Raw genomic sequence first — 115,343 nt, 5'->3', positions numbered from 1 at the left:
TCGCCGATACGATCGGGCTGGCGAAGCGGGGCGGGCGGATCGTCCTGGTCGGACTGCCGACGAGCGACGCAATTCCGCTGGATATCCCAGCGCTAGTCGACGCGGAGCTGGACGTGTACGGCGTGTTCCGCTATGCGAATACGTACCCGGCGGCGATTCAATTGCTCAGCCGCTGCGAGCACAGCATCGGCAAGACGATTACGCACCGGTTTCCGCTTAGCCAGATTCGGGAAGCGGTGGAAACCGCGCGGACGCAGAAGGACACGAGCATTAAAATCATGATTTACCCGAATGAGAATGAATGAAGAAATGGAACCGAATGGGGGAAGCTTAACATGAAAGCTCTGGTCATCGAAGGGCCGCGCCGGGCCGTGGTCAAGGAAGTGCCTTATCCGGCGCCGAAGCGCGGCGAAGTAACGATTCAAGTCAAAAACGTCGGGATTTGCGGAACCGATTTTCATATTTTCGAGGGCGAATTTATTTCCCCTTACCCGATTATTCCCGGACACGAGTTTTCCGGCATCGTGCACGAGGTGGGCGAAGGCGTCACCGGCCTGCAGCCGGGAGACCGGGTCAGCGCCGATCCGTCGCTGTTTTGCGGGGCCTGCGAATTTTGCCTGACCCACCGGAGCAACCAATGCGAAAATTGGCAGGCGCTCGGCAACACGGTGAACGGCAGCATGGCCGAATACGCGGCCGTTCGGGCAGGCAACGTGGTGAAGCTGCCGGACACGATGTCGTTCGAGGAAGGCGCGTTCATCGAGCCGCTGGCCTGTGTCGTGCACGGCATGAACCGGCTGCAATTGCAGGTCGGCAGCCGCGTGCTGTTGTTCGGCGCGGGCGCGATGGGTCAGCAGCTCGTTCAGGCGATGGCCCGTGCGGGAGCGTCGGAGCTGGTCGTCGTCGACGTGGCGCAGGAAAAGCTCGATATGGCCTTGCGCTACGGCGCGACGAAGGGTGTGCTGAGCCGCAACCTGGAAGCCGCGCTGGGCAAGGAGACGTACCCTTACGGATTCGACGCGGTGGTGGACGTGACCGGTATTCCTGCGGTGATCGAGCAAGCGTTGAATTACTTGGGGCCAACCGGCAAGTACCTGCAATTCGGCGTGACCGCGGAGAGCGCGAGCATCCGGATCAACCCGTTCAAGCTGTATAACAAGGATTGGACGCTGCTCGGTTCGATGGCGATCAACCAAACGTTTATCCCGGCATTTCACTGGCTCAAGGAAGGCCGGATCGACGTCCGTCCGCTCATTTCCCGGACGATCACGCTGGAAGAGACGGTCGAATTTCTGGAAAAGCCCAAAGCGCCCGATCTGATGAAGGTGCAAATTGTGATATAATCGATTTCAAGACAACGAAGGAACGGAGGAGGTACGTTGCCATGGAGCCGCGCTTAACGTTAAATTCCAGACAGAAGCAAATGTTGGCGCTGCTTTTGCAGGCTTCGGCTCCCGTTACGCTGAAGGAGATGGCGGGGGAGCTGGGGCTCAGCGTACGTACCATGCAAAGGGAACTGGAAGGGATAAGCCGGAGGCTTGTCCCTTTCGGCGTCACATTGATCAAAAAGACGGGCGTCGGCTTGAGCGTCGAAGGAAGCGACGCGGCCAGGAAGCAACTGCTCCAGCAGCTATCCGTCAGCCCTTCGCTCAAAATTTTTTCCCCGGAGGAACGCAGGCATCTGCTGATCCGGCTGCTGCTGACGAAGCGGGAAGCGGTCAAGCTTTTTTACTTCAGCAGCAAGCTGGACGTGACGGAAGCGACGGTCAGCAACGATCTGGACAAGCTGGAGCCGTGGTTTGCGAAGCATCGGATCGCTCTGGTGCGAAAGCCGGGTCTGGGTGTCTACATCGAAGCCGATGAGAAAAGCATCCGCGCCGCGATGATCGATCACTTGTATGAGCATTTGTCGCAGGAGCAGCTGATGGACATGCTGTCCTCGTATTCGCTATCGTTTACGAACCAGCGTAAGCTGGAGCTGTCCATCCGCAACCACCTGCTGCATTTTATCGATCCCGGCATCATCGGCCAGATCGAGGAAATCGTCCGCAGCAGCGAAATGCGGCGCGGCTACGAGATGACGGACAGCGCCTACGTCGGCTTTGTCGTGCACATTGCGCTGGCCGTGCAGCGGCTCAAGAGCGGGGAAAACATCTCGATCGACGCCGAGGCGCTGGGCAAATTAAAGGCGGCAGGCGAGTTCAAATGGGCGCAGCAGATGGCGGAAGAGCTGAGCGGCCGCCTGGACATCGACATCCCGGAAAGCGAAGTCGGCTATATTACGATGCATTTGCTCGGAGCGAAGGGAAAGCGCATACTTGCGCCGGCCGGGGAGCCGCAGGAGCGGGGAGTGGAGGCTTACGCCGCCCGGATGATTCGAATCGTAGAGAACGAGCTCAAGCTCACGCTGGAAAACGACCCCTCCCTGTACGAGGCGCTGCTGGTGCATTTGGAGGCGGCGATCAACCGGATTCGCCTGCACATGGAAATCCGCAACCCGCTGCTCGCCCATATTCGCGAGACGTACCCGGATATTTTTGAGGCCGCGGCGAAGGCGTCCCGGTACCTGCAAGAGGAACTTGAGGCCGAAGTGCCGGAAGAGGAAATCGGCTATCTGGCGATGCATTTCGGAGCGGCCGTCGTTCGGACGAAAACGACCTCGCCGCAGCGCTTCCGCGTGCTTCTCGCCTGCAGCAGCGGCATAGGCACCTCCCGGCTGCTGGCCGCTCAGATCGGCAAAAGCTTTCCGCACGTTCATATCGTCGATACGGTGTCTTTGCTGCAGTTGGAGGCAGCCATCCGCAAGCATGCGCCGGTCGATCTGATCATCTCGACTGTGCCGTTCGAGCATGAGACGCACCGTGTCGTGGTGGTCAATTCGTTTTTGGAGCAGGACGATATTGAGCTGATCGAAACGCATTTGCACGGGCTGCCGCTCATCGGGACCGCGGCCCGTGAAGCTTATACAGAAATCGAGGATACCGTAATGACCGTGAATCGTTATGGCGAAGGCGTCGTTCAATTGACGAACCACCTGTTTTTTGCCGACGGGCTCGAAGTGGCGTCGAAGAGGGAAGCCATTGCGGCGGCGGCCGCTTTTGCCGGTTCGGTCGTACCCGGCATTCCCGTGCCGCAGCTGGAGAGCGACTTGCTCCAACGGGAAGAGCTCGGGGGCATCGTCGTGGAGGAAAGCAAGCTTGCGATGCTGCACTGCCGCAGCACGGCCGTCCCGGTGCTGATGGCTTGCGTGCTGCGGTTCGCGCAGCCTCTCTCCTGGCAGGCGCCCGGGCGGGACGCCGACGTCCGGACGGTGCTGCTGCTGCTGGCTCCCCGATCCGCGCCGAAAGAGCATATCGAGATGATCGGTGAGATCAGCGCGATGCTGATTGAGGAAGACTTTGCCGAGACGGTGGCCGGTGCTCCCTTCGACTTGGTGCAGAAGGAGCTGAAATCGGTGATCGGGCAAGGATATATGAATCGAACCGGCGTCTATTTTCGGGGGACGCAATGAACCGGATTAATCGCATCGGCCGCTTTTTAAGCTATCTGGTGTTCCAAAATATCGCCGGTCTGATCGGCCTGGGCCTGATCCGCGTTCTGTTCGGGGAGCGCGGCTGGTTCCCGAACCCGGCGGTGCAGGACATTATCAATCCCGTTTTGAAATATTTTCTGCCGCTCCTGTTCGCCTATACCGGGGGGCGGATGATCGGCTCGCACCGCGGCGGCGTGATCGCCTCCTTCGTCATGATCGGCATGATCGCCGGAAACACGTCGGATTACAGCATGCTGATGCCCGCCATGCTTGTCGGACCGCTGACCGGATGGATCATTGCCCGTACGGACCGGTGGCTGACGGACCGCATTCCGGTAGGGCTTGAGTTGCTGTGCTATAATGTAGCTGCGGGTTTGATCGGCGTCGTGCTGTGCCTGTTCTGCTATGCGGAGGTGGCCTATTGGTTCGTCCTCGGCATGCAGGGCATTCATGGCGCGGCAAAGCTTGTGCTGGAATCCAACTATTTGCCTTGGGTCGCGCTCGCGGTGGAGCCGGGCAAGGTGATGTTTTTGAACAATGTGATGAATCACGGCATTTTTGAGCCGCTGGGCATCCAGCAGACGAAGGAATTCGGACAATCCGTGTTCTTTTTGCTGGAAACGAACCCCGGTCCCGGGGCCGGCCTGCTGCTGGCCTATTATATACTGCTGAAAAATAAACCGCGGGACAACGCCCGCTCGTCGCTGCTCATTCAATTTGTCGGCGGCATTCACGAGGTGTATTTTCCGTATGCGCTCATGCGTCCGCTTGTCATTGTGCCGTTAATCGCGGCGGGGCTGGCCGGCAATTGGGTGTTCGTGCTGCTGCACGCCGGATTGGTCGCGACCCCTTCTCCGGGAAGCTTCATCGCGCTCATGCTGATGGCTCCGAAAGGGATGCACCTCCCGGTGCTGGGCGGGGTGCTGGCTTCCGCCGCGGTCAGCTTTGCGGGCTGCTACCTGATCCTTTCGTGGAAGGGCGGGCCGGCTTTCGACGATCCGGCGGCTTTGGCAACGGTTCATCAGCTATCCGAGAAATCATCCGAGGACGAGGTTTCATTGAAAGAAGAGCCACAGCGGAAAACGATCCGCAAAATTTATTTTGCCTGCGACGCCGGCATGGGCTCCAGTGCGATGGGGGCTGCGCTGCTGCGCAAAAAAATAAAGCAAGCCGGCCTGCCCGTCGAGGTAAGCAACTGCTCCGTAGACGGCATTCCCGCGGATGCGGATCTGGTCATCTCGCAAGCGATGCTGACGGCGAGGGCGCAGGAAGCTGCACCCCGTCCGGAGCATCTGTCGATGGTCTCCTTCGTCGACGCCGCGTTTTACGACAGTCTGATCGACCGCCTTCGCAGCGAGGTACTGCAGGGCTCCGCGAACGAGCCGGAAAGCGGTGAAAGCGGGACGTTGTTTACGCCGGACCATGTGCTGATCGGGGCGCAGGCAGCCGACAAGTGGGAGGCGATCCGCCAGGTCGGCGGCTTGCTGGTTCGGCTGGGGCTTGTCCGCGACGATTATATCGATCGGATGATCGAGCGGGAGCGGGTGCTGTCCACCTTCATCGGCAACGGCGTCGCCCTGCCTCACGGCGTCGGGGCTGCCGATCCCGGTATCCTGAAGCCGGGCATCGTGATCGCCCAGTACCCGGACGGGGTGACGTTCGACGAAGGGAGCAAGGCTTATTTGCTCATTGCGGTGGTCGGCGGGGAGCAGCAGATGGGGCTGGTCTCGCAGATCGCTTTTATGATCGAGAACCCGGACACCGTCCAAGCTCTCGTGCGCGCTGGAAGTCCTCTGGAAATGCACCGTCGGGTCTCCGCCTTTTTGCAGGAGCCGGCAAGCGAAACGAACGAATGAAAGGGGAAGGGGCATGGTTACAGAAGGAGTCACCGTGAGATGCCAGGCAGGCCTTCATACCCGCCCCGCCAAGCTGTTTGCTCTTGCCGCCCAACGGTTCCGCGCGGACATTACGGTGGAGTTCGAAGGACGGCAGGCGAAGGGAAAAAGCATCATCAGCCTGCTTCAACTGGGAGCGCCGAAAGGAAGCCGTCTGTGGGTCAGCGCGGAGGGCGAGGATGAGCGGGAAGCGGTCCGGGCGCTGTGCGAGCTGCTTCGCGGCTGTGACTAACAGGCCGGAGGGGGCGACGGCCGCGCGATGCGGCGCCGCCACGCGCACGCCCGGAATGAAGTGCCGCGGCCGACTTAAAAAGGGCTGTACGCTTGAACTTGCTTGATCGAATCTGGCTTACGCCGGGTTGGCAGACAGCCCGCAAAATTAGCGGAAGCACAGGTGCGCTATTTGTCTCGATTTGCCGCTTTTCAAAAATTAGAGGAACTGGGATGTGCTAACAAGGCGATTTCGAGGGGCACGAACATTTTTCGACACAATTAAAGCACTCTGAGTTCCTCTATGAATCGTGGTACGATTGAATCGCTCCGGTTAGCGCATCCTATTTCCTTTATTTTCGAATTGCGGAGGGGTCGAATCCAGAAACCTCGCGGAACTTTGGGCTGTCCTTTTCCCAAGGTGCAATCCGAGAGGAGTTCGCCGCAGGTTTGTTCATTGGCTCCAACCCGCAACACAAGCTCAAGGCCGGCCATGCGTCCGGCCTTTTTCGCATTGCGGCAACTCGCGGGAGGGGGATCGCACAGCGTCCTTCGCCATGGACCGCTTGACCGGCGACGCTATCGAGCGCTTTGGCGAGTCTGTCAGCGATCCGCCTACCCGTCGTGCACTTCGACGGCATGTCACCTCGCGATAAGCAGCGACAAAATCCCCGCCGCGATCAGCGGTCCAACCGGGACGCCCCGGAAAAAGGTCACGCCGAGAATCGTCCCGAGCAGCAGCCCGGTGACGACGGTCGGCTGACTCGCCATCAGCGCGGCGCCGCGGCCGCCCAAATAAGCGACCAGCACGCCGACGCCAACGGCCAGCAGCGACTTCCAATGCAGGAACGAGTGCAGCAGGTCCTGCAGGCTTGTCTTGCCGGAAGCGATCGGCGTCAGGATGCCGAGGGTCAGGATGACGATCCCCCAAGTCAGCCCGTACTTCTCCAACCAGGGAAACGTTTGATGCAGGTTCGTCACCCGCAATAAAAGCAGCACGAGCACGGCAATCGTGATGGATGTATTGCCGCTCAGAATACCGAGGGCGGCAAACAGCAGCAGCACCAGGGAAGACGTATCGAAGGGGGACATCGGCGGCAACGCTCCTTTGTCGAGGGATTTTCTTTGTTCCGATGAAGTGTTAAAATCAAAGTTGCTTAAAAATCGAAATACCGTTTTCCGGATCGCCAAAGTCTGAAAAACGATACCCGAAAATGGCTTGAAGGAGTGTTCCGGAATGTCGTACGAACTGGACGTGGCGTTCGGCCCGGCTAATGAGCTTTTGAACAGCCTCCATACGTATCTTTGCAAAAAGTTCTATAAAAAAACCGATCTTGGCTCCACATGGGCGGGGCAAACGGAGCGGAAGCTCAGCAAGCCGTTCGCCTCGACGCTGGCCGAAACCGAAATTTCGGCGGAGTGGAAGCTGATGTATTTATTTCTGTACCTGTGTCCGCATAAGGAAAACGCGGAGCGCTTCTTGGCCTGGTTCGAACGGATGACGGCGGGCGAAATGTACGAGCTGCTGGCCCCGTATATGAGCTCGTTCCCCGGCGAGCTGGGAGCGATCCGAGACCGGTGGCTGCACCTGCTGTCCGAATGGAACCGCCAGTATTTCGCGGGCACCGACCCCAAGCTGCTGAAATGGCTGGACGAGGACGCCGCACGCAGACGCGCGCGAATCGGAACGCTGCCGCCGGACACGCTGGCCGAGCAGATCACGAACGGGCTATATTTCGAGCCGGGAGCCGAGTGCGAAAAGCTGGTATTGTCGCCGCAGTATCATTTTCAACCGGCCAACATTATTTATACGTTCGGCGGCTTGACCGTTTGCCAGTACGCCGTCGACGGCTCCTACGATGACCCGGCCGACGAGCCGTCCCGCCGCCTGTACCGCCAGCTTCGCAGCCTCAGCGAAAAAAGCCGTCTGCGCATCCTGCGCTATTTGAACGCCGGACCGCGCAGCTTTACCGAAATTGTGCGCTATATCGGCATTTCCAAAGGAATTACGCACGACCATATTTTCAATCTTCGTTCGGCCGGCTTGCTGCGAGTTCACATGTCCGGAGAATCGGCCGTGGCTTACAGTCTGCGGAAGGAAGCGATCGGCGGGCTGCAAGAATCTCTGCTGGGCTATCTGCTCGCCGATTGACGGCAGGCCGCAGCCCTTGGTGCCTTTGGCCCGAACCTTGCGATGACCCATCGGAAGGTTCTTTGGCGTTGGCCTATTCCCGAAACGGGGCGTTCGTTACCCAGTCCGCAAACCCCATGCGAAGCAGCGACGAGCTCAAATTATCCGGGAGCAGGGATTCTTTCAACCCGGCATCGTATTGAATCAGTTGAATCATCGCTTGCTTGAAGCCAAGTCTCGGGTAAGTTTCCACAATGTAAAGGAACGTTTCCTCCGGAATATCCTCTTGGCGCAAACCCAGAACATCCATCCCCGCTCCGAAATGAACCAAGGCGATTTCCGGCTGCTTTGCTGCGGCGATTTCCGAGGTGTGCCAAGTAATAGCTTCCCGCACCAACTCGATTTTATCTTGAGCAAAATCGTGGGCATGAAGGAAACGCTCCGCGTGATCGGCACCCTCGTGCTCAAATGAATGTTTGCGGCACGCGTGATCGGTCAGCCCGACATCATGCAGGATGGAAGCAAGATAAAATAGCTCCCGGTCGTACTTGAAGCCATAACGCTCCCCTAAAGCTCCGCCAAATGCATAGGTCCTTATGCAATGATTGTAAAGAAATTCCGGTGAAATATCATACACCAATCGAGTTGCTTCTTGAGCCGCTTTACTGTCGGGAATCGCCAGATTATACATCCTTTCTCCTCCTTTTACTAAGAACAGCGATATTAACAAAAAAAAGAAACCAATTGGTCTCTTTTTAATGTAAACCGTTCGATTCGAAAACACTAGCCGCAAATGTTACAAAATTCCAACAAGGAATAAGCGAAAGGCGACGTAAAGCATCTGCTCAGTCTTATTGGCTTTTCATTCGCTGCTCCTCTTCTTTTTATTCGGTTCCCGTCATAAATTCTTCACATAAAGAAAATTTTTGTTGTTCTCTATTTACAGAACAAAGTAAAATATCTATAATGATGCTTATCCATAGCAAAACATATTATACATATCGGAATTATAAAATTAAAGGGGAACTGGGACTATTTCCTTCTTCCCGATCATGCCGGAGGGGATCATTTATGAAGAAAAGAAAAGCTTGGACGCTATCCGTGTCGGCGATTGTCGCCTGCTCGCTGCTTCTGTCCGCTTGCAGCGGCCAAGATGCGGCGGCGCCAACCGGAGGCGGCGATGCTAAAGGCACGGAAGCCGTAGGAACGCCTGGCGCGGGCCAGAACGGGGTAACCGGCATTAAGGACGGCTTGATACCGGCCGCCGACAAATCGAAAGTGCCGGAGGCCGCGAAGAAGCGTACCGATACGTTCGTCGTCTCGCTCACCGAGCCGGGCGGTATTTTCAACCCGTACTTTTATCAGAACGGCTATGACGGCAACGTCAACTCCGTCCTGTTCGCCCAGCTCGTGGATATCGACAAGAACGGCAAGCCGATTCCCGGGATGGCCGAGAAGTGGGAGCTGTCGGACGACCAGCTGACGTATACGTTCAAGCTGCGCGCGGGGCTTAAATTCAGCGATGGCTCGCCGCTGACGGCCGACGATGTTGCGTTCACGCTGACGCTGCTGCACGACCCTGCGTACGACGGGCAAACCGACATTGCCCAAGCCGCCGTCAAAGGGGGCAAGGACTACAAAGAGGGCAAAGCTGCGACGGTCGAAGGCATCCAGGTCGTCGATCCGCAGACGATCAAGATTACGACGGACAAGGTCAACGCGCAAGCTTTGTATCTGCTCGGCGGACAAGTGCTGTCCAAAGCGTACTACGGCAAAGACTACAAGCCCGGCAAGCTCGACTCGATCAAGCAACTGCACAGCAAGCCGCTCGAATCGGGCCCGTACAAGCTGGAGAAGTTCATTCCGGGACAGGAAGTCCGGTTCGTGGCCAACCCGAATTTTTATAAAGGCAAACCGGCCGTTGAGCATTTCATCTACAAAACGACGGAAGGCGACGCCACCCAGTTTTTCCAGACCGGCGAGACGGATTACTCCGGCTTTACGGGCAACCAGGATAACATGGAGCTGCTCCAGACACTTGGCTTTGCCAATATCGACGTCTATACGGCCAGCTCGTACTCGTACATCAAGTTCAACCACTCGAAGCCGTTCTTCAAAGACAAGCGGGTAAGACAGGCGTTCATCTACGGGCTGGACCGTCAAAAAATCGTCGACACCATTTACCAAGGCTACGGTCAGGTGGCGAATGTGCCGGTGTCCCCGATCTCCTGGGCCTATACGGAAGAAGGCGTCAATCCGTATCCGTTCGATCAGGAGAAAGCAAAGAAGCTGCTGGACGAAGCCGGCTGGAAGCCGGGCAAGGACGGCATCCGCGAGAAAGACGGCCAGCGTCTGACGGTCCGCTTCTTCGGCTCCAAAGGAAAAGTAACCGATATTTTGATCCCGATTGCCAAAGAAAACTACAAAGCGGTCGGCATCGATTTCCAGACCGAATTGATGGACTACAACGCCCTGCTGGCCAAATCGAAAAAAGGCGAGCACGATCTGGTTTCGTTCTCGACCGCGATTCTGATCGACCCGGACGACGGCGTGCAATCGTTCAACTCGAAATATAAAGGCAGCTTCACGGACACGAACGGTTACAGTAATCCGAAGGTCGACGAGTTGGTGGCCAAAGCGGTCGGCACGCTCGATATCGAGAAGCGGAAGCAGGCCTACAAGGAGCTGTACAAAGAGCTCAGCGACGACCCGCCGTATATTCTGCTGAACTACCGCAAAATTCTCGGCGCTTCGAACGGCCGGATCAAAGGGCTGGAGTTGAACGGCTTCAACAGCGTGAACGCCAGCCTGCCGACGGTCCAAATCGAGCCGTAACCGTGATTTTTACGCCCAGCCGGTCAAGGCTGGGCTCACTTTCTTGGGGGGACGATCATGAAATCGTATATCGTTCGCAGGCTGCTTTTGATGATCCCGATGCTGGTGGGGGCGTCGCTGCTTATTTTTGTCGTCTTCGCGATGACGCCGGGGGATTTTGTGGATACGAATCCGAAGCTGACGCCCGAGCGGGCGCAGGAGCTTCGGACCCTTTACGGGTTGGATAAGCCCGTGCTGGAACGCTATTTTATTTGGCTCGGTAACTTGCTAACGGGCAACCTCGGCTACTCGATGCAGTATCAGGAGCCGGTGTCGGATCTTCTGGGCAAGTTCATTTGGAACTCATTCATGATCGCGCTGGTGTCGATGATTTTGACGTGGACGATCGCGCTGGTCGTCGGCGTGTTCTCGGCCGTGAAGCAGTATTCCTGGTTCGACGGGCTCGTGACGCTGGGCGTGTTTGCGGCGATGTCGTTCCCGTCCTTCTTCCTCGGGCTCCTGATGATCAAAGTGTTCGCGGTGGATCTAGCCTGGTTTCCGGTCGGGGGCATCACAAATACGGGCAGCCAAACCGTAGGCTGGGCGCGCGTCTGGGAAGTGGCGCATCATATGATCTTGCCCGTGACGGTGTTGACGCTGCTCAGCGTCGGGTCGCTCACGCGGTATTTCCGCACGAACATGCTGGAGGTGATCCGACGGGATTTTATCCGGACCGCCCGGGCCAAAGGATTGAAGGAGCGGGTGGTGCTGTTCAAGCACGCGCTGCGCAATGCGCTGCTTCCGGCGATAACGCTGCTCGGCTTCGAGCTTCCGGGGCTGTTTGCAGGCGCGATCATTACCGAGAAAATCTTTCATTGGCCGGGCGCCGGCTACATTTATTTCGGGGCGCTCAGCGTGCGGGATTATCCCGTGCTGATGGGCTTCACCATGTTTCTCGCGCTGCTGACGGTAATCGGCAATTTGCTCGCGGATCTGCTCTACGGGGTGGCCGATCCCCGGATTCGGTTAAAGTAGGGGGACGTCATGATGATCGATGCAAAAAGAACGGCCGGTCCCGGATTGCCCGGCGCTGCGGCGCCCGCCCGGAAGACCGCAGCGGATTCGCCGTGGAGGCAAGCGGCGCGCCGGCTGCGCAAAAACAAGCTGGCCTTGTTCGGCCTAGCGTTTTTGGTGTTTATGATTTTGTTTTGCTTCCTCGGACCTTATTTGTCGCCTTACGCGAACGGTAAGGTCGACGTTGCCCGGCTCAACAAGCCGCCCAGCGCGCTGCATTGGCTCGGGACGGACGGTCTGGGTCGGGACGTGCTGACTCGGCTGATGCAGGCTGGGCGCATTTCACTGACCGTCGGCGTGGCCTCGGTCGTGTTGTCGGTGGCGGTCGGCTCGGTGCTCGGCGCGCTCGCCGGCTTTTACCGCGGGATCGTCGATCAAGTCATCATGCGTTTTGCCGACGTGCTGTTGACCATTCCGAGCCTTCCGCTGCTCATTATTATGGGGGCGGTCATGTCGGAGTGGAAGGTGCCGTCGGATTACCGGATTTATATCGTCATGCTGATGCTGAGCTTCCTGGGCTGGCCGGGCTTGGCGCGGCTTGTCCGCAGCGAGCTGCTGGTGCTGCGGGAGCAGGCATATATGCAGGCGGCGGAAGCGCTGGGGCTGCGGGACCGGCGCAAAATGTTCCGGCACCTGCTGCCGAACACCGTGCCGACCCTGATCGTGGTCGCTACGCTGCATGTCGCGGGCGCGATTATCAGCGAATCGACGCTCAGCTTCCTCGGACTGGGCGTCGTTCCGCCGACGCCGTCCTGGGGGAATATGCTCGATGCGGCGAACTCGCTCATCGATTTCCAGAAGCGGCCGTGGGTGTGGATTCCGCCGGGCGTGGCGATTTTGACCACCGTCATCGCCATCAACCTGCTCGGCGATGCGCTTCGGGACGCGCTCGATCCCCGAATGAAAGGAAGGTAAGCGGCATTGAACAAAACACTCGTCGAATTCAAACACGTACATACGTATTTTCATACGGAGTCCGGCGTCGTCAAGGCGGTCAACGATGTCAGCTTCCGCATTCGGGAAGGGGAGACGGTCGGCATCGTCGGCGAATCGGGCAGCGGCAAGAGCGTCACGGCGCTGTCGCTCATGCGGCTGGTCGCCGATAACGGGAAGATCGAAAGCGGAACCGTCGAGATGGACGGTCGCGACCTGCTCTCCCTGAAGCCCGAGGAGATGCGGAGACTTCGCGGCAGCGAGATCGCGATGGTGTTTCAGGAGCCGATGTCGTCCCTCAATCCGGTGCTGACGATCGGCGAGCAACTGATGGAGCCCCTGATGGAGCATCGGCTGCTCAGCCGCAAGGAAGCGAAGGCGGAAGTCCTATCGCTGATCGGAAAAGTCGGCATACCCGACGCACCGCGCGTGTTCGCCGCCTATCCCCACGAGCTGAGCGGCGGCATGCTGCAGCGGGTCATGATCGCTTCGGCACTCGCATGCAGTCCGAAGCTGCTCATCGCCGACGAGCCGACGACGGCGCTCGACGTGACGATCCAGGCGCAAATTCTCGATCTGCTCCGGCAGGTCAAGGAGCAGTACAACACGGCCATTCTGCTGATCACGCACGATCTGGGTGTCGTCGCCGAGACGGCGGATTACGTCGTCGTGATGTACGCGGGCAAAGTGATCGAGGAAGCGCCGGTGGTCGAGTTGTTCCGTCATGCGAAGCATCCGTACACGCAAGGCTTGCTGAAATCGAAGCCCGTCATCGGGGAGCGGAAGGACCGGCTGTACTCGATCCCCGGTCAGGTGCCGAACTTGATCGGCTTGGGGGACTCGTGCTATTTCAGCGACCGGTGCGAGCACTGCATGGACATCTGCCGTACGAAGCAACCGCCGATGCGGGCGCAAGGCGCGGAGCACCGGGTCGCCTGCTGGCTTTATGAGGAGGAATCGCGATGACGGACGCCCTGCTGAAGGTCCAAGAGCTCAAAACCTACTACCCGATCAAAGGCGGCGTCTTCGGCGGCCGCGTCGGCGACGTCAAAGCGGTGGATGGCGTCAGCTTCGCGATCCGGCGCGGCGAGACATTCGGACTCGTCGGCGAGTCCGGCAGCGGCAAGAGCACGATCGGCCGTACCGTGCTCCGGCTGACGGAGAAGACGGCGGGCGACGTCTATTTCAAAGGGACGGACCTGTACGGCCTGTCCCGCGACGAGCTGCGCAAGCTGCGGCCCTCGATGCAGCTCGTGTTCCAAGACCCGTTCAGCTCGCTGAATCCGCGGATGCGCGTCGGCGAGGCGATCGGCGAAGCGCTGATCGATCACGGGCTGGCGTCGAAGGCGGAGGCGAGGGAGCGCGTTCGGGAAGTGCTGGCCGTCTGCGGCCTGCTTCCCGATCACTACGACCGGTACCCGCACGAATTTTCCGGCGGCCAGCGGCAGCGGATCGGGATCGCCCGGGCGATCATCCTGAATCCGGACTTCGTCGTAGCCGACGAGCCGGTGTCCGCGCTGGACGTGTCGATTCAGGCGCAGATCGTCAACCTGTTCAGCGACCTGCAGGAGCGCAGCGGAGTGACGTATCTGTTCATCTCCCACGACCTTAGCGTCGTGGAGCATCTGTGCACGCAGATCGGCGTACTATATCTCGGCACGATGGTGGAGCAGGCGCCGCGGGATGAGCTGTTCGCCCGCCCGCTGCATCCTTACACGCAGGCGCTGCTGTCGGCGGTGCCGGTGCCCGACCCGACCGTACGGCGCGAGCGGATCGTGCTGAAGGGCGACATTCCGAGCCCCGCCAATCCGCCTTCGGGCTGCAAGTTTCATACGCGCTGCCCGCTGGCGCAGCCGGTCTGCCGCGAGCAGGAGCCGGATTACCGCGATGTCGGGGGCGGCCATTACGTGGCCTGCCACCTTGTATAGCATGAAGGCTGTCTGGAATGCACGCCAGGCAGCTTTTGTCATTCCCGCGTCATGGAATCGTTTGCCAACGCCCAATGCTCTTTTTCAAACAAAACCGTATACTAGACTTAATTCAACAGACGGTAGGAGCGGGTGAATTTGGTTCAGAAGAAAAATACGTTTCTCTTGTTCGTTTCTTTTGTCTTATTATGGATGGTGGCTTCGAACCTCTACGAACTTTATGAACGCCGTCAAGGAAACAACATGGAATTGGAAAGCATCGCAGGACATGCGCTTTATATGATTCTAAGCAATTACGATGAGATCGTCGGGAATCACAACGGGCCATTGACCATAGAATCCGTAGCCGGCATGAATCGCAGGCTTGCTGCGATCGAAGCTTATTCGGATACGATCGATCGTGCGACGCATACGAATCTGCTGAACCCGATCGCCAATAACATGCTGGAAATAACGGAAGGCTTACAGAGAAGCTATAAAGAACATAACGGGTTTACCGAAACCGACCGGGCAAACTATTCGGCATTGAAGAATGCCTCAACAGCGCTGATCCCTTTAATTTATAAAATTTACTATACTGCCGGATCGGAGGAGGGAGGAAAAGCTTCCTTAACGATAAAGCAATACGAAGGAATCGTGGAGCTTAACCGCAGCTTAAGCGAGCAGCTATCCGGCAGCTCCAGCCCACAGTGAATGTTCCTATCGCTATATCCGGTCGGCTGGCTCTTGTTAAAAGAACGGCACTGTCGGGTTCCCCGGTACTGGAGCCCGGTTATTTTTGGCCTGAAGCTAATTCGCTGTCTTTCCACTGGCGGCTGAGGTTTTTCGTAAGATTTTTGATCTGATTCGGCCCGCTCAGTTCATATAAATTTCCTTGCCGGTCGGCATACCCATGTCTGTTGGAGTAGTCGGCCAATTTTTCGTAGGAGCCGTCTGATTGAAGTCGGAAATAGCCTTGGGTGGCGGCGGACGGTTCGGTGACCGGGCTTGTCAGCCGGTACGCCTCGACGATCAGTGCGTGTTTATCGGCTTTGAGTACGCGCAGCTGCTCCGCCTTCAGCGTATCGTTCCACAAACGGGTATTCCCCTCGTTATCGATCCAAAGCACCTTGCCGATCGAGCCGCTGCTGCCGATAGGGTTGCCGGACTTCTGCGTTGTCGGAGCGTAGCTCCATAACCATATTCCACCCTCTGCGTTTTCCGTGCCTTGGATCGTTTTGTCAAAGGCTTGGATCTCAAAGGACTTGCCGTTCTTGACGAAGTAAGTGTGCGTATCAGGGTCCGCGATCGTCATGCTCGCTAGTGGCGCGCGCAAAGCCAGATTGAACACGGTGCCGCCATTATTCATTTTCACGACATGCTCGTCGTACTGCACATCGCTGATTCCGGGCCCGTACAGCGCCGTATGCTTCTCCGTGTGGGCTTTGACATCGAGAAGCTCGGCCCCTCCCCCATATAATTTATCCCCTTTTCGCTCGGTTTGTTTGGCGGTGTTTAGCTCCGGTGACGGATAAGCAAGCTGTCGAACCTTCGCCGCTTCCTCGTCATTCAATAGCTCAGGCACGCCTTGGAAATCTTTCGGGATCTTAACGATCCGATTACCGCCATTATATGTAGCGGCAGCATACAAGAAGGACGCGTCATCGTAAATCAGGCGGTCCCAAACCAGGCTCTGCTGTTGGGTGAAAATGGAGTAGCCGGTCCGGTCATCCCAAGAGGTTTTCCAGCCGAATCGGTTTACTGTGAACTCCCAAGTCATCGGGAAGTACGTCACATCACGGAACGTCAATAGAGGATAAGTCGCTGTCTCATTGCTGATCGTCTGACCGTCAATCGTCACGGGAAAAGGTGCGATTTGTGCCGTATACGATGCTTGGGTATTGGTTGGCCCGGCTTCCATGGACAGCTCGTTTTGCTTCGTGTTATGGGATTGGACGGACAGTCCGGTATCGGGACTCCAGGAAATCCCCAGCCCCAAACCTGCGCCGACATTCCAGGTTAACGGAAAATAAGTGACCCCGTTATAATTAATGAGCGGATACGCCAAATGGATATTGTCGATTTTTTTTCCGTCCACGTTCACGGCATAGGTCGGCAGCATGATCTTTACGCCTGCTGCCGCTTTGGCGGGTGAGGGGGTAAAGGGAAGCGCCATGCTTGCAGCGATTATAGAGGTTAAGATCCATCGTCCGTTTTTTTTCATTGCTGTACACACTCTCCCTCTGTAAAATGTTTCAACGACGGCTTTTGGGATCACACTCCCTCGTAGCCTTTTGGCTGTGCCGACAGCTTCGTATCCCGTTTCGGCCTTAATGAGGGCAAGGTCGCAAACGCAATCCCGGCAAAGACGAAGGCAATCCCTAGAAAATGGTACCAGTAAAACGACTCATGCAAAAACAACGCCGACATGATGATGGTGCTGAGGGGCATCAATGCGGTAAAAGCCGCCGACGAGCCCGCCGAAATTTTCGCCATCCCCTGGTTCAGCAATATCGTGGCGATGACTGTAATCACGACTCCCGTGTACAGCACAAGCAGCCAATCCGTCGAGCTCACCGCAGCAAAATCGAAGCTTGCCGCATTGTAGGCCGCAAACGGCAAAAAAAACGCCGAGCCGAGCAAGCTCGTCATCGTCGCGATGGCGATCGGGCTGACCTGCTTGGAGACAAGCTTGCCGAACGTCAAGAACACGCCTTCCCCGGCAACGGCCAACAGCACGAGCAGGTTTCCCCACAACGTATGCAAGCTCCAGGACGCATTGAACATGCCGCCGAAAATATTGATGGCGAGCGCTCCGAGGACGGCGCATACGATGCCTGCCGTTTGATTCCACCGCAGCCGCTCCCGGAAAAACAACAGCGAAATCAGTCCGACCATCACCGGGGTCATGCTTGTGATGATGCCGCTCTCCAGCGCCGTCGTGTAGGTTAGGCCGTACAGCATAAAGAAGCTGAACAGAAACACGCCGATAAACGATTGGAAAAATAAAACGACCCAATCTCTCTTCGTCAGGGCCGGAAAACGTCCTTCGCGAGCGAGCAGAAGCAGCGTCATAATGATGGCGCCGGTCAACAGCCGAAGCTCGGAGGCCAAAAACACGGGAAACATGCGGATAATGATTTTATTGACGATGACGAAGCTTCCGACGATCAGCATCGCCGCTGCGACTTGCAAATAAGGAACTGCAGATTTCATGACTTCTCGATACTCCTCCATAATTTGGTACTCATTGTATTATGGATCTTGAAGAGGACGTTGTAAAGAAGCAGCGTCGTTCGTCACAGCGATCCATGCCCGTCTGTCCTTTTGCCTGCTTGCCTTGTTTCCCGTATGGTCTTCCCACAACCAGCCCGCAAAAAAATCTTGCCTGCAATCCCTTTCATCGCATAAACTGGAATGATGCGGCTGCAAGAAAGGTAAAAGGAGGTTCGGAATTTTAATCATGAAATCGACAGACAAGCTATCTCAAAAAATAAAACAATTGCTCGTCATTTTGCTTCCCATCCTGGTGACGCAGCTTGCAATGTTTGCGATGAACTTCTTCGATACGTTCATGTCGGGGCATGTGAGCGCCAAGGATTTGGCGGGGGTGGCGATAGGCACCAGCATCTGGATTCCGATACAGACCGGACTCAGCGGCATCTTGTTTTCCGTTACGCCGATGGTCGCCCAACTGGTAGGGGCGGGCCGTAAAGAGGAAATTCCATTTAAGGTCGTGCAGGCGCTCTATTTGGCCGTCGCAGTATCGGCTGCGGTGCTATTGGCCGGAGCGTTCGCGCTGAATCCGATTTTGGAGAATATGAACTTGGAGGAGCCGGTGCGCCGAATTGCCCGCTTGTTCCTGATTTCGATTGCGTTCGGCATTTTGCCGCTGTTCTTATATACGGTACTGCGCTGCTTTATCGATGCTCTTGGCCACACGAAGGTGACAATGTTCATCACGCTGCTGTCGCTGCCGGTCAACGGGGGGCTGAACTATGTGCTGATCTACGGCAAAATGGGGCTGCCCGCATTGGGCGGCGCGGGAACCGGCGTCGCTTCGGCGATTACGTACTGGGTCATTTTTCTCGTAGCTTTGGCCGTGGCCGCCCGCATGCAGCCGTTCGCCGCGTTCGGCATTTTCCGCAAGCTGTACCGCGTGTCGGTGTCCGTCTGGAAAGAGCTGCTGAAGATGGGCGTGCCGATCGGCTTCGCCATTTTGTTCGAAACGAGTATTTTCGCCGCGGTCACGCTGCTGATGAGCAACTTCAACACGGTAACGATCGCGGCGCATCAAGCGGCGATCAACTTCGCCTCGTTCCTGTATATGATTCCGCTCAGCATCTCCTTGTCGCTGACGATACTGGTCGGCTTCGAAGCCGGGGCGGGACGGTACAAGGACGCCAGACAGTACGGCTATCTGGGCATCGGCCTTGCGGTCGGGATGTCGCTGCTCTGCGCGGTCGTGTTATGGCTGTTTAACGAGCAGGTGGCCGGAATTTACACAAGGGAGCCGGACGTGCTCGCTTTGACCCAGCATTTTCTGATCTATGCGATTTTTTTCCAGCTGTCGGATGCCATCGCCGCCCCGATTCAGGGAGCGCTGCGCGGCTACAAGGACGTGAATGTGACCTTCATCGTCGCCCTTGTTTCGTATTGGGTCGTCGGTTTGCCGGTCGGCTACGGGCTGGCGAATTATACCGATCTTGGCGCATACGGCTATTGGATCGGTCTAATATCCGGCCTGGCTCTGGGCGCGCTCGGCTTGTTCGCCCGGCTGGCGAGCGTTCAACGGAAGGCGCGGCTCGGACTTGCGGCTTTCGCCAAGTAACATCAATTGGAACGTGTATCTTAGAATAGGTGGAGGATCGCATGGAACGTAAACCGGTATTGCAGCGTCGGCTGAAGCTTTGGCATATTGTGGCGATGGGGGTCGGCTATATGGCCCCGATGGCCGTATTCGATACGTTCGGCATCGTATCCGAAGTGACGGCGGGGCATGTGCCGGCCGCGTATCTGCTTACGATTGCGGCGGTGCTGTTCACGGCGATGAGCTACGGCCACATGGTGAAGGTGTACCCGTCAGCGGGAAGCGCCTATACGTATACCCGGCAGACGCTTGGGCCGCACGCGGGCTTTATGGTCGGCTGGGTCTCGCTGCTCGACTATTTGTTTCTGCCGATGATGAACGCGCTGCTCACCGGGATTTATTTATCGTCGGCGTTCCCCGATGTGCCCCAGTGGGTATGGGTCGCCGGATTTGTGGTGCTGATTACGACGCTGTGCTTGTTTAACGTCAACGTCTCCGTCTCGGTGAATGCGCTGTTCGTGGCGTTTCAGTTTCTTGTCGTGGCGCTGTTCGTCGTGCTGGCCGCATACCGGCTGAGCGCGGGCGGAGAGGCACTCGTATCGGCGCAGCCGCTGCTGTCCGCGGATGCGAGCTGGGGAGCGCTGCTCACCGGAGCGTCGATCTTGTGCTTTGCCTTCCTCGGCTTCGATGCGGTGACGACCTTGTCCGAAGAAACGGTAGAGCCCCGCACGACGATTCCGAGAGGCATTCTATGGATTACGATGCTCGGCGGCGGACTGTTTTTCACCGCCTCGTATTTTGCGCAAAGGCTGTTCCCGGACGTGTCCGTATTGAACAACCCGGAAGGCGCGTCCGCCGAAATCGCGCTGGCGCTCGGCGGCGTCCTGTTTCAGGCCGTGTTCTTGGCCGCTGCGCTTACCTCCACGCTGGCCTCGGGACTCGTGTCGCAGCTCAGTGGATCGCGTCTTCTGTTCGCGATGGGGCGGGACCGGACGCTACCTGGTCCGGTGTTCGGGTACATCCACCGCTCGCTCGGCACGCCGGTGTTCAACATCCTGTTGATCGGCCTCATTTCGCTGACGGCGCTCGTGCTGGATCTGCTCGTCGCCACGTCGTTCGTCAACTTCGGCGCGCTGACGGCATTTACTTTTGTAAATTTATCCGTCATCATCCACTATATATTACGGGAAAAGCAGCGGTCCTGGTGGGCGCTCCTGCGCTACTTGCTGCTTCCGCTGGCCGGCATCGGCTTCGTCTTATTTTTCTGGACACATCTGGAGCGCAATTCCCTTATGCTCGGCGGCGCGTGGACGCTGCTTGGCCTGTTGTACCTGCTCTGGATGACGCGCGGCTTCCGCCGGGAGCCGGGAACGATTCGTTACGAAGCAGCCGAGGGCAGTGACTGATTCACGATTCAAGAAACAAAAAGAGCTTTTTCTCCACATTCCGGACGTGAATCACGGATTGTACTTTGGCCAGCTCCGGCTCTCCGGCTTCAATCGCCAGCAAAATATTTTCGTGTTCGTTGTAGACGACTTGCTTTTTCCGTTTCAAGCCGATGTTTTGCTTGAGCGTAATTTCGAGCGATTTGCGGTACAGCGAAGAAAGGCTTTCCATCATGCGGATCAGGATCGGATTGTTCGTCGCCGCAATAATCGAGCGGTGAAATTCAAAATCCGCTTCCTGCGCCGTCCCGCCCTCCGTGTTCAAATCGTCCTCCATTCGTTTCAACGCCTCGCGGATGCTCGCGAGCTGCTCCGGCGTCCGTCTGGCTGCGGCGAGAGCGGCGGCTTCCGGCTCCAAAATTTTGCGCATTTCAAACAAATGCCGGATGCTTTCGGCGTCGGCATATTGAATTTGAAAGTGCTGGAGCAGGGAAGAGGGGATGGCGTCTTCCACGTAGCTTCCGCCGCCCTGCTGCGAGGAGACGATCCCCATCGCCTGAAGCACGCTGAGGGCTTCCCGGACCGGCAGCCGGCTGACGCCAAAATGCGCAGCCAGCTCGGTTTCCGTGGGCAGCTTGGATCCCGCCGGAAACCGCCCTTCCTCAATCATCGCGAGCACGTCGCGCACAATTTTTTGCGAAATCTTCTCTTTTTTGGCCATATCGTTTCCTCATCCTTCTTACCCTACGGCATAGGGAATGGAATGCTTCGGTTCCGGAATGCGCTCGCTGATCGACTCTCCGATGGCAATCGATGCGGTAGCGGCCGGGGAGGGCGCGTTGAGAATATGGATGGAGCGCTCGTTCTGCACGATCAGAAAATCGTCGGCGAGCTTTCCGTCCTTCGTTAAGGCCTGCGCGCGCACGCCGTTCGCAGACGGGATCAAGTCGTCCTCCCGGATTTCCGGGATCAGCCGCTGGAGGCTGCGTACGAACACGGCTTTGCTAAACGAGCGGACGATTTCCTTCAAGCCTTCTCCCATGTTCTGCTTGGCGATTTTCCAGAATGCCGGGTACGTCATCACTTCCATAAAATCGCGGAGGTCAAAATCCGTCTTCCGGTAGCCTTCCCGCTTAAGGCTCAGCACGGCGTTCGGACCGGCGTGAACGTGGCCGTCGATCATCCGCGTAAAATGCACGCCCAGAAAAGGGAAATTCGGATTCGGCACGGGATAAATCAAGTGCTTGACCAGCCCATGCTTCTCCGGCTTCAATTCGTAATATTCTCCGCGAAAAGGAACGATCTTCATGCCGGTCGTCAAGCCCTGCATAGCCGCGATCCGGTCGCAGTGCAGCCCGGCGCAGTTGATCAGGTAATGCGTCCGGTAGGTTCCGTTATTACATTCGACCTCGATCCCTTCGCTTCCTTCCCGGATGCGCTGGGCCTCAGTATTCAAGAGGACGTCGCCGCCCCGCTGCCGAATGACGTCCGCGAACGCCACGGCCACTTTCTTATAATCGACGATACCGGCTGCATTGACGCGGATCGCCCGCAGACCGGCAGCGTGAGGCTCGATGGCGTGAAGCTGTTCGGCGTCGATCAGCTCCAGATCCAGCTTGTGCTGCAGGCCGCGTGCGTACAAGTTTTCCAGCAGCGGCAGCTCCTCCGCCTCCGTGGCTACAATCACTTTCCCGCACATATCGTAAGCGATCCCGTGCTGGTCGCAAAAGCGGCGCAGCGCATCCCCGCCTTCTTTGGAAAAACGCGCCTTCAGGCTGCCGGGCTTGTAATAAATGCCGGAGTGAATGACGCCGCTGTTATGCCCGGTTTGATGAAAGGCGAGCCGGTCCTCCTTTTCCATGACGAGAATTTTCGCCTGCGGATACCGGCGGGTGAGCGCATACCCTGTCGAAAGTCCGACAATGCCGCCGCCAATCACAATGTAGTCATACATATTTTTCCTCTCCTCTCGAGTCGTTCATTCCGATGTCCCTAAAAGTTGTTATACAAAAATAGATTTAAAATTAGCTATAGACAAAATGAAAACGCTTTTGTATGATGTGATTGTGAAATTTGTCATACACATATCGCTATCATACGCGATGGTTTGTCGAAAATGCAAGTGTTTTGTGGGAGATTTGTATAACAACTTAGGCGTGGTCTGTTGTTTTTGTTCAACAACTTAGAAGGTGGGGGGACATTATGAAAAAGTTTGGAATCGCGTATCAAATCTTCGCGGGGCTGGTGGCGGGAATTATCGTCGGCATCATTTTTTACAAAAACCCCGGGGTAGAGGCGTACTTGAAGCCGCTCGGCGATATTTTTCTCCGGCTGATCAAAATGATTGTCGTCCCGATCGTCATCTCCAGCATTGTCGTTGGCGTCGCAGGAATGGGGAATGCCAAGCGGCTCGGAACGCTCGGCTTCCGCACGATACTGTATTTTGAAATCGTCACGACGCTGGCGATCGTGGTCGGCTTGTTTTTCGCGAACTTTTTCCATCCCGGGGCCGGTGTCAACATGCAGGAGCTGTCGAAAGGGGATATCTCCAAATACGTCGAGACGACGAATCAAGTCGAGGCCAAAGGGCATTTCGATATGCTGATCAACATCGTCCCGACCAATATCGTCGACTCCATGGCGAAGGGCGATTTGCTGGCGATCATCTTTTTCTCGGTTATTTTCGGGCTAGGGCTGGCAGCGCTCGGGGAGAGAGGCGCACCGCTGGTCGCCATGTTCAAAATGGTGTCCGAAACGATGTTCAATGTCGTCGGATATGTGATGAAAGCGGCTCCATTCGGGGTGTTCGGGCTGATCGGGGTGACGGTGTCGAAATTCGGCGTGCAATCGCTGCTTCCTTTGGGCAAATTGATTCTCGTGACCTACGGCGCGATGGCTTTCTTTGTCGTCATTTGCTTCGGGGCGGTGGCCAAGCTGGTGAACATCAAGCTTTTCGCCCTGCTCAACCTGCTGAAGGACGAGCTGATCCTGACCTTTTCTACAGCCAGCTCGGAAACCGTGCTGCCCAAGCTGATGGAGAAGATGGAAAAATACGGCTGTCCGAAATCGATCGTTTCCTTCGTTATTCCGCTCGGCTATACGTTCAATCTGGACGGGTCCACCTTGTATCAGGCGCTTGCTTCCATCTTTATCGCTCAGCTTTACGGCATTCACATGTCGATTGGCGAGCAGCTCTCGCTGCTGCTTGTGCTGATGGTCACTTCGAAAGGCATCGCGGGGGTCGCCGGCTTGTCGTTTGTTGTGCTGCTGGCGACACTGAAATCGGTCGGGCTTCCGCTCGAAGGGCTGGCGTTCATCGCGGGCATCGATTTCCTGCTCAATATGGGACGAGCCACCGTCAACGTGATCGGCAATGCGCTGGCTACGATTGTGGTTTCGAAATGGGAGAAGCAGTTTAGTCCGCAAATGAGCGCCAAGCTGGTCCGGCAAAAAAGCGCGTAACGGCTGTCGCTTAAAAAAGGAGGATTGACCGCTAAGCTTCCCTAGCGGTGAATAAGTGGTGAATTGAGGTAATAGAGGTGTACGAGGGGGTGGGGTATCTACTTCCGGTCGCTCTTGTCTTCGGGAAATTTTGATTGAAGCCGCTTAACGGCGGGTATTTCCCGCAGACAAAGGCGAACGCTATCGCTCCTCCAGTAGACACCCCACCTCCGTAATTATCTCTATTTTTTATAATAATCACTTTCTCAATTCGCTGACCGCTAATCCGCTTTGGTCTCGGCGGTCAATTCTATTTTTACATAACGCTCTATTTATCCGCACATCTCAAGCCGCCGCGGATTCTTCGGGCTCGCCCGCTTTTTTGCGGAACGCGATGATAATGATCAGACACGGAATCAGGCAGAACAAGCCGCATAGGAAGAATGCGCCATTGGCCCCGTAATGATCGGCCGCAAAGCCGGTGAACAGGTTGCCGACCGGCGTCGAGCCGGCGAAGACGAGCGAATACACGCTCATGACCCGGGCCCGGTACTCGTCCTTGGAATGAATTTGCAGGGACGAGTTGCAGTTGGTGGCGAACAGAATGTTGCAGAAGCCCTGCAGCGCCAGCAGCAGGCCGAACATGTACACGGAGCCGGTCATCCCGTTCAACAGCAGGAAGACCGAAATGAGAATGCAGCAAGTAATGATCAAGGATAGCCGTGGGCCTTTTTTGCTGCGGAACGACATCGTCAGCGCCCCGATCAGGGACCCGACGCCGAGGCAGGACATCATCAGTCCGTACGTTTTCTCCTGCATATGCAGCACGTCTTTCGTGAAGACGGGAATGAGCACGCTGAAGTTATAGGCCATCGTGCCGACGACGGTCACGAGCAGCAGCGTGCGCGCCAACAGCCGGTCCTTGGAAATGTACACGATGCCGTCCTTGATCTCCTTGAGCAGCCCGGTGTCTTTTTTCTTCTCGCGGACGTAAGGCGTCGTACGGATTTGCAGCAGCCCGTAGATGACGGCCACGAAGCTGAGTCCGTTCAGCAGAAAGCACCACCCGGCCCCGAGGTAAGCCATCATACCGGCGCCGATTGCCGGCCCCACGATGCGGGCCAGATTGAAGGTCGTCGAATTGAGCGCGATCGCGTTCATAAGGTCTTCCTTGCCGACGATCTCGATATTGAACGCCTGCCGCGTCGGCATGTCGAACGTGTTCGTCAGCCCGAGCAGGAACGCGAGGACCAGAATGTACCCGTACTTGACGGTGTCCGTAAAAACAAGAGCGGACAGAATCAAGGCCAGCAGCATCGACACTGTCTGGGTTACGATCAGAATGTTTCGTTTCGGAAACTTATCGATAAGCGCTCCAGCAAATAGCGAAAAGCAGGTAATGGGCAAAAATTGGATCGTTCCTACCAGCCCGAGCAGCAGGGGCGAGCCCGTCAGCGTCAGCACGAGCCAGGATTGGCCGATGTTTTGCATCCAGGTGCCGATCAGGGAAACGCATTGTCCAAACCAAAAGTAACGGTAGTTTTTATGGGTCAGGGCGTGAAAGTTGTTATTGACGACCCTCATCCCCGCATGCCTCAGATTCACGAGCGTTCACCTGCCTCCAAATGTAAGTTCGCTGCTTAGGCTTTTGGCGTCTTGTCGTTTTCCTCGTTAAACCGGGCCGCATTGCCGCCCATCTTCTCCAGCAGCTCCAGGGCGAGCCGCTGCTCCTCCTCCGTCAAGCCGTCGGACAGGATGTGCCTCCAGTCGGTGAGCACCCCGCGCACCTCGTCCTTGATCCGCCAAGCCTTCTCCGTCAAGAAGACGCGGTAAGACCGCTTGTCCTCCTCCCGCACCTGCCGCAGCACATAGCCTTGCGCCTCGAGTTTTTTCAGCGCTTTGGCCGTCGTTCCTTTATCGATTTTCAAATAGCTCGACAGCTCCTCTTGACTGAGGCCGTCTTCTTTATACAGCGCGTTCAGAAAAATATGCTGGCCTTTGCCGATGCCATGCGCTTTGAGCCGCTCGCCGATGTACATTTGTCCGTAACGGTACAGGAGCGATACCCATCTTGTAATCGTATGGCGCTGATCGATCATCCGGCTTCCTCCCGCTTTCAAAAATAGTTGCACATGCCACTAATTACAGTATAGAAATAAGTTGCTGCGTTGACAAACCGGACATTCGCCGAATTTTCCCCTTTTCAGCGAGCAGGCCCCGAATTATCGAACCATTTAGCCGTCTTCCTTAGGGTCGTCCGGTTGGATAAAATATTTCCAGCCGGGGAAACATGTGTACAAAACCTGCATCATCGAGAGAGGATCTGCCGTGAACTTATTTTCCAAGCTATTTGCGAAGCGGTCCGGCTCTTCTCGGCAAGAGACTGGGATGCAGCAAGGGCCCGAAATGCGGACGGACGAGCTGTCGCTTAGTCTGGCGGACAACCTGGAGACGCTAACCGCGCTGTACGAAAATTGTGCGGATGTTATTTTTCATCACTTTCCCATCTACGGGCAGACGGACGCCGTCCTGATCTTCATCGAAGGCATGTGCGATTCGGGGATAATCGACGAGCATATTTTGGCTCCGCTCAAGCAGGAGACCGGGCAGCCGGAAACTCCTTTCATGAAGCGGATCGCGATATCCCATGCCCAGAAAATCAGTACGATAGCGGAGATCAATGATCATATCGTGAACGGCAATCCCGTCCTGCTTGTGGACGGAGAGAAGGAAGGCGTTTCACTGTGCGTAGCCAATTGGGAGAAAAGAAGCATCGACGAGCCCGTTGCCGAAGCTGTCGTCCGCGGTCCACGGCAGGGGTTTATCGAGACGTTAACCGTCAATACCACCTTGATCCGCCGTATCATTAAAACGCCCGCCCTTAAAATAAAATCGGTCAAGATCGGGCGTTATACGCAAACGAAGACCGCCATCGTGTATGTCGAAGGCTTGGCCGACGCTTCTTTGATCGATGAGATCGAGAAACGATTGCGACGCATCGACATCGACGGCATTCTGGACAGCTCCTACATCGAGGAGTTGATCGAGGACAATCCGCGGTCCGTGTTTCCGCAGCTTCTGTCGACCGAGCGTCCGGACGTCGTCTGTGCGAATTTGCTGGAGGGCCGGGCCGCCCTGTTAAGTGAGGGGAGTCCGTTTGCTTTAGTGATGCCGATTACGTTTTTCTCGCTGATGCAGTCGCCGGAAGACTATTACGAGCGTTTCTGGGCGGGAACCTTGATCCGCTGGCTCCGCTACCTCTTCCTGGCGATCGCGCTGATCATTCCGTCATCGTATGTAGCCATTTTGACCTTCCATCAGGAGATGATCCCGACGACACTGCTGCTGAGCGTCGCCAGATCGCGGGAAGAAATTCCGTTTCCGGCTCTGGTGGAAGCACTCCTGATGGAAGTATCGTTCGAGGCGCTGCGCGAAGCCGGAGTCCGCTTGCCGAAGCAGGTCGGCGCCGCCGTCAGCATCGTCGGCGCGCTGGTTATCGGCCAAGCGGCGATCGCCGCAGGGCTCGTTTCCGCCCCGATGGTCATGGTGGTGGCCATTACGGGCATCGCATCGTTTACGATTCCGCGGTACACACTGGGCATTTCGGTCCGGCTGCTCCGGTTTCCGCTTATGTTCCTTGCCGGCATGCTCGGGCTTCTCGGCTTGATGCTCGGAGTCATTTCGATTGTTGTCCATATGTGCGCGCTGCGCTCCTTCGGCGTGCCGTATCTGGAGCCGGTTGCCCCGATGAAGCGCGGTGTCTTCAAAGAAGTGTTGTTGCGGGCGCCGCTATGGACGCGCAACACGAGGCCGCATTTGACGGGCAGCTACAATCCGGTCCGGCAGTCTTCCGGACTGAAGCCGGGGCCGGACCAAGGGGAGAACAAGCATGATTGAACGCGGGAAAATATCCGCTTTTCAGATGGGACTCCTGATGTATGCAGCGATTTTGGCCACGGCCATTCTTATCGTGCCCTCTCTCACGATGGAGCGCGCGGGCCGCGACATGTGGCTCTCCCCGGTCTGGGGCCTTTTTCTCGGACTTGCGCTGATCTTAACGACGCACCGCTTGCATACGATGAACCCGGGCCGGACGCTGATTGCCATCGGCGAGCGGGTACTCGGCCGGCTGCTTGGCAAGCTGTTCGGCTTTCTGTTTTTTTTCGCTTATTTGCACGACCTCGGTTTTGTAACCCGGGAATATGGCGAATTTGTCGTAGGGAGCTTTTTGCCCCGGACGCCGATCATCTTCGTGATCGGCTGTATGTTAGCCGTGTGCGCTTATGCCGTCCGTGGCGGCTTGGAGGTCATCGCTCGATGCGCCCAGCTGTTTATTCCGTTTTTCGTCTTTTTTCTGCTGCTGTTTATCGCTTTGCTAATTCCGGATTTTGACCCGAAGCATATGCTTCCCATGCTGGAAAACGGCATCAAGCCTTCCATAAAAGGCTCGCTCGTGCTTCAGAGCTGGTTTGCCGATTTTTTCATCCTTTCCTTTCTATTGCCTTTCGTGGCTGATCGCCCGAAGAGCCTGCGCTGGGGACTGCTGTCGCTTCTCGCCGTCACGGGTACGATGGTCGTCACCAATATTGCGGTCTTGCTGCTGTTCGGGGATATTACTGTCGGTTTTACTTATCCGCTGATGATTGCGACCCGCTATATCGCGCTGGCGGATTTCCTCGAGCATTTGGAAGCTTTCCTGATGGCGATTTGGCTGCTGGGAATGTTCGTCAAAATTTGCATTTACTACTACCTGTTGGTCCACATTGCTGCGGAATGGCTAGGTCTTTCCGATTATCGTCTGATCGTGCCGCCGCTCGGACTGCTGGTAACGGTATTCAGCGTTTGGGTCACGCCCAATTTGCAGGTCATGGCTCATTTCTTCGCGACGAGCGGGGCGATCTATTTGTGGGTGATTAAGGGGGCCCTGCCGATGCTGCTGCTGGTCGTGGCTCTTGTACGGCAAAAAGCGGGAGGGTAACCGCCGAACGAATTTGCGCTAAAAAGGAGGGAGGGCAATCCCATGGTACCGGGAGTCGGTTGGAAGAGGCTCAGGCTTGTGATGACGGCATCGGCTGCGCTGCTGCTCTTGCTGCTGCCCGGCTGCTGGGATCGGAAGGAGGTCAACGATCTGGCGATTATTATGGCCGCCGGTTTGGACAAGGCCGAGGGCCGGCTCGTCAAGCTGTCGGTTCAGCTCTTCGTTCCGCGAGGGGGCGGAGGGCAGGATAGCGGAGGCTCCGGGGGAGGCGGCAAGACGCCTACCAGCGGACAAACGATTCTTCGTTCGGCAACCGGCTATACGCTGGCTGATGCGATGACCAAGCTGCAGGAGAAGCTGTCGCGGCGCATATTTTGGGGACATGGCGAGGTTTTCGTTTTTGGCGAAGCGCTGGCGAGGGAGGGCATTCGCGAGAACATCGATTTTATCATGCGGGACCCGGGTCCGCGGGAGCGGGCGGAGATGTTCATATGCAAAGGGCGTGCGCAGGACATTTTAACTCTGTTGCCCCCGCTTGAGCGAAGCTCGGCCGAGTCGCTTAGGGAAATGGCGAGGTCCCAGACCGGACTTAAGGTCACGGTCAAAGATTTTGCGGAAATGCTCGTTAGCGATGCCGGAGCGGCAGCCCTGCCCTGGATCGAAGCTTTGCCGGCGCAGCCCGGAAGCGATCCGAAACGGACGGATGCGTACATTAACGGCTCGGTCATACTGAAGAAGGACCGGATGGTCGGCTTCATTGACGACCGGATGACCCGGGGACTGCTCTGGCTCCGCGACGAGGTGGAGGCGGCCACCGTTACCCTTGCCCCCAAGGAAGGAAAGGGGCTCATCTCGTTCAAAATTTTGGACAGCCGGACAAAGCTGCTTCCCCTTATTGAAGGGGACCGATGGAGTGTCACCGTACGGATTCAAACGGAGGATGACGTCATCCAAAACACGACAAACATAAACCTGGTGGACCCGAAAGTGACGGAAAGCTTGGAAAAGCAGCTGTCCGCGGAAATCGAGAAGCGTATCCGCATGGCGCTGGTCCATCCGCAAAAGGAGCTGCACGCGGATATATTCAACTTCGCAGAAGCGTTTCACCGCCGTTATCCGCAGCTCTGGAAAAAAGAAAAGCACCGCTGGGAGGAACGTTTTCCGCAAGTCGAGGTACGAATCGAATCGAGGGCGCGTATTGTCCGCACCGGCATGGCTACGGTCCAGGCAAGCCGGCCCAAAAACGAGGTGAAACCGAAATGAAATGGGGAGCTGCCGTAGCAGTGACTTTCGTCGTCTTGTTCATGATCGGATACGAAAGGCCTAAATTCCGGCAATATTCCAAACGGGAAAAGCTGGCTTTCGCCATGCTTGCGGCGCTTGGCTGGATGTTGACCCTGCTGCTTGTTCTTTTCCCGGATCTGCCGGGGCCGACGCAGCTTGTCGACTTCCTTTTCGGGCCGCTCGGCAAGCTGCTGGAGTGACCGGGAGCAGGCATGGGGCGCGCGCCGGAACGAAAAGGGATATATTTATATTAATTAACAAAAAAACTAAAAAAGTAATATTTTATTTAAAAAGTAATTTACAACCATGTCCTCGTGGTGTATATTATGTTTCAAGAACTCCTCAATCGAAAATGTTAATTAAGAGACTCGACAATAGGCAGACGAATTGATAGGAACTCCCCTCGTCGCTTTTTTTTAAATCTCAAATGGAAGCGATTACATCTTTGTTCGCAACGATGCGCCGAATGGATTTGGATTATACCAAGGAGGGGAATCGATGAAGCTGCTGATCGGAGCAAGCGCCTCTTCGGCGATCATCGAATTGCCGTATTATATACGGATTTTTCAGGACAAGCTGCAAGCCGAAGTAAGGGTCGTCGTTTCGGATAATGTTTCCAACTTCATCAACCCGCAATTTTTGGGCGCGCATATCGAAGGGAAAGTCTATCAAAAAATGCTTGACCCTGCTTATGACGTCGCCGTGCCTCATTCTTTCCTTGCCTCGTGGGCGGACATGTTCATCGTGCTGCCCTGCACCGCCAACACGTTAGCCAAAGCTGCCAACGGAATCACCGATAACCTCCTGACGATGCTCATCCTTTGTTTTCCAAGACCCGTCTTATTTTTCCCTACGATGAATATGAACATGTACAACACGGCGGTCGTACAAGCCAATGTGCAAAAGCTGCTGGATTTGGGCCACCGCGTTGCCATTCCGGACGGAAATGTAACCGTTACCGCTACGGGAGAAAAAATGTCGGGTGGCCATCCGCCCAATCCGTATACCTGCGCGAAATACATAAACAACATGTATGAGCTTTATTGTACTACCACATGATGATCCGTCTTTTTCTTCAATGAAAGGAGGTGATATCATATGAAAATGGAAAACGCTGTAGTTTTTCATGGCGTAGACGTATTGGATGAAGCTGTAGATTTGGCGGAATTGTCTTCGATTATTGATGACAATGAAAGCGATGCGAACGACAACTGTAACGGTTGCTAGGTAACGACAGAGCTGGGGACATTGGTTTCCAGCTCTTCTAACTCGTAAATAGGGCGGTGAATGAAATGGAGCCATTTACAGTACTGCCGCAGCGCAAAGGTGTAACCAAAAGTACTCGTTATCGCGCCTCCCGCTACAACATTAAAGCGGTGGAGCCCGATGGAAGCATGTACATGACGAATACGATGTCAGGCGCTTTTATGCATATTTCGGCCGAGCAGGTTCCCTATGTCGATCAACTGCTCAAGCTTGGAGCGGATGAATCGTTGGAAGGGTTGGCCGCCGTCCTCAAGAAGCAAGGCTTCCTCGTTCGCGAGGATATCAACGAGTTTTTTCGCGCTCGCATGCTGCATGAAATGGTCGGAAGAAGCGAACAGAAGCTCAGACTCATCTTTTTGACAACCGAACAGTGCAACTTCCGTTGCAAATACTGTTATGAAAAATTTGAAAAAGGCAAGCTGCAGCCGGAGGTCATTCAAGGAGTGAAAACATTCCTCCAGCACAAGGTTCGTTTTCTCAACCGTTTGCAAATGAGTTGGTTTGGAGGCGAACCCCTCCTTGCGCTTGACGCTATAGAAGAAATATCGCAGCACATTATCCCCCTGTGCGACGAGTACGGGGTTAACTACCGGTCCAACATGACCACGAATGCGTATCTGCTAACGAAAAAAAATATCGAGCGGCTGTTTGCCTGTCGCGTATTTACTTTCCAAATTACGCTGGACGGCGATGCCGAGCAGCATAACGCCAACCGGTATTTGCAGAACGGAGCCCCCACGTTCGAAACGATTTTTCAAAACCTGCTGCACCTGAAGGAACGTCCCGAACCGTTCCGCTGTAAAATCCGCATTAACTTTGACCAGACCAACGTGCATCAGATTCCAAGCTTTATCCAAAAGCTCCGTGCGCATTTCGGAGAGGATCTGCGGTTCCGCATCGATTATTTCCCCATCGGCAAATGGGGGGGAAAGAACGACGACAATCTGGAAGTGGTGTCGCTTAAGGAATCGGTCAAGCATCAATTGAATTTGTGCACGATGGGTCTGGAAGAAGGGCTTAACAATGACTTGGAAGACATTTTGAAGCCGGGCGGTTACGTTTGCTATGCGGCTAAATCCAATTCCTTTGTCATTGGTTCGGACGGCATCGTATACAAATGCACCGTAGCCTTGTACAACGAGAACAATCAAATCGGGCGCATCACGCCGGACGGACAGATGCAGCTTGATGCCGATAAGCACGCGCTGTGGATTATGAACGACGAGTCGGAGGATTCGGGTTGTAAATCCTGCTTCCTGCGTCCCTCCTGTCAAGGCGCGTCCTGTCCGCTCGTGCGGATCGAGAAGGGGGTAGCCCCCTGTCCCCCGTTAAAGTCCAAAATTAAAGACGTCATCCGGATCGTCGGCAAGGAAAAACGCAAAATGGCGGTACAAAGGCAGGCTACTTCCGCAAACGCGTAAGATGCGTGAGAAAGGGAAGCAACCCATGCTCAACAAAAATTTCCTGGCATTTGTCGCGTGTGGAATGGTGAGCAGCATCGGGGACTTGATTTATTTTTTCGTATTTTCCTGGTATATCGCATCGGCGACTCATTCCGTTCAATATATGGGGACGATTATGCTGGTCAGCGGGATCACCCAATTTGTCGCCAGCATATTTTGCGGGGCCTGGGTTGATATATGGGGAGCCAAAAAAATCATCGCCGTCTCCAATGTGATACGTGCGCTTCTGATGATTGGATTGATGCTGGTGAGCCTGACCCAGGCCCCGTCCTTGGTTGTGCTGCTGCTGATCGCTATCGCTTTTGCCATCACAGATGCCAGCTTTTATCCTGCGGTAGAGACGATCAAGCCTCAGCTTGTGTCCGAGGACCACTTAAGCCGAATGAACGGCGTGTGGTACACCCTTGCCCGCGTCTTGTCCCTGATTGCCCCTTCCATCAGCGCACTATGCATGAATTTGCTCGGCATTCAAGCTTCCTTTCTTTGTATGGCCGGATGCTATACGGCATCGGCACTGCTTCTTCTCCTCGTTCGTATCCAAAAGACGCAAACTGAACCTAAACCGGAATCCGGCAAATGGAAGCATTATACGCAAAGCCTTACGGAGGGCTGGGTCTTTATTCGGAACAGCCGAATGATGATGACGCTCCTATGGCTTATTTTTTGTGTAAATATCGGGGCGAACAGCAACGGCTTGCTGCTTCCGTTTCTAATGAAAAGCATGAACTGGGATGCGCAGCATATGTCGTATATTTATACTTGGCAGGCCGCTGCCGGGATCGTCTGCGGCAGTTTATTGTCGGTGAAAAGCGTGAAGCAGCCGTCCTTTCTATATGTGCTGCTCGGATTTTTGGGCCAGGGATTGGCGATTTTAACCGTCTGCTTTTCTTCAACCCTTGTATTTCTATGTCTAAACTTCGCGTGGCTGAGCGTATGTACGGCGTTGGTCAACATTTTTATCCGCACGATGATGCAGAAAGAAGTACCCAACCGCTACATGGCGCGGGTCGGCAGTCTGTTTGCGGCGATTAGTATGACCTCTACGCCGCTGTCCCGCTTTTTTACAGGCTTTCTGACCGACCGCCTCGGGATAAGACAGATGTACTTTTGGGCAGGCGCATTTGAGGTTATCGTGGTCGCTGTGTTTTTCATGCTCTATAAGCAAATTACCGCGCAGCCGGGGGTGAAATCGCAAACGGAGGTTAGCGGGTAAGGCCGAACCGGCCGAATAGAGTGTTGAGAAAGGGCAACTGAGATAATAGAGGTTACGAGGGGGTGGGGTATCCACTTCCGACCGCTGCTCCACCCCGCAAAGTGAAGTTGAATCGGGGAAGCTTAGTCCGATTACTTTGCGGGGACCCCGGGTCCTCGGGAAATTTGATTAGAAGCCGCTTAGAGCGGACATTTCCCGAAGACAAAGGCGGCCGCTATCGCTTCTCCAGTGGATACCCCACCTCCGTTTGCATCTCTATTTTTGTAAAAACTCACTTTCTCAGCAATCACCCGGAGAGGGACGCTCCGGTTTTTTTTTTGCGCCGTTAATGATGCACAGGATCAACGATAAAAGGCGTTAAAGAATGGAACATGCGGAAATCCTGGCAAACCTGTTATACTAGACCTTAGCGATGTCAGACGAAAAGAAGAGGAACAACATGACTGGAGCCTACTGCAGCCTATATAAAGCGTGCAAACGCTGCGGACAAAGCAAATATTACCGGCAGTTCCCGCCCCGGGGCGGCCGAAAAGCAAGCGGAGCATCCCGCAAAAACGTATGCCGCAAATGCGAGCGGCGAAAGCCGGCAGCGCCATCCCCACAAGCACCCCCGGTGCCTCGTGCCGCGAAACTGTTGAGACAAGACAGGCAGGGCATGATTCGCATGAAGGGGAAGAGCAACAATGGCAGGCCATGGATGCAAGAGATTGAATGGAGCCTCGCAGTGCTGTTGGTGGAGGAACAGGCGGCCGTTGTCGTTACGCCATACATGATTCGCCGGCTGTACAGCAACGACGATTTCCGGACTATGATTATGACCCGGGATCATTATACGTGCCGCTATTGCGGAGGATATGGCGATACGATCGACCATATCGTCCCGAAATCCAAGGGAGGCCATACGACGCCGGTGAACTGCGTATGCTCCTGTTATGCATGCAACCAGAGCAAGGCCGACCAAGATGCCGCCGGGTTTATGGAAAAGCAGCGTTCTCCCGTCTGAATTGAGGCAGCGCCGGGCACGGTCCGGAGAGAAGCTGGGGGCCGCGGTTCTGCGGTTGATTCAGCGAAGGCTCTTCACGGTTAAGTAACTATCCAAGCAGAGACTTTCCAAGCTTACGCAGCGGAAGGAGGCTGGGATGATGGCGAGAACTGTAGAGCCTCGGGATCGGAAGGGAGCTTCGTTCGGCGGAACCCGAATTGACAGCGCTTCACAGAGGAAAAGGCGGATGGGCTGCGCGGCCTTTTTGATTCAGCTGTACTGCCGCTTTCAAGACGATGAGGTGCCAGCTTTGGGTGCCCAGCTTACTTATTATTTGATATTGGCTTTCTTTCCTTTTCTAATTTTCGTCATTGCACTCCTTAGCTTCACCGAGATTTCGGCATCGGAGGTCATCGACAGCATGGCCCGCATAATGCCGAATCTGTCGAGTCGAGCGGTGGCGGATGCATTCGAGGAAATTCAAAGGTCGCGCAGCGGCTCCGTACTTTCCATCGGATTGCTTGCCGCCTTGTGGTCGGCCTCCAATGGCATCGGCGCGGTGATGAAGGCGTTAAACAAGGCGTATGACGAGGAAGAGAGCCGTCCGTTTTGGAAGGTCAAAGGGATTTCCGTCCTGTTTACCTTGGTTCTGGCGATTGTCGTTTTGTTTACATTCGTACTGCTAATCTTCGGCAAGATCGTCGGAGCCTCGGTTTACAAATTTGTACATTTCCCGGGAAATTTCGATTTGCTGTGGGGGTTTATCCAATATGTAATTCCGCTTGTAACTATTGCTGTCGTATTCATCCTCTTATACCGCTACACGCCGAATTTGCGGCTAACGTTCAGTGAAGTGCTGCCGGGCGCTTTGTTCGCCACGGCCGGATGGGTCGCCGCTTCGCTGCTATTTTCCTACTATGTCAATCATTTCGGCAGCTATACGAAAACGTATGGCAGCATCGGCGGCATTATCGTGCTTTTGACGTGGCTGTATTTGTCCAGCATCGTAATGATTCTGGGCGGCGAGATCAACGCCACGCTTCACTTTGACCGTCATGGCAAGCAAAAGCCTTCATGCAAACCGTTCGGCTTGACGCTGCGATCAGACCGACGGGATTAATATGCGTGCAAAAAGACCGGCCATGTGGACCCGTCAGACATCGGATAGAACGGAGCTTGGACTGGCCTCCTTCTAGCGAATGCGCGGGAAAGCGACCCAACTCCACAGGTTGAGCTTGGACTGCTTTCCCTTTTCCCGGACCTGTTGAAAAAATTCCCCTAAAAATCGTTCCCACTGCTGTCCCACTTCTTTTTTGGCCGCCGCGTTCGCTTGGACGTGAAGAATGCTTTTATTCAGCGCCGCGTCCAAATGGGATAGCGCTTCGCGCAAATGGAAATCGACAGAGGGCTCCTGCATGCTCAAGTCTCCTTTATTTCCGTTTCTCGATTACCGTCTCCGATCAAAAAGGCGAAAAAAAGTCGCCATTGCTCCGACATCGATTGATGCGCTTCCTCCGAGTCGTCGGAAGCTTGTAACTTGGTCGCAGTTAAAGCTTGCTCCAGATGGAGCCGCGCCTGCTTCAGATGAAATTCGACAGAGTCATCTTTCAAACGTGGCTTCCCCCGCTTCGCTGCCGCACAGCGCCGGTTCGAACTCGTCCCCGGAAGAGGCGATTTCGAGGTCCAGCTTTTTTTTCATGCGCTCGAACTGAGCTTCCGCGACGATATCTTCCAGCTCCTCCCGGGCTCTCTGCAAGGACGAACGGGCAGCGCCTGCCGCGCTCCGCAAGCCTTGATAACCGGCTTCGGCAACAGGAAGCAGCGTGTTTTTAACAACGGGAAGGAGTGTCGACGCCGCAAACGCAAGCGCGGCGCCGACCAGCCATTTCTCGATCTGTTGTTCTCTCATGATTCCTACCTCCGAATGGACAGCAAGCTATGCGACGACGGCCGCCCGCGTTTGTCGAATCGGCTTCGATGCCGCCTGGCGCCCCGATTCGACCCATGCTACGATCGGCTTCGACAGCAGCGTTACCGAGCCGGCAACGGCAAGCACCGGAACCCAGTGGCTCCATGCGATCGGGGCTGCATGGAAGAAGCGGGCCACCGGCGGTATATACAGGGCGGCGAGCAGCGAGAGCCAGGATACGCCCAGCGCTCCAATCAGAAAACGGTCCCGGCTCCAATCCTTGACCGACTCGGTCGAGCCCTCCTGCCGCCACGAGAACGTCTGCATGAGCTGGCCCGACACCAGCGTGGCAAAGGCGATGCTCCGGGCTGCCGGGAGAGGAACTCCGGCCGCGAGGCTTGCCGCGAACAGTCCGAGGGAGCCTAAGCCGAGCAGAGTGCCGCGTGTAAAGACTTTCCGGTACAGATTGCCGTCGGCGATTTCGACACGCTCCGTCAGCTTTGTTTTATTCCCGGGATTGATGGCCAAAATCATGGCCGGCAGCGCATCCGTGATCAGATTCATAAGCAGAATCTGTACGGGGACGAGAGGCAGCGGCATGCCCAGGATAACCGCGGTACTCGAGACAATGATCTCCGCCAAATTGCCGGTGAGCAGGCAGCCGAGCGCCTTGCGAATATTGCCCATAATGGTCCGGCCTTCCTTTACGGCCTCGACAATCGTGCCGAAATCGTCTTCCTTCAGCACCATATCCGCCGTTTGTTTCGTCACCTCGGTGCCGGTTCTTCCCATCGCGATACCGACATTAGCTTGCTTAATGGCGGGCGTGTCGTTAACTCCGTCCCCCGTCATCGCCACCAAATGTCCGCGCTGTTGAAAGGCGCGCACGATCCGCAGCTTATGCTCCGGCGACACCCGGGCGAAAATGGCGGTATGCTCGACCGCTTCTTGGAGCTCTTCGTCGGTCATCCGGTCGAGCTCATGCCCTGAGAGCACCCGCTGCGAGCCATCGTACATGCCGAGCTGTCTGGCGATCGAAATGGCCGTGATCGGATGGTCGCCCGTAATCATCACCGGCTTGACGCCGAGCGCCAGCGCTTCTTGGATGCTGTGCGCGGCCTCCGGCTTCGGCGGGTCCATCATGCCGACCATACCGACGAAAATCATATCCCGCTCGTCCGGCTCGGGAAGGTCTCCGTCCGTGAGCGGACGATAGGCGAAACCGAGTACGCGCAGCGCTTCGCCGGACAGCTTGCCGTTCTGCTCCAAAACGATTCGTTTGCGTTCCTCGGTCAGTTCGAGCAACTGGCCATCCGACTGGACTTGGGTACAGCGCTGTAAGAGCATCTCTACAGCCCCTTTTGTGAAAACATAGCAGTCCTGAGATTCGGTCCCGGCCGTATCCTTGCACACGACGCTCATCTTGCCGGTGTTCGAATCGAAAGGAATTTCTTTGCCGCGATGCCATTGTCGCATCGTTTCCGGATGTACGCCCGCTTTGGCCGCAAAAGAAAGAAGCGCTCCTTCGGTGGGGTCCCCCTTGACGGCCCAATGTCCTTCGCCGTCCTGCTCCAGTTTGGCATTGTTGCACAGCAAGCTGATTTGCAGGATGCGTGAAAGCTCAGGTTGCTGCGGGCTCTGTTCGAGTGCCGTAACTGCCCGGCCTGAGATGGCCGTACGGCGAATTTCCCCGGACGGGGCATACCCGGTACCGCCTACTTCCCAGCTTCGGTTCAACGAGATGACGTGCCGGACGGTCATTTCGTTTTTGGTCAGCGTTCCGGTTTTGTCCGAGCAGATGACCGTCGTCCGGCCTAGCGTTTCCAGAGCGGACAGTTTGCGGACGAGCGCCTGCTTGCGGGCCATGCGGAAGATGCCGGCGCTCAGCGCGATCGTAATGGTTACGGGCAGCCCCTCGGGAATGGCCGAAGCCGCCAGCGTGATGGACGTGGAAACCATCTGCATCAGCGGAATGCCACGCAGCAATCCCGTGACGAACACGATGCCGCAGACGATCAATGCTCCTTTGATGAATTTTTTGCTGATGGAGGTGACCTGCTTCTGCAGCGGCGTCAGTTCTTTTTCGTCGTTCTGCAGCAGGGACATGAGGCGGCCCATTTCCGTATGCAGGCCGGTCTGGACGACGACGCCGGTCGCTTTGCCCCGGGTAACGTCGGTGCCCATATAGATCATATTGGAGCGTTCCGCCAGAGGGAGCGCTCCGTCGACGGGGGCTTCCTGTTTCGGAACAGGGACCGATTCTCCTGTCAACGCCGCTTCGCTGACCTGTAAGTTAAACGATTCGACCAACCGGATATCGGCCGGTACGCGGTCGCCGGCCTCCAACTGCACGATATCCCCGGGGACGAGCTCCAGTGCCGAAATCTCTTCCAAGGTTCCGTTACGGAGCACCTTGCAGGTCGGGGGCTGGTACCGGTTGAGCGATTCGATGACCTGCTCCGCTTTGCGTTCCTGCATCGTGCCGACTGCCGCGTTGGCGAGAAGTACCGCTCCCATCGCAATGCCGTCGTACAAGCCGCCGGTAAAAAACGACAAAGCTGTCGTCCCAAGCAGGATTAAGGTTGTAAACTCTTTGAACTGTGCCAAAAAGGAGACGATCCAAGGCGTCGGCTGTCGTCCTTCCAACTGATTGCTGCCATGAACGCTTCGTAACGCATGAACCTGACCTCCATCGAGCCCGCGCCCGGTATCGGTGCCATAATGGCTGACGGCCCGCTCCCACGGAGCCTCGTGCCACAGAACGGACGCCTCCGCCGTAGCAGCGGCTTCCCGGTCGCCCGTCGCAAGCGGGGGCACAGCCGCCCGCTCGCTCGTTTGCCGAAAGGCGGACATAAACGCCAACGAAAGGGCGTCGGAAGCCAAATTGACGAGCGGCGCACGAATAAAGCCGAATGCCGCCAGAGCGGAGCCGACGATATTCCAGATCGCGGTAAGCCGATAATTTAGGTGTACGCTGCGGTCCATGCGGCCGGCCACTTCCAGCGTCCGCGGAAGCTCGGACAACTGCTGCACCGTGATCGACGGAATGCCGTATTCCCGGCACAGGGCATGAACAGGCGAGGTATCGCTACTGGTCACTAGTAATGCGTTCTCTCCGCGCGGAACGCCGGCTGCCAATCGTTCGGCCCATTCGCCGGGCTGAAGCAATAGCCAGTCCGTATCAAGACCTTGCCGCTCCAGCAGCGAGATGTCCGTCCCTTCGCTGCAGCTTAAGGCTCCGATCGACCAGCCTTGCGCCTTCAATGCACGAATCAAGGGGGCGTGTGCTGAATGAAGCTGTCGCTTCTTGCTCAGCAGTCCGATGCAGGTTCCCCCGCTGCTTTCTGCCTTAACCCCGACGAAGAGCACGTCCGAGCCGTGTCTCGCCAATCTTTTAGCCTCCAGCTCGTACATTTCGCAGTCGATACCCTGCTTCTGGCAGTAGGCATAGCTCCCGGCGAACACGCGGGCTCCGTTGATTTTGCCCTGCAGGCCCTCCGCCGATTCTTCCACCTGAAACGCCGTTCGGAGGGTCCGGCACGTTTGTCTGGCTTTTTCCGATAGCTCGGCTTTCCACGGATGGCTGCTTTTTTCAAACAATGAGGCTGTTAAGCAGATGACTTTGTCCGCCGCCGATTCTTTCGTCAAACATTGAATTTCCTCGCTTTCAACCCGATAGAGCGCCGAAGCATCCTCCAGGAGCAGCGTTTTCGTCCTTGCCAGCTTGGATAAGGACCCGCTATTCGGCAGCAAGGCCCGATTTTCGGTGCAAACAAGCTCCGCCTGCTGCCAGCCGTATTCGGCCGGAATGAACGCCGGTCTGGGGTTGGCGGCGAGCAGTACCGCAACCGCGCGCAGAGGGTCACGCGTGAGCGCGAGGGTCGCTCCGGCGCCGATTAGCCCCCATTTGTTCGCTTTCTCCGTATATTGCTTAATTTCAGGCGGAAGCACCGCCGGCGAGCGGTTCGCCGCCGACTGATTTCGTTTCCACTCCACATACTGCAGAAGACCGATTCCTGCCAAAACGATTAGATTTTCCCGCACCAAAGCAAGCGCTAATGCACCGGTACCCAGAAGCAGGTCGGCGTTCCACTTGCGTTCCTTGGCGAAGCTCTGAAACCCTCGTCTCAGCAGCGGATAGCCCGTAATGACAGAGAGTCCGGCGGATAAATAAAAGGGAGCCGGACTGCGGGCCAAAGCCGATCTGCCAAGCAGCAGCTGCTTCGTGCCGAGCACGGCGAGGCCGCCCATGCTGAGCGCAAGGGGAAGAGGCATGCGCCCTGAAGCTGCGCATGACGCCCCGGGCAGTTCCGCCGCGGCTGCGGCTTCCCGCTTGACGGGCGATGCATCCGGAGAAGGGGAGGATTGCCCGCAGACTGCAGGAACATCGTAGCTGCTGAATGACCCCGCGTCGGCACAAGGCTGCGCAAGCTCCTCTTCCAGCTGTTCGATGCGTTCGAGGACTTGCTCCGCTTTAAGCCGCCGCTCATCGTACGTCAGGAGAACTCTGCCTGAAAGCGGGCAAGCCCGGACGAGGGTAATTCCGGTCCAGACCGAAAGCTCGGTCTGAATCCGCTGTGCCGTATCCGGATTGTTATGAAGACCGTAAAATTCGATGCGAATGCGTCCTGGCAGCATTCGAACAAACCGTCGATGTTTCAAGCTTTCCGTAGGCATACATACGCTCCTTGGGCTTCCTCGTTTGGAGTCTGGGGCTGATTTTCGCTAGTATACACAGCCTTTAGCGATTTATGCAGTTCGTGTCCATGCATAATTTTTCGTCAATGTGGAATGATCTGTAGTACCTTATTTTTTTGGAAAGGGTGAGACCATGGCGAAGCTGCCGATCGCTTATGTACTTGCGGGTGCCGCGATGATGCTGGCATTTTCCCCGGAGGCCCGGAAAACGATGCGCAAATTTGCGGTTAAAGGGACGGAAGCCGTGTTGAATTTGACGGAGCAGGCCAAAGACACGGTGGAAGGCTTGCGGAAGTAAGCCTGAGGGTTTGATCGAGCGTCTTCCTTTCGAGTGTTTTGAACGAGAGCAGGGCAAGCTAAACAAACCGGCTATGCTACGGCCGGATGACTCGAAATGAGGTGGGATCATGTTTCAAAGCGGTTCCGTATGGACCGGGATGATTTCGGGCGGCTTGTCTCAAATACAGGATACAAATGCGCTGGCCAAAGGGCAGATGAAGACAAAGGAATACGCTGTACAAACCGTAGAAAATGTGACAGGGGCTGTCGGCATTATGGCCGGGGTAGAGTACGGCGCGATGCTCGGCTCGGCAGTGCTTCCGGTCTTCGGGACAGCGGTTGGCGCGGTGCTGGGTGGACTTGTAGGCAGCTCGGTCGGGCGCAGCGTCGGCCATCGGGCCGGGGACGCCTTGGTCAACAACCGGATGGTCCAGGGCACGATTCAGCCTGTGCAGCCGCAGCAGAATCAGTAAAAAGGAAAACCGGGAGACGGACTCCCGGTTTCTGCATGAACGGAACTTACAAGTCCGTTCGGCGGTATTCTTTTTTCAAATATAAAATCATGTCTTTCAGCTTCTGATTGACCTGTTCCGTATTTCCCGCTTTGATCTCTCCGAGCACTTCATCCACCTGATAGCAAGCAAACGCCCTGCGCAAACCGATCAAGTCGTTCAGCACGCTCCGTTCCCGCGTATTCAGAGGACGGCACCGCTCATAGCCGGCCATCAGCGCCTCCAAGTATCGATCCCCTGCGGCTTCGGAGGTTTCCGCACTTTCCTTATCCGCCGCATAAGCTAGAAACGAAGCTTCTCCCGCCAAATGGCCGACAAAGACGTCGGTTCCCGCAAGATAAAAATCAATCACGCCGCACAGACATCCGTTTTCGTCCATAAGCAAATTGTTTAAAGAAAAATCTCCTTGCACCGGACCGCCCGGCAGTTCGGGCCAACCTGCCCGGAGTCTGGAGCGTTTTTCCCGGTACAGGGCGAACAACTCTCGCATCAGTGGCGGCTCTGCGCCGCCAGTCTGGAGCGCCTTTTCTAAGGCTTGAGCATCCTGATCCAGCTCGTCTTCCTGACCGAACAGGCTCCACGGGCTCTCCGAGGTAAAAGGGATCGGTGCAGGCGCCTGACCGGCAATCCGGTGCATGGCTCCGAGCCATTCGCCTGCTTGTTCGGCGAGGCCGATCGTTAGGTTTTCCGGTTCTTTGCCCGGCAGCCAGGTTTCCACGGTCGCCCAAACCTCGTGTCCTTTCCGCGACAAAATCAGGTAAGGACGTCCGTCGCTTCCGTACAAGCGCGTCGGGACGTTCAGTCCGCCGCCGGAAAGCAGCCCGCACAGGGACGCTTGTCCTGCAAGGTCCTCCAACGTCGAATAGGAGTTGGACATCATCCGCACGGCATAGCTTCGTCCGTCGGATGTTGTTACCTTAACCACAATGCGCAGGTCGTCGGGCTCTTCTTCGTACTGCACTCGGCACAAACCGGCGAACGCCGGCAATTGAAAATGATCCCGTATTTTGTTCAGCAAAGCTTCGTCATCGAACACGGCCCGTCAATCTCCGATCCTTAAAAGATATACTCCTCATACGGAAAAGCCCGGTCATTTGTTGCAGCATGGAAATAAAAAAAGGAAGACCCCGTCTCCAAAGACGGAAAATCTCCCTTTTTAAACGCCAGATGATCGGCTTACGACTCTTCGTCCTGCACGAGCGATGATACTTGCACGACGTAAGCTTTCACCGTCTTGTTTCCTTGCTTCAGATCCTCGGTGGAAGTGTACGTGCCCGTGATGACCGCCGGTCCGGTGCCGAACTTGAATTTGCCGGTCAGCACGATGTACAGATCGTCGAACTTGACGATGGCCCGATTGTCCGCAACCGATTGGATGTCGCATTGGAACACAACCTTCGAGTTTTTGTACTTCGGCAGCTCGTTGGCCGTAATGCTTTTGACTTCCTTCGTACCTTCTTTGGCATCCTTAGTTGTGCCGTCCTTCGGATCTTTCTTATCCGCGTCCTGCTTCACGTCGCCGTTTCCGTTCGTGACAGCGTTGTTCCCGTTTTCTTCGGACTTGACGAAAACATACCGCCCGCTGCGGTATTCGTAGACCGCTTTCGCTCCGGCTTGGGAGCCTGTAGATTCCGTACCGTTCTTGTCCGTACTGTTCTTGTCGGCACCGTTCTTCTCCGGCCGCTCGGGCACGGGATTATCGGCGCTTACTACACCCGGACGCACCGACTCCAGCTTATCGGCCTCCAGATCGAGAATCGGCTTAAGCTCGGACGCGTGCGCTTCGAACGCGACATAGCGGGCTTTCCGCTTCTTGGAGGCCGCTTCGAGCAGCAGCACGGGCTGTCCTTCCGGGCTGAGCTCGTCGGCCGGGCGGATCGATTTGACAGCGGCCAGGTCGCCCGGCACAGCTCCTTCTGCGACCTCGATGCGCTGGTCCGAGAACAGCCGGACGAGCACGACCTTTTTCTTGTCCGTAACCGCAGCGGCTGCCGTTTGTGCGCCGTTCGTCCCTTTCAGACTCGTGGCGGCGGTGAGGGCGCCTTCGATGCCGGCCTTTTGAAGCAGCACGGCCGGATCGCTTTCCAATCGGCGCTGACCGAGCGCCTGCAGCTCTTGGGACGTATCGCGGTAGGCGCCAAGCGTTTTGTACAGCTCTTCGGCCTCCGCATACTTTTTGGCGGCGATCAGTTGCTCCGCCCGGGCCATTCGGCCGTTCACCACCGATTGGATATACCCGTTCAGCTTGCTGCCGCTGCCGAAGAGCTCCTTGTGGGACTGCACGGTTTTGGCAGCGTTCAGGAAGCCGCCCAGATCGTTCTTCTCCAGCTTGGCCAGCGTGTCCTGAGCCGCCTTCTCAAGTTTTGCAGCGACCCAGGGAGCCTCCCAGCCCCGATCCTTATAAAATTTTAGCAGCCCTTCGCCTTCCTTCAACATTTCGTCCAGCGATTTGGATTTGACGAGTGCGTCCAGGCGGCCTTGGTCGTATTTTTGCAGCAGCGGGTTGAGAGCTTTTCGCTTCGCCGCTTCGTCCTTATAATAGACCGCGGGAATTTGCAGCAGGAATCCGACAGCGGTATCGGCGTCGAATTTTTTCTTGGCGACGGCGCCTTCGACGCTTTGGATTAGCGCCGTCTTGACCGAGCCGAACGCTTCCGCGAAGCGTGCGTCGATATTGTAGGACGCCGCGGTTTCTGCGAACCGCTTCTGCGAGCCTTCGTCCAGCTTCGCGACCTGCGACTTGGCGCTCTGATACGATTCGTACGCTTTCACCAAGCTGCCGGCATCGTTTACGGCAACTGCAGAGGCGATCTGGTCGGTTAGAGACGAGAACAGCCGCTTCGCTTGCGTAACCGGCTGAAGAGCGCTGAGCGCCTGCTCCGTTTCCGCTTCTTTATAATCGACGAAGCCGATTTTTTGCGCCTTGAGGAACAACTCCTCAGCTTCGACTGCGTTGCCTGCGGCAAGCTGTGCCGCCGCCTGCTGGTAAAGCTCCGCTTTTTGCCACCAGGCGTAGACTTTGAAGCACGCCGCCAAGAGCAGAAGAACGAGGACGGCAATCGCGGCGTTTCTGTAACGGACGGACCGTTTATACGTAGAGATAGACATAGGCAGCCTCCTTTCCTTTCTACAGGATGCCTTGGAATTCCGGATCGAAGTCGTATTTCAGCTTCACGGCATCGCGCGCTTTCTGGGTCAGCTCGGGGTCGGCGTCCGGCTGCTCGGCAAGCAGTCGGCACAGCCGAAGCAGCCGGTCTTTCGGCAGCTCCTGGGCGTGGTCCAACAGCAGGCTGCGGTACGCGTGCAGATTGGACTTCACGCGCAGCGCGGCTCCGGCCGCCGCCGTCAGGACGTCTCTTCCCTCGGGAAGCCTCTCGATCATGCCCCGGTATTTCATGACGTAGTCGAGCGCTTCGCGGGTAATGAGCTGAGGACGCACTTTGCCGATTTCATGCATATATTCGATCACGTCTTTGTCAAAACGGTTCGGCAGAAGGGAGTTGAGCTCAAGGTCCATATCGCTGCGCAAAATAAATTTGTTCAGGCAGTATACCTTTAAAATTTTGATCGAGTCGTCTTGAATGAAATAACCGATCTCGCGGAACTTTTCATAGGCGGTCTTAAAGTCTTCTTCCCGGAGGTCCGCTTCCGCATCGTCGATGTCGAGCAGCAGCCCTTCGCGAATTTTTTGCTGATCTTGCAGGAGTAAACGGCCTAGCGTACGTCTATATAAGATAGGCTCGTAGCGCTTATGCAAAAAAACGTACAGCGCGAGCAGCAGGGCGGCGCCGACGACGGACAAAATCATCTGCTCCGCGTTGCGGGCGAGCAGAAAGGCGAGGGCGCCGATCGCGCCGACAGCCAGCATGCCGGTCTGCCTGCGGTGCTTCAGAACCGCTCCGGTCTGCTCGGGGACGGCGCTGCGGCTTTGCTCGGCTTCGCACGACAGGCAGCGGTCGTCCCATAGACAAGAATACCGGCTGCAGCGCCGGCACTGCTTCAAGCGGTCGAACAAATGCGAGGTCGCTTGCGTTTTGCGGAATTGAACGGCGGTTTTAGTCGTCATGGCTTTCACCTGGATCACCTTGATTTAACCTTGCGGCGAATGCGGCATCGATGTTCGCAAGCGTGACGTCTTGCTTCCGGCTATAAGAGCAATACATAAAAAATGCTAGTAGAAACAGGGCTCCAAGAGCCAATACGGCTACGGTCAGCATGATTCTCTCCCCGGTATTTTCGAATTTGAAAGGCGATAATTTAAGAATTCTGTAAGGTTTCGTTAGTGGAATTTTACTTTCTGACCAGTTAATATGTAGATTAGTAGACGACATGCAGTTCCATTGTACTACCCTCTACGGCAATTTACTACACTATACCATATTGGTTCGGGATGGTTCGACATCGAGCTGTCCATAGGTTTGGAGGAATGAACCCCGTGAAAATCATCAAAGCGCTGCTCCGACCCGTCGCCGCTCTGCTGCTCGCCGTCCTGATGCCGCTTCAGGCCGCAGCTGCTCCGGCAGGCGCAGTCGATATGAAGATGGACGCCGTTCTGTCGGTGGACGTCAGTACGTCCATGAACGAGAGCGACGTCAACAAAGTCAGCAACGAAGCGATGAAAATGTTTATCGACATGGCATCCGTGCAGGGAGACAAAATCGGCCTCGTCGCCTATACCGATCAAGTGATGCGCGAAAAGGCGCTGCTTCCCATCAACTCCGCCGCGGATAAGCAGGACTTGAAATCGTTCATCGACAAGCTGTCCAAGGGGCCCTACACCGACATCGCCGTCGGCGTAAACGAAGCGGTGAAGGTGCTTGAATCCGGCACGGAGCCGGGGCACGTGCCGCTCATCGTGCTGATGACCGACGGCAACAACTCGCTGAACGCCGGCCGCACGCAGCAGCAGTCCGATCAGGAGCTAAACGATGCGATCAAGAAAGCGAAGGACAAAGGCATCCCGATTTATACGATCGGGCTCAATGCCGACGGAACGTTGAACAAGGCTGTGCTGGAGCGCATCTCCAACGAAACGAAAGGCAAATCGTTTATCACGAGCACGGCGGACAATCTGCCGCAAATTTTGAGCGAAATTTACGCAAGCCATTTCAAGCTGAAGGTCGTGCCGCTGACCGGCTTCGTGGCGAACGGGCAGTTTCAGGATGTGAAGGTGACGATTCCGAACGCCAGCGTACAGGAAGCGAACATCTCGATCATGTCTTCGAAGCCGGTGGAGGTCAAATTATTCGACCCGTCCGGCAAAGAGCAGAAAATTCCGTCGGACCGCGTCGTTTATACGGCTTCGAGCGCTTACTCTTTATTGAAAGTGTTGACTCCGGCGCAAGGCGACTGGAAGCTGCAGGTCAAAGGTGTCCAGAAGGAAAAAATCAACATTAACCTCGTGTACAATTACGACCTCCAGCTCGTCATGGAGCCTCTGGCATCGACGACGCTCAAGCCGGGCGACGAAGTGCAGATCAAAGCGTATTTGCAGACTGCCGGACAAAAGACGGCCGATGCAGATTTGTACAAGGGCTTGAAGGCGTCGGCGGTCTTGACGGACCTGGATACCAAGAAGACCGAGGAAAAGCCGCTGACGATCGGCGCACAGGGCATCGAGGGCAGCTTCAAGGTCGCGGACGCGCACGACTACGAGCTTAAGATCAAGGCGGAGGGCGCGAACTTCCTGCGCGAGACGGCGCCCGTGAAGCTCACGGCCAAATCCGGCGGAGCGGCATCCAAGCCTGCGTCAGAGCCGGCGAAGGAGGCGGGCGGTGCGCTCAGCCCGACCGTATGGGCAGCAATTATCGCCGGGGTTCTTCTGCTTGCGGGAGGCGCCCTGTACGCGCTGTCGGTTTACCGCAAAGCGAACAAGGGCTTCGTCGGGCAGCTCGTGATCGAGGTCAAGGACGAGGACACGGGCGAGCGGACCAATCCGCAGTACCGCAAGCTGAACGCGTTCAAGGGCAAGGTGTCGCTGCATCAACTGCTCCAGCTCGCGCCGGAGTTTGCGGAGACGCAAAATATCGTCTTCCGGCCCGGTCCGAACGACACGGTGCTGCTGCATAACGCGACGCCTTGCGTCGTCGAAAAAGGCGGACGGGTGTTCGATGCCGCCAAAGGAAAAGAAATTCGTGCAAATGACCGCATCAAAATCGCGCTTCAAAACGTCAATAAGTCGATAAGCGTCGAATACTTGAAATAAATATCCCATTTGGCCTTGGTTACAGGAGGAGTCCGGACATGAAAGCAGTAGTCAGAGAGCATATACAGCAGTTGGACGTATCCTTGGGCGGCGGCATTGTCAGCGAAAAAATCCGCGTCGACACGATCGACAATCCGATGCTGGTCATCGGTCTCGGCGGAACGGGTATCGATGCGCTGCTGCGGCTCAAGTATCAGGTGAACCGGCGGTTCAAGCTGCCGGAAGACCCGTTCACGAAGAAAAAGCGCGAGAAGCCCGACAACATCGAGTTTCTCGCGTTCGAGACGAACGAGCACGACCGCAACAAGCGGTACAAGGGCATTGGCCTCGATCCGATGACCGAATTCGTGCTGCTGTCGAACGCGGAGATCGGCAGCGTGCTGCAAAACCGCAGCATTTTGGAGCCGTATTTGAAAGAATGGCTGTCGCCGGAGCTGACAATTACCGACGGCATCAACGGCGCTTCGGGCGTCCGGCAAGCGGGCCGGCTGCTGCTGTTCACGAAGATCGTGCAGGTCGTGCAAACGATCGAGCGCAAAATCAAGACGCTGTCGGTGGGCACGAACAAGAAGCTGATGGTGTTCTTACTGACGGGTATCTCCGGCGGAACGGGCAGCGGCTGCTTCCTCGATATCGCGTATATCGTGCGCGGCATTCTGGAGCGGGATTACGGCTCGGCCGGCGTCGATAAAGTCGGCATTCTCGGCTACCTGTTCACGCCGGACGTCAATTTGGCGAACAAGGCATTGACCGAGCATTCGCGCGAATATATCAAGAAGAACGGCTATGCGGCGCTTAAAGAGCTCGACTATTGGATGAACGTCGACGAACGCGGCGACCGGTTCAAGCAGCAGTACGCGAACATTTTGACGGTTAACTCGCCAATGCCGCCTTTTAACCTCGCGCATCTTATATCGGCGACGAACCTCGAAGGCAAGCAGCTCGAAAATGCGTACGACTACTGCATGAACGTAACGGCGGAGAACATCACGAACTTCATGGCGAGCGAGCAAAAGCAGTCCGGCGAGGAATTCGCGATCCACGACTATATCAGCAACATCCGCACGAACATCAATCAGATGCCGAAGACGTATGCGGCGAACTATCAATACAATATTTTGGGCGCGTCGTCCGCAGTCCTGCCGATTGAGGAAATGACGACGTTTTTGGCTTATAAAGTGTTTCAGCGCATGTCGACGATGTTCGAGGCAGGTCCGAGTCAGGAGGACGTCGAGAAGCTGGCGCACAAGCTGGGCTTCGACCCGGATTCGATCCACCGCGAATTCGACAAGAACGTGCCGGAGCCGCTGCCCGGCTACCAGAACAGCGAGCGGCTCAGCTATAACAACGTCGTCAAGCAGCAGATCGTCCATATCGACACGGAGCTGGAGCAGAGCTACCTGTCCCGTGCGCGGGAGGAGTACATCAAGGCCCGCAAGCAGCTGCCGGGCCAAATTCGGGAAGTGTTCGCGGAGCAGATGGGCAAAATGTTCCGTCATCCCGAGCAGGGGCCGTTTTACGTGTCGCGGATCATTTTGCAGGACAAAGGCTTCTGTCTGCTGAAGTTGATCTCGTCGTACATCGAATCGCTGAAGGAAAGCCTGTACCGCATCCCGCGGGATATCGAGGCGGCGGGCGACACCGCCATGCAGAAGCTGACCGAAGCGAAGAGCGCGTTCATCTCCAAGGACAAGAAGAAGGACGCCTACATCGAGGCGAAAATCCAGGAGTACCTGCTGCACTCCGACCGCGAGCGGATGGAGCAGATGATCGAGTTCTACGAGGATCTGTACACGCTCATCAACAACGACAACTCGCGTATTTATCAGGTGTTTACGGAAATCCTGAACGAGCTGAACAAAATTTTCCAGAAAAACGGGGATATCCTCACCAAAGGCCAGGAGGAAGTCGATCACAAGGGCAACCGCACGTACTATTGGAACATCGTCAGCGTGCCGGATATGGCGAAGCTGATCGGCGAGGTCACCGACGAGAAGAACGTCACCGAGCTGATCCGCGACTTTACGCAGGAGCTGCTGGAGAAGTCGAACCAGTGGATCAAGGAGCAGGAAGTGGACGTCGTCAGCTCGATTTCCGAGTTTTTGACCGAGCAGTTTAGCGACCTGATTACGAAGTCGATGGAGGATTTCCTGATCATCAAATATGGCCACGAGGATTCGCTGGAGAAGCTGGTGGAGCAGAAGATCGCCGGCCGTCTGTACGAGGAAGCGAAGCCGGTGTTCCATCTGACCAACAGCTCGGGCAATTTCAACTTCCCGTCGTGGGGCTTCGTCTCCGTGCCGGTGAAGGCGCCGAATATTTTCAAGGGCATCCGTAACTTCCAGGATAACGCCATCGCGAACTCGCGCTTCACGATCAAGGAGAGCGAAGTGAAAAACCGCGTCTTCTGGCTGAACACCCAGAACGGCATTCCGTTGTTCCTGTATACGCCGCTGAAAGTATACGAGGAAAGCTACGAGCGCTCGATTTTGGAACCGGAAGGCGTCGGACGCCATCTCGTCCAGACGGAGAAGACGAACTGGACGTACCTGCCGTCGCCGATTCCGGAAAAATCGTGGGGCGATACGTATGAAAACGCGCGTGTAAAACATTACAACGCCGACGTCCGCAGCATGTTCGACCAATCGCTGGCCTTGCGCATTATCCGCGAGAAATCGGCGGATCAAGGCACAACGGGCCGGTACGAGTGCGTATTCACGAAGCCGTTCGATCTGGAGCAAAAGCTCGAGTCGTATCCGATGCAGCTTGACGCGGCGAAGCCGAACCTTGGCGAGATCAAGCGCTGCGTCGCCGACTTGAAGGCGCTTGTGGCAGGCGGTCTGGAACAGGACGGCCTCAAGGACATCTTCGGCAGTGTGAACGAGGAGATGGCGAAGGAGAACCTGATCCGCTCGCCGGAGCTGCTGCGCCGCGTCCGCGAGGAGTTGGGCAAGTACCGCCGGATCGAGGCGAAAATCGCCGAGCTGGAGCAGGTGCTCGCCGCTCATCAGGACGAGGAGAAATTCATCCAGCAGTTCATCGAGGCGATGTATACCGGCGCGATCGTCAAAAAAGGCGCGCTGTACGTGTACGACCATGACGCGGAAGAGGACCCGTGGGAGCCGTTCGTCAACCTGATGCAGGCCGGCAAATTCCCGGAATACGAAATTTACCGCAAAATCCGCGCCCTCGATGCGAAGCGCCTCGGCCTGCTCCAGCGCAAATCGTCGAAGCTCAGCCAGCAGCTTACTGCCCAAGAAGATATCAGTGGCCTGCTGACGAAGCTGCAGGACATGGCCGGCGCCTACCAGGACGCCAAGTCCGCGCTCGACTACGACCGCGGCGAATACGTCGACGGCGAAGACATGTACCAATTCTACAAGCAAATCGCCAGCAAAGTGAGCGACATCCTTCGCAGCTTGAAATAGCAGCTTCGTATGTCATAGCGATAGCATATAAATACGCAGCCGATCCAAGGCTGCGGCGGTTTTTTAGTTATATTTCGTTTGAGATTTCGTCGTGAAACAGGTGACCTGTCCCCCGGAAGAAGCGCTTGCGCTGTCCGCCTTTGAAACCCATGAATATTCCTTAAAATATAATCGACATTCATGGGTTTCAAGAGCGGCTGGAGGGGGATAGGTCACCGCTCCAACAAACGGCGAAATCTCAAACTCCCCGATTGGAGGGTCAGGATCATGCGGGAGACATTGATGCAATTCGCGAGCGCATACGCCGCGGAAACAGACAGCATGGGAACGGGCGGGGATGAGCTTCGCAGCATCAACCATCCCCTCGTGTTCCTGTTCGTCGGCGACCGGTCGACAGAGGCGCTGGAACAGGTGTATGACCTGAACCGGAAGAAATGGAACAACAGCGCCGGCGTCGTTTATTTACATATCGGCACGGAGGCCGGCACAGCGGAAGCCGCCGCGCGGGACAACGTCTACAGCTGGCATCTCGGCGGAAGCGGCGGAGATAAGAAAACGCAGCGTGCTGAAGGATACAGGCAGTTTTACCGGGACGAAGCGAAGCTTCTGGAATTGAACGTCCTCCTGCGGCAGATGAACAGCCGCATCTCGGAATTTGGACGGCTGTACGCCTCGCTGCAGCGGGTCAATATCGCCGTGGTCACGCGGGTGGACGATCCGCTCAACGCGCTCGTGCCCGAGCTGACGGTGTTGATGAAATCGATCTTCGGCGAGAGCTTCCGCTCCGTGGTCGTCGACTTGTACGGACTGCTTCAGGAGCAGCAGCCGGGCGACGATTTTGCGTATGCGGCATCGCTTGGCGTCAGCTTTATGCGCGAGCTGGACGAAGTCCAGCGGCGGGAATTCCGTTTGGCCGCAGATCTTCAGGTGACGGGCGACGGCATCCGGCTGCCGGTCGAGCACCGGGACGCAGCCTTGTTCGACACGGTGTATATGATCGGAGACAAGGATGAGCGCGGGCTATTTGCAGCCGGCGGGATGCAGCGGTGCTACGAGATCGTGTGCCATTTGAACCTGCTCAAGAACCGCAAAGCCGCTGACGAGGTCGATCCGAGGCACGGGGCTTACAACCACCAGCAGTTCAAGCAGAACATGATGCCGCCAGGGGAAGCAGGCGGCATTTACGTCTCCGCGGGGTTCGCCAAGGTGACGCGGCCCAATCAGGCGATCGCCCTGACGGTGCTGTATCATCTGTACCGGGGAATGCTGCAGCGGATGCGCGATAACGCGGTTATCCATCCGACGGAGCTGTTGGAGCTGGCCGAGCTGGACCCGAGGAAGGCGGAGGCAAGCGTCCGGGCCGTGGCAGGCGAACGGGCGAATCCGATCGACGCCATGTACGGCTTGCTCTATGAGAACGTGTCGCACCACGAGCTGCGGTCGATGTCTCTGCGGCAGGCGGAGGCGGCTTTGTTCGGGGGAAACGCCCGGACCTTCTTTGAGACGAACGCCGTCCGGGTTATGGAAGCGGCGCTTGAGGCGCGGGACGGGGCCGGAAGGCTCGCGCAAACGCTGCAGCGCAAAGCGGTCGATCATCCGTCGTACGGGTGCTACTGCATGTACCTATGGACCTCGGAGCAGGAACGCGGAGCGGAGACGCCCAGTCTTATCGCCATGGTCCGGGAGTGGCGCAAGGAAGCCGAGCGTCAGTTCGAAGACGGCAAGCTTGACCTCGAAGCGCTGTACGAGGAGCGGGTGGAAGATCAGCGGTATGCCAAAGGCTCGCTGCTCGGTTTTCTTTCGCCCAAGGGCCAGGTCAAGCCGTTGGCCCGGGGAATGCTTGAGCAAATCTACAGCTTGAAATACGAGCTGCTGCTGCTGGAGCTGACCATTCGCGAGCTTCGGAGCTACGAGCGGAAGCTGGAAGAGATTCACGACCGGATGAAGCGGTACGTTCAGCGGCTTCACGACATCGAAGCGGTGCTGCTCGACGCGAGCCGCCGCAGTATCTCGGAGACGAACGACGAACTGGGCCGCAACATTAACGAATACTACGGCCATGTCGTCGAAGTGATCGCCGCCGAAACGGAAAACCGCCGGGGGCTGCAGTTTTATTTTGACGAACGGTGGGTCGGAAATGTCACTGCGCTGCTTGAGCAAAGCGACGAAACGCTGATCGACAAGCTGATTGCGGCGGCGAAACGGGAATGGTTCGTCCATCCGCTGTTTCATCAGCCGTTCGAGCAGGAACTGCTGGCGCGGGCGAACGTGGCGGTCAGCTACGACAATCGCGAGGTGTTGACAAAGGAAGAGCTGTACCGCGATCTGTACGTGACGCTGGAGAGCGAGGCGGCGATCCGGCTGGATGTCTACAACTATACGCACAAGCACCGGTACGAGGAAAAATATTTTTTCGGCGATTTTCAAAGCGAATTGATCCAATATGCATACAGCGTCGATCATGGCAGCCGCACCTACAAGCTCGGCTGCATTCATGAGAAGAAGCAAAGTGGTGTCGAGAAGCTGAATCTGATGGGCGGATTCCGCATCGCCGATCTGATGTACTACCGGAACGGCAGGCGGTATTACGACAGTTATGTGCGCAGCGGATACGAGTTTCACGGACGCGCCTTGCCGGAGGAACCGGAGACGGAAAGGAGAGAGGACGGCCATGATGAGCGATAAGGGCTCACCCGTGTATATCCGATTTTTCGAACCCGCGGATGCGGAGGCGCTGCTGGCCCTGCATGTGCGCAACAGGGACTTTTTCCAGACGTATATGTCCATACGCGACGAATCCTTTTTTACGCTGGAGGCCCAGTCGGACATGATCCGCCAATGGAGCGACGAGCGAAATCAGGACCATCGTTATGCCTTCGGCATATTTCTGGCGGAAACGGACGAATTGATCGGGCAAATTTCGCTGTTTAATGTCATACGCGGGCCGGTGCAAAAGGGCACCATGGGCTACTGCTTGGACCAAGGGCATAACGGGAAAGGATATGCGTCCGAGGCGGTTCGGCTGATCGTGAATTTTGCTTTTAAAGAGGCTGGCTTGCACCGGATTGAAGCGGGCGCGATGCCCCGAAACGGGGGCTCCATGCGCGTTTTGGAGAAGGCGGGCTTCCGCCCGGAAGGTTTGGCGCGCAAAAACGTGAAAATCAACGGAGTGTGGGAAGATCATCAAATGTTTTCGCTTTTGGACGAGGACGTTTGAAGTAGAAAGTGAGGAAGGCCGATGAAACGTCGGAAATGGAATCCGCTGCTGACCGGGCTCAGCATCGTGGGTGGCTTTCTAGGATTTATTGCAGGGGAAATGATGCTCAGCCGGTGGGAAGGAACGATGCACGAAACATTGCTGATGGGGCTATATTTCGGAGTGTTTGCCCTGATCGTCGGGCTGTGCTGTTTGCTTTCGGAGATCTTGTCACCGCAATTGAATGGAAGAAACTGGCGTCTCCGCTATGCCTCCGACGGATGGAAGCTGCTCGTTCCCGGCACGCTTCTTCTTCTTTTTGCGGCGGGGGCGCTGTTTCAATGGGCTTACGGGCTGTATTTCGATTCTGCGAAATCGGGCCGGCCGCAAGATTACGTGCTCATTCTGGATACGTCTGAAAGCATGAAGCAGAACGACCCGAACAAGCAGAGCTTGCAGGCGGTCAAGTCGCTGATCGGGCAGATGGACAGCAACAAACGGGTCGGCGTGCTGACGTTTAACGATACGGTGGCATGGGTGCAGAATCTGACGCAGCTCAGCAGCGAAACCGTCAAAAGCCAAGTGCTGGCGCAAATCGACGCGATTCCCGCCCCGACCGGGGGAACCGACATCGCGCAGGCGCTTACCCAAGCGATTGATCATATGCAGAAGGAATCGCACCGCAAGGGAGCCGTCATTCTTATCTCGGACGGCTACAGTGATGTGGATGTCGCTCGAGTCGTACAGCCTTATAATTTGGAAAATATAACCATACACACGATCGGGATGAAGCAGCCGAACGAGGAAGGGAGCCAGCTGCTGCAGCGGATCGCCGAAGCGACGGGCGGAACGTTCCAAGAGGTGAAGCAGGCCGAGCTGGTGACGGACGCCTTCCGCAACATTTATTTAAAAGACCATCATTTCCATCTCATGAACGAACGGCAGGGACAGATGCAAGGCAGCGGTTGGCATGCGGCGCTGCGGGTCGTGCTGATTCTGTTCATCGGCGCGCTGCTCGGGCTGTCGCTTGGCATCGTGTTCGATAACCGCTTCCTGGCGCGCAGCTTCGTTCTCGGCGGCGCGTTAGCCGGTCTGCTCGCAGGTCTGACGCTGGAATACGGTTTGCCCTCAGAGCATCCGAGCACCGTGCGCGCTATAGCGGATCTTATTCTGGCCGTCGTGCTGTCGCTGTCCACCTTGCTGTTCGCCGTTCATGAAGGCACCGGCGAGAACACCGGTCTTCGCCGCGGCAGACCGCGCGAGCTGTATGCCGGTCCGGATGGCGAGAGCAGCCGCTATGGCGGAAGAGACGGCAGCCGGACCGGCAAGCGGTTCCGGTAACGACGGGAGGCGGGCACATGATGCAATGGAGCGAACCTGACGAGCGGTACCGGATTACGAAAGCGGCCTCCGAGGTCAGGGAAGGCGAATGTATTTTGACCTGGCACTGGCCGAAGGAAATCAATTACGTCTACATCGACAGCTTCGAAGAGGGGGGCGAGCAGCCCCCGGACGGGTTGGACCCGAAGCGGCTCAAGCTGTTTACCCGTGAGGAATACAAGGCGAAAGCCGGCTACCGGGCCCGTGTCGACTTTACGGGGCCGCATTATTACCGGATCTATCCCTGTTTGATGCTGGAAGGACGGCTGACCCCGCTGCAGCAGCGGGACGGAGACAATCTGGTCCGCGTCAGCGGAGGCCGGGCGAAAATCCGCTACGGCATCAAATACGGCGGCGGCTGGTTCAGCAAATATAAAACCGTGCAGATCCGGCTGTTCTGCGAAATTCCGGTCCCCCGGGAAGCTCTGTGCTATGTGAAAAAAGAAGGAGCGGCCCCGCGAAATAAGGAAGACGGGACCTTTTATCCATTCATGAACGATTTTCCGCCGGGGCGCACGGAGCTGCCGCCCATCGAGGTCGGCAAAAACGACTATATCCGGTTGTTTTTTACCGACGGACCGATCTATGGCGAGCGGTTTGAACTCATTCCGGACTAAAGGAGGGACCTGGCATGTTGGGGTTTTTCAAGCAATTTTTCGAAAAAAAGCCTGTGGAAAAAGAACGACCGCCTTATTACAGCATCGTTTGTCCGTACTGCTTCCATAAATTCGAGCCGGACGAGGTCGTGTTCCGCGCCGCGCATACGAAGGAGAACGACGACGAATTCACGCTGCAGGAAGACGAACGGCTAAACGCATGGCGGCGCAAGTTCAATCTGTCGCAGCAGGACATGGAGGCGGTGATCGAACCGCACACAATCCCGGAAGAGAACCACGTTTATTCGGAAAACGTGCTGGTGGCGGTCATCGACCGTTATGGCGTGGCGACGCGGCGCCGGCTGTGTCCGAGCTGCCACAACGAGCTGCCGATTTCGTCCGGCAAAATGCCGAGCAACATCATTTCCATCGTCGGGGCGTCGCAGGTCGGCAAATCGGTCTATATGACGTCGCTCATCCATACGCTGCAATCCTCGACGGCATCGAATTTCGACGCGGCCTGCATGCCGCTCAGCGCCGAAATTAGCCGGAAGTTCCGGCAAAATTATTTGGAGCCGATCTTCGACCGCGGCATGATGCTGGAGTCGACGAACCCGAACGAGCAGCAGGAGCCGTTTATTTTTCAGTTCGTATTCAAGGACGACCGGCGCGCGCCGCTCACGCTCGTTTTCTTCGATGTTGCGGGCGAGGGTATGGTGGAGCGCGATTACCTGGAAATCTATGCGTCGCATATTAAAAATTCGTCGGGCATTTTATTTCTCGTCGATCCGCTGCAAATCCGCACGATTCGGGACAAAATCCGCCTGAGCGTCGGCCAGGAGGAAGGGGAGTTCGCAAGCCGCTATGACGAGCCACGCGAGGTCGTCATCAGCTTGTTCGAAAACTTCATCGCGCACCAGCAGGGCAGCAAGACGAAAATTCCGACGGCGATCGTTCTGACGAAGAGCGATATGCTGCAATATTTGAAAGAGGAAGACAGCGAATATATTCAGTCCAACAGCAACGTGTTCCGCAACGTGGTTCACAAAGGCTATTTGGACCAGACCGAGTTTGAGAATATTAACGGCGAAATCCGCCGTTTTATCGAGAAGGTGGACCGGCCGTTCAAGGATGCGGTCGACGTGTATTTTCAGAATACCGCGTACTTCGCCGTATCCGCGCTCGGTTCGAATCCGGTGAACCGGCAGGTGACCGGTGTCATTAGCCCGACCCGGGTGGACGAGCCGTTCATTTGGCTGCTTCACCAGCTCGACTACATCGACAGGAGAGATGCGCCGTGAGCCGGGACCGAAACATTCAGCAGCACTATTTTACCCGGGACCGGGAAGGAATTTTCCGCACGAACGAAGGGTTCGATACGGTAGCGAAATCCGCCGGGCTCGATAACGGTTTTATTAAAGCGGCGCTGCATCCGTACTGCGTGTACAAGGCGCCGCAGGAGCTGCTCGCACGCGGAGAAGGGGACGAGAAGCGGTATCCGGAAGCGTTCGGCGTCTTCCATGCCGACAGCGGGGAGCTTGTGATCGGACGCACCGTTTACGTCAGCGCCGACTTCACCGGGCAGCGGAGCGCTTTCTTCACGCATCATTACGTTGTGCCCAAGGAGCGTCAAGAGGCCTTGGTGCGTGAACCGGAACGTTTGTTTGCGATTCGGGGCTTCCGAAGCAGCTACGATATTCAGGACGGGAAGACGATTCCGGAGTTGGATGAGCTGGATTACGACGCCGCGGCAAAACTGAAGGTCCCCGACCGGCTGCTCGACAGACTGAAGCTGGACCGCACCCAGTTTCTGCAGCTGCTTTACGCCGTGATGGCGTCGCTCACGAACAAGAAGAAAGTGTACGTCGCGCTGGACGCGGACGTGTCGGCCGGGAGCGAGGAAGCGAAACGGCTGATGGAGCTCGTCTACCGCTGCCTGCCGTATGCGATGCGCCGGGAGCTTGGATTCGTCACGTACCAGAGCGAGCCGGAAGGCAAGCAGCATTACCATGTCATGTTTGTGGAAAAAGGAAGCATCCGTCTGCCCGACCGTCAGCTGGAAAAAGATTATTTGTTCGATCTGCCGAATGAGCGAATTCATGGCGTGGACCTATCCGGCACCGAGCATTCGGTTCTGGACTACGTCTGGGAGCACCGGGGAGATACGGCTGGCCTGGAGCGGTTCTATGACTTTTGCGAGGAAGCGCTGCTGGACGTTGGCCATCCCATAGCGCTCGCTGTCCCGACCTATTCCCAGCTGTGCGAGCTGTTCCGGATCGAACAAGGCCAGGACAGCTTGTACGAGCAGAATCGGGCGGGCACCGTGAAAAGCATTCTTCAGTACCTGACCGCGGAAACCGCAGGACGGAAAAAACGGCTGAACGATATGCTTGTCAAGCTGATCCGCAAGGAATTGATGGATGGGGACAGCGTGCCAACCGCGGAATTCGTTACGCCGCTGTTGGATTATTACGCTTTTGCCGACGAAGGAACGAAGAAGCTGCTGATCACCAGCTTTGCGCTATATATCCGGCGAGCGGCGTCCGCGGCCTCCGGCGATATCCGCGCGGCGGTTCCGCTGATCGATCCACTGCGGCAGCAGAATGCGGTCTTTCTCTCCGTTCTGAAGCAGCTGCACGAGCAGCATCCCCAGACGGCGGAGCAGTACGCAGCCTATCGCATCACGGCGAGCGGATCGATCAAGGAGTTTTTGGAAGAAATCAAGTTTTGGCTGGTCTCCGCGGATGATCTGCTGCTGCAGCATTTCTTCCGAAACGAAGTATTGAAAAAAGTGAAGCAGCTGCTCAAGGCGGAGAAATCAAGACGGATGGAAGTGGCCAAAAATACATACATCTACTTCGACCGTCTGCCGGAGCGCGAAGGAAAGCCGCAGTTCGAGGACTTCTGCATGCAGATCAAGCTGGAAATCCAGCTCGAATTGCTACAAGACCTGACCCCGACCGGACTGAGCTACGAAGACCTGATGCAGCTTGAGTTTATGCTTGACCCGCCGCAGCCGGAGCTTTTGCACAACCTGAACAGCGGCGGACGCATGACGCTGGACCTGCTGACCGCCGTGTATCGGGTGCTGACGCTCGAACGGCGCAAGCCGTCCGATGTCGTAGCAACCTTCGAGCGGCTTGGCCCGCTGGACTTGGAGCGAGCGCAGGAGCTGCTGAAGAAGACGCTCGGCGATAAGGTAGGGCCGGAGACGTTCGGCAAAATCGCCTACGCCTTCAGCCGTCCGGATGCCGGAGTCCGGGGCGGGGGCGGATACGAAGCGGGGTATGACTATGACCGGATGCTGGAGTTCGTTGCCGCTCAGACCCGGGGGACGGATACGATCTACGAATTTATGCTGTGGAGCGCGGGAGATTCGCGATTTTCCGGCGGCTCGGGGATCGACGTTCACTACCGCGCTGCGCTGACGCGCTATTTTGACCGGCATGATTCCAAGGCGTTCAAGAACAAGCAGATCAAGGAACTGCTGCTTGGCGTGCCGAACGAAGCGTTCGCGGCCGTGTTTAAAGAAATCAAGCTGAAGCAGGCTCCGGGCATTGTCCAGTTCGTGCAGCGGCGAAAGAGGAAATTGTTTCGACTAGGAATTCTCGCGCTTCCGCTGCTGCTCATCATTATTTTGTTGTCCACGTTCTGGACGCCGATGATGGGAGCGATTCTCCGACCGGCGCCTACGCTCACGGTCGAGACGCTGCCGGAAAAAACGGCCCAGCCGGTAGTTACGGTTAAAGCAAGCGCGACAGACGGCGGCTATGATCCGAGCCCAAACATTTTCGTAAACGGGCAGCGGGTCGGCAGCGGACAAGTATCTGCTCCCGTCGTCCTGATGATCGGCGAGAATACGATCGAGATCAAGGCGGAGAACAAATACGGCAAAGCCAGCGAGCCGGTCGTCAAAAAGGTCCAGCTCGACCTTCCGATGCAAGGCCCGCCGCTTCCGGCAAGCAGCGTCTCCAAAGCTGGCGGAGGGACGCCCGGCGGCGGCGCTTCCGGCGACCAGGGCTCCTCCGAACCGGTCGCGGGCCCGAAGTATACGCCGGCAAATACCAAGGGGAAGCCGGATCAGCAAACCAGTTCCGGCGGACGCTAAATCAAAGCAGCCTGAATCCTTTCACGAGCGAAAGGGTTCAGGCTGTCGTCGTTTCGGGCGCCGCGCCCCGCTACTTTTGACGCGTCAGCGCGACGAGCGCAACATAACCGGCGGAGCAAGCGAACGTCAGAAGCATGAGCGTCAGCTGCAGGGGCAATCCAGAGAAGCCCGCGGCGGGCAGCAGCCGGCCTCCCCAAAGCGTAACGACGCCGGTTAGCAGCAGCAGGATCACGGCGTTCATGACAAGCATCCTCCCGGAGAAGGACAGCTGCAGATCGCGGCGGAGTACGGTAAGATTCCATAGCACCGGAATCGTTTCAAACAGCAGCACGCCTGCCGCGATCCCGGTATAGCCCCATCCGGGAATACCGGTCAATACGTAAAGCATCGTCATGGAGCAGACAATGCCGACGAGAATGCCGCGCATCGGCTCTTTTTTTCGGCCGACGGCCCACAGAACGTTTGTCGTCACTTCTCGCAGTCCCGCAAGAAGCGGACAGAGCGAAAGCAAGCGAATCGCTGTCGCAAGCCTCGCTTGGTCGAACAGCAGGTGCGCCAATTCCTCGGAAAAGGTAAACATGAAGAGCGACGCGCTGATTCCCCATAGCATGGTTAGGTTTAGAGCCTTGCCGATTCTCCGGAAGGCGCGCTCGAACTGCCGGGCCTGCCAATCGGCGGCGATTTTGGGGGACAGCGTATGGGTAAGCGAAAACGTGATCAGGGTCGGGATATAGACGATCGTCATCGCCATGCCCGTCATTTCGCCGAATATGGCAAGTGCTTGTCCCGACGAGAGTCCAGAGGCCTGGAGCTGCATAGGAACGATGGACGCTTCCAGGAAATCCGACAAAGGAATGATGAGCCGGGTGGCCGTCAAGGCAAGCGTCGTATGCGCGAACAAGCGGAGACTGTGATTCGGCTCTGCTTGGCCTGAGACGGTACTCGCGGAAGACTGTGAATAGCGAAGCAGCATCATAAGCAGGAAAGCCAAGGCGCAGACGGCCCCCGTCGATGCGCCCAGCGCGGCCGTGCCCAAGGCTTGTGACATGCTGAGGCTCGTGCCGATGGAGAGGAGCAGCAGGATGGTCCCGACCCGGATCGATTGCTCGACGAGTTCGGAGGCGGCGATAGCCCCGAATGCTTCCAGGCCTTGAAGATACCCGCGAAGCAGACTTAGCAGCGGAACGAGCCAGAGCGCAGGCAAGAACATGCGGATCGCCAGCTCCAGCTTCTCGTTGCCGAGCCGAAGCGCAACTTCGTTCGTGAACAGGAAGAAGCCTGTGCACAGCAGCGTACATACCCCGAGGTAGAGCACGGACATGTTGCGGTAAATCCGCCAGCCGTTTCCGGCGTTTTTGGCGGTGAACAAGGTCAGCGCCATAGGCATGCCACCGGTGAGCAAGGTCAGGACGAGGCCGTAAAACGAGTAGGCAATCTGATATAAGCCCACTCCTTCCGGACCCAGATAACGAAATAACGGAATGCGGAGGAGCAGCCCGAGCAATTTCACAATTAACATTGCGCTTGTCCGAAGCGCCATCTGTTTGAATATCGGGGGCAGAATCATCCGCATCACCACCTCGGCCGGACGGAAAGTGTTGTCCACTTTCATCTTATGTCCGAGGCGGCGGCCGTATGATTTCTCTAATCGTTGATATGAATCAATACAAAGTGGGTGTAATTTTCCCAGCCCAGATCAAAGGGAACGTGGTAGCGGTCTGTCGTATGGCAGTTGATCAAGGGCAGTCCCCGCTCATCCTTGTCTACGACGACGGCAAAATGGTCCACATCGTTGTTGTACATGTAAGCAATCAGGTCACCAGGTTTCAGCTTGGTCCAGATGTCGGGCGCCGAAGGGCTGCGCACGATTTGGTCGAAGGTGCCGCTGGCGAGTACTTTCCCGTAACCGGAATAAAGGAGAAACGATTTTAAAGCGTCGGTGCTTACCCATGCCCGGCTTCCGTTGCCGCCGCTGTACCTCCACGTGTGCGTCATGGGCAGCCCTCCGCCTTCAGTCGGATCGCCGAGGACTTGGGAGACGAAGTTCGTACAATCGCCGCCGATGCCGGTATAATCGCGGTATTTCGGATTGTAACGGTTATCGTTTCCGGCCCCCCATGCCGAACCGGCGTACTTATTGGCATACGCCACGGCCCTCTCTCGGTTGTATCGCCTCTTTTTTGAGGATTGAGAAACCGTATCGGACTTCAGACTTTCCGTTTCCGGCTCCGAGGCGAAAGAAGGCTGGTGAAGCCATGCATCGTCCGCATCGATGTCGAGCGGATCGAGGAACCATTCTTTGAGTACCCGCAGCTGCCCGTTTTCTCTTTTTAAGGTAAGAACGTGCCGTGTTCCGAGTCCGAACTCGGCCTGCGTTCCATTGCCTTGGGCATAGGAATAAGTGATCTTCATCCTGTTCACGAGCGATACTTTGACCAGCGAATCGGTGGGCCTGATACGAAAAATCTTCAATGTCCCTTCGACGGTATGGACAACGATGTCTCTTTTGCTGGCCCAGGCTTGAAAATAAGCCTTCCGTTTTTTTTCAAGATACAGGGCTTGCTGGCTTGTTGGCACCTTTTCGTAATAAAAGGTATCGATCGGCACGTCCCGGATTAGGAATTCCGATCGAGCCCGGTATAATTCCGTAAGAAAATTGCGGACTTCCTCGGTTTCCGACGAAGGCTCGGCGCTGGCCTGAAACGGGCCCAACATCAGCAAGAAGACAATGATCCAAGCGATACGGCGCATGCCGTTCCCTCCATCCCATCACACATTCAATCTCGCATTAGTATGAGAAAAATCGGGGAAAACATACTTCCTTTTACTTGGCTTGCCGATTTCCGGAACCAGCGCATGTGAAAAGTCGCGAGGAACACGGTGCGAACGGGACTTTAAGAAAGGGTTAAGAAACTTGTTGACAAATTGTAATATTATTTTAAGCTTATTTTAATGATCGTAATTTATTCTATTAGTAACTAGTAAAATATGATGTAGGGACGGTGTGAGGATGAAAGTTTTTGTAACCATTCAAAACAAAGAGATCCCCGTTTTCGCCGACAACTTGAATAAAAAAACATTGAAGCTCCTTAAGCTGGCGCTGGATAAAAAGGTAGAAAACGGAAGACGGACGCTGAAAAAATGTCTCCAAACGTTAATCAGCATCGAAGTGATCGGCTGCGAGGCCATTTTGCATTCGTTTAACGAAAAAGATTCGCTTGCTTTGTCTCTCTACTAAAATAAGAGAGACTTTTTTTTATTCCCGCCGTTCGCCGCTTCGATAAGCGCCTGGGGAAATGCCGAACTTGTCCTTGAATACCCGGTGAAAATACGAATATCCGCCGAACCCGCAGCTTTCGGCAATTTGTTCAAGCGTCATGGCGGTATATTTCATCCGTTCTAGAGCGGCGGCTAGCCGGATTTCGAGCGCGTATTCGAGCATCGTCTTGCCATAGCATTCCTTAAACAGATGTACCGCCCGGGATACGCTGAGCCCTACGTGGCGCGCGGCATCCTCTACCTTGAACGTTGAAGTGGCATGCTCCTCCACGAACCGCTTCATCCGAAGCGCCGTGAAGGACCGGCCGTAGGAGGGGGCGCTTTCCGTCGCCGCGCGCTCGAGCGACAGGCAAAGGGCCTGCAGTAAGCAGCCGACGAGCTCGCCGGTTTGTTTGTCCGCCGGGCGCTGCTTTTCAATAATTAGGTGCCGCCATAGCGCCAACAGTTGCTCTCCCGGATCGATTCGCGAGAGCGTTGGCTTGTCTCCGCGTTTCCACCATTGATCCATCCAACGGCCTCCGCAGATCAAGTAGTAATCCCCGCTGGAAATCGTTCTTCCCTTTGACGTTGTTTCGTATTCGTCTACGAATAGTTCGTAGGTTCTTCCGGGATTTAGCAGCAGCAGATCCCCTTGTCCGAGCCGGTGCGTTTTGCCGTCGATCACCGCCTCGCTGGCCCCTTCCGTCTGCAGCCGGAACAAGTAGAGCGGCAGCCCGGTTTTATAATGGGTATGAAACCGCTGCGCATGATACGAGTAACCGCATGTGAACACTTCCGCTTCCATAGCCGTCTCTCTCCGATTCGCAAATTAATAGCAAAATTGTTGATGTTGCGATTATATCGTTTATGTTCATTTTAGGCTATTCTCGTGTATGATGAAAGCAAATAAGTAAGCTATTCCTAAATCAGGGAGTGTTCACGATGAGAAGAATGGGCATTGGGCTTCAGCTTTACACATTGCGGGATGAAACCGCCGCCGATTTTCGCGGCACGTTGAGGAAAGTGGCGGAGCTTGGCTACGAAGGCGTCGAATTTGCCGGATACGGCGGTTTGGCGAAGGAAGAGCTGAGAGATTTGCTTCAGGAGCTTGGAATTAAAGCGATTGGCAGCCATGTCGGCTTGCAGCAGCTGCGGGACGATCTGCAGGGCCAAATCGATTATTTAAAAACGATCGGCGGACAATATTTGATTTGCCCTTATGTGGCCGAAGAAGACCGCCGTACTGAAGAAGATTGGAAATCGCTGTTTGCTTTTCTGCAGGAAGCGGGAACGGAAGTGCGCAAGCAGGGGCTTATTTTTGCCTATCACAATCATGCTTTCGAATTCGAGATGAACGTCGACAGCTCTTATGTGTTCGATGCGATGTACGAAACGACTTCTCCCGAAGCGGTGCAGGTCGAAATGGACGTCTGCTGGGTGCAGTTTGCCGGACAGGACCCGCTGGCCTATATTCCGAAATACGCGGGCCGACTGCCGCTGCTGCACTTGAAAGATTTCGGCAAAGACGACAACGGGCAGATGAAGACGCTTGAGCTCGGCTTAGGGGTCGTCGACCTGCCTAAGGTCATCGCCGCCGCCTCCGAAGCAGGAGTAGAGTGGCTCGTCGTCGAGCAGGACGTATGCCAGAAGCCTCCGCTGCAAAGCGTAGCGAACAGCTTGCAGTGGGTGAAAACGAACTATTTGCAACAAATTTAATTAACAAACCGAAGGAGCCTGAAATCCATGAGCAAATTGAGAGTGGCCGTGATCGGCTGCGGCGCGATTTCCAAACACCGTCACATTCCCGAGTACGCCGCAAATCCCCATGTGGAGCTGGTCGCTTTTTGCGATCCGGTTCAGGAGAGAGCCGAGCATTACGCTGGACAATACGGGGCAAAAGCTTACACTGATTATGAAACGCTGCTGCGCGAGGTAAAACCCGATGCGGTGAGTGTGTGTACCCCGAATGCACTCCATGCTCCGGTATCGATTGCGGCAGCGAAGGCTGGCGCGCATGTGCTGGTCGAAAAGCCGATGGCTGCGTCGGAAGAAGAAGCGCTGGCGATGATCGAAGCGGCGAAGGAGAACGGCGTTTATTTGATGGTCGGCCACAACCAGCGGCTGATGCCTCACCATATGAAGGCCAAGCAGATTTTGAACGCGGGCGCTCTCGGCAAAGTGCTGACGTTCCGTACTTCATTTGGACACCCGGGGCCGGAAAGCTGGAGCGTCGACGGCCGGGATAGCTGGTTTTTCCGCAAGGATGAAGCGATTATGGGCGCCATGGGCGATCTGGGCGTACACAAATCCGACCTGATCCGCTGGCTGCTCGATGACGAAGTGGCGGATGTCGCCGGCTTCATCGGCACGCTCGACAAAGCGGGAACGGACGTAGACGATAACGCGGTTTGCGTGCTTCGCATGAAGAGCGGTGTCATCGGTACGCTTGTGGCAAGCTGGACCTATTACCAAGGCGGGGACAACGGCACAGTGCTCTGGTGCGAGAACGGCATCATGAAAATTGATACGCATCCAGATGATCAAATTATCGTGGAGCTCCGCAACGGTTCGATCGAGCGGCATAAGGTGGGCGCCATTGCGACCAACGAGAAGCAGACGGTCAGCGGCGTGATCGATGCGTTCGTGGAATCGATCGTGACGAAAACCCCGCCGAGCATTTCCGGGGAAGAAGGCATGCGTTCGCTGCAGGTGATTTTGGCGGCGTTCGAATCGCAGGCTACAGGCCAGGTCGTCAGGCTGTAATAACGAAACAAGGCAGTTCTTCGTTGCGAAGAGCTGCCTTTTCTCATGGACCGTAGACCTGTTAAGCGGCTGCCCGCCGCAGCTTGCGGTACTGAAGAAGCATGGCGGCCCGCCAAGGAACGATCATTCCGAAAGCCAGAAGGAAGAAGAGCGCTCCTGTCTGCGGAATCGATATATATTGCTCGATGTAGCTGTGCAGCGCCAGGCGCAGGGCGAGGAGCCCGAGCAGCACGAACATAAACGATTTGGACTGGTTAACGTACACATCACCGCCGCGAAGCTCCAGTTTGGAGCTGCGGATAAGCGGGTAAGAGAACAATAACAGCCCCGCGGCCAAGGCAAGCAGCGCCCACAGCGCAGGGATCCGGAAAGTTGGTACGGCAAACATGAGAAAGCCGGTGCTCATGCCGATGGGCGGCATGACGATTTTCGCCGGGGAGACCGGCTTGCGGCTGGCCCGCGTCCGAACGAATATCGCAAGCAGCGCCATGGCTGCCATGCCGATGCCCGATACCGCCTGCAGATGAAGCGCGCCGAACTGGAACATGAACGCATCCCTCCTAATACTCGTCGCTATTTTTCATTATATCATTGCAGGCCTGCGGCTTTCTACAATTGTAAAGAAAGTTATTCTAATGGAAAAACGACATCAGGCGCAGAATTGTAACAAAATCTGCGTTTTTTTTGAAATTTTGTTCAGAAACATATGGACGATGGTTAAATAAAACCATTATAATGGAGATTGCTACAGAACTTATTTTAACGCTTACATACAGATACATGGAAGGGGTAAACAAAAAATGAAAACATGGTTCAAATCGACGGCAGGCCTTATGCTCGCGGCTACGCTCGTCCTGAGCGGATGCGGAACGAAGCCGGCGCCGCAAGATGCGGCCAATGGCAGCTCCAAGCCTTCGGAGTCCTCAGCGGGAGCCAGCAAAAAAGGGGAAAAATTTAACATCGGCATGGTTACCGACATCGGCGGCGTAAACGACAAGTCCTTTAACCAAAGCGCGTGGGAAGGCTTGAACGAAATTAAGAAAGAAACCGGCGCCAATGTGAAATACCTGCAAAGCAAAAGCGACGCGGACTTTATTCCTAACCTCAATCAATACGTGAAAGACAACTACAATCTGACCTGGGGGATCGGGTTCCTGATGGGCGACGCGATTAAGACGGTTGCGGCGCAAAACCCGAAATCGAACTTTGCGATCATCGATAACGTCGTGGAAGGGCCGAACGTCGAATCCGTAACGTTTGCGGAGCAGGAGGGTTCCTACCTGACCGGCGTCGTTGCCGGTCTGATGACCAAAACAAACAAAGTCGGCTTCGTCGGCGGCCTCGAAATTCCGGTCGTCAAGCGTTTCGAAGTAGGCTTTAAGGCAGGGGTTGCGGCGGTAAATCCGAACGCGAAAGTAAACATTATCTATGCGGCTGCTTTCGACAAGCCGGACTTGGGCAAAGCCGCTGCGGCAACGATGTATAACGACGGCGCGGACATCATTTTCCATGCGGCCGGCGCAACGGGCAACGGCGTGTTCAACGAAGCGAAAGACCGTGTCAAAGCAGGCAAAAAAGTATGGGTCATCGGCGTCGACAAGGACCAATCGCTTGAATTCGGAGACGATGTGACGCTGACCTCGATGGTGAAACGTGTTGACCAAGCAGTGAAACGCGTGACCATGGACGTAATTGACGGCAAATTCCAAGGCGGCAAAAACGTTGTCCTCGGTCTCAAAGACGACGGCGTAGGCTTGCCGGACACTTCCAAGAAGAACGTACCGGCCGACGTGTTGAAGAAAGTAGACGAATATAAAGAAAAGATCGTCAAAGGCGAAATCAAAGTTCCGGAAAAATAAATTCCAATTCGACAAGGCTGGTGACCCACCGGCCTTGTCGTTTGATTTGCACCTTGAATTGACTTGTACATTTTGCGGGGAGGGAAGCTCATGAGTTCACCCGACATGATGGTCGAGCTGCGAGGGATTACGAAGCGTTTTCCCGGCATTACGGCCAACGACTCCATCAGCTTGAAGCTGCGCAAGGGAGAGATCCATGCGCTGCTGGGCGAGAACGGAGCAGGCAAATCGACGCTGATGAACATTTTGTTCGGTCTGTACCAGCCGGACGAGGGCGAGATCTGGGTGAAGGGCAGCAAAGCCGCTATCGACAGCCCGACGAAGGCGATCGAGCTGGGGATCGGCATGGTGCATCAGCATTTCAAGCTCGTACAGCCGTTCACCGTGACGGAAAACATTATTCTCGGTAGCGAGCCCCGGAAGGGCGCTTCCATCAATTATAAAGAAGCGAACGAGAAGGTCAGAAACATCTCGGAGCAGTACGGCCTGATGGTCGATCCGAAAGCAAAAATAGAAGATATCTCCGTTGGGATGCAGCAGCGTGTCGAGATTTTGAAAACGCTGTATCGCGGAGCGGACATCCTGATTTTCGACGAACCGACCGCCGTGCTTACGCCGCAAGAAATTCAGGAGCTGATGGATATTTTGCGCCGGCTCGCCGCCGAAGGGAAATCCATCATTCTGATTACACATAAACTGAAGGAAATTATGGCGATTGCCGATACCTGCACGATTATCCGGCGCGGCAAGGTTATCGATTCGGTGAAGGTTACCGAAACGAATCCGCAGCAGCTTGCCGAGAAGATGGTCGGGCGCAGCGTTACGTTCAAGGTTAATAAGACCAAGGCTGCGCCGGGAGCTCCGGTGCTGCAGATCCGCGGCCTGTCGGTTAAGGATAACCGGAACCTTCCCGCGTTGAACAGCCTCTCGCTCGAGGTACGGGCCGGAGAGATTCTCGGACTCGCGGGTGTAGACGGAAACGGACAAAGCGAGCTGATCGAGGCGTTGACGGGGCTGCGTTCCGTGGACAGCGGAGAGATCATACTGAAGGACAAGCCGCTGACCAACCGGTCTCCGCGGTTCGTCTCCGAAGCCGGCGTATCGCATATTCCGGAGGATCGGCATAAACACGGACTCGTGCTGGACTTCCCGATGAGCGAGAATATGGTATTGGAGACGTATTACCTGCCGAAGTATAACCGTGGCGGCTTTTTGAACAGCGAGGCGATTGAGACGCAGGCACAGCGGCTGATTAGCGAGTTCGACGTGCGTACGCCAAGCATCCATACGAAGGCGCGCGCGCTGTCGGGCGGGAACCAGCAGAAGGCGATCATCGCCCGCGAGCTGGACAAAGATCCCGAGCTGCTGATCGCGGCGCAGCCGACCCGGGGGCTGGACGTCGGCGCCATCGAATTCGTGCACCGCAAGCTGATCGAAGCCAGAGACCAAGGGAAAGCCGTGCTGCTGATCTCGTTCGAGCTGGATGAGATCCGGAACGTATCCGACCGGATTGCAGTCATTCACAGCGGCCAGATTGTCGGCGAGGTGGACCCCGAAACGACGAATGAAGAAGAGTTGGGGCTGCTGATGGCCGGCGGACATGGACAAGGAGGGACCGACCATGGATAAATTGATTAAAATCGTAACCAAAGATTCGGCGTTGGTCCCGCTTGTCGCGATTTTGATGGGACTGCTCTTCGGAGCGCTGGTGATGCTGGCCGGCGGCTACAATCCGCTAACCGCCTATGGCGCGCTGGTGAGCAAAGTATTCGGAGACCCTTACGATTTCGGTGAGACGATCCGCGAAATTACTCCGCTTATTTTGACGGGACTGTCCGTTGCTTTTGCATTCCGGACCGGGTTGTTCAATATTGGTGGCGAAGGACAGTTCATGATGGGCATGACCACAGCCTCCGTCATCGGGATCAAGCTGCAGATGCCTTGGTTTATCCATGTGCCGCTTGCCGTTGTAGCCGGCGCGCTGGTTGGCGGGCTGTGGGGCGCGATTGCCGGTTATTTGAAGGCGAAGCGCGGCGTGAACGAAGTTATCACAACGATTATGCTGAACTGGATTGCGCTGTTTTTGTCCAACTATGTGGTCAATCAATTTCTGCTGCAGCCGGGACAACAGCGTTCGTACCCGACACAGGATTCGGCCTCGCTCTCGTTCGGCTGGCTGTCCGAAATGATGGGCAACGCCCGGATGCACTGGGGCACGTTCATTGCCTTGGCGGCAGCGACGGTATTCTACGTGCTGCTGTGGAAGACGAAGCAAGGCTATGAGCTGCGCGCCGTCGGACATAACCCGCACGCCGCCCGCTATGCGGGAATGAACGTGAACCGCAATATCATCAAATCGATGTTTATCAGCGGTATTTTTGCCGGACTGGCCGGCGTCGTCGATGTGCTGGGCGTGTTCCATTACCAAACGGTGATGGCCGCTTCGCCGGGCTACGGCTTCGACGGGGTTGCGGTAGCGCTGCTGGGCGGCAATACTCCGCTTGGCGTCGTGCTGGCGGCCGTGTTGTTCGGCTCGCTAACGTACGGGTCCGCCGGGATGAGCTTCGCTGCGGACGTTCCGCCGGAAATCATCCGCGTCGTTATCGGCTCGGTCATTTTCTTCGTAGCCACTCACGGTATCGTGCGTTGGGTACTGCTCCCGATATACGCCAAACGGAAAAAAGAGGAGGCGGCTTAGATGGATGCATTGAATATCTTCGGCGAGCTGATCAACACGACGCTGGTATTTTCCACTGCGCTGATCTTTGCCGCCTTGGGCGGTATTTTCTCGGAGCGGTCGGGCATTGTCAACATCGGCCTGGAAGGGCTGATGGTATCCGGCGCATTCGCCGCCGCCATTGCCACGCATTTCGCCGAGAAGGCGGGGATGGATGGAGCGGCACCGTGGATTGGCCTGATCGCCGCTATTATATTCGGAGTCGCCTTCTCCCTGATTCATGCCGTCGCGACGGTCACGTTTAATGCGAACCAAGTCGTCAGCGGCGTCGTCATCAACTTTTTGGCGGCCGGGCTTACGGTCTATCTGGTCAAAATTCTTTTCGAAGGGTCGGGACAAACGGAAACGCTGAATGCGGTATTCACTAAAGTGGCAATACCCGGGTTGTCTTCGATCCCGCTGATCGGCGAGGCCTTCTTTAAAGCTTATCCGACGACGTACCTGGCGCTCATTTTGGTGGCCGTGACCTATTACGTCATCTACAAAACGCCGTTCGGCTTGCGTTTGCGATCGGTAGGGGAGCATCCGAGCGCGGCTGATACGATGGGTATCCGCGTCTCCCGTTACCGGTATATCGGCGTTATGATCAGCGGAGCGCTTGCCGGACTTGGCGGGGCGACGATTACGCTGACAACGACGAGCAGCTTTTCGCATAATACGATTTCCGGTCAAGGGTTTATCGCTCTTGCGGCGATGATCTTTGGCAAATGGCACCCGGTCGGCGTGTTGGGCGCCGCGCTCTTCTTCGGCTTTGCTCAAGCGCTTCGCAACTTCGTGCAGCTGTTCGATTTTGCCAAGAGCATTCCGATGGAGTTCCTCTTCATGCTGCCTTACGTGCTGACGATTCTGGTGCTTGCCGGCGCCGTAGGCCGGGCAGTGCCGCCCGCTTCACTTGGCGAGCCTTACGAACCTGGCAAACGATAATTTTTTTGCGAACAAGGACGCAACGTTCCGAAACGGAGCGTTCGCGGTCTTGTTCTTTTTTTTGTGAAAACGGGAGGAGAAACTACTTTTCCATAGAATGTTAACTAATAGGACATGGCAGCCCGCAACGGTCGGGTGCCTCTCGATTATCGATCATTTCTGATAACTGCAGGCTCGAAACAGGAGGCACGCATGAACTTTGACGTGGACTTGGACCTCACTTCACATGCTCTTTTTTACCGAACCTTTCAGTATAGTCCAAATGCGATAGCTCTCGTTTCTGCCGGCGGCCGCTGTCTTGCGGCCAATCCGGCGTTGTGCCGGCTCTTGGATGAGACGGAGCCGAGTTTGAAAGAACGGGCGGTCGCCCAGCTTTGCCATCCGGACGATGGCGCCGTCTGGGCCGAGTTTTGGCAGGAATTGACGCACGATGTCCAGGATGAGAGTTCTCATGAACGATCTCTTCGCTTCCTTCATCGGGAAGGGGACGCCATACCCGTTTGGGTTAGTGTGACGCGTTGTTCGTACGAACAAAATGAAGCGCTTACTTTCTATATTGCACATATCTCGGCTTGCAATCCCGACCGCTGGCAGCTGTACGAACAGCGCTACCGTTCGTTGTTTGACAATCATCCCGATCCGATGTTTGTGTTGAGCTTGGACGGTTATTATATGGATGTGAATCACGCGTTCGAGAAGCTTGCAGGCTATACGCGGGAGGAAATCGCGCAGATGCGGCTTCATTACCGCACGATGATCGACGCCTCGGAGCACGGCAAGGTTCGCGATTGCTTGGCGATGGTGGCTCAAGGAGCACCCCAGCGTTTTGACATTGTTGGGATCGATCGGTGGGGGCAATACCTGAACCTTGATGTGACCGTCATTCCTTTTGTCGAGAACGGTCGGATTACGGCGCTGCAGGGCATCAGCAAAAACGTTACCGAACAAAAAAAGCTTTGGGAGCATTTGTGCGAAAGCCAAAGGCGGTACGAGCTGATATCGTCCCACAGTCAGGACATTATTACGCTCTGTGCGCCGAACGGCCGCGTCCAGTATATTTCTCCGGCTGTGTATACGCAACTCGGGTATGATCCGCAGGAATTGATCGGCGTTATGGGACAATCGCTGGTTCATCCCGAGGATTTTAGGCACGCCTCCGAATCCGTCGCCGCGGCCCGTTCGGACGAGAGCCGGCATATGCTCCGAAAGCGGCATAAACAGGGGTATTACATTTGGTACGAGAGCTCCATTAAATTTATTCGGGACCAGCACGGCGACGTTTGCAACATTGTGGCCGTGGCGCGGGATATTTCGGAGCGAATGCAAGCGCAGGAAAAGCTTTTCCATAGCGAAGAAAAATACAAGTCGCTGGTGGAGGAGTTGCCCGTAGCGGTATTTATCGAGCAAGCAAGCCGGTGGGTTTACGCCAACGATACGGCGGTAAAGCTGCTTGAGGCATCCGCTCCGGAGGAGCTGCTTGGCCGGTCGGTTTACGATTTTCTTCACCCCGACTTTCACGCGATTGTGCGCAACCGGATTCGCATGATGGAGGGCGGCCAATCTCTGGCCCCCATGAAGCAAAAGCTCATGACGGTTGGAGGCCGGCCGATTGATGTGGAGGTGTTCTCGTTTCCGACCTGGTTCGAAGGGCGGTTCGCGACCCGTGTGATGGTAAGGGATATTACCGATGCCGAGAAAGCACGGGAGCTGTTGGAACACTCCGAAAAGCTTTCGCTTGTAGGCCAACTCGCCGCAGGTATCGCGCACGAGATCCGTAATCCGCTGACGGCGATCAAGGGTTTCGTTCAGCTTCTTAAATCGAACGCGTCGGACAAGCCGTATTATTTCGATATCATCTCCTCCGAAATTAACCGGATCGAGGAAATCATTGGCGAGATGCTGGTGCTGTCCAAACCGAAAGAGGCGCAAATTCGTCCGCAGGACATCCGCCCTCTGATCGGCCATGTCGCTACGCTCATCGACGCGCAGGCGATTATGAACAATATCGAGATCGTTACTGAATATGAGGAGGACTTGCCTCTACTGGAGTGCGACGAGAACCAGCTCAAGCAAGTATTTATTAATCTATTGAAAAATGCGGTCGAAGCGATGCCGAATGGGGGAAAGCTGACCCTGCAGGTGGCTGCGGAAGCCGGGGGAAGGCAGATCGCCGTACGGGTCATCGATCAAGGCTGCGGCATCCCGGCAGAGAAGCTGGCGAGCATCGGCCAGCCTTTCTACACGACCAAGGAGCAGGGAACCGGGCTTGGTATGATGGTGAGCATGAAGATTATTGAGAATCATGACGGTACGATGTCGATTGCCAGCGAGGAGGGGCAAGGAACGAAGATCGAAATCCGCTTGCCGGTCAAGGCTCGTCCCAAGGAGGGCCCGGCGTATGATGAGCATCATCCGCCAAGAGCCGGATATTAACCAAGGAAAACGAAAAACAAAGTGCTTCCGTGCCGCAGGTTATGCGTACGAAGCACTTTGTTTTTGCGTTACGGCCCGGTTTCTTCTTCGCCCGGATCATCGCCTTCGGCATATCCCTCAACAAGAAAGCCTCCGAACGGCTCCAGCAGCTTTTGCACGAAGGCGGAAAGGGGCTCGGTGCGATCCAGCCGGTAATAGGCTTCAAGCGCTTCGTACAACTCTTCTGTAAAGGCCGGGTCCGACTGCTTGAGGCTGCGCTGCAGCCATTTCCCGTCTCCAATCCAGAAGCCGCCGGTCCGCAGTGCGAATTCGGCAAGCATCCCGGCGAGCTTTGCCGTTATAAACAAGCCTTCGGCTCGCGAGGCGCTGCATTCCAGGTCCGTCAGCGTCTCGCCGATTTCATACCGCGCCCGGTCGAGCTCTTGGATGGACCAGGCCGGGGGGCCGGCATCCAGATCGCGTCTGGCTTCTTCGATGATGGCCGCGACGTGTTCGTGACCGTGCAGCACGATGCCTTCCGAGCACATCCGCAGCAGAGAGGGAATGGCCGATTCCACCGCCTGATCGAAAAAGTAGCGGTACGTATCTTTATTCAATACGAACGCTTCGATGGTCCATCCGAAAGCCCGATAAGTTTTTCGGAATGGCCCCAATTGGGATTCATCGAATAGAACGAGGTCCAGGTCCGATCCCGGCGTCGCGCCGCCTTGGACGACACTTCCGGCCAGAATGGCCGCTTCGCTTTGCGGAAACCGCATATTCACAAACTGCTGTGCGGCTTCGAGGCCCGACAGGCTCATAGTAGCATCACGCTCGACTTGATCAGGATAGTTCAACATATGCTTAAGCCGGCCTGAAATTGCTACATTTCGCCATGACGCCCGTCATTTTCGGGCAATGAACAGGGCGTGCTCCAAGTAATCGTGGTTTGCGGCGATCAGATCGTCGTGTGCAATCGATGTTTGCCAGACGGATGCGTCGAGCACAGCTCCCGGGTCGATGACCTGATTCATATCGGGGTAAGCAATTTGGTCGTCTGTGATGTGTTGGACAAAAGCGGAACGGTCGCAAACGGTGATCTCGGCAAAGCCGGACGCCTGAAGCAGTTCGATCCACTTTTGTTCCGTGAGCAGGTCGTTCAGCTGAAAAAAGCCGGTGACCTTCCGGTAAGCCTCTTCCGTGATCGAGGGGGTAGCGATCACTTCCCGATCATAAAGAGTACCGCCGGGCCGGAGCACCCGGCCATATTCGGCCAACGCCCGCCCGATGTCGGCAAAATTCGTAACCGATTCCGCCAGCACGATGTCGAAGGTCGCGGCTTCGAACGGCAGCGCCGTGATGTCTCCTTCCACGAACCTCACGTCAAGCTGCTCGGCTTCGGCCCGGAGCTTCGCTTTGGCCAGCATGCCGGGACGAAGGTCGAGCCCTATAATGTCAAACCCTTGCTTCGCCAGATAGCAAGACGTTCTTCCCGTACCGCATCCGACCTCCAGTACCCGGCTCCCCGTTGGCAGCGGAAAGCGGGAAAGCTGGGACACGGTGGCGGAGAAGCCGCCGGGATGCGCGCTTCCAACACCCAAACGGGACAGCATATCCAAATAGTTCACCGCACTGCTCCTTCCTCTTCCGAAATACAGATCACTGTATTGTATGGAAAGGGAGGGCATCCGGTTAGGGATGGATGTCCGGGGTGCGCAACTTTTTTACGGGCTTCATTTTGCCGTAGGTCAGCAGCTCCGATACGGTAACGAAACGGAAGCCGCGCTTCTTCAGCTCGGGTAAAATTTCTTTGAGTGCATCGGCGGTCTGGCCTTTCCCTTCCACGTAATCGTGGAACAGCACGATATCCCCGTTGCGCGCATTGCCGAGAACCTTGTTGACGATTTTGTCGACTCCAGGGGTACTCCAGTCCCGCGTATCCTGATGCCAAGACCACATCACGACCGTATACCCTTCATTCCTCGCCATATCAATCAGCTTCTCGTTGTAGAACCCCCCGGGCGGCCGGAACAGACGGCATTTCTGACCGGAGGCGGCAAAGATGACCTCCTCTGCGCGCTGTATATCTTGTTTCAGCTTGGCGACGGATCCGTTTCGTTTAAAGTACGTATGGCTATACGTATGATTAGCCAGTTCGTGGCCTTCCTCCGCTTCGCGCTTCACCAGCTCCGGAGACCTCTCAACCTTGTTGCCGACAAGAAAAAACGTTGCCTTTGCTTCGTAGAGCTTGAGAAGATCGAGAATTTGCGCGGTATCATCCGGGTCGGGGCCGTCGTCGAACGTAAGCGCAATGACTTTTTCCGCCGTCGGCACTTCCCAGATGACTTCGCCTCGTTGTTCGTAGTAGGCTCTTCCTTTGTGAGGCGCGTCCTCCGCCGTAACGGAGGAGGTCTGAACCATAAGCAGGCCCACGGCGGCAGCCGCCAACGTTGCCGAAATGATCTTACGAATGACCGATCCCTCCTGAACGCAATTGTTAGATTTTAGGATGGCCTGTCCGGTGAGGATTATAACGATCTTCGGTTTCTACCTTTTTCCTTGTGTGAAAATGCCATCGAACCGGCAAGCTAATGTCATATCCTTGAAGGTACGGAGGAAACGTATGAAAAAAGGGGTTCTGATCTTGGCGGCGGCTGCGGTCTGCATCGGTCTCGGGTCGCTGCCCGTCCGCGCGGGAGCGCCTGCCGCTCCGGCCAAGCTCACCTTCGTCGTACAGGCTTCGCCCGAATCGGCCATGCGCAGCGAGCTGACGGTCCGATCGCCCAAGCTGCTTAAGAAGCTGCTGCCGGATAAGGTACGGCCTGTGCAGCAGGTGCCGCTTACGGATGTGTATGCGGTGCTGGAGAAGCAAGGAGCGACGGTCCGGTATGCGATCGACGCGCATGGGAACTGGTACGATACGCAGCATAGGCAAGCGCTGGAGCTACCGCTGGTTCTCAAAGATCGGCTTCACGGATATGCGGAGGCGGTCCGTGCCGCCCATTACGGCCAATTGGCTTCGTGGGAGGAAGCGCGTCAGACGGTTGCCATGAAAGCGGTATGCCGGATCGTCGACTTGGAGACGGGGCTCGCCTTTCAAGCGCAGCGTCGCGCCGGCAGCAGTCATGCGGACATGCAGCCACTGACCAAAGCGGATACTGCGGTAATGAAAGAGATCTATAAAGGGGCTTGGAGCTGGAAACGGAGAGCGGTATTGGTCGAAAAGGACGGGCGGTCGTTTGCCGCTTCGATGCATGGCATGCCGCATGGCGGCGACGGCATTCCCGGCAACGGGTTTTCAGGGCATTTTTGCGTCCATTTTCTGGGGAGCACGACCCATCGCTCCAAACATGTGGACCCCGACCATCAATGGATGGTGTACAAAGCAGCAGGCCGCCTGGAGGAAGGCTTCAGGCTTGCTTCGCCTTATGCCGTGGCGGACAGCTTCCTGATCGCGATCAATCAACAGGACCCGCAGTTGCTGAGATACGCTTTCGGCGATACGGCGAACCCTCAGCTCGAGCGTTATATAAGTGACATAAGCAAGATTAAGGTCATCCGCCGAATCGATCCGTTCCGCGATCAAGATCCAAGCGGCCGGCTCGGACTGGAGCTGCCCGTCGATGTGACGGTCCATGAGGTCGGCCGTCGACCGAAAAAGCAGAAGCTAACCTTTCACTTGAAACGCAGTGACGAGAGTGCCAGATGGGTCATCGAGCGTATCGAGCCTCCTTTTTTTGCCCTGGCCAAATAAGTCCGCCCCGTCTGTCGCGTACTCACCGGCGTGATACGACGGGGCATTTTTGTGCATAAAATGCAGGGTTTTCAGGAATAATCTGCTACATAGCGGTGGTTCGGATCGATGAGGGGAGGGGGAACTGCTATGCTGCGTTTTTTATTCCGCCAGCGGCTTCGGAAGCAGCAGACAGCCGGCGAGACTCCGCAAGAACCAATAGCCCGTTTAACGGAATCGGTCACGCACAACGTATCCATGATCAAAGAGCTGTTGGGTTCTCCCAACGACCTGATCATCCGCGAATTCAGGATCGGGCCGCACAAGCATCTCTGCTCTTTAATTTCCATCGACGGCTTGATTAATGCCGATCTGTTGGACGAAGAGGTGCTCCGGGTGCTTTTAACTGGAAGATGGTTAGAAACCCACACGGCCCCCGCCGAAGGCAGCGCCTTGCTTGACCTACTGCACAAAGAGATCCTATCGGTAAACAGCATCGATCGGGTCGATTCTCTGGACCAAACGATGCTGAGCATATTATCCGGGCTTGCGGCGCTTCTGGTGGACGGTACGTCCGACGCGCTGCTAATCTGCAGCCAGCGTTGGCAGGAACGACAGGTGGAAGAGCCCCAAACGGAGGCGCTTATTCGGGGGCCGAGGGACGGTTTCACGGAAAATTTGCGGACCAATACGGCATTGGTGCGCCGTCGGCTCCGCGACCCTCATCTGCGCTACCTCTCCTACCGCATCGGCCACAGATCGAGGAAGGAAGTCATTTTTGCTTATATCGACGGCATCGCACATCCCGATCTGATCGCGGAAGCGAAGCGGCGATTGGAAACCATCGACATGGATGAGGCGGAAGGCTCCGGCTATATCGAACAGTGGTTGATGGACAGCTTTCTTACCCCGTTTCCGCTGATTCACAGCACGGAACGCCCGGATAAAACGGCTTCGGCGCTTCTGCAAGGAAAGGTTGCTCTATTGGTCGACGGTTCGCCGTTTACGTTGATTATGCCGGTCACCATCGGCTCCATGTTTCAATCGCCGGAAGACTATTATCATCATTGGCTCATTTCTTCGTTGATGCGGCTTTTGCGGACGGTTTCCGCTTTTTTGGCGACGTTTCTTCCTGCGCTGTATATTGCGCTCGTCGAATATCATCAAGGCATGATCCCGTCCAAGCTTGCTTTTTCGATCGCAGGCTCACGCGAAGGCGTGCCGTTTCCGGCCGTTGTCGAGGCGATGCTGATGGAAGTGACGCTGGAAGTACTGCGCGAAGCGGGCATCCGGCTGCCCAAGCCTATCGGACAAACGATCGGCATCGTCGGCGGGCTTGTGATCGGGGAAGCGGCAGTAGCAGCGGGCATCGTTAGCCCGATCATGGTTATCGTCGTTGCCATAACGGCCATTTGTTCGTTTTCGCTGCCATCCTATTCGTTTGCGATCTCGCTTCGCATGCTGCGGTTTCTGATCATGCTGGCCGCGTCCATGTTCGGCTTGTACGGGATCGTGCTCGTGTATATCATGATCAACATCCATATCGTGAACCTCAAGAGCTTTGGCATTCCGTTTACCGCGCCGTTCGCGCCGTTCTTTTGGAACGATTGGAAGGATCTGATTCTGCGCGCGCCGGTTACGGTGCTCGAAAAACGGCCGCAGCTCATGCAGACGCTGGACAAGGTGCGGATGAACAAAAAGGGTGGACCGAAGGGACAGGAATAAAAAAGCAGGAAGACAACCTGACGGAAACGGAGGACTTCACGTGAGACGGTTCGAATACGGCGATGATGAGATTAACGGTACGGAACTGCTGTTTTCCGTCGCTTCGATGATTCTCGGCCTCGGCGTATTGACGCTGCCGCGCGGCGTCGCTAAAGTGGTGCCCTCGTCGGACGGCTGGATCGCCATTCTGATTGCCGGCCTAATGATCATGATCTTAACGTGGGTTTTGGCGAAGCTGGCGCTTCGCTTTCCCAAGCAGCCGTTCACCGAATTTGCGCCCCGCATTGTCGGGAAATCGCTGGCTGCCGTCTTATCCGTATTCTTCTTCATCGCGTTTGCCATGTTCTCCAGCTATGAGGTGCGGGGGGCGGCGGAGGTTGCTAAAGAATATTTATTTGCACGTACGCCTGTCGAAGTTATCGGCCTCATTTTTTTTCTGGTTGTCATTTATGCGGCATCCGGACCGCGGGTAGGGATCGTGCGTCTGAATTTGCTTTTTCTTCCCTTCGTCATCGTCGTTTTTGTGCTGGTGCTTGTGATGAATGCCGGTTTTTTCGAATTCGAGCAGTTGAAGCCCATAGGGATCAGTGATTGGAAGAAATTGGGCATAGGCATCAAGGAAAGCTTGTTTTCGTTTTTAGGTTTTGAATGTGTCGTTTTTTATGCCGCTTTAATGAACCGTCCTAAGGATACGGTCAAGGCCGCTGTCATCGGCATCTCCATACCGCTTATTCTTTATACGGCATTGTTCATCGTGACGATAGGCGTCTTCTCGGCCAAGGCTACGGCGGAGCTGCAGTATCCGGCGGTGGAGCTGGCCAAAGAAATCGAGGTACCCGGGGCGATTCTCGAACGGTTCGAGTCGTTTTTTTTTACGATTTGGTTAATGACGATCTTTAATTCCGCCGCGATGACGCTTGACATTTGCGTTTGGATCGCAGGCACGTTTTTTCGCCGGTCAAGCAAACGGACGATAGCTTTCGCCTTGGCTCCGTTCATTTATCTGGCCGGTTATTTGCCGAAAGATTTAACGCAGCTTGCCGCTTATGGGCGGTTGTTCAGCTATGTCGATTTGTTCGTCGGTATTTTGATTCCCTCGCTGCTGCTTGGGATTGCCAAGCTTAGGGGGGTGTCGGGCAGTGCTTAAGACGCCGGTTTCCGTTCTGTTCACGCTGGTTCTTCTGGTACTGACGGCGGGATGCTGGGATCGTGTCGAAATCGAAGAGCGCGGCTTTGTGATCGGTGTTGCGATTGATGTTCCAAAAACGTCCCAAAAGGCGGAACAGCGAAAAACGGAGTTGGAGAAGAGCCCCCGAGGCAAGGCGCGATATGCGGTAACGTATCAATTCGTCGTACCGGGCAAGCTGCAGAGCGCAGGCGGTTCGAAAAGTACCGCCTCGGGCCAGGCTTATCTGAACCTGACGTCGGAAGGAGACGCCTTGTTCGATATCGACAAGCAGCTTGCGGGGCGTGCGAGCCGCTATCCGTATTACGAGCATTTAAAAGTGATTGCAATCTCGGATCAGGTGGCAGGGAACGACCATGAATTCGCCCGCGTGCTGGATTTTTTCCTGCGTGAGCCCGAGATGCGGCGCAGCGCCAAGGTATTTGTTACGGCAGGTAAAGCTCGAAACATATTGAATGTCGAGCCCAGCAACGAGAAGCTGCCGGTCATGTACATCAATTCCGTTTCGGAGAATAGCGTAAGGAACGCCAGTATTTTGCCGGAAACGAAGCTGGGGGACATTCATGAGCATTTGCTCGGTGAACGAAGCTTTGTCGTGCAGCGGATGATGAGCGCAGAGGACAGGCACGAGGTGAAGCTCGAAGGGGCGGCCGTAATCCGGGGAGAAAACTCGCAAATGGCCGGGGCGCTTGGGCCGGAAGAGACGGAAGGCCTTAACCTGCTCACCGGGAAATTTCGGACCGGAAATGTGAAAGCCGAAGTCAAAAATAAGCTGGTCGTATGCGATCTCACGATGAAGAAGAGAACCATCACCGCCGACGTCAGCGACCCGCAGCACATTCGTTTTCAAATTGGTATCGAAGCGGAGGGCGCCATAGGCGAAAGCTACGCGCAGTCGCTCGATTTATTGAAAAGAAAATCGGTGGATAGGGTAGAGCAGGCGGCGGAGCGGGAGATCATGCGGTTGACGAAGTCGGTGATCCGCAAACTGCAGCGAGATTTTCAGGCGGATGCGATTGGGCTTGGCGTCAACTTGCAGCAGAACCATTACAAAGTATGGAAACAGATCGGCGATAATTGGGAAAAAGGGAAGCGCTACTTTACGCAGTGCGAAATTCAAGTGGAGCCTCGTGTCATTATTCGCCGGACCGGAACGGTAAACCGTTCGAACCGATAGGAGACGATTGCATGATTCAACTCATAAAGGAATATACGCCGTCGGGATCGATATGGCTGTGCGCATTTTTGTCTTGGGCTATTCCTTACACCATTTACCGGATTAACCGCAAGCTGCACGAAATGGCCGATCCGCCTTGGAAGAAGGAGGAACAGGAGAAATCGAACTAGGAAAGGGACCACTCGGATTCTTCGGCGGATCGGCCCGGTCAACATGTGAAAAAGCCCCTGTACACAGCACATGGGGCTTAAGATAGAACACTACCTGGTCGGGCTCGGTACGTGCCGGCCTGGAGAACCGCCTGGCCAAGTTTGATACCCCGCGCCCGGGGCGTACCCCGGCCAAGTTCGGTATCCCGCGCCTGGAGCGTACCCCGGCCAGGATTGGTACCCCATGTCTGGAGCGTACCTCGGCCAGGAATGGTACCCTGTGCATGGAGCGTACCCCGGCCAGAATTGGTACCCCGCTTCTGGAGCGTATCCGTCAGGCCGGGATTGATATCCAGCGCCTGGAGCGTACCCCGGCCAAGTTTGGTACCCTGCGCCCGGAGCGGCCCCCGGCCAGGTTGGGTACCCTGCGCCCGGAGCACCCCCCGGCCAGGTTGGATACCCTGCGCCCGGAGCGGCCCCCGGCCAGGTTGGGTACCCTGCGCCCGGAGCACCCCCCGGCGAGGTTGGATACCCCATGCCCGGGGCACCCCCCGGCGAGGTTGGATACCCCGCGCCCGGGGCACCCCCCGGCCAGGTTGGATACCCCGCGCCCGGAGCACCTCCCGGCGAGGTTGGATACCCCGCGCCCGGAATACCGCCTGGTACGCCCTGATAGCCCGTTCCCGGAGTGCCTCCATACACACCGGGGCCTCCGCGTTCGTCGGGATATCTTTCCGGGTTTATAACGTCGTCCGGCGTCTCGAATTCACTATGCGATTCGATGTAAGGAATTTCCTCGTAACTCATGGAATCCTCTCCCTTTTTGGCTTGGTAGGAAGCATATGTACTACGCTAATGTCCATAGTCCTTACCAAGTATATGAGACGGATACCCAAACGTGACCGAAAAAATGGAAGGGCTTGTTTCTTTTTTCACAGTGAAGGTGAGCTTAATAATCTATTTCGGGCCGACCTGCCCCCTATCGTTCACGTCAATGGCTTCCTCGGCATTATGTCTACCGTAGCCGGGCTGCCTGTAATCCGAGTTGCCCAGTTTCTCCATGATCCGCATCTTTTCGATATGTCCGCGCGTTTCAGGCGTCCCCAGCCGATAGATCATAGCGTACAGCTCCCTTGCTTGGGAGTTGTACTCATTCGTCGCCTCGTCATGGTCCGCCGATTTATAAGGCACTCCCGCGCGTGCGAACGTCTTTTCCGTTTCGGCCATGTAACTGCCCATCAGCCACCGCAGCTCCCGAATTTCCTGATCGGTGGCTTCCACCGCATATTCATAGGAGTAGTTTCCAAGATCCGCAAGCGTCTGCGCATCCTCAATCGTGCCTGAACCGACGGAAACGTAATAGCTTTTTTTGAGCATATTAAACCCCTCCCGTTAAGAAAAACGTAACTTTTCTTAACCTGAAGGGGAGGGCTTGAACCAACCGCCCGTATCACTCCAAAAAAATCGCCACAATCGCCGTAATGATCAGCCCCGCGACTACGGGCTTCAAATTGCGCCGCGCCAGTTCGAACGGATCGACGCCGCAGATGGCAGCCGCCGGGATAAGCGCCCACGGCACAAGGGTGCCTCCGCCGACCCAGATCGCGGCAATCTGCCCAAGCGCGGTCAGCGTGGCAATCCCCGAGCCGATAGCGGCGGCGAATAGACGGGCAATCGAGCCAGCCAGCGAAATGCCGGAGAAGCCGGAGCCGTCAAGACCGGTAATGGCGCCGACGGTCGTCAGCGTGACCGCGCCGATCGCCTGATTGAGCGGCACCGCATGGGCGAGCGCATAGCCGAGATCGTTGACAAGGCCGTGCGAGCCTTCGGGCAGCACGCTACCGAAAATGTCCGTAAGCGCCGAGTCGCCAAGGTAAAAGAACGCGGCTATCGGAATGACCGGTCCGAATACCTTAAAGCCGAACAAGAAGCCGTCGATCAAATAGCCGGTCGCCCGCTCCAGCCCTTGCCCTCGGTGCGTCAGCAGCGAGACGAGCAGCATCGCAAGCAGCGCGGTTCCGCCGACAAGCGCAGTGGCATCGCCGCCTTGCAGCTTGAACACGAACATGGCGGCCACATCGGCGGAGAACAGCATCGCTATGACCCAAGACAGCGCGACCCGGCCCGTGCGCGGCAGAAGGGCTTCTTTGGCCTCCGCTTTGCCGGCTCCTGCCTCATAAGCCGCCGCTGCGCTGCCGATGCCTGACGCAAGCCGTCTCTGCCGCATCTCGCGGCGCAGCATCCAGAAGGCGGCGACTGTAGTCACGGCGCCCATGACAATGACGAGCGGCACGCTGGCTTCCATGACGGCCGCAACAGGAATGCCTGCAGCATCGGCCGTCAGCTTCGGCGCGCCCTGGATGACATAGTCGCCGGACAGCGCGATGCCGTGGCCGAACAGGTTCATCGCCATTGCCACGCCGATTGCGGGCAAGCCTACCCGTACAGCTGCCGGCAGCAGAACTGCGCCTACCAGCGCAACGGCCGGGGACGGCCAGAAAAACCACGACATCGTCATCATGAGAAAGCCAATGACCCAGAAAGCAAGCGCCGGGGTCCGGATGAATCGGGCAAACGGCGAGATCATGGTCTCGCCTACGCCGCTCTTTTCCAGCACCTTGCTCATCGCCACGACGATACAAATGATCAGGATCGTGCCGAGCAGCTCTTTCATGGCATAAATAAAGCTGTTGAATACACCGCCGACCGAAGCGTGAAGCGATCCCGTCGAGAGCAGCCCGATCAGCACAATGCCGGTAATGCAGACGATCGTCGTATCCCGGCGCATCACCATGAATCCGATAATCAGCAAAATGAACAGCAGATACGCATAATGAAGTGAAATTAGAGTGATCCCCAATCATCCCACCTCCACTGGACAAAAGCCTAATGCTTTTGTACTACAGCGTATGCGGACAGCGGAAAAGGGTGAGAACATGCTGTGCTTTTGCCGATGGATCAAGCGTCGGGGCAAGAACGCCAAAAAGACCGCCCTAAGAGCGGTCCGGCTATCACAGATGTCTGCGCAAGTTCCATAGCTTACTAAACGAGCTTGTCCGATATTACCGGGACGTCCGCCCGTCCCGATCGGGCATCAAGCCTCAACTGCCGCTCCCTACTTCTTCGCGGCGCAGCACGAATTTCTCGACGACGTGCTTGACGCCGTCCTCATTATTGCTGAAAGTCACATAATCGGCGATTTCCTTCAACGACTCGACGGCATTGCCCATCGCAACGCCAAGCCCCGCTACCTCCAGCATTTCGCGGTCGTTCCAGCTGTCTCCGATACCGATGACCTGCTCGAGCCCGATGCCGAAATGCTCGGCCAGATGCGCAAGCGCATGCCCTTTGGTGCCTTCGATATGCACGATTTCCAGAAAATGCGGCTTCGATTTCGTAATATGCACCTGCCCGCCGGTCAAGCCGCGGAGCCGCTCCGCGACCCGGTCCAGCAGCTCCGGTTCGTCGATGATCAGCAGCTTCATCGAAGGCTGAGCCGCCAGTTCTCCGAAGTTCGGGTACACGGTATAAGGGATTTTCGAAAGCGCGGCGTACGCTTTCGCTTTATCGTTATCATCCTTGACATACAGCACGTCGTTTACGTACGTTTGCAGATGCAATCCTTCGGATTCGCAAAAATCGAAAATGAGCCGCGCCGCGTCGGCAGGTACGGTCCGTTCGTATAAGACGCGTCCGTCGATTGAATTTTTGACGAGCGACCCTTGATATGTAATCAGCGGCACGTTCAGTTCCAACTGCCCGGCGAGCTGCTTGGCCGAGGCGTACATGCGCCCGGTAGCCAGCGTAACGATTACGCCTTCGGCCAGCGCTGCGGCAAGCGCCTCTTTGGTTCCTTCTGTGATCTGTTTCTCGTCGTTGATCAGCGTATCGTCGATGTCGATTGCAAGCATTTTGTACATGGTGCGGTCTCCACTCCCGTAAGTCAAATTGCCCTCATTATAACGTACCGCGCATATTTTTCAAGCTTTTTTGTTCGTGCGCTTGAATAGGGAACCGTTCCGCAGGCCCGCTGTAGCCGGTGCAGCGGTTCCTCCACGATTTTCAACGTTTCTGGCCCGCCATATTCGGTTACAACCACGCGTACGTTCATCATTTTGCATCTCTCCTCGAGCCTGAAATTGGTAGATGCCTTTATCGTACAAGTTAGAGATAACTCTAAGTCAAGGTTTTGTTCGCGGTCGGTCGGGAAGGGAAATCTGATTCCGGCCGGGATATCGGCACTAAGAAACATTACACTCATCCATCCGAATGATTTCTATGCGAGTTGGCAAGGGATGTCTATTTTTGCGATTAATTAGTGCTAAAGAAATAGTTCGAATTACCCGATGATTAATTTATAATTAATTTATTCCTATAAAGGCTTAGACTTGTACAGCGCTTCCCTTGGCAGCAATATGCGATACAACATTGAGATGAGGGGATGGACATGAACTGGATCGCTTGGCGTAAACCGATGATCGCGGTGATAGTGGTCTATTTTGCGGTATTCGCTGCGGCAAAATGGGGCTTTGGGGCGGGCGCGCGCTTTTTCCTGCTGTGGGAGACCATTCCGCCTGCTGCTTCGCTTGCGATGCTGCTTAGGACTTATCGTACCCAGCGGGGCAGCGCGGGAACGTTCTGGCTGCTGATGACCGCGGGCGCCTGTTTCTATTTGCTGGGGCAACTGGTATGGTCCTTCTATGCTTGGGTGCTGCTGGTTCCTCCCCCGACGATCAGTTTAGCCGACCTGTTCTGGAACCTGCAGACCGGACTGTTTTTTGCCGCTTTGTTTTACTTGTTGTTCCGGGAAAAAAGCATCTCGCAAGGCATCCGGTTTCTCTTCGACTGCATCATGATCCTATTGATCGTCGGTACGGTAAGCTGGGAATTCGTTATCAGACCTAACCTGCAGGCGATGCTGTCCCATCCCGACGGGTTCGGTCAGGCGGCGGTTGTGTCGTATCCGATAACGGATTTTGGAATATTGCTTTGCCTGTTCGTTCTCCATTTCGCTTATACGCCTTTGTTCGACCGGCGGGTGTTTGCTTTGATCACCTTCGGTTTCGTCGTCTTTATCGGCGGGGACACGGTTTATGTGCTCGACGTGATATCGGGAAAATATCAGGGAGGACAGTGGTACGACCTGCTGTGGAGCGCAGGACTATTCGCATACGGCTTCGCGGGCTGGCATGCTTCCCACCCCAATGACCGGCCTGCGCCGGAGCCGCGATTTGTCGCTTATGCCCGTCTGCTGCGTCTGCTTTTTCCTTACGCCGGCTTCGCGATCTTATTCTTGTTAATGCTTAACCGCATCGACAAGCCAGACGCTGTCGTGACAGGAACGGTCATGGTAACCGTCCTGATCTTGGTACGGCAAATCTCCATGCTTCTGGAGAATGAAAGGCTGGTCAACCGGCTCAAGCAAATGCTCGAAAAAAGCGAGTTTCTTGCATCGCATGACGACTTGTCCGGACTTCCGAACAAGCGCTTGTTCGAGCGGAAGGCGCAGGAAGCGATCGAGGACGCCTCGTTGGACGGACAGCCGCTTGCGGTGCTGTTTCTCGATCTGGACCGCTTCAAATACATAAATGACAGCCTAGGCCATGTGACGGGCGACGAATTAATTCGTCAAGTGGCGGAACGGATTCGGGGAATTGTTCCGGAGACGTGCATCGTCGCGCGCCAAGGGGGCGACGAATTTACCATTCTGACCGGTCCGCTTGCCTCTTCCCGGCAAGCGCAAGCGCTTGCGGAATCGATTCTCCGGGTCGTCGCCGAGCCTTTCAAGGTCGGAGTTCACGAGATTCAGACCTCAACGAGCATCGGCATCGCGATGTATCCGGAGGACGGCTTGACCAAAGCCGATCTGATGAAGCATGCGGATGCGGCCATGTATCAGGCCAAAGAGCTGGGCGGAGGCCGGTTCCGGTTCTTTACGCCGACGCTAAAGGACGGCATGCTGAGAAGCATCCTGATGGAACGCGCGCTGCGGCATGCGCTGGATCATGACGAGCTGTTTCTATGTTACCAGCCGCAGGTATGCTCCAAGGAACTGACGATCGTCGGGGCGGAAGCGCTGCTGCGCTGGAGGAATGCAGACGGGCAGTTGGTGCCGCCTTCCGACTTTGTGCCGCTCGCGGAGGATACCGGCTTAATCGTGCCGATCGGCGATTGGGTCATTCGGACGGCGTGCAGGCAAGCCGTTGAGTGGGAGCGGGCAGGGAGGCCGCCGCTGAAAATTGCGGTGAACGTCTCGCCCAGACAGCTTGTGCAGGACGGCTTCGTAGACAAGGTGGCCGGTATTTTGAAGGAAACGGGAATGGCTGCCAGCCGGCTCATTATCGAAATTACGGAAGGCGTCGCGCTGCAGAATACGAAGGAAACGACCGATACGCTGCTGCGCCTTAAAGCGTTGGGGCTGCAAATCTCGATGGACGATTTCGGTACGGGGTATTCGTCGCTCGGCTATTTGCGGACATTCCAGGTCGATTCGCTCAAAATCGCGCAGTCGTTCGTCGGAGAAATGGCCGAGAACGAAGGGCATGCCGGCATTGTCAAAGCGATTATGGCTATGGCCCGAAGCCTGAATTTATCGGTCGTGGTCGAAGGAGTGGAGACGGAGGAGCAGGTGAAGCTGCTTCAAACGATTGGCGACTGTACGATTCAAGGCTATTACTTTTATAAACCGCTGCTGCCTGACGAATTTTCCGCTGTACGGGATAAGGTGAAGCAATAAAACCCGCAGTCCTGAACGAGCCAGGGCCTGCGGGTTTCCTTGTATAGCGGCGTTATTTTTTCAGATCCAGCCGGATTTCGCGGCCGTCGTTCGGCAGGGAGAGCGGCTGGCCGGAAGCGCCCTTCTCCTTCATATAATCGACCCAGGCGTCCAGCATGATCTTGCCGTCCTTCCAGTCCTTCACTTCGGCGAACGTCGTGAATCCGTCCCCGGCGCCGGTCGACATGAAGTCGTTGGTTGTCACCTTGAAGGTACGGCTGTCGTTCAGCTTCCCGTCGACATAGATCGGGGTGCCATCCAGCAGCGTAATTTTGCTGTATTTCTGACCCTGCGGCTTCGTGTTGTCCCACTCGACCTTCAGACCCGAGAATTGCATCGCCGGCAGCTTGGAATATTGGTCCGTGACCTCAAGCAGCGTTTTGATTTGGGCGGCAGTCATCGTGCCCGTTCGGTTGTAGTTGCCGAACGGCAGCACTTCGAACATCATGCCGTAGGTTACTTTGCCCGGCTCGATATCCGCGCGCAGCCCGCCGATGTTCGTGAAGGCGATATCGGACTTCTCGGCCCAGCGCATCGCATCGGTGACGGAGTTGCCGATCGGCGTCACGCCATCGCGTACCTGATTGCCATTCGCGTCGTAACGGTAGGAGCGGGTCGTCCATTTTTCGGTGGCTACGGCGATTTGCTTGTTGGTTTGCTCGGCAATTTTCGCTTGGTAGTCGGCGACCGTTTTTTGCACGTCTTTGTTCGCGGTCGTCAGATTCGTGTACGTTTCCAGCAGGCTGGCGCTCGAGGAAACGACTTTTTTGCTGTCCTTATCGACATAAAGCTGAATGTGGCCGACGGCGTACAGCCAGCTTTGCGCTTCGACCACCGGAATGTGGTTCACGATCCCCGCCACGCGCTTGTGGGAATGGCCCCCGACGATGGCGTCCAGCGTGCCGTTGCCTGTCCCGTTCGCCAGATCGACGAGCTCGCCCATAATTTGCTGCGATTTGGCGTCCTGCTCGCCCGGCAGGTGGGAGGTCACCAGGACGATGTCGGCTCCTTTGGTGCGCAGCTCGGCCGACAGCTCCTTCGCGTACGGAACCGGATCGGCGAACGTCAAGCCTTCGATGTTGGTGGACTTGGTCGTCGTCTTGGTCTGCGGCGTAGCGAGGCCGATAATGCCGACCTTCAGTCCGCCTTTCTCAACGATGGTGTAAGGCTGCGTCCAGTCGACGCGCTTGCCGGTTTTGTCTTCGATGATGTTGGCTCCGAGAATCGGGAACTTCGCTTTCTTGATATTATCGATCAGCGTGTCACGGCTGAAGTCAAACTCATGGTTGCCGATGGCGGCGGCGTCATATTTGACCTGTGCCATCGAATCCATGACGGATTGGCCGTTGGTCGTATTGGAAATGAGCGTACCTTGCCATGCGTCTCCGCCGTCCACGACGACCGTACCGCCGGGATTGACCGAACGGAAATCGTCTACGATGCCGCCGAGCGTTTCGATACCGCCCTGCGCCTGATTGCGCTTCTTGTCGAAGCCCACTTCGATATGGCCGTGAATGTCGTTCGTGGTAAGAATATCAATAACCTGGAAAAGGACCGGTTTCAGCGCCTTGACCGCTTCGTCGCGGGTTACGGAGCCCTTCGGATCGAAATTGCCGTCCAACTTCGGCTCAAACAAGCCCGCAAGCACGCCGTAAGCGACAAACGGACGGGACGATTCGCTGATGGAGGAAGCGTCCTTGAAGTAGCTCAGCACGTTCTGATTTACTTTCGGCGCCTGGCCTTTGGTGATGGCGCGCACGACGAGGACGGCCAGCTCTTCGCGGGTTACCGGACGGTTCGGCTCGAAGAGGCCGCTGTCGCCCTTGGATACGATGCCGGCGGCGACGGCGTTGGTAATGGCTTCAAGCTGCCACGCCTCCAAGTCGGTGAACGGCTGCCCCGATTTGTCGCTCTTCGCCAGCTTGGCTGCGCGGTTCAGCATGGTAACGAGCTCCGCCCGGGTCACCGGCCGGCTGCCGCGCAGGTCGGTATCGTTCGGATACCCTTCGACCGCGCCTTTCTCGAAGGCCAACTGCATGTCCGTTTTGGCCGGAGTCGAAGCGGCGGCTTTGGTCGCGGTTGTTGGTTCGGCCGCCAGCGCGTAAGGGACGCCGGAGAGCCCGGGCGCGCTCAACAGCGAGGCGGAGAGCACCGACAGGACGGCGGTTTTTTTCCAGTGGGACGAATGCTTGGTCAAATGATTTTCCTCCTAAATCATGGTTATATATGGGAACGAATCTATTATAACGGATAATTGTCATCGCGGTGTGAATGCGATTCATATTTTTTTTTGATGAAGCGGGCCTTGAAAGTTTGCTATAATAGAACGATCATAAACGATCGAGGTGCAACCGATGCAAAAATATTTAGATCTGCTACAGGACATCATGACGAACGGGGTGCGCAAGGAGGACCGGACCGGAACGGGGACCATCTCGGTATTCGGGCGGCAGCTCCGGTTCGATCTGTCCGAAGGTTTTCCGTTGCTGACGACGAAAAAGCTCCATATCCGCTCGATCTTGCACGAGCTGCTGTGGTTTTTGAGCGGGGACACGAATATCCGCTACTTGCAAGAGAACGGCGTCACGATATGGGACGAATGGGCGGACGAGAACGGCGATCTCGGACCGGTCTACGGCTCGCAGTGGCGTTCGTGGCCGGCTCCGGACGGCCGGAGCATCGACCAGATCGCCAAGCTGATCGAGCAGATTAAGCGGAACCCCGATTCGCGCAGGCATTTGGTCAGCGCGTGGAACCCCGCCGAAGTGGACAACATGGCGCTGCCGCCTTGCCATTATGCGTTCCAGTTTTATGTCGCGGACGGCAAGCTGTCGTGCTTGTTCAACATGCGTTCGGTCGATACGTTTCTCGGGCTGCCGTTCAACATCGCAAGCTATGCGTTCCTGACGCATATGGTGGCGCAGCAGTGCGATCTGCGGCCGGGCGAGCTGATCTGGACGGGCGGGGACGTGCATATTTACGCCAATCATGTGGAGCAGGTCAAGCTGCAGCTGACCCGCGAGCCGTATCCGCTGCCGCAGCTTGCGATCAAGCGGAAGCCGGATTCGCTGTTCGATTACCGGTTCGAGGATTTTGAGATCGTCGGGTATCAGAGCCATCCGTCGATCAAAGCGCCGATTGCGGTATAACGAGAGCGTACGGGGGCATCATTAGGCAAAAAAGGACGCTTGCGGTTCGCGGAGCGCCATACTATACGCAAGGAGAGGTTCGCGTGACGATTTCTTTCATTCTCGCGATGGACGAAGCCCGCGGCATCGGCATCGACAATACGCTGCCGTGGCGTTTGCCGGCGGACTTGGCTTATTTCAAGCAAACGACGAAGGGACATACGGTGCTGATGGGCCGCAAAACGTTCGATTCCATCGGCAAGCCTCTGCCCGGACGCCGTAATGTCGTGCTGACCCGGGACGAGCGATTTGCAGCGCCGGGCTGCGAGGTGGTCCATTCGGCGCAGGAGGCGGCCGCCGACTACGGTCGCGGCGGAAGCCGGGCTTCCGAGGAGCTGTTCGTCATCGGCGGCGCGGAGGTGTACCGGCAGCTGCTTCCGTTCGCGGACCGGCTGTACATTACGGAGATCGCGCACCGGTTCGCCGCGGATACGTTTTTTCCCGAGCTTGAACTCGGCGAATGGCGCGAGGTGTCGCGACAGCGCGGCGTGAAGGACGAGAAAAATCCGTACGATTACGATTTTGTTGTGTACGAGCGCGCTGGAATGTAACGTATCCCCAAAAAAGGAATGAAGCCGGAGCTTTTCGCGCATCTTAAAGGTTGAACCGTGTGCACATCCCAGCATGATTGAGAGGAAGATGCCGAACATGACACAGGTCAACCAGCATCAAATGCCGATCCGGCATGTGATCGACAACGCGGAGAAAGCGATCCAGGTGGCCAAGGACGCCGAAATGGCCGTCCGCCACGCGCAGCTTCAGTCCGACCCGCACAAGCTGTCCTCTGCGCTTGCGCAGCTGGAATCGGCGCATCAGGCGCTGGCGAAGGCGCAGAGCCAGATGTCGGCGCAGGACCAGGAGCACCACGGACAAGAGCTCGTGCAGGTGCAGGACCAGTTGAACCAGGCGCAGCAAAGCTTGGATGTGGTCGCATCGAACACCGAGCAGCCGAAGCAAGTCCGCTGACGGGACGCAGGTTGCGCCGCTCCAAGCATTTAAGCGAAAAAAGCACAGGCCCGCCGATTAAATTCGGCAGAGCCTTGTGCTTTTTTGTATGTTATGGAACCTGAGCAATTCGAGGCCGTGTATCGGGACGCTACCGTTACGCCTGCAAGTGCCGTCACGCCGGTAGAAACGATCCCTTGAACCGAGTGTAACGTATGGAATGCATTTCATAGCAAGCGTTTTTTTCTATGAAAAGCGATGTGTTACAATACAGCTAATGAGCGAGGAGGCGGACGGCTATGGCGAACATTAAAGAAATTGCCCGCACGGCAGGCGTTTCGGTCACGACGGTCTCCCGCGTGCTGAACCGCCACCCGTACGTGAGCGAGGACAAAAGGGCCGCCGTGCTGGAGGCAGTGCGGAAGCTGGACTACGTGCAGAATTTGAATGCCGTCCATTTGATCAAGGGCAAGACATCGATGATTGCCGTCGTGCTCCCTTATGTGGATAATCCGTACTTGAGCTCGCCGGTGGAAGGCATCTTGAGCGAAGCGAACCGGTGCGGGTACCGCGTAGTCCTCTGCCAAACGAACTACCGCCCCGAGGAAGAGCTGAAAGTGTTCGAAATGCTCAGAATGAAGCAGGTCGACGGCGTCATTATCACGTCGCGGACGAACGCTTGGGATGTGATCAAGCCTTATTTGGCTTACGGACCGATCGTCGTTTGCGAGAACGCAGGGGACGAACCGCTGTCCTGCGCCTATATCGACCACTACCGCAGCTTTGAAACGGGTCTGCGTTATTTGACGGCTAAAGGACACCGGCACGTCGCTTGCTGCATCGGCAGGCGCGGCAGCAATACGAGCCTGGCGCGGGAACACGCTGTCCGGGAAGCGCTCGCTGCCGTGCAGGAGCCGCTGCGGCCGGAGTGGATGTTCTACGACGCGCTGTCGATGGAAGCGGGCGTTGAGGTCGCGCATCGGCTGGCCGGCATGAACCCGCGCCCGACGGCGGTGCTGGCGGGCACGCACCAGACCGCGGCGGGGCTGGTCGCCGAAGCGCGTAAGCTCGGGCTTCGCGTACCGGACGATTTGGCGGTGATCGGCTTCGATAACCATATGCTCGGCCAGTTGCTCGACATTACTGCGGTGGAGCAGTCGAACAAGGACGTGGGCCGCGCCGCTTTTCAAATGCTGCATCGCTATATTGCGGAAGACCGGTATGAGGCGGAGAAGCAGGAGCTGCCGGTCCGGCTGGTGGAGCGGTCGACGGTCTGAAGCGCGTGGAAGGCTGGACAAGCACAGGAGTACCAGCTATACTAATACCTAGAATTACGATACATAGATTTACGATGCTTAAATTCGAATGACAGCATAGACATGGAAAGGAGGCGCGCTCTGCCATGAAGCTCAGCAAGGAGCTGCTGAAAGGAAGCACCGGGACGATGATACTTACGCTGCTCGGGCGGCGCAACATGTACGGGTACGAACTGATCAAGGAGCTGGAGAAGAGCTCCGGCGGGATGTTTTCGCTGAAGGAAGGGACGCTGTATCCGATTCTGCACGGCATGGAGGCGGAGCGCTGGGTCGAGGCGTACTGGGAGGAAGCGCAGGGACGGCAGCGCAAATACTACCGCATCACCGAGGCCGGCAAAGGGCATCTTCGGGAGAAAACGGCGGAGTGGAAGCAGTTCCGCGACGCGGTCGATCTCGTTTTGGGGGAGGGAAAAGCATGATCCGCGAGCACGAGAACGTGCGGGATTATTTGAGCAGCGTTTGCTTGCAGATACGGGCGAGGGAACTGCATAAGGACATCCGGCGCGAGCTGGAAAGCCACTTGGAGGAGCTGGTACTCGACAAGGAAGCGGAAGGCGCGAGCCGGGAAGAAGCGGTCGCCTGGGCGATCCGGCAGATGGGCGACCCGGTAACGGTCGGCCGTGAGCTGCACCGCATCCACAAGCCGCGGATACATTGGGGCTTGCTGCTCGGTTTGATCGCGTTTCTGGGGCTGGGGGTCTTCGCGATGTACAGCATCGAGTCCAGCTATGCGGCGATGCGTTCCAACGGCCTCGGCGGGGTTGATTTCGCAATCCGTAAAATGTTTTTCATCGCGCTAGGACTGCCGGTTTTATTGCTGTTTTATTTTATGGATTACCGGAAGCTGAAGGCTTGGTCGCTCTTAATGTATGGGGTTGCCGGCGTTGGTATGGTTTGTACTATGCTGTTCGGGCGGCAGGTGAATGGGGCGAGAAGTTATTTTGCGTTTGGAAGTTTCGCGGTGGATTGGACGGTTATCAGCTCCTATTTATTCATCGCTGCGGCGGCTGGCTTGCTTCTCGATTGGCGGGGGCAGAAGCGTAATTTTTGGCTGAAATCGATGTTTGCTTTTGTTCTCGTACCGGTTATGCTCTATATTATGGTGCCTTCGTTACCGACGCTTCTATTTTATCTGGCAAGCTATGGGATCTTATGCAGCGTCGTTACCCGTAAATGGTGGCTTGCGCTGCTGCAAACGGGAGGAACACTGCTTCTTCTGGGTGGAGCGTTCTTGATCCGGTATTACTTGAGTCAGCGAGTGTTAGCCTTTCTTAATCCCGACAGAGATCCTTCGGGTGCGGGGTATATGTATATCCAAATGAAAGAGGCCCTGAGCAGCGCCGGCTGGTGGGGCCACGGATTCGGAGCGGTCAATCCGATGCTGCCGTATGTTCATAGTGAACTGATTTTCACTTATCTTGTCTACAGCTTCGGTTGGGGTGTCGGTATCGCGGTTGCAGTCGCCGCCGTATATTTCGTAGCCCGGCTGCTCCAATCGATGGGGCAGGTCCGCGAGACATACGGCAAAATGCTGATCGTGGCCGCCACTTCCATCATCGGGGCGCAATTCGGCTACTGCATCGGCATGTCGCTAGGCCTGCTGCCGATTACCTCGGTTGTCCTTCCGTTCGTCAGCTATGGCGGCACCCATATAATAGTCGAGATGGCGATTATCGGCCTCGTTCTCGGCATTTACCGGCGGAAGGACATGATCCGCCTTGGCAGGACCTTTTGACGGTAAAAAAGACGCCAGTCGCACCCCGCACAGCGGGACGATGGCGTCTTTTCGCATATCTAAGCGGCTACGTCTCGCTTGCCGAAAATGAAGAACGACAGCGCCATAAACAGCGCAAAATAAGCGAGCAGCATCGTAACGGAGAAGCCGAGGGTCATTCCTTCGATCAGCGGTTTCCCTTTCAAATATTGCGTCAGATCAAGGTGGGCGAACAGCACATACTTGATCCATGGGTATTCGCGAAGCCCGTGCACGATGCTCGTTCCGACAAAGAGCAGGGCAATGGAGCCGCCGATGGCGAAGGAGCTCGACCGGAATACGGTGGAGATCATGAATCCGAACGTCGCCATCATCACGAGGGAAACGCTGTTCAGCGCATACGTTTGAAGCAGGGAACCGACCATGCTATGCTCGACAACGATGCCGTCTCTTACGTCGAGACCGGGCTGATGAAGCGCGCCGAGTCCGTAGAAGCCGATGCCGAGAAGCCAGCTTACGGCGAAAACGGTAACCAGAAGAAATAAAGCAAATCCGAGGGAGGCGATATATTTGCTCAGCAGTACTTTCCACCGTTTGGCCGGCCGGATCAGGATGAGCTTGATCGTACCTCCAGAAAACTCCCCGGCAACGTTGTCAGCCGCTACGACGATCGTAAAGATCGTGATCAGCGTGATCAAGCTTGTTCCCAGCGTGACGGGAGTCCACAGGCTGCGTTCGTTGACGGGAATGTTGTGCTTGATGGCATACCGGTCGCGGAGAATGCTTTCCTGAAGACGCTGCTTCTGTGCTTCGCCCACCCGCGCGTCGCTCATCATCTGCTCCGTCTGCTGAATGTTTGCCGCGAGCCGGGTTTTCCAGTCCCGTTGATCAAGCGGCTTATCCATAAATTGGACGGTGGACAGGAGCGTCATAAATACGATCAAGCTCGCGGCCATCACCCAGGTTCGCCATCGGCGGAAAATTTTCATCGATTCGTTCTGCACCAAAGGCATCAGCCTAAGCATGCCGCTCCCCTCCCGTCAGCTCCAAAAATTGTTCCTCCAGCGTCCGGCCCGAACTGCGGACGCCGTACACTTCGATGCCGGCTTGCACCAGCGTGCGCAGAGCGGAGGGGATGCCCCGTCTGGCGAGCCTGCCTTCGACAGCGCCTTCGGGCGTCCCGCCGCGTTCCGGACCGGTACACTCGAAGGCTGCCTCCGGATACGAGGAGGCGAGCAGCAACTGCGCGCTTGCCGGCTCGTTCACCTCGAACACGACGCGGAGTTTGGCGTCCGAGGGCCCGGCGGCCAGCTCCCGTACCGGACGAACGTCGATCAACTCGCCTTGGCGGATGATGGCGACCCGGTCGCACATGAGCTCCATCTCGGACAGCAGGTGGCTGGAAACGATAATCGCCAGTCCTTCCGTCCGGGCCAACTGCCGCAAATAATCGCGCAGCTCCCGGATACCGGCGGGGTCCAGACCGTTGGTCGGCTCGTCGAGGATAAGCACCTTCGGACGGTGCAGCAGCGCTTGCGCGACGCCCAGCCTTTGGCGCATCCCGAGAGAATAGGTGCGCACCTTATCGCGAATCCGCTCCTTCAAGCCCACCAGTTCAGCGACCTCGTCGATTCTGGCTTTTGTCACGCCCTCATGCATCCTCGCAAAATGCAGTAAATTGTGGTAGCCGGACAAATACTTGTACATCTCCGGATTTTCGACAATAGCCCCGACGCGCTTCATAGCGTCTTCAAACTGCCGTTTGACGCTGAGGCCGTCGATCAGCACTTCCCCGCCCGACATGCCGATGAGACCGACGATCATGCGGATGGTCGTCGTTTTCCCTGCGCCGTTCGGGCCGAGCAGACCGAATATTTCGCCGGCCCGCACCTCCAGATTGAGCCGGTTGACGATCGCCTTTCCCCGGATCGTCTTCGTAAGCCCGCGAATCTGCACTACGGGCGGCCGGTCCCTCCATGCCCCGGAACCCGTTTGTTCCGTCGGGCGCTTTTTTTCTATAGCATGTTCTGCCTGCCTGTTCAAACCGTATCCCCTCCGTACGATATCCTTCCTATCGAAGCTCAGTATAGCCGGGACATCTTAATAACTAGCGGAGGAAATTCTTAACAACATCTTAAATTCAGGGAACACTGGGAAAAGAGGGACGCAACGACGAAGAGGACCGGAGGAATCCCCCGGTCCTTACCAAGCTATATCATGATTAATTGTATACATGTATCGGAATCAGAGCGGCTGCACATGCTGGTAGGTCACAATCAGAGCAAACGTGAGCAGCAGACTTAAGAGCGCATACTTCAGTTGCTTCAGTGTGAAATTCATGAGCTTCCCTCCCTTTCCTAGCCTGTGAGATTCATTGTAGCGCAGGACAATAGGTCTTGGTGTTAAGATTTTGTAACGGCGCGTCTAGCGATCCCTTAGCCATCAGGCCGTAGATAGTCGTCATTACCCGTCCGATTGTCTGCCTGAATCATAAGGCAAGGTGAATAGTTAAGTAATTTAATTATCAGCTATTCATCATCCAAATGCAATTGAAGTAAATGGAAGAAAAGGAGACGATAGCATTGTAGACGAGAGAGAAGGAGAGAGGGAGCATGGGCTCGAGAATCATGCATTACTGCATAGGCCATCGGATTGCACAAAAGCTTTCCATCGAAGACCACAGCGATTTTTTGCTTGGCGGGCTTGCGCCGGACGGTCTTCATGAAATGAACCATACCAAAGAGGTTACCCACTTTGTCGAAAGAGAGCCAACGGGGAGACGCCGCATTAACTACCTGAGGTTTGTTGAAAAGTACAAAGAGCGGATACGGGAGCCTTTTTACTTGGGCTATTTATGTCATTTGATTGCGGATGAAGTGTGGTCGGCGGATATGTATTTTCAAAAAGTGCGGTCGTTGTCGGCGGAGGAACGGAGCGAGGTGCGGAACATGAGCTACAGAGACTTTCGGAGACTTAACGGTGTCATTATTGCGCGATATGGGCTGCAGCGGAACCCGCATCCGATTCCCGAAGTGATCATGGACGAAATCAGTGCGGAATCCGTTGCGTCATTGCTGGACGATTTGGATAAAGATTTCGATTATGACGAAACGGCAGCGCATGAGCCACTGGAGTTTCTGCGGCACGACGAGGTTTTTCACTATATCAAAGCATCGGTCAATCGGTGTATGGCCTTCCTGTTGGAGCACGTGATGGAGCCCAAAATTGGCGAGCTTCGGCCGGCCGCTAGCCCGAATCCCGCGGCAGACTGTTCCGGCTGCGGAAAGCTGTCGGACTAATGCCGTAAAAGGAGGCAAACTGCTTGGAAAAATAATGGATCGAATCGTAGCCAAGGTTGTCCGAGATGGATGTGACCGACTGCCGGCTTTCCAGCAGCAAATTGGCCGCTTTTTTCATCTTCATCCGCAGCAGGTAATCCTTCGGGGTCATCCCGGTTTCCTGCTTGAACAGCTTGTAAAAGTAGGACTTTTTCAGCCGGCATTTGCGGCACCAATCCTCGAACGAGTAGCGGCGCTCCGGATGGCGCTCCATTTCCTCCATAATTTGCAGGATGCGGTAATCGTTCGGTGCAGCGCTTTTGATGCTGTTGAACCAACGCAGCAGAAACGCGCGCATCAGCGATCCCGTGATCGCTTCCGCATAAAAAGGGGCGTCCTCCGATCTGGCGATTTGTACAAATAGTTCAATCAGGTGCGGGTGGGGGCTCAGCGACATTTTGGTCGGAAACTTGTCCAGTTCGGGGCAGGCTTCCTGCCGAGTCAACATCGACCGGTTGGGCGGATCGGGATAAAAGGCAAAGCGCGGCTCCGGAACCGGATGCCGCTCCCATAAATCGCAGTAAATGTTATAGGAATCGAGCGGAAAGCCGGGCTTATGATGAAACGAATGCACCTGTCCCGGGCGGATGAAGATCAGGGTGCCTTTTTCCACGGAATACATGACGTTGTCCACGATGACATCTCCGCGGCCGTCCAGAAACAGGTGATAAGCGAACGTATAGCCGACTCTTGTTCCTTCATGCTCGCCGCCGTTATACGTATAAGGAGCCGCCGAACGCACAAACGGAGCGATGTCTGCCAAATCCTTCATCTCGGGTTCCTCCGGGCGTCAGGTTCTCGCGAATAGCGGAATTTTGTACAAATCGATGGAAGGCCTTTCAAATACATTCCCAACGTCCTAATGATACAATAACCCCGACAAAAGAAAAAGCGCAGGAGGCTGGAAGGCGATGGAACACGCCGACTAGACCACCCGATGAATAAAGCCGCACAGCGGCTTAACTCACCTATACCAAGAAAGCGAGGTCGCCAAACGATGCGATTCCGACAAGTACACTTAGATTTCCACACCTCTGAAATGATCCCGCATATCGGGCGGAAGTTCTCCAAGCCGCAGTTCCAGGAAATGCTCAAGCGGGGGCACGTCGACTCGATTACCGTCTTCGCAAAATGCCACCACGGCTGGGCGTATTTTCCTTCCGAGACGAACGAGATTCACCCGCATCTCGACTTCGACCTGCTCGGCGCGCAGATCGAAGCGGCGCACGAGATCGGCGTGAAGACGCCAGTCTACTTGTCGGTCGGCTTCGACGAGAAGCTGGCGCGCGTCCATCCCGAGTGGCTGATGCGGGACGAGAACGACCAGACGAACTGGGTCAAAGGGTTCATGACGCCGGGGTATCACCAGTTTTGCTTGAATTCGCCTTATCTCGATCTGATGATCGGCCAGGTGGAGGAGGTCGTACGCAAGTACGATGCCGACGGGATTTTCCTCGACATCGTCGGCGTCCGCACCTGCTACTGTCATACCTGCGTAGCCATGCTGCGTCGGGAAGGAAAAGACCCCCGTGAGAAGCGGCACGTTGTCGAGCAAGGCGAGCGGATTTATGCGAATTACACGCAGCGGATTCGCGAAGCGATCCATGCGATCAAGCCGGAGATGCCGATATTCCATAACGCGGGGCATATCTCGCAGGGACGCCGGGACTTGGCGGCGATGAATACGCACCTGGAGCTGGAATCGCTGCCGACCGGCGGGTGGGGCTACGATCATTTTCCGCTGTCGGCCCGCTATGTGCAGCCGCTCGGCATGGATTTCCTCGGCATGACCGGCAAGTTCCACACGTTCTGGGGCGAGTTCGGCGGCTACAAGCATCCGAATGCGCTGCGCTACGAAACGGCGCTCAGCTTGGCGAACGGGGCTCGCTGCTCCATCGGCGATCAATTGCATCCCGAAGGGCTGATGGACCCGGCCACTTACGAGCTGATCGGCCAAGCGTATGCCGAGGTCGAGCGGAAGGAAGCGTGGTGCGCGGACACGACGGCGATCGCTGATATCGGGCTGCTGTCCGTCGAATCGGTCGGCGTGGACAAAATGGGCGGCGCAATGTTCACGGGCAATTCCGATGCCGGGGCGGTACGGATGCTGCTAGAAGGCAAATTTTTGTTCGACGTGATCGATCCGGACGCTGATTTCGACCAATACAAAGTCATTATACTGCCGGATTACGTGCTGATCTCGGACCGGCTGCGCGTGAAGCTGGAGCAATTTCTCCGGCAGGGCGGGAAGCTGCTCGCTTCGGGCAAGTCCGGCCTGGATGCGGAGGAGCGCGAGTTCGCCATCGATTTCGGCGTGCGGCGGGTCGGCGAGAATCCGTTCAAGCCGGATTATTTCCGCCCGAAGTTTCCGCTGCGTAGCCTTGGCGAGGCTTCGTTCGTCATGTACGCCGCGGGGCAGAAGATCGCTTTGGATGGCGGAACCGAGCTGGGGCGGCGCGAAGATCCTTATTTTAACCGGGAAGTATTCACGTTCTCGTCGCACCAGCATACGCCCAGCTCGATGAACGACGGCGGCCCGGGAATGGTGGAGGGCGCCAGCGGCATTTACATCGCTTGGAACGTCTTTGAGGACTACGCGACGAAGGGCAGCCTTTTCCTGAAGGAAACCGTGCTCTACGCGCTGGACCGGCTGCTGCCGCACAAGACGCTGACAACGAGCCTGCCCGCCCAAGGGGTCGTCACCCTGCAGGAGCAGCAGGTCGAGCGCCGTCTCGTGAACCATCTGCTGTACGCGGTGCCGGTCAAGCGCGGGGACGGCGTCGAGATCATCGAAGACATCGTTCCGCTCTATAACATCGACGTGAAGCTTCGGTTGCCGGGACGGCGGGTGAAGGGCGTGTATCTGGCCCCGCAAGGGACGCCGCTCGATTACAGACCGGGCGCCGAAGGCATCGAGTACACGCTGCCCGAGCTCGAATGCCATCAGATGGTCGTCATCGATCTGCAAGACTAAGACAACTTCAACGTTTTACCAATCCGGAGGTGTTCCAATGCACCTCCGTTTTGTCCTATAATGAAACTCTGATAGCGCTTACTGCGGAAGAGGTGACGGGGCTTGCTGACAGCTATGAAAAACCGCGTACTGGACTATTATTACTCGCTTTCCGTCAATAAAAAGATCACGCGCTCGTTTATGACCGTCCTGTCCTTGCTGCTGATTTTGCTGTCCGTTTTTACGTACCGTGTCTCGTCCGCTATACTGATCGACAAAGCGATCGAGAATACGGAGCAAAATTTGCGGCTGGTCTCGGAGAAGCTGGAGATCATCCTCGACAACTCGGAAAACTACTCCAAAATCGCGATTACGAACAACAGCGTACAGCGCTACCTGAGCGCCCCGCCCACCTCCGACCCGCTGGAAAATTACAACCGTTCGGTTGAGGTTTCGAACGCCCTCGCCGATATCGTCGATGCCAAGACGTTCGTCGACGCTATGCTCATCTACGACCGCAACGGCCACCTGTATGATTCCGGAGGGCTCAAGAACGTCCGGAACGTCAATGACGAATATGTCCGGGCATTCTCAGGTTCGACTTACGGACCCGTATGGAAGGATACGGCCAAAAGCAACTACGAGAAGGAAGGGGGGACTCACCCTGTCGTCTCGCTCCTTCAAAAATTCAACACCGCCAAGGACGGGAGTCCCCTTGGAGTGATCCAGCTTTCCATCGACGAGCGGTACATCGCCGATCAATACGCCCATATCAATATTGGGCACAGCGGCGAAATTTTTATCGTCAACAAGCAGGGTACAATCGCTTCGCACAGCGACAAAAGCCGGCTTTACGCTTCCATCGGCCAGGAGCCTTATTATTCCTGGGTGATCGGGCATGAGGGTGGCCGGACGTTCAGCTTGAACGGCGAGGACAATCTGGTCGTGGCCCGCACCTATCCGCGCTTGAACTGGATTATTGTGGGAATCGTACCGATTAAGGAGATTACCCGCGATAATCAGATTTTGATGGAAAAAACCTTTTATTTAAGCCTCATTTTCGTCGTTTCGGCCATCATCCTGACCATTCTTATCGCCAGATCGATTACGAGGCCGCTGAACCAGATCAAGAAAACGGTCAAAAGCGTGCAGGAGGGCAACCTCGACGTCTGGCTCGAACTGAAGGAGCGCGACGAGATTGGCGCCTTGGCCAGAGAGTTTAACAAAATGGTCGTCCGCACCAAAACGCTCATGGAAAACATGGTGGAAGAGCAGAAGAAGAAAAAAGAGTACGAGCTCGCCGTCATGCAGTCGCAAATTAATCCGCACTTTTTGTATAACACGCTGGAGAGCATTTGCGCGCTTGCCGATTTGAAGCGGAATGCCGATATCGTGAACATTGTGAACCAGCTGGCGCTGTTTTACCGGGGCGTGCTCAGCAAGGGCAGTCACATCATCACCATGGAAGATGAAATCATCATTACGCAAACGTACTTGGAAATCTTGAAGGTGCGTTACGGCGACCGGCTCGATTCCCGTTTCGAGATTGACGACAACGTGTACAAGTACTCGACGATCAAGCTGCTGCTGCAGCCGATTGTGGAAAATTCGATCAATCACGGGCTCCGAAACAAACGGGGAAGAGGACTGATCCGCATCCAAGCGCATGTTCTGGACGGCAAGGTGCAGATCGAGGTAAGCGATAACGGTGTCGGCATCACGCCGCAGCGGCTGCGGCAAATTTTGAAGCCGGACCCCGGGCATTACCGGACAAAAAGCTTCGGGCTGAAGAGCACCGACGAGCGAATCAAGCTTTATTTCGGTCCCGAATACGGGCTGGAGATCGACAGCGTGCCCGGGGAAGGAACGACCGTCCGCATAACACTGCCGGCGATCGAGAACGGGGGGATACCGCATGATTCAAGCGATGATCGTCGATGACGAATATTTGATCCGGGAACGGCTGAAGGTCGGCGTCGACTGGCAGGAGCTCGGTTTCGAGATCGCCGGGGAGGCCGAGAACGGGGAGGAGGCGCTGCTGCTGCTTGAGCATGCGCCGGTCCGGCTGGCGATCGTCGACATTAACATGCCGATCGTGGACGGCCTGGCGTTCGCAAAGGCGGCGCAGCACCGGTTTCCCGAGCTTCGCATCATCATCCTTACCGGCTACGGGAGCTTCGACTATGCAAGAACGGCTTTGCAGGCAGGCGTGTCCGATTACTTGCTGAAGCCGGTCAACATGGAGGAGCTGACGCAGGTATTAACCGTGATGTCGGCCAAGATTCGGGAGGACATGGCACGGCATTCGCAGCAGGAGGATTTCAGGCAGAGCGTCCGGGAAAGCAATACGATTTTGCGCCGGACCTTCATCCAAAGCTTGCTGGATGGCACCGGACCCGGGGGGTCCGACCACAGCCCGGACAAATGGCGGCAGTTTTGCCCGAATCTGCGGAACGATGCGCTGCTTGTCATGGTGTTCTCCATTGACAAATCTCCGGGAGACGGGAAGGAGCAGCCGCCCTGGAAGCGGTTCGCCGTATTCAATATCGTCGGCGAGCTGTTCGGCGGGCTTCGGGCGTGTGAGCTGACGCTGGATGACGACGACCGGACGGTGCTGCTGGTGCATCCGCATGATGGCGGCAGCCGGGAGAAGGAGTGGCTGGAGCGGCGGGGAGCGGAAGCGGTGGAAGCGGTACGACGGTTCTTGAAGTTTACCGTGACGGCCGGCATCGGCCATATTGCGCAAGGCCCCGGCGGCATTCCACAGTCGTATAAGGAGGCGGTTCTGGCGTGCAAGCATCGTACTGTCCTCGGCGGCGACCGGGTGATCCCGTTCGAGTGCTTGCCGAAGCCCGCGTTGAAAGCGGACCTGTCCTTTATCCGGGAGACGCTGATGGTCCAGCTCAGGCTGGGCAACAAGGCGGCGGTGGAGCACGAGCTGCGCCAATGGCTGGAGGGGATCGTGCGGCAAAAGCTGTCTTTGGATACGCTGTACATGACCGTCTACGAGCTTGTGGCGACGCTGAATCTGTACGCCGCGGAGAGCAAGCTGGATATGACGTTTTACGGGGGCGATACGTTCAATCCGGTGCGGCTGGTCGACGAGCTGGAGCGGATGGAGGAGATCGCGGACTGGGCGGCGGCGCTGTTCGGCCGGGTGCTAGAGCAGACGCACAGCTTGAAGCAGTCGACGCCGGCCAAGCTCGTGGATAAGGCCAAGCAGTTTATCGACGGGCAATATGCCGACCCGGACCTCGACTTGAACGCGATTGCCAAAAGCATTTTCGTTCATCCGAGCTACTTGAGCCGTATTTTCAAGAACGAAACCGGTTATTCCGTTGTGGAATACATGACGAGGAGGCGGCTCAACAAGGCCAAGGAAATGATGGAGAACGGATGCAAAAATTTGCTGTTCGTCTCCGAATCCGTCGGCTACAACGACCCGCATTACTTCAGCAAATGCTTTAAAAAGCATTTCAGCGTGCCGCCTTCCCGGTTTACCGGCAGCGATTCCCGCGAATGATTTTATCGAAGACGGCCCCATTGTGCCGCTGTGCGAACGGGTGCGGTCTTTTTTTGCATGGAATGTTCACGGAATGTTAAAAATATTCCCGGTGGCGTAAAGATATTGCATTCATGCGGTGCGCGGCGCCCTTTATAATGACACTATGTCGAACAGACAAACAGCAGTTGAGATCAAAACATAAAATGGGGAGGTTGCTTAACACATGAAAAAAAGAGCGCTTACACTGGGGCTGGCATCGCTGTTCGCCGCTTCAAGCCTGCTGGCCGGCTGCGGTTCGAATGACGCCGCTCAAGGCAATGCCGGTTCCAAGGGCGACAGCAAAGGCGGCGACAAAGTCAGCATCCGCATCTTGACGCGTATCTCCGGTACCGATCCGAAGTCCGTGGCGTTCCAAAACCTGCTCAAGCAATTTATGGAGAAGAACCCGGATATTACGGTAGTCGACGAATCGTTGAACGACGAGGCCGCCTTCAACAATAAATTCAAAACGGCCGTGGCGACGGGCAGCGTCCCGGAAATTTGGATGAACTACGGCGGAGTGGCATTTAAAGACTACGCCAAAAATATCGCGATGGACCTCGATCCCGTCCTGAAAGAAGATAAAGCGTGGGCCGACTCGTTCCTGCCGCTGTTCGACACATGGAAATACAAAGACCTGCCCGGAACGTACGGCGTGCCGAACGAGTTCTATAGCGTCGCGATTTACTATAACAAAGAGCTGTTCCAAAAAATCGGCGCCGAGCCGCCGAAAACGATCGAGGACTTCGAGGCGGTCGCCGACAAATTCAAAGCGATCGATGTTGTGCCGATGGCGATGGCCGACAAAGACAACTTCCGCGGAGGCCACTTGCTGACGAATCTGGCGCTGAAAAAATACGGCTTCCAGAAAACGGAAGACTTAATGAGCGGCAAAGCGAAGTGGAACGATCCCGATATGGTTTCCTTGCTGCAAACGATGAAAAACTGGCAGGACAAAGGCATTTTCGGCAAAAACATGGTCACGACCGACGGCAACGCGATTACAAGCATGTTCCTCGGCGGCAAGAGCGCGATGATGTTCGAAGGCGTCTGGGCGATTTCCTCCATCGCCGCTTCTCCCATCGCCGACAAAATCGGAGTTATTCCGTTCCCGGGCTACAAAGACAAGCCGGAATTCAAGGACAACTGGTTCGGCGGTGCAGGGGGTTACTCCGTCTCCAAGGATGTCACAGGCGCGAAAAAAGACGCTACGATCAAGCTGCTGAAGTTCCTGACCTCCGTCGATGCATTCAAGTATTTCCTCACGGAAACGAAGGGCGGCGTCTATCCGGTCAAAATGGATTCGGGCTCGGCTCCGGTCGATCCGGTCACCGCAGAGTACGTTAAGGCGCAAAGCACCGCCAAAGACTTCAAAGGCGAGATCGAGGAGTATAGCCCGATCATGCAGCTGCAGGACAAGGTGCGCAACGAAGTCCAAGGCATGTTCGCCGGCAACCCTCCGCAAAAAACGGCGGATACGATTCAGAGCTTTGTCGAATCGAATAAGAAGTAGGCGGCGGAAAACCAACTTCGCATTGTTTTGATTCTCCGTCATAGTCCGGTGGGGTATATCCCTCCAGCCACTCTTGAACCCCGCGAAAGTTTTGATTAAAAGTAGAGGTGTTTTCGCGGGGTTCAAAGGCGGACGTTGCACTCTTCCGGGATATACCCCACCTACTATTATTGGAGAATTGCTGAACCACAAAAGCTAGTTTTCCTCGCGGAAAAGTAAAGTAATTATGAAAAAGCCAGCTTTCCGATGGAAAGCTTGAGGCTGTTAAGAAAGTGGCTTTGACAAGAATAGAGATACATGCGGAGATGGGGTATCTACTGGAGGAGCGATAGCGTTCGCCTTTGTCTGCGGGAAATATCCGCTGCTAAGCAGCTTCCAATTAAGATTTCCTGCAGACCCGGGGTCCCCGCAAAGTACTCGGACTAAGCTCCCCTGTTTCAACTTCACTTTGCGGGGTGGAGCAGCGACCGGAAGTAGATACCCCGTCCCCTCATAACCTCTATTACCTGTTTTTCCATCTTTCTTGACAAGCTCCGGCTTTCCTACGGAAAGCTCTGAGGAGGGGAACAACATGGTCGGCCGAAAGCCTTATTTGATTGCAGCCGTTTTTTTGCTGCCGGCGCTCTTGTTATATACGCTGGCGTTCATCGTGCCGATCTTTCAGACGGCTTACATGTCCTTTTTTAGCTGGAACGGCATCAAGAACGTTGCCTTGGAATATGTCGGGCTGCAAAACTACATCGCGATGTTTCAAAAGCCTGAATTTTACCGTTCGCTCAAAAATATTGGCGTGTTTATCCTAGCCTCGTTCGTGCTGATCTTGCCGATCGCTTTCGCTCTAGCGCATATCGTCACCAGCAAGATGAAGGGAAGACGCTTTTTCAAAATTGCCTTCTTTATGCCTTCCGTGCTCCCGCTCACGGCTGTCGGCTTGATGTGGCAGTTTTTGCTCAAAGGGGAGGGCGGCCTCGTCAACATGGTGCTTTCTGCGATCGGCGCAAGCTCGCTGACCCACGATTGGCTCGGCGAACCGGCCATTGCGATCTATGTCGTTGTGGTGGTCAACGCCTGGATTTACTGCGGGCTGAACATGATCATTTTCGCCAGCGGTATGGTCGCGATTCCGGAGCAATTGTACGAGGCGGCGGCCATGGACGGAGCGGTTGGTTTTAAACGGCTCTGGTACATTACCGTGCCGATGATGAAGGAGACGCTGAAAATTTTCTCGATCCTTGCCGTGACGCAATCGCTTCGCGTGTTCGGGCAAATTTTCGTCATGACCGGCGGAGGACCGAACGGCGCCACGGATGTGCCTACCACGCTGCTCTATTACGAGTCCTTTAAATACAACAACTTCGGGATGGGCAACGCTATCGGCACCTTTATTATCGTGGCGGCACTCTTATCCACGATCATACTTAACAAGCTGATGAACACGAAGACGATGAAATAAAGGCAGGTGAAATGGAACATGACGCTTCGCTCGTATAAAATTCCGGCATACTTGTTTTCTACGCTTTGCGCGGTAATTTTTATGTATCCGTTGTTTTTTTCGGTGATTTCTTCGCTCAAGGACAATCTGGAAATATACAATAACGTCTTTTCGCTGCCCGAGGTATGGCGCTGGAGCAACTACAAGCTCGCTTTTGTCACCGCACACATTGATAAAGCCGTATGGAACTCCTTCATTTACGCGATCGCAGGCACGCTTTTGACCTTGGTCTTGGGAACCATGGCGTCGTTTATCTTGACCCGGATCTCGCTGAGGTGGAACGGCGCCTTATATATTTATTTCATCATGGGGCTGATGATCCCCGTCTATTCTCTCGTCATTCCGATTTCCCGGATGATCGGCTCGTTCAACGGCTTTAACAACTATTTCGTCATGATCGTGCTGTACGCGACATTTCAACTGCCGCTCACGATATTTTTAATTACCGGCTTTATGAAAGGAATTAACAAGGAAATCGACGAATCGGCGGTCATGGACGGCTGCGGCCCGGCGACGCTGCTGTTTCGGATCTTGACGCCTCTGTCTATGCCTGCCATTTCGACAGCAGGAATCCTGGCCTTTTTCGATATTTATAACGATTTGATATGGAACGTCATTATGGTCAATGACCGGAGCATGTTCAACATTTCGATGGCGCTGATGTCCTTCGTAGGGGAACGGGGCAGCTCGCAGATGGGCCCGACGTTCGCAGGCATCATTCTCACGATCATTCCGACCATTGTCATCTACTTGCTGTTTCAGGAAAAGGTCGAGTCCGGCCTGAGCGCGGGAGCCGTGAAGGAGTAGCGAAAATAGGCCGGCCTTCTCGGGAAGGGCTCCAGCGTGATCGGCTGAAAGCCCGGCAGAAGGGCTTTCAGCGCTTTGTGTTTTTAAATTACCCTACTGTACGTTTGAAAAATTTCGCAGCAGCGCGTTCTGCCCCTTCAATTGAACCGGCATCAACCGCGTTTCTCCTGTTTCCGGGTTCAAAATCCACCTTTTCGCATTCTTCAAGCTCCCGGACTTCGGCGCGGAAATAAAGGAAATTTCGTTGCGGTCCAGCGCAATCAGGTTCACGTTATTGTGATGCTCGGCAGTCGGCGGGAAAATCGTTTTGACCTTCGCGCTCGCCAGGTCCATATATTCAATCGCTCCGCCTTCCCCGTTGGCCCCGGTATAGCTGATGAAGGCAACATGGCTGCCGTCCGACGTCCAGATGGCTTTCCCGACGGCCGAACGGTCGGAAGGGGAATAGATCATTTTATTTTGACCGCTCGTCAGGTCGTAAACCCATAGGCTTGAGGCCAGCCATAGCGGAACATTTTCTCCTTTGGCATAATTGCGGTTCAACGTGGCGCTGTACACGATCCGATTCCCGTCGGGGGAAAGGACCGGTGCGGCAAACTCGACCATCAAATACCCTCCGGCGTCGTCGAGCGGAACGGGCTTCCCTCCGTACGATTGAACGATTCGATCCAGTTCGTCTTGGGTCATATAAAACTTCATCCGTTCTTCCCCGTTCTCTTCTTCCGCTCGCTTGACCAGCCGAATTCCGCCCTTGACCAAGGTCTCGACCTTTCCGCTGCCCGTATCCAACATGCTGATCTCTTGGTTGACATGAGTGGTTTGGTCGCTTTTCACAAACAAAATCCTCCGGTGATCGGGGAACCACGAGATCGTCTTGATCTCGTTCATCGCAGGGAGGTCATCGAAAAATACGTGCTGCTTGGCGCTCGTCAGCGATTGAACAACCAGATACCTGACCGTCTGCTGCTCGTTCCATTGGGTGTAGGCGGCTTTTGTCCCGTTTGGGCAGATCACCCCGAAATTGTCTGGAGTCACGTTCGGCAGCTTTAAAATCGTCTTGCTTTCTGCCTGCTCCGGATGAAAAGCGACAAGCAGGCTCCCCGTTCCGTCGGCCGTAATGCCCGCAAGCCAGCCTTTATAGTTTTGAACGCCTTTCAGACCCTGGTAGCTTGTGATCAACAGGTGCACGATCCACGAAAGACCGACAATAAGAATTAAAATTAACGCGATAATATGGAAGCGGTTTACCGTTTGCGCAGACCCCATAATTCCACCCCAGCCTGAAAATAATCGTAAACCATTCGCAAAAAAATATTACGGATTCCAGTTTTCCAACGGCACCAAAGTTCTGGAGTAAAACACGCCGTCGCTCGTGTTCCCGTGAAGATCTTTAAACACGGTCTTGTCCAGGTCGGCGATGACCTTCGCGTAGCGGCTGCCCGGGCATTGGTTCGGACCGAAATCGTTGCGCTTGATCGTCGACGCCTTGTTCTTATCCACATCCCGGATGGTGAAGTTGATGTTCATTTTGACATCGACCTTATTTTGCCCTGTTGTGCTGGAGCCGTTTCGGTAAGGCAGCGCATTTTTTCCCGACGTATTATACCAGGTGGCGTTGCCGTAGCGGCCGGAGGAATTTTGCAGCTCACCGATCGTATGCCGGGCGTACGTGTCCTTCTTGTTGCGGCCGCACTCATTCGGATTCCAGTAGCCGATCAGAATAGGGTTATTTTCCGTATCGTAGTGACGTTCTGCGGCCGCCGCATTCAAACCGTTTTTTTTCCATGGCACACAACACCTCCGACAAAAAGTTCGTTTTGTCATGTCCTGTTGTTATGTATTGAAAGGTGGCCACCCGTTCAATCGCAGAAAAGTTTTAAACCTAAATAATAGAATAAATAACTATATTTTCCTTATTCATATTAAGGCTACAGGATGAGACTCCTATTTTCAATAGCTTCGAATAAAATGGTAACTTCGAACTAGCCTGATTCGAAAAAAGATAGCTCTTGTCGTCGCAGTTTGTCGAGGGGACGAGGGAGGGAGCGCTTGGGGGAGGAAGGTTCTAAGGCAAGGGCATAGGAAAAAGCCGTCCGGCTTATGCCGTACGGCTGTGACGATTACACGAAGCGTCTTTACTTGGAAAATCCAGCGACGATATCCGCTGCTACCCGCACGAGCTCGGGATCGACCGTATCCTGCGCGCGGTTCCCGCGGCGCACGCCAGTGCCCATATGTACCTCACGTACGCCGGTATCCCGAATAAACGAGGCCAGCGATTGGAGGTTGAGCCCGCTACCTGCGAGAATGGCGATCGGATGCGACAGCTCGACGGCCTGCAGCCGGAGAATCTCGTCCCGGGCATCCAGCACGCTCGGCTTGCCGCCGGACGTCAGCACCCGGTGGATTTGCGGATATTGGGCGAGTACGTGCAGCGTGCCCTCCAGATCGTCCGTCTCGTCAATCGCCCGGTGAAAGGTGACCGACAATTCGCCGACCTCGGCCAGCAGCTTCTCGAGCAGCTCCGTATCCACCTTGCGTTCCGGCGTCAAGCAGCCGGTTACGATTCCGGCGGCGCCGAGACGCCGTACCGTCCGAATATCCGTCAGCATCGTTTCGAGGTCCCATTCGTCGTAACAGAACGAATTGCTGTGCGGGCGAATCATGACATTGACGGGAATGCTGACCGAAGCGACAACCTGTTCGATGAGTCCATAGCTTGGAGTTACGCCGCCTTCGCAGATGCCGGAAATGAGCTCGATTCGTCCCGCTCCGTTTTTTTCGGCAATAATAGCATCGGCCACGCTCGTGGCAATGACTTCCAAGATCATGTTGACAAGCTCCTTTTATATAAATTGGGAAATATGCGGACCGGAAACACAAGCGCGAATCAATCGGAACCATCGCGGGCTTTCATACGCCTAAGCTCCTTTAAGGAATAGAAGGTGCCTCTCCAATATATCCCGCCTTGTTTCAAGGTCAGCCAGACCGAGCGGGTGACGATATAGCATAACAGAACGACGCTCAGAGGCATCAGCAGCGCCTCGAATCCGCCTTCTCCGGTGATCGAGCGGATCAGCAGAAAATAGACGGCGAGCATCAGCGCGACCGACAGAGCGAAGCCCCAAGCCGCCGGGCCGGACAGAAGCAGCATGCCTGCCCAAGGGAACAGGAACAGCGCAAGCTGACCCAGCACGCCGAGAGACGCGAAGCTTAAACGGTAGCCGAAGCCCGAAAACAAGTTTTTCTCCAGACCGCGAATGGCCTCCCCGAGGCTTGTATACCATTCGACGGCAATATGCTCCGTGCCGGAGGCGAGCCGCTGCCGGAGCCGGGCTTCCTTGACCTTCCGGCCGAGCTGAAGATCGTCGTCCGGCCGCAGCGCGATGGCTTGGTGCGTGCCGATCCGTTCATACGCCTGTCTTGTGATCAGATTGAAGGCGCCGATCCCCATCCCGTGCCGGTTCTGGAAGTCGTCGTTCCCCCGCCAAGGGCGGATGTAAAGACTGAGCGTAAAAAAGAAAAATTGCACGAACGTCCGAAGCCATAAGCCTCGTACAAGCATCCGGGGGGCCAGCGTCACGTGATCGGCCTGCTGCTCCTGCAGGAAGCGGACCGCATCCTCAACCGTTTGCGGCTCGAACTGCACGTCGGCGTCCGTGAATAGCAAATATTTGCCCCGCGCCTGCAAATAGCCTTGATACAGCGCATGATTTTTGCCAAGCCAGCCGGATGGCAGCGACGTAATGTGAATGACCCGCAGCGGCACCGCGATGCCGGCCCGTCCCTCGGACCACCGCCGCAGCTCATCCAGCTTGCGTCCGGTCGTATCCTGCGACCGGTCGTTCACGGCGATGATTTCAATCCGGGGGTACGTTTGCCCGAGCAGATGCTTCACCGTTTCGACGATGGACGATTCCTCTTCTTTCGCCGCGATAATAATCGAGACGAGGGGCGCTTCGGACTCTTTGCCGTCCTGAGAAGTTCTGCCCGCTTTCCACCCCGCTTGTCCCGGCTCCGAGCGGGGAAGCTTCAGCATCCATTGCCGCGCCCGCAGCGTGTCCCACAGCATGAACAGCCAGTAGGCAAGCGCCGCTAGCGCCCATATGTCCATGACCCCCATCGGGTTGATCCCTGCCTTCCGCCGGTTCTGAGCTGTACTTGCACTCATCTTGCTTTGTCCGAATTATAGCATGTCTCGCGCGG

At 56.0% G+C, this 115,343-nt stretch carries 98 protein-coding genes (1 of these 98 only partly in view); 62 read left to right on the top strand and 36 right to left on the bottom strand.

Annotation, left to right across the window (positions count from 1 at the left end; genetic code table 11):
- The 5 genes in view from QMG93_RS10830 to QMG93_RS10810 are tightly spaced (at most 41 nt apart) and all read left to right on the top strand, a layout consistent with a single transcriptional unit that may run on beyond the window.
- Window positions 1-305, top strand: the final stretch of a protein-coding gene (locus QMG93_RS10830; protein ID WP_281936212.1) for an NAD(P)-dependent alcohol dehydrogenase. 754 nt of this gene lie to the left of the window's left edge; the window shows 305 of its 1,059 coding nt (coding positions 755-1,059); the start codon falls outside the window, past its left edge; its stop codon occupies window positions 303-305.
- A gap of 30 nt (window positions 306-335) precedes the next feature.
- Entirely contained in the window at window positions 336-1,343 is a 1,008-nt protein-coding gene (locus QMG93_RS10825; RefSeq protein ID WP_281936210.1) for a zinc-dependent alcohol dehydrogenase family protein, read from the top strand.
- 41 nt (window positions 1,344-1,384) lie between these two features.
- On the top strand, window positions 1,385-3,511 hold the full coding sequence (locus QMG93_RS10820; RefSeq protein ID WP_281936208.1) for a BglG family transcription antiterminator: 2,127 nt from the start codon (window positions 1,385-1,387) through the stop codon (window positions 3,509-3,511).
- Complete coding sequence (locus QMG93_RS10815; protein ID WP_281936206.1) at window positions 3,508-5,388, top strand: PTS sugar transporter subunit IIA; 1,881 nt, start codon at window positions 3,508-3,510, stop codon at window positions 5,386-5,388. The genes QMG93_RS10820 and QMG93_RS10815 overlap by 4 nt, the downstream gene beginning before the upstream one ends.
- Window positions 5,389-5,401: 13 nt before the next feature.
- Window positions 5,402-5,659 carry an HPr family phosphocarrier protein gene (locus QMG93_RS10810; protein WP_281936203.1) on the top strand — a complete coding sequence of 86 codons (258 nt, stop codon included), beginning with the start codon at window positions 5,402-5,404 and terminating at the stop codon, window positions 5,657-5,659.
- Between the two features lie 620 nt (window positions 5,660-6,279).
- On the opposite strand, the gene QMG93_RS10805 is transcribed toward QMG93_RS10810, so the two are convergent.
- Window positions 6,280-6,729, bottom strand: coding sequence for a DUF441 domain-containing protein (locus QMG93_RS10805; RefSeq protein ID WP_281936201.1), 450 nt, complete (start codon window positions 6,727-6,729; stop codon window positions 6,280-6,282).
- Window positions 6,730-6,874: 145 nt separating this feature from the next.
- Here QMG93_RS10805 and QMG93_RS10800 point away from each other — a divergent pair, with 145 nt between their 5' ends.
- Window positions 6,875-7,789: an ArsR/SmtB family transcription factor gene (locus tag QMG93_RS10800; protein ID WP_281936199.1), complete on the top strand. Its 915-nt coding sequence runs from the start codon at window positions 6,875-6,877 to the stop codon at window positions 7,787-7,789.
- A 73-nt stretch (window positions 7,790-7,862) separates the two neighbouring features.
- Here QMG93_RS10800 and QMG93_RS10795 read toward each other — a convergent pair whose 3' ends face one another.
- Window positions 7,863-8,459 (bottom strand): HD domain-containing protein, encoded by a 597-nt coding sequence (locus QMG93_RS10795; RefSeq protein ID WP_281936197.1) that lies wholly within the window; start codon window positions 8,457-8,459, stop codon window positions 7,863-7,865.
- A gap of 380 nt (window positions 8,460-8,839) precedes the next feature.
- On the opposite strand from QMG93_RS10795, the gene QMG93_RS10790 reads away from it, so the two are divergent.
- The 6 genes from QMG93_RS10790 (at window position 8,840) to QMG93_RS10765 (ending at window position 15,210) form a co-directional block, all read left to right on the top strand.
- Window positions 8,840-10,603 carry an ABC transporter substrate-binding protein gene (locus QMG93_RS10790; RefSeq protein ID WP_281936195.1) on the top strand — a complete coding sequence of 588 codons (1,764 nt, stop codon included), beginning with the start codon at window positions 8,840-8,842 and terminating at the stop codon, window positions 10,601-10,603.
- A 57-nt stretch (window positions 10,604-10,660) separates the two neighbouring features.
- A complete protein-coding gene (locus tag QMG93_RS10785) occupies window positions 10,661-11,617 on the top strand; it encodes an ABC transporter permease (RefSeq protein WP_216792579.1) in 957 nt (318 codons plus the stop codon).
- A 9-nt stretch (window positions 11,618-11,626) separates the two neighbouring features.
- Window positions 11,627-12,571, top strand: coding sequence for an oligopeptide ABC transporter permease (gene opp4C / locus QMG93_RS10780; RefSeq protein WP_413789281.1), 945 nt, complete (start codon window positions 11,627-11,629; stop codon window positions 12,569-12,571).
- 6 nt (window positions 12,572-12,577) lie between these two features.
- Entirely contained in the window at window positions 12,578-13,555 is a 978-nt protein-coding gene (locus QMG93_RS10775; protein ID WP_108530172.1) for an ABC transporter ATP-binding protein, read from the top strand.
- On the top strand, window positions 13,552-14,517 hold the full coding sequence (locus QMG93_RS10770; RefSeq protein ID WP_281936191.1) for an ABC transporter ATP-binding protein: 966 nt from the start codon (window positions 13,552-13,554) through the stop codon (window positions 14,515-14,517). Before QMG93_RS10775 ends, QMG93_RS10770 begins: the two co-directional genes overlap by 4 nt.
- Before the next feature lie 138 nt (window positions 14,518-14,655).
- The gene (locus QMG93_RS10765; protein ID WP_281936189.1) at window positions 14,656-15,210 is read left to right on the top strand and encodes a hypothetical protein; all 555 of its coding nucleotides are present in this window, start codon (window positions 14,656-14,658) and stop codon (window positions 15,208-15,210) included.
- 79 nt (window positions 15,211-15,289) lie between these two features.
- On the opposite strand, the gene QMG93_RS10760 is transcribed toward QMG93_RS10765, so the two are convergent.
- Window positions 15,290-16,720, bottom strand: coding sequence for a hypothetical protein (locus tag QMG93_RS10760; RefSeq protein WP_281936187.1), 1,431 nt, complete (start codon window positions 16,718-16,720; stop codon window positions 15,290-15,292).
- Between the two features lie 50 nt (window positions 16,721-16,770).
- On the bottom strand, window positions 16,771-17,712 hold the full coding sequence (locus QMG93_RS10755; RefSeq protein WP_281936185.1) for a DMT family transporter: 942 nt from the start codon (window positions 17,710-17,712) through the stop codon (window positions 16,771-16,773).
- A gap of 247 nt (window positions 17,713-17,959) precedes the next feature.
- On the opposite strand from QMG93_RS10755, the gene QMG93_RS10750 reads away from it, so the two are divergent.
- Together QMG93_RS10750 and QMG93_RS10745 are read left to right on the top strand one after the other, a co-directional pair.
- On the top strand, window positions 17,960-19,327 hold the full coding sequence (locus QMG93_RS10750; protein ID WP_281936183.1) for an MATE family efflux transporter: 1,368 nt from the start codon (window positions 17,960-17,962) through the stop codon (window positions 19,325-19,327).
- A gap of 41 nt (window positions 19,328-19,368) precedes the next feature.
- Window positions 19,369-20,712: an APC family permease gene (locus tag QMG93_RS10745; RefSeq protein ID WP_281936181.1), complete on the top strand. Its 1,344-nt coding sequence runs from the start codon at window positions 19,369-19,371 to the stop codon at window positions 20,710-20,712.
- Window position 20,713: 1 nt separating this feature from the next.
- On the opposite strand, the gene QMG93_RS10740 is transcribed toward QMG93_RS10745, so the two are convergent.
- Together QMG93_RS10740 and lhgO are read right to left on the bottom strand one after the other, a co-directional pair.
- A complete protein-coding gene (locus QMG93_RS10740) occupies window positions 20,714-21,412 on the bottom strand; it encodes a FadR/GntR family transcriptional regulator (protein WP_281936179.1) in 699 nt (232 codons plus the stop codon).
- 18 nt (window positions 21,413-21,430) lie between these two features.
- A complete protein-coding gene (gene lhgO / locus QMG93_RS10735) occupies window positions 21,431-22,645 on the bottom strand; it encodes an L-2-hydroxyglutarate oxidase (RefSeq protein WP_281936177.1) in 1,215 nt (404 codons plus the stop codon).
- A gap of 248 nt (window positions 22,646-22,893) precedes the next feature.
- Here lhgO and QMG93_RS10730 point away from each other — a divergent pair, with 248 nt between their 5' ends.
- Complete coding sequence (locus tag QMG93_RS10730) at window positions 22,894-24,153, top strand: cation:dicarboxylate symporter family transporter (RefSeq protein WP_281936174.1); 1,260 nt, start codon at window positions 22,894-22,896, stop codon at window positions 24,151-24,153.
- Between the two features lie 324 nt (window positions 24,154-24,477).
- Here QMG93_RS10730 and QMG93_RS10725 read toward each other — a convergent pair whose 3' ends face one another.
- Window positions 24,478-25,737 (bottom strand): MFS transporter, encoded by a 1,260-nt coding sequence (locus QMG93_RS10725; RefSeq protein ID WP_281936172.1) that lies wholly within the window; start codon window positions 25,735-25,737, stop codon window positions 24,478-24,480.
- Window positions 25,738-25,772: 35 nt separating this feature from the next.
- Window positions 25,773-26,231 (bottom strand): MarR family winged helix-turn-helix transcriptional regulator, encoded by a 459-nt coding sequence (locus tag QMG93_RS10720; RefSeq protein ID WP_281936169.1) that lies wholly within the window; start codon window positions 26,229-26,231, stop codon window positions 25,773-25,775.
- Between the two features lie 289 nt (window positions 26,232-26,520).
- Between QMG93_RS10720 and QMG93_RS10715 the strand changes: the two genes are divergently transcribed.
- The 10 genes from QMG93_RS10715 to QMG93_RS10670 all read left to right on the top strand — a co-directional run bounded on the left by QMG93_RS10715 (window position 26,521) and on the right by QMG93_RS10670 (window position 36,438).
- The gene (locus QMG93_RS10715; RefSeq protein ID WP_281936380.1) at window positions 26,521-28,029 is read left to right on the top strand and encodes a spore germination protein; all 1,509 of its coding nucleotides are present in this window, start codon (window positions 26,521-26,523) and stop codon (window positions 28,027-28,029) included.
- Window positions 28,022-29,110: a GerAB/ArcD/ProY family transporter gene (locus QMG93_RS10710; RefSeq protein WP_281936167.1), complete on the top strand. Its 1,089-nt coding sequence runs from the start codon at window positions 28,022-28,024 to the stop codon at window positions 29,108-29,110. Before QMG93_RS10715 ends, QMG93_RS10710 begins: the two co-directional genes overlap by 8 nt.
- A 42-nt stretch (window positions 29,111-29,152) precedes the next feature.
- The gene (locus QMG93_RS10705; RefSeq protein WP_281936165.1) at window positions 29,153-30,373 is read left to right on the top strand and encodes a Ger(x)C family spore germination protein; all 1,221 of its coding nucleotides are present in this window, start codon (window positions 29,153-29,155) and stop codon (window positions 30,371-30,373) included.
- The gene (locus tag QMG93_RS10700; protein ID WP_281936163.1) at window positions 30,370-30,594 is read left to right on the top strand and encodes a hypothetical protein; all 225 of its coding nucleotides are present in this window, start codon (window positions 30,370-30,372) and stop codon (window positions 30,592-30,594) included. The genes QMG93_RS10705 and QMG93_RS10700 overlap by 4 nt, the downstream gene beginning before the upstream one ends.
- A gap of 298 nt (window positions 30,595-30,892) precedes the next feature.
- Complete coding sequence (locus tag QMG93_RS10695; protein WP_063180070.1) at window positions 30,893-31,453, top strand: flavoprotein; 561 nt, start codon at window positions 30,893-30,895, stop codon at window positions 31,451-31,453.
- Window positions 31,454-31,492: 39 nt separating this feature from the next.
- The gene (locus QMG93_RS10690) at window positions 31,493-31,621 is read left to right on the top strand and encodes a hypothetical protein (RefSeq protein ID WP_281936159.1); all 129 of its coding nucleotides are present in this window, start codon (window positions 31,493-31,495) and stop codon (window positions 31,619-31,621) included.
- 65 nt (window positions 31,622-31,686) lie between these two features.
- Entirely contained in the window at window positions 31,687-33,081 is a 1,395-nt protein-coding gene (locus tag QMG93_RS10685; RefSeq protein ID WP_281936157.1) for a radical SAM/SPASM domain-containing protein, read from the top strand.
- A 25-nt stretch (window positions 33,082-33,106) separates the two neighbouring features.
- Window positions 33,107-34,336: an MFS transporter gene (locus QMG93_RS10680; protein ID WP_281936155.1), complete on the top strand. Its 1,230-nt coding sequence runs from the start codon at window positions 33,107-33,109 to the stop codon at window positions 34,334-34,336.
- 439 nt (window positions 34,337-34,775) lie between these two features.
- Complete coding sequence (locus QMG93_RS10675) at window positions 34,776-35,339, top strand: HNH endonuclease (protein WP_281936153.1); 564 nt, start codon at window positions 34,776-34,778, stop codon at window positions 35,337-35,339.
- A gap of 136 nt (window positions 35,340-35,475) precedes the next feature.
- On the top strand, window positions 35,476-36,438 hold the full coding sequence (locus QMG93_RS10670) for a YihY/virulence factor BrkB family protein (RefSeq protein WP_281936152.1): 963 nt from the start codon (window positions 35,476-35,478) through the stop codon (window positions 36,436-36,438).
- Between the two features lie 72 nt (window positions 36,439-36,510).
- Here the strand turns inward: QMG93_RS10670 and QMG93_RS10665 are convergent, their stop codons facing one another.
- The 4 genes from QMG93_RS10665 to QMG93_RS10650 are packed head-to-tail and all read right to left on the bottom strand — an operon-like array spanning window position 36,511 to window position 41,904.
- Window positions 36,511-36,735 carry a hypothetical protein gene (locus QMG93_RS10665; RefSeq protein ID WP_281936151.1) on the bottom strand — a complete coding sequence of 75 codons (225 nt, stop codon included), beginning with the start codon at window positions 36,733-36,735 and terminating at the stop codon, window positions 36,511-36,513.
- Between the two features lie 2 nt (window positions 36,736-36,737).
- The gene (locus tag QMG93_RS10660; protein ID WP_281936149.1) at window positions 36,738-36,929 is read right to left on the bottom strand and encodes a hypothetical protein; all 192 of its coding nucleotides are present in this window, start codon (window positions 36,927-36,929) and stop codon (window positions 36,738-36,740) included.
- Window positions 36,919-37,227: a DUF5132 domain-containing protein gene (locus tag QMG93_RS10655; protein WP_281936146.1), complete on the bottom strand. Its 309-nt coding sequence runs from the start codon at window positions 37,225-37,227 to the stop codon at window positions 36,919-36,921. Before QMG93_RS10655 ends, QMG93_RS10660 begins: the two co-directional genes overlap by 11 nt.
- 27 nt (window positions 37,228-37,254) lie before the next feature.
- On the bottom strand, window positions 37,255-41,904 hold the full coding sequence (locus QMG93_RS10650; RefSeq protein WP_281936145.1) for a cation-translocating P-type ATPase: 4,650 nt from the start codon (window positions 41,902-41,904) through the stop codon (window positions 37,255-37,257).
- Between the two features lie 154 nt (window positions 41,905-42,058).
- On the opposite strand from QMG93_RS10650, the gene QMG93_RS10645 reads away from it, so the two are divergent.
- Together QMG93_RS10645 and QMG93_RS10640 are read left to right on the top strand one after the other, a co-directional pair.
- Entirely contained in the window at window positions 42,059-42,223 is a 165-nt protein-coding gene (locus QMG93_RS10645; protein WP_281936143.1) for a hypothetical protein, read from the top strand.
- A gap of 109 nt (window positions 42,224-42,332) precedes the next feature.
- Window positions 42,333-42,677 (top strand): glycine zipper domain-containing protein, encoded by a 345-nt coding sequence (locus QMG93_RS10640; RefSeq protein ID WP_281936141.1) that lies wholly within the window; start codon window positions 42,333-42,335, stop codon window positions 42,675-42,677.
- A gap of 46 nt (window positions 42,678-42,723) precedes the next feature.
- Here QMG93_RS10640 and QMG93_RS10635 read toward each other — a convergent pair whose 3' ends face one another.
- From QMG93_RS10635 to QMG93_RS10620, 4 genes are all read right to left on the bottom strand, one after another.
- Window positions 42,724-43,752, bottom strand: coding sequence for a phosphotransferase enzyme family protein (locus QMG93_RS10635; RefSeq protein WP_281936139.1), 1,029 nt, complete (start codon window positions 43,750-43,752; stop codon window positions 42,724-42,726).
- Between the two features lie 140 nt (window positions 43,753-43,892).
- Window positions 43,893-45,824, bottom strand: coding sequence for a hypothetical protein (locus tag QMG93_RS10630; RefSeq protein WP_281936137.1), 1,932 nt, complete (start codon window positions 45,822-45,824; stop codon window positions 43,893-43,895).
- A gap of 19 nt (window positions 45,825-45,843) precedes the next feature.
- On the bottom strand, window positions 45,844-46,782 hold the full coding sequence (locus tag QMG93_RS10625) for a hypothetical protein (RefSeq protein WP_281936135.1): 939 nt from the start codon (window positions 46,780-46,782) through the stop codon (window positions 45,844-45,846).
- Complete coding sequence (locus QMG93_RS10620; protein ID WP_281936133.1) at window positions 46,772-46,933, bottom strand: hypothetical protein; 162 nt, start codon at window positions 46,931-46,933, stop codon at window positions 46,772-46,774. The genes QMG93_RS10625 and QMG93_RS10620 overlap by 11 nt, the downstream gene beginning before the upstream one ends.
- Window positions 46,934-47,208: 275 nt before the next feature.
- Between QMG93_RS10620 and QMG93_RS10615 the strand changes: the two genes are divergently transcribed.
- The 8 genes from QMG93_RS10615 to QMG93_RS10580 all read left to right on the top strand — a co-directional run bounded on the left by QMG93_RS10615 (window position 47,209) and on the right by QMG93_RS10580 (window position 61,629).
- Window positions 47,209-48,921, top strand: coding sequence for a vWA domain-containing protein (locus QMG93_RS10615; RefSeq protein ID WP_413789284.1), 1,713 nt, complete (start codon window positions 47,209-47,211; stop codon window positions 48,919-48,921).
- A 38-nt stretch (window positions 48,922-48,959) separates the two neighbouring features.
- Complete coding sequence (locus tag QMG93_RS10610; RefSeq protein ID WP_281936130.1) at window positions 48,960-52,349, top strand: tubulin-like doman-containing protein; 3,390 nt, start codon at window positions 48,960-48,962, stop codon at window positions 52,347-52,349.
- A 267-nt stretch (window positions 52,350-52,616) separates the two neighbouring features.
- Window positions 52,617-55,034, top strand: coding sequence for a hypothetical protein (locus tag QMG93_RS10605; RefSeq protein ID WP_281936128.1), 2,418 nt, complete (start codon window positions 52,617-52,619; stop codon window positions 55,032-55,034).
- On the top strand, window positions 55,024-55,566 hold the full coding sequence (locus tag QMG93_RS10600; protein WP_281936378.1) for a GNAT family N-acetyltransferase: 543 nt from the start codon (window positions 55,024-55,026) through the stop codon (window positions 55,564-55,566). The genes QMG93_RS10605 and QMG93_RS10600 overlap by 11 nt, the downstream gene beginning before the upstream one ends.
- 21 nt (window positions 55,567-55,587) lie before the next feature.
- The gene (locus tag QMG93_RS10595) at window positions 55,588-56,886 is read left to right on the top strand and encodes a vWA domain-containing protein (RefSeq protein WP_281936126.1); all 1,299 of its coding nucleotides are present in this window, start codon (window positions 55,588-55,590) and stop codon (window positions 56,884-56,886) included.
- 17 nt (window positions 56,887-56,903) lie between these two features.
- Window positions 56,904-57,542, top strand: a complete 639-nt coding sequence (locus QMG93_RS10590; protein ID WP_309299663.1) for a hypothetical protein — start codon at window positions 56,904-56,906, stop codon at window positions 57,540-57,542.
- A gap of 14 nt (window positions 57,543-57,556) precedes the next feature.
- Window positions 57,557-58,822: a TRAFAC clade GTPase domain-containing protein gene (locus tag QMG93_RS10585; RefSeq protein ID WP_281936124.1), complete on the top strand. Its 1,266-nt coding sequence runs from the start codon at window positions 57,557-57,559 to the stop codon at window positions 58,820-58,822.
- Window positions 58,819-61,629, top strand: a complete 2,811-nt coding sequence (locus QMG93_RS10580; protein WP_281936122.1) for a hypothetical protein — start codon at window positions 58,819-58,821, stop codon at window positions 61,627-61,629. The genes QMG93_RS10585 and QMG93_RS10580 overlap by 4 nt, the downstream gene beginning before the upstream one ends.
- 70 nt (window positions 61,630-61,699) lie before the next feature.
- Here the strand turns inward: QMG93_RS10580 and QMG93_RS10575 are convergent, their stop codons facing one another.
- On the bottom strand, window positions 61,700-63,196 hold the full coding sequence (locus QMG93_RS10575; protein ID WP_281936120.1) for an oligosaccharide flippase family protein: 1,497 nt from the start codon (window positions 63,194-63,196) through the stop codon (window positions 61,700-61,702).
- A gap of 77 nt (window positions 63,197-63,273) precedes the next feature.
- Window positions 63,274-64,380 carry an amidase domain-containing protein gene (locus tag QMG93_RS10570; RefSeq protein ID WP_281936118.1) on the bottom strand — a complete coding sequence of 369 codons (1,107 nt, stop codon included), beginning with the start codon at window positions 64,378-64,380 and terminating at the stop codon, window positions 63,274-63,276.
- Window positions 64,381-64,639: 259 nt separating this feature from the next.
- On the opposite strand from QMG93_RS10570, the gene QMG93_RS10565 reads away from it, so the two are divergent.
- A complete protein-coding gene (locus QMG93_RS10565; RefSeq protein ID WP_281936116.1) occupies window positions 64,640-64,867 on the top strand; it encodes a 3-dehydroquinate dehydratase in 228 nt (75 codons plus the stop codon).
- Between the two features lie 18 nt (window positions 64,868-64,885).
- Here the strand turns inward: QMG93_RS10565 and QMG93_RS10560 are convergent, their stop codons facing one another.
- Window positions 64,886-65,692, bottom strand: coding sequence for an AraC family transcriptional regulator (locus QMG93_RS10560; RefSeq protein WP_281936114.1), 807 nt, complete (start codon window positions 65,690-65,692; stop codon window positions 64,886-64,888).
- 137 nt (window positions 65,693-65,829) lie between these two features.
- Between QMG93_RS10560 and QMG93_RS10555 the strand changes: the two genes are divergently transcribed.
- Both QMG93_RS10555 and QMG93_RS10550 read left to right on the top strand, forming a co-directional pair.
- Window positions 65,830-66,603 (top strand): sugar phosphate isomerase/epimerase family protein, encoded by a 774-nt coding sequence (locus QMG93_RS10555; RefSeq protein WP_281936112.1) that lies wholly within the window; start codon window positions 65,830-65,832, stop codon window positions 66,601-66,603.
- Window positions 66,604-66,630: 27 nt separating this feature from the next.
- Window positions 66,631-67,650, top strand: a complete 1,020-nt coding sequence (locus QMG93_RS10550; protein ID WP_281936110.1) for a Gfo/Idh/MocA family protein — start codon at window positions 66,631-66,633, stop codon at window positions 67,648-67,650.
- A gap of 61 nt (window positions 67,651-67,711) precedes the next feature.
- On the opposite strand, the gene QMG93_RS10545 is transcribed toward QMG93_RS10550, so the two are convergent.
- Window positions 67,712-68,197, bottom strand: coding sequence for a CcdC family protein (locus QMG93_RS10545; RefSeq protein WP_281936108.1), 486 nt, complete (start codon window positions 68,195-68,197; stop codon window positions 67,712-67,714).
- A gap of 253 nt (window positions 68,198-68,450) precedes the next feature.
- Between QMG93_RS10545 and QMG93_RS10540 the strand changes: the two genes are divergently transcribed.
- The 5 genes from QMG93_RS10540 (at window position 68,451) to QMG93_RS10520 (ending at window position 75,603) form a co-directional block, all read left to right on the top strand.
- Entirely contained in the window at window positions 68,451-69,509 is a 1,059-nt protein-coding gene (locus tag QMG93_RS10540; protein ID WP_281936106.1) for a BMP family lipoprotein, read from the top strand.
- Window positions 69,510-69,599: 90 nt separating this feature from the next.
- Window positions 69,600-71,138 carry an ABC transporter ATP-binding protein gene (locus QMG93_RS10535; RefSeq protein WP_281936104.1) on the top strand — a complete coding sequence of 513 codons (1,539 nt, stop codon included), beginning with the start codon at window positions 69,600-69,602 and terminating at the stop codon, window positions 71,136-71,138.
- Entirely contained in the window at window positions 71,131-72,207 is a 1,077-nt protein-coding gene (locus QMG93_RS10530) for an ABC transporter permease (protein ID WP_281936103.1), read from the top strand. The genes QMG93_RS10535 and QMG93_RS10530 overlap by 8 nt, the downstream gene beginning before the upstream one ends.
- Complete coding sequence (locus QMG93_RS10525) at window positions 72,208-73,170, top strand: ABC transporter permease (protein ID WP_281936102.1); 963 nt, start codon at window positions 72,208-72,210, stop codon at window positions 73,168-73,170. It abuts the gene before it with no gap.
- A 192-nt stretch (window positions 73,171-73,362) separates the two neighbouring features.
- On the top strand, window positions 73,363-75,603 hold the full coding sequence (locus tag QMG93_RS10520) for a PAS domain-containing sensor histidine kinase (RefSeq protein WP_281936100.1): 2,241 nt from the start codon (window positions 73,363-73,365) through the stop codon (window positions 75,601-75,603).
- A 68-nt stretch (window positions 75,604-75,671) separates the two neighbouring features.
- Here the strand turns inward: QMG93_RS10520 and QMG93_RS10515 are convergent, their stop codons facing one another.
- The 3 genes from QMG93_RS10515 to QMG93_RS10505 all read right to left on the bottom strand — a co-directional run bounded on the left by QMG93_RS10515 (window position 75,672) and on the right by QMG93_RS10505 (window position 78,003).
- Window positions 75,672-76,442 (bottom strand): nucleotidyltransferase domain-containing protein, encoded by a 771-nt coding sequence (locus QMG93_RS10515; protein ID WP_281936098.1) that lies wholly within the window; start codon window positions 76,440-76,442, stop codon window positions 75,672-75,674.
- Window positions 76,443-76,487: 45 nt separating this feature from the next.
- Window positions 76,488-77,210, bottom strand: a complete 723-nt coding sequence (locus QMG93_RS10510) for a class I SAM-dependent methyltransferase (protein WP_281936096.1) — start codon at window positions 77,208-77,210, stop codon at window positions 76,488-76,490.
- Between the two features lie 64 nt (window positions 77,211-77,274).
- Entirely contained in the window at window positions 77,275-78,003 is a 729-nt protein-coding gene (locus tag QMG93_RS10505; protein WP_281936374.1) for a polysaccharide deacetylase family protein, read from the bottom strand.
- A gap of 202 nt (window positions 78,004-78,205) precedes the next feature.
- On the opposite strand from QMG93_RS10505, the gene QMG93_RS10500 reads away from it, so the two are divergent.
- The 5 genes from QMG93_RS10500 (at window position 78,206) to QMG93_RS10480 (ending at window position 83,573) form a co-directional block, all read left to right on the top strand.
- Window positions 78,206-79,336, top strand: a complete 1,131-nt coding sequence (locus QMG93_RS10500; RefSeq protein WP_281936094.1) for a hypothetical protein — start codon at window positions 78,206-78,208, stop codon at window positions 79,334-79,336.
- 129 nt (window positions 79,337-79,465) lie between these two features.
- On the top strand, window positions 79,466-81,040 hold the full coding sequence (locus tag QMG93_RS10495) for a spore germination protein (RefSeq protein WP_281936092.1): 1,575 nt from the start codon (window positions 79,466-79,468) through the stop codon (window positions 81,038-81,040).
- Between the two features lie 40 nt (window positions 81,041-81,080).
- Entirely contained in the window at window positions 81,081-82,187 is a 1,107-nt protein-coding gene (locus QMG93_RS10490) for a GerAB/ArcD/ProY family transporter (protein WP_281936091.1), read from the top strand.
- The gene (locus QMG93_RS10485) at window positions 82,180-83,403 is read left to right on the top strand and encodes a Ger(x)C family spore germination protein (RefSeq protein ID WP_281936089.1); all 1,224 of its coding nucleotides are present in this window, start codon (window positions 82,180-82,182) and stop codon (window positions 83,401-83,403) included. Before QMG93_RS10490 ends, QMG93_RS10485 begins: the two co-directional genes overlap by 8 nt.
- Before the next feature lie 11 nt (window positions 83,404-83,414).
- Entirely contained in the window at window positions 83,415-83,573 is a 159-nt protein-coding gene (locus QMG93_RS10480; protein WP_216792633.1) for a hypothetical protein, read from the top strand.
- A gap of 90 nt (window positions 83,574-83,663) precedes the next feature.
- Here QMG93_RS10480 and QMG93_RS10475 read toward each other — a convergent pair whose 3' ends face one another.
- From QMG93_RS10475 to QMG93_RS10455, 5 genes are all read right to left on the bottom strand, one after another.
- Window positions 83,664-84,359 (bottom strand): hypothetical protein, encoded by a 696-nt coding sequence (locus QMG93_RS10475; protein ID WP_281936086.1) that lies wholly within the window; start codon window positions 84,357-84,359, stop codon window positions 83,664-83,666.
- Window positions 84,360-84,509: 150 nt separating this feature from the next.
- Window positions 84,510-84,929: a hypothetical protein gene (locus QMG93_RS10470; RefSeq protein ID WP_281936084.1), complete on the bottom strand. Its 420-nt coding sequence runs from the start codon at window positions 84,927-84,929 to the stop codon at window positions 84,510-84,512.
- A gap of 73 nt (window positions 84,930-85,002) precedes the next feature.
- Window positions 85,003-86,346 (bottom strand): hypothetical protein, encoded by a 1,344-nt coding sequence (locus QMG93_RS10465; RefSeq protein WP_413789283.1) that lies wholly within the window; start codon window positions 86,344-86,346, stop codon window positions 85,003-85,005.
- Window positions 86,347-86,653: 307 nt separating this feature from the next.
- Entirely contained in the window at window positions 86,654-87,472 is an 819-nt protein-coding gene (locus QMG93_RS10460) for a Cof-type HAD-IIB family hydrolase (RefSeq protein WP_281936080.1), read from the bottom strand.
- A gap of 23 nt (window positions 87,473-87,495) precedes the next feature.
- Entirely contained in the window at window positions 87,496-87,666 is a 171-nt protein-coding gene (locus QMG93_RS10455; RefSeq protein ID WP_281936079.1) for a hypothetical protein, read from the bottom strand.
- A 333-nt stretch (window positions 87,667-87,999) separates the two neighbouring features.
- Here QMG93_RS10455 and QMG93_RS10450 point away from each other — a divergent pair, with 333 nt between their 5' ends.
- Window positions 88,000-90,288 carry a putative bifunctional diguanylate cyclase/phosphodiesterase gene (locus tag QMG93_RS10450; RefSeq protein ID WP_281936077.1) on the top strand — a complete coding sequence of 763 codons (2,289 nt, stop codon included), beginning with the start codon at window positions 88,000-88,002 and terminating at the stop codon, window positions 90,286-90,288.
- 52 nt (window positions 90,289-90,340) lie between these two features.
- Here the strand turns inward: QMG93_RS10450 and QMG93_RS10445 are convergent, their stop codons facing one another.
- A complete protein-coding gene (locus QMG93_RS10445; protein WP_281936075.1) occupies window positions 90,341-92,524 on the bottom strand; it encodes a 5'-nucleotidase C-terminal domain-containing protein in 2,184 nt (727 codons plus the stop codon).
- A gap of 157 nt (window positions 92,525-92,681) precedes the next feature.
- On the opposite strand from QMG93_RS10445, the gene QMG93_RS10440 reads away from it, so the two are divergent.
- From QMG93_RS10440 to QMG93_RS10415, 6 genes are all read left to right on the top strand, one after another.
- Entirely contained in the window at window positions 92,682-93,476 is a 795-nt protein-coding gene (locus tag QMG93_RS10440; RefSeq protein ID WP_281936074.1) for a thymidylate synthase, read from the top strand.
- 83 nt (window positions 93,477-93,559) lie between these two features.
- Entirely contained in the window at window positions 93,560-94,066 is a 507-nt protein-coding gene (locus tag QMG93_RS10435) for a dihydrofolate reductase (protein ID WP_281936072.1), read from the top strand.
- A gap of 97 nt (window positions 94,067-94,163) precedes the next feature.
- Window positions 94,164-94,481, top strand: a complete 318-nt coding sequence (locus QMG93_RS10430; protein WP_281936070.1) for a hypothetical protein — start codon at window positions 94,164-94,166, stop codon at window positions 94,479-94,481.
- A 278-nt stretch (window positions 94,482-94,759) separates the two neighbouring features.
- Complete coding sequence (locus tag QMG93_RS10425) at window positions 94,760-95,737, top strand: LacI family DNA-binding transcriptional regulator (protein WP_281936068.1); 978 nt, start codon at window positions 94,760-94,762, stop codon at window positions 95,735-95,737.
- A gap of 125 nt (window positions 95,738-95,862) precedes the next feature.
- Window positions 95,863-96,195, top strand: coding sequence for a PadR family transcriptional regulator (locus QMG93_RS10420; RefSeq protein WP_281936066.1), 333 nt, complete (start codon window positions 95,863-95,865; stop codon window positions 96,193-96,195).
- A complete protein-coding gene (locus QMG93_RS10415; RefSeq protein ID WP_281936064.1) occupies window positions 96,192-97,511 on the top strand; it encodes an FtsW/RodA/SpoVE family cell cycle protein in 1,320 nt (439 codons plus the stop codon). The genes QMG93_RS10420 and QMG93_RS10415 overlap by 4 nt, the downstream gene beginning before the upstream one ends.
- A gap of 59 nt (window positions 97,512-97,570) precedes the next feature.
- Here the strand turns inward: QMG93_RS10415 and QMG93_RS10410 are convergent, their stop codons facing one another.
- Together QMG93_RS10410 and QMG93_RS10405 are read right to left on the bottom strand one after the other, a co-directional pair.
- Window positions 97,571-98,515, bottom strand: a complete 945-nt coding sequence (locus tag QMG93_RS10410; protein ID WP_281936062.1) for an ABC transporter permease — start codon at window positions 98,513-98,515, stop codon at window positions 97,571-97,573.
- Window positions 98,508-99,509 (bottom strand): ABC transporter ATP-binding protein, encoded by a 1,002-nt coding sequence (locus QMG93_RS10405; protein WP_281936373.1) that lies wholly within the window; start codon window positions 99,507-99,509, stop codon window positions 98,508-98,510. Before QMG93_RS10405 ends, QMG93_RS10410 begins: the two co-directional genes overlap by 8 nt.
- A gap of 593 nt (window positions 99,510-100,102) precedes the next feature.
- Here QMG93_RS10405 and QMG93_RS10400 point away from each other — a divergent pair.
- Entirely contained in the window at window positions 100,103-100,789 is a 687-nt protein-coding gene (locus tag QMG93_RS10400; RefSeq protein WP_281936060.1) for a zinc dependent phospholipase C family protein, read from the top strand.
- Here the strand turns inward: QMG93_RS10400 and QMG93_RS10395 are convergent.
- Window positions 100,737-101,600, bottom strand: a complete 864-nt coding sequence (locus QMG93_RS10395) for a helix-turn-helix domain-containing protein (RefSeq protein ID WP_281936059.1) — start codon at window positions 101,598-101,600, stop codon at window positions 100,737-100,739. The two genes, QMG93_RS10400 and QMG93_RS10395, sit on opposite strands and share 53 nt — an antisense overlap.
- 225 nt (window positions 101,601-101,825) lie before the next feature.
- On the opposite strand from QMG93_RS10395, the gene QMG93_RS10390 reads away from it, so the two are divergent.
- The 6 genes from QMG93_RS10390 (at window position 101,826) to QMG93_RS10365 (ending at window position 111,137) form a co-directional block, all read left to right on the top strand.
- Complete coding sequence (locus tag QMG93_RS10390; RefSeq protein ID WP_281936058.1) at window positions 101,826-103,802, top strand: alpha-amylase family protein; 1,977 nt, start codon at window positions 101,826-101,828, stop codon at window positions 103,800-103,802.
- A gap of 102 nt (window positions 103,803-103,904) precedes the next feature.
- Window positions 103,905-105,722 carry a sensor histidine kinase gene (locus QMG93_RS10385; protein WP_281936055.1) on the top strand — a complete coding sequence of 606 codons (1,818 nt, stop codon included), beginning with the start codon at window positions 103,905-103,907 and terminating at the stop codon, window positions 105,720-105,722.
- The gene (locus QMG93_RS10380) at window positions 105,697-107,304 is read left to right on the top strand and encodes a response regulator (RefSeq protein ID WP_281936053.1); all 1,608 of its coding nucleotides are present in this window, start codon (window positions 105,697-105,699) and stop codon (window positions 107,302-107,304) included. The genes QMG93_RS10385 and QMG93_RS10380 overlap by 26 nt, the downstream gene beginning before the upstream one ends.
- Before the next feature lie 205 nt (window positions 107,305-107,509).
- Entirely contained in the window at window positions 107,510-108,838 is a 1,329-nt protein-coding gene (locus QMG93_RS10375) for an ABC transporter substrate-binding protein (protein WP_281936051.1), read from the top strand.
- Between the two features lie 571 nt (window positions 108,839-109,409).
- Complete coding sequence (locus QMG93_RS10370; RefSeq protein WP_216792653.1) at window positions 109,410-110,291, top strand: carbohydrate ABC transporter permease; 882 nt, start codon at window positions 109,410-109,412, stop codon at window positions 110,289-110,291.
- A gap of 18 nt (window positions 110,292-110,309) precedes the next feature.
- A complete protein-coding gene (locus QMG93_RS10365; RefSeq protein ID WP_281936048.1) occupies window positions 110,310-111,137 on the top strand; it encodes a carbohydrate ABC transporter permease in 828 nt (275 codons plus the stop codon).
- A 93-nt stretch (window positions 111,138-111,230) separates the two neighbouring features.
- Here the strand turns inward: QMG93_RS10365 and QMG93_RS10360 are convergent, their stop codons facing one another.
- From QMG93_RS10360 to QMG93_RS10345, 4 genes are all read right to left on the bottom strand, one after another.
- Window positions 111,231-112,403, bottom strand: a complete 1,173-nt coding sequence (locus tag QMG93_RS10360; protein WP_281936046.1) for a TolB family protein — start codon at window positions 112,401-112,403, stop codon at window positions 111,231-111,233.
- Window positions 112,404-112,451: 48 nt separating this feature from the next.
- Window positions 112,452-112,928, bottom strand: a complete 477-nt coding sequence (locus QMG93_RS10355; protein ID WP_281936045.1) for a hypothetical protein — start codon at window positions 112,926-112,928, stop codon at window positions 112,452-112,454.
- A gap of 344 nt (window positions 112,929-113,272) precedes the next feature.
- Window positions 113,273-113,968 (bottom strand): copper homeostasis protein CutC, encoded by a 696-nt coding sequence (locus QMG93_RS10350; protein ID WP_281936044.1) that lies wholly within the window; start codon window positions 113,966-113,968, stop codon window positions 113,273-113,275.
- A 59-nt stretch (window positions 113,969-114,027) separates the two neighbouring features.
- Window positions 114,028-115,260 carry a glycosyltransferase gene (locus QMG93_RS10345; protein WP_413789282.1) on the bottom strand — a complete coding sequence of 411 codons (1,233 nt, stop codon included), beginning with the start codon at window positions 115,258-115,260 and terminating at the stop codon, window positions 114,028-114,030.
- Window positions 115,261-115,343: the final 83 nt, after the last annotated feature.

It is taken from the genome of Paenibacillus tyrphae (assembly GCF_027925525.1).
GTDB classification, from domain to species: domain Bacteria; phylum Bacillota; class Bacilli; order Paenibacillales; family NBRC-103111; genus Paenibacillus_G; species Paenibacillus_G tyrfis_B.
The sequence above is the reverse complement of the archived record's forward strand: the minus strand, read 5'-3'. Positions and strand labels throughout refer to the sequence as shown.

Excerpts from the sequence above, each read along its gene's own strand:
- QMG93_RS10575 (WP_281936120.1), bottom strand. The coding sequence starts at position 63,196 with ATGATTCTGCCCCCGATATTCAAACAGATGGCGCTTCGGACAAGCGCA.
- QMG93_RS10730 (WP_281936174.1), top strand. The coding sequence starts at position 22,894 with ATGAAAAAGTTTGGAATCGCGTATCAAATCTTCGCGGGGCTGGTGGCG.
- QMG93_RS10715 (WP_281936380.1), top strand. The coding sequence starts at position 26,521 with ATGCAGCAAGGGCCCGAAATGCGGACGGACGAGCTGTCGCTTAGTCTG.
- QMG93_RS10665 (WP_281936151.1), bottom strand. The coding sequence starts at position 36,735 with ATGCAGGAGCCCTCTGTCGATTTCCATTTGCGCGAAGCGCTATCCCAT.
- QMG93_RS10395 (WP_281936059.1), bottom strand. The coding sequence starts at position 101,600 with ATGAAGGATTTGGCAGACATCGCTCCGTTTGTGCGTTCGGCGGCTCCT.
- QMG93_RS10480 (WP_216792633.1), top strand. The coding sequence starts at position 83,415 with ATGATTCAACTCATAAAGGAATATACGCCGTCGGGATCGATATGGCTG.
- QMG93_RS10560 (WP_281936114.1), bottom strand. The coding sequence starts at position 65,692 with ATGGAAGCGGAAGTGTTCACATGCGGTTACTCGTATCATGCGCAGCGG.
- QMG93_RS10425 (WP_281936068.1), top strand. The coding sequence starts at position 94,760 with ATGGCGAACATTAAAGAAATTGCCCGCACGGCAGGCGTTTCGGTCACG.
- QMG93_RS10685 (WP_281936157.1), top strand. The coding sequence starts at position 31,687 with ATGGAGCCATTTACAGTACTGCCGCAGCGCAAAGGTGTAACCAAAAGT.
- QMG93_RS10805 (WP_281936201.1), bottom strand. The coding sequence starts at position 6,729 with ATGTCCCCCTTCGATACGTCTTCCCTGGTGCTGCTGCTGTTTGCCGCC.
- QMG93_RS10620 (WP_281936133.1), bottom strand. The coding sequence starts at position 46,933 with ATGCTGACCGTAGCCGTATTGGCTCTTGGAGCCCTGTTTCTACTAGCA.
- QMG93_RS10755 (WP_281936185.1), bottom strand. The coding sequence starts at position 17,712 with ATGAAATCTGCAGTTCCTTATTTGCAAGTCGCAGCGGCGATGCTGATC.
- QMG93_RS10530 (WP_281936103.1), top strand. The coding sequence starts at position 71,131 with ATGGATAAATTGATTAAAATCGTAACCAAAGATTCGGCGTTGGTCCCG.
- QMG93_RS10705 (WP_281936165.1), top strand. The coding sequence starts at position 29,153 with ATGGTACCGGGAGTCGGTTGGAAGAGGCTCAGGCTTGTGATGACGGCA.
- QMG93_RS10585 (WP_281936124.1), top strand. The coding sequence starts at position 57,557 with ATGTTGGGGTTTTTCAAGCAATTTTTCGAAAAAAAGCCTGTGGAAAAA.
- QMG93_RS10640 (WP_281936141.1), top strand. The coding sequence starts at position 42,333 with ATGTTTCAAAGCGGTTCCGTATGGACCGGGATGATTTCGGGCGGCTTG.
- QMG93_RS10670 (WP_281936152.1), top strand. The coding sequence starts at position 35,476 with ATGATGGCGAGAACTGTAGAGCCTCGGGATCGGAAGGGAGCTTCGTTC.
- QMG93_RS10410 (WP_281936062.1), bottom strand. The coding sequence starts at position 98,515 with ATGCTTAGGCTGATGCCTTTGGTGCAGAACGAATCGATGAAAATTTTC.
- QMG93_RS10390 (WP_281936058.1), top strand. The coding sequence starts at position 101,826 with ATGCGATTCCGACAAGTACACTTAGATTTCCACACCTCTGAAATGATC.
- QMG93_RS10545 (WP_281936108.1), bottom strand. The coding sequence starts at position 68,197 with ATGTTCCAGTTCGGCGCGCTTCATCTGCAGGCGGTATCGGGCATCGGC.
- QMG93_RS10350 (WP_281936044.1), bottom strand. The coding sequence starts at position 113,968 with ATGATCTTGGAAGTCATTGCCACGAGCGTGGCCGATGCTATTATTGCC.
- QMG93_RS10760 (WP_281936187.1), bottom strand. The coding sequence starts at position 16,720 with ATGAAAAAAAACGGACGATGGATCTTAACCTCTATAATCGCTGCAAGC.
- QMG93_RS10680 (WP_281936155.1), top strand. The coding sequence starts at position 33,107 with ATGCTCAACAAAAATTTCCTGGCATTTGTCGCGTGTGGAATGGTGAGC.
- QMG93_RS10455 (WP_281936079.1), bottom strand. The coding sequence starts at position 87,666 with ATGATGAACGTACGCGTGGTTGTAACCGAATATGGCGGGCCAGAAACG.
- QMG93_RS10475 (WP_281936086.1), bottom strand. The coding sequence starts at position 84,359 with ATGAGTTACGAGGAAATTCCTTACATCGAATCGCATAGTGAATTCGAG.
- QMG93_RS10370 (WP_216792653.1), top strand. The coding sequence starts at position 109,410 with ATGGTCGGCCGAAAGCCTTATTTGATTGCAGCCGTTTTTTTGCTGCCG.
- QMG93_RS10535 (WP_281936104.1), top strand. The coding sequence starts at position 69,600 with ATGAGTTCACCCGACATGATGGTCGAGCTGCGAGGGATTACGAAGCGT.
- QMG93_RS10470 (WP_281936084.1), bottom strand. The coding sequence starts at position 84,929 with ATGCTCAAAAAAAGCTATTACGTTTCCGTCGGTTCAGGCACGATTGAG.
- QMG93_RS10690 (WP_281936159.1), top strand. The coding sequence starts at position 31,493 with ATGAAAATGGAAAACGCTGTAGTTTTTCATGGCGTAGACGTATTGGAT.
- lhgO (WP_281936177.1), bottom strand. The coding sequence starts at position 22,645 with ATGTATGACTACATTGTGATTGGCGGCGGCATTGTCGGACTTTCGACA.
- QMG93_RS10520 (WP_281936100.1), top strand. The coding sequence starts at position 73,363 with ATGAACTTTGACGTGGACTTGGACCTCACTTCACATGCTCTTTTTTAC.
- QMG93_RS10495 (WP_281936092.1), top strand. The coding sequence starts at position 79,466 with ATGCTGCGTTTTTTATTCCGCCAGCGGCTTCGGAAGCAGCAGACAGCC.
- QMG93_RS10590 (WP_309299663.1), top strand. The coding sequence starts at position 56,904 with ATGATGCAATGGAGCGAACCTGACGAGCGGTACCGGATTACGAAAGCG.
- QMG93_RS10815 (WP_281936206.1), top strand. The coding sequence starts at position 3,508 with ATGAACCGGATTAATCGCATCGGCCGCTTTTTAAGCTATCTGGTGTTC.
- QMG93_RS10820 (WP_281936208.1), top strand. The coding sequence starts at position 1,385 with ATGGAGCCGCGCTTAACGTTAAATTCCAGACAGAAGCAAATGTTGGCG.
- QMG93_RS10695 (WP_063180070.1), top strand. The coding sequence starts at position 30,893 with ATGAAGCTGCTGATCGGAGCAAGCGCCTCTTCGGCGATCATCGAATTG.
- QMG93_RS10460 (WP_281936080.1), bottom strand. The coding sequence starts at position 87,472 with ATGTACAAAATGCTTGCAATCGACATCGACGATACGCTGATCAACGAC.
- QMG93_RS10655 (WP_281936146.1), bottom strand. The coding sequence starts at position 37,227 with ATGAGAGAACAACAGATCGAGAAATGGCTGGTCGGCGCCGCGCTTGCG.
- QMG93_RS10645 (WP_281936143.1), top strand. The coding sequence starts at position 42,059 with ATGGCGAAGCTGCCGATCGCTTATGTACTTGCGGGTGCCGCGATGATG.
- QMG93_RS10505 (WP_281936374.1), bottom strand. The coding sequence starts at position 78,003 with ATGGTTCAGACCTCCTCCGTTACGGCGGAGGACGCGCCTCACAAAGGA.
- QMG93_RS10380 (WP_281936053.1), top strand. The coding sequence starts at position 105,697 with ATGATTCAAGCGATGATCGTCGATGACGAATATTTGATCCGGGAACGG.
- QMG93_RS10610 (WP_281936130.1), top strand. The coding sequence starts at position 48,960 with ATGAAAGCAGTAGTCAGAGAGCATATACAGCAGTTGGACGTATCCTTG.
- QMG93_RS10595 (WP_281936126.1), top strand. The coding sequence starts at position 55,588 with ATGAAACGTCGGAAATGGAATCCGCTGCTGACCGGGCTCAGCATCGTG.
- QMG93_RS10450 (WP_281936077.1), top strand. The coding sequence starts at position 88,000 with ATGAACTGGATCGCTTGGCGTAAACCGATGATCGCGGTGATAGTGGTC.
- opp4C (WP_413789281.1), top strand. The coding sequence starts at position 11,627 with ATGATGATCGATGCAAAAAGAACGGCCGGTCCCGGATTGCCCGGCGCT.
- QMG93_RS10400 (WP_281936060.1), top strand. The coding sequence starts at position 100,103 with ATGGGCTCGAGAATCATGCATTACTGCATAGGCCATCGGATTGCACAA.
- QMG93_RS10785 (WP_216792579.1), top strand. The coding sequence starts at position 10,661 with ATGAAATCGTATATCGTTCGCAGGCTGCTTTTGATGATCCCGATGCTG.
- QMG93_RS10750 (WP_281936183.1), top strand. The coding sequence starts at position 17,960 with ATGAAATCGACAGACAAGCTATCTCAAAAAATAAAACAATTGCTCGTC.
- QMG93_RS10550 (WP_281936110.1), top strand. The coding sequence starts at position 66,631 with ATGAGCAAATTGAGAGTGGCCGTGATCGGCTGCGGCGCGATTTCCAAA.
- QMG93_RS10810 (WP_281936203.1), top strand. The coding sequence starts at position 5,402 with ATGGTTACAGAAGGAGTCACCGTGAGATGCCAGGCAGGCCTTCATACC.
- QMG93_RS10540 (WP_281936106.1), top strand. The coding sequence starts at position 68,451 with ATGAAAACATGGTTCAAATCGACGGCAGGCCTTATGCTCGCGGCTACG.
- QMG93_RS10345 (WP_413789282.1), bottom strand. The coding sequence starts at position 115,260 with ATGGGGGTCATGGACATATGGGCGCTAGCGGCGCTTGCCTACTGGCTG.
- QMG93_RS10430 (WP_281936070.1), top strand. The coding sequence starts at position 94,164 with ATGACACAGGTCAACCAGCATCAAATGCCGATCCGGCATGTGATCGAC.
- QMG93_RS10700 (WP_281936163.1), top strand. The coding sequence starts at position 30,370 with ATGAAATGGGGAGCTGCCGTAGCAGTGACTTTCGTCGTCTTGTTCATG.
- QMG93_RS10625 (WP_281936135.1), bottom strand. The coding sequence starts at position 46,782 with ATGACGACTAAAACCGCCGTTCAATTCCGCAAAACGCAAGCGACCTCG.
- QMG93_RS10605 (WP_281936128.1), top strand. The coding sequence starts at position 52,617 with ATGCGGGAGACATTGATGCAATTCGCGAGCGCATACGCCGCGGAAACA.
- QMG93_RS10500 (WP_281936094.1), top strand. The coding sequence starts at position 78,206 with ATGAAAAAAGGGGTTCTGATCTTGGCGGCGGCTGCGGTCTGCATCGGT.
- QMG93_RS10630 (WP_281936137.1), bottom strand. The coding sequence starts at position 45,824 with ATGTCTATCTCTACGTATAAACGGTCCGTCCGTTACAGAAACGCCGCG.
- QMG93_RS10615 (WP_413789284.1), top strand. The coding sequence starts at position 47,209 with ATGCCGCTTCAGGCCGCAGCTGCTCCGGCAGGCGCAGTCGATATGAAG.
- QMG93_RS10720 (WP_281936169.1), bottom strand. The coding sequence starts at position 26,231 with ATGATCGATCAGCGCCATACGATTACAAGATGGGTATCGCTCCTGTAC.
- QMG93_RS10740 (WP_281936179.1), bottom strand. The coding sequence starts at position 21,412 with ATGGCCAAAAAAGAGAAGATTTCGCAAAAAATTGTGCGCGACGTGCTC.
- QMG93_RS10570 (WP_281936118.1), bottom strand. The coding sequence starts at position 64,380 with ATGCGCCGTATCGCTTGGATCATTGTCTTCTTGCTGATGTTGGGCCCG.
- QMG93_RS10745 (WP_281936181.1), top strand. The coding sequence starts at position 19,369 with ATGGAACGTAAACCGGTATTGCAGCGTCGGCTGAAGCTTTGGCATATT.
- QMG93_RS10555 (WP_281936112.1), top strand. The coding sequence starts at position 65,830 with ATGAGAAGAATGGGCATTGGGCTTCAGCTTTACACATTGCGGGATGAA.
- QMG93_RS10825 (WP_281936210.1), top strand. The coding sequence starts at position 336 with ATGAAAGCTCTGGTCATCGAAGGGCCGCGCCGGGCCGTGGTCAAGGAA.
- QMG93_RS10465 (WP_413789283.1), bottom strand. The coding sequence starts at position 86,346 with ATGGTGATGCGCCGGGATACGACGATCGTCTGCATTACCGGCATTGTG.
- QMG93_RS10440 (WP_281936074.1), top strand. The coding sequence starts at position 92,682 with ATGCAAAAATATTTAGATCTGCTACAGGACATCATGACGAACGGGGTG.
- QMG93_RS10420 (WP_281936066.1), top strand. The coding sequence starts at position 95,863 with ATGAAGCTCAGCAAGGAGCTGCTGAAAGGAAGCACCGGGACGATGATA.
- QMG93_RS10415 (WP_281936064.1), top strand. The coding sequence starts at position 96,192 with ATGATCCGCGAGCACGAGAACGTGCGGGATTATTTGAGCAGCGTTTGC.
- QMG93_RS10360 (WP_281936046.1), bottom strand. The coding sequence starts at position 112,403 with ATGGGGTCTGCGCAAACGGTAAACCGCTTCCATATTATCGCGTTAATT.
- QMG93_RS10525 (WP_281936102.1), top strand. The coding sequence starts at position 72,208 with ATGGATGCATTGAATATCTTCGGCGAGCTGATCAACACGACGCTGGTA.
- QMG93_RS10710 (WP_281936167.1), top strand. The coding sequence starts at position 28,022 with ATGATTGAACGCGGGAAAATATCCGCTTTTCAGATGGGACTCCTGATG.
- QMG93_RS10375 (WP_281936051.1), top strand. The coding sequence starts at position 107,510 with ATGAAAAAAAGAGCGCTTACACTGGGGCTGGCATCGCTGTTCGCCGCT.
- QMG93_RS10365 (WP_281936048.1), top strand. The coding sequence starts at position 110,310 with ATGACGCTTCGCTCGTATAAAATTCCGGCATACTTGTTTTCTACGCTT.
- QMG93_RS10790 (WP_281936195.1), top strand. The coding sequence starts at position 8,840 with ATGAAGAAAAGAAAAGCTTGGACGCTATCCGTGTCGGCGATTGTCGCC.
- QMG93_RS10800 (WP_281936199.1), top strand. The coding sequence starts at position 6,875 with ATGTCGTACGAACTGGACGTGGCGTTCGGCCCGGCTAATGAGCTTTTG.
- QMG93_RS10770 (WP_281936191.1), top strand. The coding sequence starts at position 13,552 with ATGACGGACGCCCTGCTGAAGGTCCAAGAGCTCAAAACCTACTACCCG.
- QMG93_RS10795 (WP_281936197.1), bottom strand. The coding sequence starts at position 8,459 with ATGTATAATCTGGCGATTCCCGACAGTAAAGCGGCTCAAGAAGCAACT.
- QMG93_RS10650 (WP_281936145.1), bottom strand. The coding sequence starts at position 41,904 with ATGCCTACGGAAAGCTTGAAACATCGACGGTTTGTTCGAATGCTGCCA.
- QMG93_RS10675 (WP_281936153.1), top strand. The coding sequence starts at position 34,776 with ATGACTGGAGCCTACTGCAGCCTATATAAAGCGTGCAAACGCTGCGGA.
- QMG93_RS10565 (WP_281936116.1), top strand. The coding sequence starts at position 64,640 with ATGAAAGTTTTTGTAACCATTCAAAACAAAGAGATCCCCGTTTTCGCC.
- QMG93_RS10600 (WP_281936378.1), top strand. The coding sequence starts at position 55,024 with ATGAGCGATAAGGGCTCACCCGTGTATATCCGATTTTTCGAACCCGCG.
- QMG93_RS10515 (WP_281936098.1), bottom strand. The coding sequence starts at position 76,442 with ATGTTGAACTATCCTGATCAAGTCGAGCGTGATGCTACTATGAGCCTG.